The organism is Corallincola platygyrae (assembly GCF_039544265.1).
GTDB classification, from domain to species: Bacteria; Pseudomonadota; Gammaproteobacteria; order Enterobacterales; family Neiellaceae; genus Corallincola; species Corallincola platygyrae.
This window is the reverse complement of sequence record NZ_BAABLI010000008.1, coordinates 1-115,343: the sequence shown is the minus strand read 5'-3', so window position 1 is coordinate 115,343 and position 115,343 is coordinate 1. Positions and strand designations below refer to the sequence as shown.

106 protein-coding genes and 1 pseudogene (1 of these 107 running past the window's edge) are annotated in these 115,343 nt (G+C 50.4%); 47 read left to right on the top strand and 60 right to left on the bottom strand.

Annotated elements, in window-relative coordinates; translation table 11 throughout:
* A protein-coding gene (purH, locus tag ABEA14_RS06035; RefSeq protein ID WP_345338988.1) for a bifunctional phosphoribosylaminoimidazolecarboxamide formyltransferase/IMP cyclohydrolase crosses the window boundary here: on the top strand, window positions 1-1,358 show its 3' portion. The gene continues 235 nt to the left of window position 1, outside the view; only the last 1,358 of its 1,593 coding nucleotides appear in the window; its start codon lies beyond the left edge, outside the window; it ends in the stop codon at window positions 1,356-1,358.
* A 145-nt stretch (window positions 1,359-1,503) separates the two neighbouring features.
* Complete coding sequence (purD, locus tag ABEA14_RS06030) at window positions 1,504-2,793, top strand: phosphoribosylamine--glycine ligase (protein ID WP_345338987.1); 1,290 nt, start codon at window positions 1,504-1,506, stop codon at window positions 2,791-2,793.
* Between the two features lie 67 nt (window positions 2,794-2,860).
* On the opposite strand, the gene ABEA14_RS06025 is transcribed toward purD, so the two are convergent.
* Together ABEA14_RS06025 and ABEA14_RS06020 are read right to left on the bottom strand one after the other, a co-directional pair.
* Window positions 2,861-5,548: an EAL domain-containing protein gene (locus ABEA14_RS06025; protein WP_345338986.1), complete on the bottom strand. Its 2,688-nt coding sequence runs from the start codon at window positions 5,546-5,548 to the stop codon at window positions 2,861-2,863.
* Window positions 5,549-5,655: 107 nt separating this feature from the next.
* The gene (locus tag ABEA14_RS06020) at window positions 5,656-7,818 is read right to left on the bottom strand and encodes a cation:dicarboxylate symporter family transporter (protein WP_345338985.1); all 2,163 of its coding nucleotides are present in this window, start codon (window positions 7,816-7,818) and stop codon (window positions 5,656-5,658) included.
* Between the two features lie 318 nt (window positions 7,819-8,136).
* Here ABEA14_RS06020 and tpiA point away from each other — a divergent pair, with 318 nt between their 5' ends.
* The 4 genes from tpiA to ABEA14_RS06000 all read left to right on the top strand — a co-directional run bounded on the left by tpiA (window position 8,137) and on the right by ABEA14_RS06000 (window position 11,113).
* A complete protein-coding gene (gene tpiA, locus ABEA14_RS06015) occupies window positions 8,137-8,889 on the top strand; it encodes a triose-phosphate isomerase (RefSeq protein WP_345338983.1) in 753 nt (250 codons plus the stop codon).
* A 22-nt stretch (window positions 8,890-8,911) separates the two neighbouring features.
* Complete coding sequence (pfkA, locus tag ABEA14_RS06010) at window positions 8,912-9,877, top strand: 6-phosphofructokinase (protein WP_345338982.1); 966 nt, start codon at window positions 8,912-8,914, stop codon at window positions 9,875-9,877.
* A 146-nt stretch (window positions 9,878-10,023) separates the two neighbouring features.
* Window positions 10,024-10,611 (top strand): uracil-DNA glycosylase family protein, encoded by a 588-nt coding sequence (locus tag ABEA14_RS06005; RefSeq protein ID WP_345338981.1) that lies wholly within the window; start codon window positions 10,024-10,026, stop codon window positions 10,609-10,611.
* 7 nt (window positions 10,612-10,618) lie between these two features.
* Complete coding sequence (locus ABEA14_RS06000) at window positions 10,619-11,113, top strand: nuclear transport factor 2 family protein (RefSeq protein WP_345338980.1); 495 nt, start codon at window positions 10,619-10,621, stop codon at window positions 11,111-11,113.
* Window positions 11,114-11,172: 59 nt separating this feature from the next.
* Here ABEA14_RS06000 and hemE read toward each other — a convergent pair whose 3' ends face one another.
* Both hemE and nudC read right to left on the bottom strand, forming a co-directional pair.
* Window positions 11,173-12,240: a uroporphyrinogen decarboxylase gene (gene hemE / locus ABEA14_RS05995; RefSeq protein WP_345338979.1), complete on the bottom strand. Its 1,068-nt coding sequence runs from the start codon at window positions 12,238-12,240 to the stop codon at window positions 11,173-11,175.
* Between the two features lie 236 nt (window positions 12,241-12,476).
* On the bottom strand, window positions 12,477-13,289 hold the full coding sequence (gene nudC, locus ABEA14_RS05990) for an NAD(+) diphosphatase (protein WP_345338978.1): 813 nt from the start codon (window positions 13,287-13,289) through the stop codon (window positions 12,477-12,479).
* Between the two features lie 152 nt (window positions 13,290-13,441).
* On the opposite strand from nudC, the gene rsd reads away from it, so the two are divergent.
* On the top strand, window positions 13,442-13,927 hold the full coding sequence (rsd, locus tag ABEA14_RS05985) for a sigma D regulator (protein ID WP_345338977.1): 486 nt from the start codon (window positions 13,442-13,444) through the stop codon (window positions 13,925-13,927).
* A gap of 140 nt (window positions 13,928-14,067) precedes the next feature.
* Here the strand turns inward: rsd and fkpA are convergent, their stop codons facing one another.
* Window positions 14,068-14,850, bottom strand: a complete 783-nt coding sequence (gene fkpA / locus ABEA14_RS05980; RefSeq protein WP_345338976.1) for an FKBP-type peptidyl-prolyl cis-trans isomerase — start codon at window positions 14,848-14,850, stop codon at window positions 14,068-14,070.
* 186 nt (window positions 14,851-15,036) lie between these two features.
* Between fkpA and ABEA14_RS05975 the strand changes: the two genes are divergently transcribed.
* Both ABEA14_RS05975 and ABEA14_RS05970 read left to right on the top strand, forming a co-directional pair.
* Entirely contained in the window at window positions 15,037-16,020 is a 984-nt protein-coding gene (locus tag ABEA14_RS05975) for a WD40 repeat domain-containing protein (protein ID WP_345338975.1), read from the top strand.
* A 7-nt stretch (window positions 16,021-16,027) separates the two neighbouring features.
* A complete protein-coding gene (locus ABEA14_RS05970) occupies window positions 16,028-16,246 on the top strand; it encodes a SlyX family protein (RefSeq protein ID WP_345338974.1) in 219 nt (72 codons plus the stop codon).
* A gap of 20 nt (window positions 16,247-16,266) precedes the next feature.
* Here ABEA14_RS05970 and ABEA14_RS05965 read toward each other — a convergent pair whose 3' ends face one another.
* Window positions 16,267-16,461 (bottom strand): YheV family putative zinc ribbon protein, encoded by a 195-nt coding sequence (locus tag ABEA14_RS05965; RefSeq protein WP_345338973.1) that lies wholly within the window; start codon window positions 16,459-16,461, stop codon window positions 16,267-16,269.
* 126 nt (window positions 16,462-16,587) lie between these two features.
* Here ABEA14_RS05965 and ABEA14_RS05960 point away from each other — a divergent pair, with 126 nt between their 5' ends.
* Window positions 16,588-18,519, top strand: coding sequence for an ATP-binding cassette domain-containing protein (locus ABEA14_RS05960; protein ID WP_345338972.1), 1,932 nt, complete (start codon window positions 16,588-16,590; stop codon window positions 18,517-18,519).
* A complete protein-coding gene (locus ABEA14_RS05955) occupies window positions 18,503-18,988 on the top strand; it encodes a TIGR02444 family protein (protein ID WP_345338971.1) in 486 nt (161 codons plus the stop codon). The genes ABEA14_RS05960 and ABEA14_RS05955 overlap by 17 nt, the downstream gene beginning before the upstream one ends.
* On the opposite strand, the gene ABEA14_RS05950 is transcribed toward ABEA14_RS05955, so the two are convergent.
* Both ABEA14_RS05950 and ABEA14_RS05945 read right to left on the bottom strand, forming a co-directional pair.
* Window positions 18,961-20,565, bottom strand: a complete 1,605-nt coding sequence (locus ABEA14_RS05950) for a GMC family oxidoreductase (protein ID WP_345338970.1) — start codon at window positions 20,563-20,565, stop codon at window positions 18,961-18,963. The two genes, ABEA14_RS05955 and ABEA14_RS05950, sit on opposite strands and share 28 nt — an antisense overlap.
* Window positions 20,562-21,101, bottom strand: coding sequence for a hypothetical protein (locus ABEA14_RS05945; RefSeq protein WP_345338969.1), 540 nt, complete (start codon window positions 21,099-21,101; stop codon window positions 20,562-20,564). The genes ABEA14_RS05950 and ABEA14_RS05945 overlap by 4 nt, the downstream gene beginning before the upstream one ends.
* Window positions 21,102-21,193: 92 nt before the next feature.
* On the opposite strand from ABEA14_RS05945, the gene ABEA14_RS05940 reads away from it, so the two are divergent.
* The 4 genes from ABEA14_RS05940 (at window position 21,194) to ABEA14_RS05925 (ending at window position 24,295) form a co-directional block, all read left to right on the top strand.
* On the top strand, window positions 21,194-22,174 hold the full coding sequence (locus tag ABEA14_RS05940; protein WP_345338968.1) for a hydrolase: 981 nt from the start codon (window positions 21,194-21,196) through the stop codon (window positions 22,172-22,174).
* The gene (locus ABEA14_RS05935) at window positions 22,171-22,425 is read left to right on the top strand and encodes a YheU family protein (RefSeq protein ID WP_345338967.1); all 255 of its coding nucleotides are present in this window, start codon (window positions 22,171-22,173) and stop codon (window positions 22,423-22,425) included. The genes ABEA14_RS05940 and ABEA14_RS05935 overlap by 4 nt, the downstream gene beginning before the upstream one ends.
* A 69-nt stretch (window positions 22,426-22,494) precedes the next feature.
* Window positions 22,495-23,373 carry a phosphoribulokinase gene (locus tag ABEA14_RS05930; protein ID WP_345338966.1) on the top strand — a complete coding sequence of 293 codons (879 nt, stop codon included), beginning with the start codon at window positions 22,495-22,497 and terminating at the stop codon, window positions 23,371-23,373.
* A 175-nt stretch (window positions 23,374-23,548) separates the two neighbouring features.
* Entirely contained in the window at window positions 23,549-24,295 is a 747-nt protein-coding gene (locus ABEA14_RS05925; RefSeq protein WP_345338965.1) for a hypothetical protein, read from the top strand.
* A gap of 55 nt (window positions 24,296-24,350) precedes the next feature.
* On the opposite strand, the gene ABEA14_RS05920 is transcribed toward ABEA14_RS05925, so the two are convergent.
* The gene (locus tag ABEA14_RS05920; RefSeq protein ID WP_345338964.1) at window positions 24,351-24,713 is read right to left on the bottom strand and encodes a PilZ domain-containing protein; all 363 of its coding nucleotides are present in this window, start codon (window positions 24,711-24,713) and stop codon (window positions 24,351-24,353) included.
* 291 nt (window positions 24,714-25,004) lie between these two features.
* Here ABEA14_RS05920 and crp point away from each other — a divergent pair, with 291 nt between their 5' ends.
* Window positions 25,005-25,640: a cAMP-activated global transcriptional regulator CRP gene (gene crp, locus ABEA14_RS05915; protein ID WP_345338963.1), complete on the top strand. Its 636-nt coding sequence runs from the start codon at window positions 25,005-25,007 to the stop codon at window positions 25,638-25,640.
* Between the two features lie 89 nt (window positions 25,641-25,729).
* Here the strand turns inward: crp and ABEA14_RS05910 are convergent, their stop codons facing one another.
* From ABEA14_RS05910 to rpe, 9 genes are all read right to left on the bottom strand, one after another.
* Complete coding sequence (locus ABEA14_RS05910; protein ID WP_345338962.1) at window positions 25,730-26,527, bottom strand: DUF1338 domain-containing protein; 798 nt, start codon at window positions 26,525-26,527, stop codon at window positions 25,730-25,732.
* 89 nt (window positions 26,528-26,616) lie between these two features.
* Window positions 26,617-28,089, bottom strand: a complete 1,473-nt coding sequence (astD, locus tag ABEA14_RS05905) for a succinylglutamate-semialdehyde dehydrogenase (RefSeq protein ID WP_345338961.1) — start codon at window positions 28,087-28,089, stop codon at window positions 26,617-26,619.
* A gap of 17 nt (window positions 28,090-28,106) precedes the next feature.
* Entirely contained in the window at window positions 28,107-29,135 is a 1,029-nt protein-coding gene (gene astA / locus ABEA14_RS05900) for an arginine N-succinyltransferase (RefSeq protein ID WP_345338959.1), read from the bottom strand.
* Window positions 29,136-29,163: 28 nt separating this feature from the next.
* Window positions 29,164-30,381: an aspartate aminotransferase family protein gene (locus tag ABEA14_RS05895; RefSeq protein ID WP_345338958.1), complete on the bottom strand. Its 1,218-nt coding sequence runs from the start codon at window positions 30,379-30,381 to the stop codon at window positions 29,164-29,166.
* 211 nt (window positions 30,382-30,592) lie between these two features.
* Window positions 30,593-31,678, bottom strand: coding sequence for an HDOD domain-containing protein (locus ABEA14_RS05890; protein WP_345338957.1), 1,086 nt, complete (start codon window positions 31,676-31,678; stop codon window positions 30,593-30,595).
* 184 nt (window positions 31,679-31,862) lie between these two features.
* Entirely contained in the window at window positions 31,863-32,456 is a 594-nt protein-coding gene (locus ABEA14_RS05885; RefSeq protein WP_345338956.1) for an anthranilate synthase component II, read from the bottom strand.
* Between the two features lie 92 nt (window positions 32,457-32,548).
* Window positions 32,549-33,553, bottom strand: a complete 1,005-nt coding sequence (trpS, locus tag ABEA14_RS05880; protein WP_345338955.1) for a tryptophan--tRNA ligase — start codon at window positions 33,551-33,553, stop codon at window positions 32,549-32,551.
* 39 nt (window positions 33,554-33,592) lie between these two features.
* Window positions 33,593-34,351 carry a phosphoglycolate phosphatase gene (locus ABEA14_RS05875; RefSeq protein ID WP_345338954.1) on the bottom strand — a complete coding sequence of 253 codons (759 nt, stop codon included), beginning with the start codon at window positions 34,349-34,351 and terminating at the stop codon, window positions 33,593-33,595.
* Window positions 34,302-34,973 carry a ribulose-phosphate 3-epimerase gene (gene rpe / locus ABEA14_RS05870; RefSeq protein ID WP_345338953.1) on the bottom strand — a complete coding sequence of 224 codons (672 nt, stop codon included), beginning with the start codon at window positions 34,971-34,973 and terminating at the stop codon, window positions 34,302-34,304. Before rpe ends, ABEA14_RS05875 begins: the two co-directional genes overlap by 50 nt.
* A gap of 289 nt (window positions 34,974-35,262) precedes the next feature.
* Between rpe and ABEA14_RS05865 the strand changes: the two genes are divergently transcribed.
* The 3 genes from ABEA14_RS05865 to ABEA14_RS05855 all read left to right on the top strand — a co-directional run bounded on the left by ABEA14_RS05865 (window position 35,263) and on the right by ABEA14_RS05855 (window position 36,666).
* On the top strand, window positions 35,263-35,949 hold the full coding sequence (locus ABEA14_RS05865; RefSeq protein WP_345338952.1) for a TorF family putative porin: 687 nt from the start codon (window positions 35,263-35,265) through the stop codon (window positions 35,947-35,949).
* A gap of 172 nt (window positions 35,950-36,121) precedes the next feature.
* Window positions 36,122-36,436 (top strand): hypothetical protein, encoded by a 315-nt coding sequence (locus ABEA14_RS05860; RefSeq protein WP_345338951.1) that lies wholly within the window; start codon window positions 36,122-36,124, stop codon window positions 36,434-36,436.
* A 35-nt stretch (window positions 36,437-36,471) separates the two neighbouring features.
* Complete coding sequence (locus ABEA14_RS05855) at window positions 36,472-36,666, top strand: DUF2970 domain-containing protein (RefSeq protein ID WP_345338950.1); 195 nt, start codon at window positions 36,472-36,474, stop codon at window positions 36,664-36,666.
* Between the two features lie 264 nt (window positions 36,667-36,930).
* Here ABEA14_RS05855 and ABEA14_RS05850 read toward each other — a convergent pair whose 3' ends face one another.
* From ABEA14_RS05850 to ABEA14_RS05810, 9 genes are all read right to left on the bottom strand, one after another.
* Window positions 36,931-37,773, bottom strand: a complete 843-nt coding sequence (locus ABEA14_RS05850; protein WP_345338949.1) for a Dam family site-specific DNA-(adenine-N6)-methyltransferase — start codon at window positions 37,771-37,773, stop codon at window positions 36,931-36,933.
* Window positions 37,766-39,271, bottom strand: a complete 1,506-nt coding sequence (locus tag ABEA14_RS05845; protein ID WP_345338947.1) for an SPOR domain-containing protein — start codon at window positions 39,269-39,271, stop codon at window positions 37,766-37,768. The genes ABEA14_RS05850 and ABEA14_RS05845 overlap by 8 nt, the downstream gene beginning before the upstream one ends.
* A 26-nt stretch (window positions 39,272-39,297) precedes the next feature.
* Window positions 39,298-40,371, bottom strand: coding sequence for a 3-dehydroquinate synthase (gene aroB, locus ABEA14_RS05840; protein WP_345338946.1), 1,074 nt, complete (start codon window positions 40,369-40,371; stop codon window positions 39,298-39,300).
* A 25-nt stretch (window positions 40,372-40,396) separates the two neighbouring features.
* On the bottom strand, window positions 40,397-40,912 hold the full coding sequence (gene aroK / locus ABEA14_RS05835) for a shikimate kinase AroK (RefSeq protein WP_345338945.1): 516 nt from the start codon (window positions 40,910-40,912) through the stop codon (window positions 40,397-40,399).
* A 164-nt stretch (window positions 40,913-41,076) separates the two neighbouring features.
* A complete protein-coding gene (locus ABEA14_RS05830; protein ID WP_345339412.1) occupies window positions 41,077-43,149 on the bottom strand; it encodes a type IV pilus secretin PilQ in 2,073 nt (690 codons plus the stop codon).
* 22 nt (window positions 43,150-43,171) lie between these two features.
* Window positions 43,172-43,687 (bottom strand): pilus assembly protein PilP, encoded by a 516-nt coding sequence (locus tag ABEA14_RS05825; RefSeq protein ID WP_345338944.1) that lies wholly within the window; start codon window positions 43,685-43,687, stop codon window positions 43,172-43,174.
* On the bottom strand, window positions 43,687-44,286 hold the full coding sequence (locus ABEA14_RS05820) for a type IV pilus inner membrane component PilO (protein WP_345338943.1): 600 nt from the start codon (window positions 44,284-44,286) through the stop codon (window positions 43,687-43,689). Before ABEA14_RS05820 ends, ABEA14_RS05825 begins: the two co-directional genes overlap by 1 nt.
* Window positions 44,286-44,861 carry a PilN domain-containing protein gene (locus tag ABEA14_RS05815; RefSeq protein WP_345338941.1) on the bottom strand — a complete coding sequence of 192 codons (576 nt, stop codon included), beginning with the start codon at window positions 44,859-44,861 and terminating at the stop codon, window positions 44,286-44,288. The genes ABEA14_RS05820 and ABEA14_RS05815 overlap by 1 nt, the downstream gene beginning before the upstream one ends.
* Window positions 44,849-45,928, bottom strand: coding sequence for a pilus assembly protein PilM (locus tag ABEA14_RS05810; protein ID WP_345339411.1), 1,080 nt, complete (start codon window positions 45,926-45,928; stop codon window positions 44,849-44,851). The genes ABEA14_RS05815 and ABEA14_RS05810 overlap by 13 nt, the downstream gene beginning before the upstream one ends.
* A 200-nt stretch (window positions 45,929-46,128) precedes the next feature.
* Between ABEA14_RS05810 and ABEA14_RS05805 the strand changes: the two genes are divergently transcribed.
* From ABEA14_RS05805 to ABEA14_RS05795, 3 genes are all read left to right on the top strand, one after another.
* Entirely contained in the window at window positions 46,129-48,696 is a 2,568-nt protein-coding gene (locus ABEA14_RS05805) for a penicillin-binding protein 1A (protein WP_345338940.1), read from the top strand.
* Window positions 48,697-48,827: 131 nt separating this feature from the next.
* Complete coding sequence (locus ABEA14_RS05800) at window positions 48,828-50,018, top strand: HD-GYP domain-containing protein (protein ID WP_345338939.1); 1,191 nt, start codon at window positions 48,828-48,830, stop codon at window positions 50,016-50,018.
* Window positions 50,019-50,260: 242 nt separating this feature from the next.
* Window positions 50,261-51,478 carry an ammonium transporter gene (locus tag ABEA14_RS05795; RefSeq protein ID WP_345338938.1) on the top strand — a complete coding sequence of 406 codons (1,218 nt, stop codon included), beginning with the start codon at window positions 50,261-50,263 and terminating at the stop codon, window positions 51,476-51,478.
* Window positions 51,479-51,551: 73 nt separating this feature from the next.
* Here the strand turns inward: ABEA14_RS05795 and ABEA14_RS05790 are convergent, their stop codons facing one another.
* The 3 genes from ABEA14_RS05790 to oxyR all read right to left on the bottom strand — a co-directional run bounded on the left by ABEA14_RS05790 (window position 51,552) and on the right by oxyR (window position 54,109).
* Window positions 51,552-52,796 carry a diguanylate cyclase gene (locus ABEA14_RS05790; RefSeq protein WP_345338937.1) on the bottom strand — a complete coding sequence of 415 codons (1,245 nt, stop codon included), beginning with the start codon at window positions 52,794-52,796 and terminating at the stop codon, window positions 51,552-51,554.
* 66 nt (window positions 52,797-52,862) lie between these two features.
* A complete protein-coding gene (locus tag ABEA14_RS05785; RefSeq protein WP_345338936.1) occupies window positions 52,863-53,156 on the bottom strand; it encodes a PilZ domain-containing protein in 294 nt (97 codons plus the stop codon).
* A 35-nt stretch (window positions 53,157-53,191) separates the two neighbouring features.
* A complete protein-coding gene (gene oxyR, locus ABEA14_RS05780) occupies window positions 53,192-54,109 on the bottom strand; it encodes a DNA-binding transcriptional regulator OxyR (RefSeq protein ID WP_345338934.1) in 918 nt (305 codons plus the stop codon).
* 128 nt (window positions 54,110-54,237) lie between these two features.
* Here oxyR and ABEA14_RS05775 point away from each other — a divergent pair, with 128 nt between their 5' ends.
* On the top strand, window positions 54,238-54,972 hold the full coding sequence (locus ABEA14_RS05775; RefSeq protein ID WP_345338933.1) for a glutathione peroxidase: 735 nt from the start codon (window positions 54,238-54,240) through the stop codon (window positions 54,970-54,972).
* A 65-nt stretch (window positions 54,973-55,037) separates the two neighbouring features.
* Window positions 55,038-56,501 carry a dihydrolipoyl dehydrogenase gene (locus ABEA14_RS05770; RefSeq protein ID WP_345338932.1) on the top strand — a complete coding sequence of 488 codons (1,464 nt, stop codon included), beginning with the start codon at window positions 55,038-55,040 and terminating at the stop codon, window positions 56,499-56,501.
* A gap of 80 nt (window positions 56,502-56,581) precedes the next feature.
* Here ABEA14_RS05770 and malZ read toward each other — a convergent pair whose 3' ends face one another.
* The 7 genes from malZ to argC all read right to left on the bottom strand — a co-directional run bounded on the left by malZ (window position 56,582) and on the right by argC (window position 65,174).
* Window positions 56,582-58,444, bottom strand: coding sequence for a maltodextrin glucosidase (gene malZ / locus ABEA14_RS05765; protein WP_345338930.1), 1,863 nt, complete (start codon window positions 58,442-58,444; stop codon window positions 56,582-56,584).
* A 175-nt stretch (window positions 58,445-58,619) separates the two neighbouring features.
* Window positions 58,620-59,090 carry a hypothetical protein gene (locus ABEA14_RS05760; RefSeq protein WP_345338929.1) on the bottom strand — a complete coding sequence of 157 codons (471 nt, stop codon included), beginning with the start codon at window positions 59,088-59,090 and terminating at the stop codon, window positions 58,620-58,622.
* A gap of 152 nt (window positions 59,091-59,242) precedes the next feature.
* Window positions 59,243-61,174 carry an argininosuccinate lyase gene (gene argH / locus ABEA14_RS05755; RefSeq protein WP_345338928.1) on the bottom strand — a complete coding sequence of 644 codons (1,932 nt, stop codon included), beginning with the start codon at window positions 61,172-61,174 and terminating at the stop codon, window positions 59,243-59,245.
* Between the two features lie 2 nt (window positions 61,175-61,176).
* Window positions 61,177-62,391, bottom strand: coding sequence for an argininosuccinate synthase (locus tag ABEA14_RS05750; RefSeq protein WP_345338926.1), 1,215 nt, complete (start codon window positions 62,389-62,391; stop codon window positions 61,177-61,179).
* Between the two features lie 8 nt (window positions 62,392-62,399).
* Entirely contained in the window at window positions 62,400-63,311 is a 912-nt protein-coding gene (locus tag ABEA14_RS05745; RefSeq protein ID WP_345339410.1) for an ornithine carbamoyltransferase, read from the bottom strand.
* 43 nt (window positions 63,312-63,354) lie between these two features.
* On the bottom strand, window positions 63,355-64,137 hold the full coding sequence (gene argB / locus ABEA14_RS05740; RefSeq protein ID WP_345338925.1) for an acetylglutamate kinase: 783 nt from the start codon (window positions 64,135-64,137) through the stop codon (window positions 63,355-63,357).
* Window positions 64,134-65,174: an N-acetyl-gamma-glutamyl-phosphate reductase gene (argC, locus tag ABEA14_RS05735; protein ID WP_345338924.1), complete on the bottom strand. Its 1,041-nt coding sequence runs from the start codon at window positions 65,172-65,174 to the stop codon at window positions 64,134-64,136. Before argC ends, argB begins: the two co-directional genes overlap by 4 nt.
* 426 nt (window positions 65,175-65,600) lie before the next feature.
* Here argC and ppc point away from each other — a divergent pair, with 426 nt between their 5' ends.
* The gene (ppc, locus tag ABEA14_RS05730; protein WP_345338923.1) at window positions 65,601-68,234 is read left to right on the top strand and encodes a phosphoenolpyruvate carboxylase; all 2,634 of its coding nucleotides are present in this window, start codon (window positions 65,601-65,603) and stop codon (window positions 68,232-68,234) included.
* A gap of 83 nt (window positions 68,235-68,317) precedes the next feature.
* Here ppc and ABEA14_RS05725 read toward each other — a convergent pair whose 3' ends face one another.
* The 3 genes from ABEA14_RS05725 to metJ all read right to left on the bottom strand — a co-directional run bounded on the left by ABEA14_RS05725 (window position 68,318) and on the right by metJ (window position 70,832).
* Window positions 68,318-68,962 (bottom strand): PilZ domain-containing protein, encoded by a 645-nt coding sequence (locus tag ABEA14_RS05725; protein ID WP_345338922.1) that lies wholly within the window; start codon window positions 68,960-68,962, stop codon window positions 68,318-68,320.
* A 408-nt stretch (window positions 68,963-69,370) separates the two neighbouring features.
* A complete protein-coding gene (gene metF / locus ABEA14_RS05720) occupies window positions 69,371-70,276 on the bottom strand; it encodes a methylenetetrahydrofolate reductase (RefSeq protein ID WP_345338921.1) in 906 nt (301 codons plus the stop codon).
* Window positions 70,277-70,508: 232 nt separating this feature from the next.
* Entirely contained in the window at window positions 70,509-70,832 is a 324-nt protein-coding gene (gene metJ, locus ABEA14_RS05715) for a met regulon transcriptional regulator MetJ (RefSeq protein ID WP_345338920.1), read from the bottom strand.
* A 214-nt stretch (window positions 70,833-71,046) separates the two neighbouring features.
* Between metJ and metB the strand changes: the two genes are divergently transcribed.
* On the top strand, window positions 71,047-72,204 hold the full coding sequence (gene metB / locus ABEA14_RS05710) for a cystathionine gamma-synthase (RefSeq protein WP_345338919.1): 1,158 nt from the start codon (window positions 71,047-71,049) through the stop codon (window positions 72,202-72,204).
* 37 nt (window positions 72,205-72,241) lie between these two features.
* Window positions 72,242-74,701: a bifunctional aspartate kinase/homoserine dehydrogenase II gene (gene metL, locus ABEA14_RS05705; protein ID WP_345338918.1), complete on the top strand. Its 2,460-nt coding sequence runs from the start codon at window positions 72,242-72,244 to the stop codon at window positions 74,699-74,701.
* Window positions 74,702-75,009: 308 nt separating this feature from the next.
* Here metL and ABEA14_RS05700 read toward each other — a convergent pair whose 3' ends face one another.
* The 4 genes from ABEA14_RS05700 to ABEA14_RS05685 are packed head-to-tail and all read right to left on the bottom strand — an operon-like array spanning window position 75,010 to window position 79,326.
* Complete coding sequence (locus tag ABEA14_RS05700; protein ID WP_345338917.1) at window positions 75,010-75,567, bottom strand: hypothetical protein; 558 nt, start codon at window positions 75,565-75,567, stop codon at window positions 75,010-75,012.
* A gap of 1 nt (window position 75,568) precedes the next feature.
* Entirely contained in the window at window positions 75,569-77,287 is a 1,719-nt protein-coding gene (locus tag ABEA14_RS05695; protein ID WP_345338916.1) for an OPT family oligopeptide transporter, read from the bottom strand.
* A gap of 53 nt (window positions 77,288-77,340) precedes the next feature.
* On the bottom strand, window positions 77,341-77,922 hold the full coding sequence (locus ABEA14_RS05690) for a TetR/AcrR family transcriptional regulator (protein WP_345338914.1): 582 nt from the start codon (window positions 77,920-77,922) through the stop codon (window positions 77,341-77,343).
* A 9-nt stretch (window positions 77,923-77,931) separates the two neighbouring features.
* Window positions 77,932-79,326 (bottom strand): coniferyl aldehyde dehydrogenase, encoded by a 1,395-nt coding sequence (locus tag ABEA14_RS05685; RefSeq protein ID WP_345339409.1) that lies wholly within the window; start codon window positions 79,324-79,326, stop codon window positions 77,932-77,934.
* A 346-nt stretch (window positions 79,327-79,672) separates the two neighbouring features.
* Here ABEA14_RS05685 and ABEA14_RS05680 point away from each other — a divergent pair, with 346 nt between their 5' ends.
* The gene (locus ABEA14_RS05680) at window positions 79,673-80,353 is read left to right on the top strand and encodes a sulfotransferase family 2 domain-containing protein (protein WP_345338913.1); all 681 of its coding nucleotides are present in this window, start codon (window positions 79,673-79,675) and stop codon (window positions 80,351-80,353) included.
* Here ABEA14_RS05680 and ABEA14_RS05675 read toward each other — a convergent pair.
* Both ABEA14_RS05675 and rpmE read right to left on the bottom strand, forming a co-directional pair.
* Window positions 80,337-81,131, bottom strand: coding sequence for a thermonuclease family protein (locus ABEA14_RS05675; protein ID WP_345338912.1), 795 nt, complete (start codon window positions 81,129-81,131; stop codon window positions 80,337-80,339). The genes ABEA14_RS05680 and ABEA14_RS05675 overlap by 17 nt on opposite strands.
* A 272-nt stretch (window positions 81,132-81,403) precedes the next feature.
* Complete coding sequence (gene rpmE, locus ABEA14_RS05670; RefSeq protein WP_345338911.1) at window positions 81,404-81,619, bottom strand: 50S ribosomal protein L31; 216 nt, start codon at window positions 81,617-81,619, stop codon at window positions 81,404-81,406.
* 248 nt (window positions 81,620-81,867) lie between these two features.
* On the opposite strand from rpmE, the gene priA reads away from it, so the two are divergent.
* Complete coding sequence (priA, locus tag ABEA14_RS05665; protein WP_345338910.1) at window positions 81,868-84,108, top strand: primosomal protein N'; 2,241 nt, start codon at window positions 81,868-81,870, stop codon at window positions 84,106-84,108.
* Window positions 84,109-84,168: 60 nt separating this feature from the next.
* On the opposite strand, the gene ABEA14_RS05660 is transcribed toward priA, so the two are convergent.
* The 5 genes from ABEA14_RS05660 to ABEA14_RS05640 form a co-directional block, all read right to left on the bottom strand.
* Complete coding sequence (locus ABEA14_RS05660; RefSeq protein WP_345338909.1) at window positions 84,169-85,389, bottom strand: ankyrin repeat domain-containing protein; 1,221 nt, start codon at window positions 85,387-85,389, stop codon at window positions 84,169-84,171.
* A 158-nt stretch (window positions 85,390-85,547) separates the two neighbouring features.
* Window positions 85,548-86,234 carry a ChrR family anti-sigma-E factor gene (locus tag ABEA14_RS05655; RefSeq protein WP_345338908.1) on the bottom strand — a complete coding sequence of 229 codons (687 nt, stop codon included), beginning with the start codon at window positions 86,232-86,234 and terminating at the stop codon, window positions 85,548-85,550.
* Window positions 86,221-86,874 carry a sigma-70 family RNA polymerase sigma factor gene (locus tag ABEA14_RS05650; protein WP_345338907.1) on the bottom strand — a complete coding sequence of 218 codons (654 nt, stop codon included), beginning with the start codon at window positions 86,872-86,874 and terminating at the stop codon, window positions 86,221-86,223. Before ABEA14_RS05650 ends, ABEA14_RS05655 begins: the two co-directional genes overlap by 14 nt.
* A gap of 55 nt (window positions 86,875-86,929) precedes the next feature.
* The gene (locus tag ABEA14_RS05645) at window positions 86,930-89,698 is read right to left on the bottom strand and encodes a DUF4397 domain-containing protein (RefSeq protein WP_345338906.1); all 2,769 of its coding nucleotides are present in this window, start codon (window positions 89,696-89,698) and stop codon (window positions 86,930-86,932) included.
* Window positions 89,699-89,844: 146 nt separating this feature from the next.
* Complete coding sequence (locus tag ABEA14_RS05640) at window positions 89,845-90,420, bottom strand: LON peptidase substrate-binding domain-containing protein (RefSeq protein WP_345338905.1); 576 nt, start codon at window positions 90,418-90,420, stop codon at window positions 89,845-89,847.
* Between the two features lie 553 nt (window positions 90,421-90,973).
* Here ABEA14_RS05640 and ABEA14_RS05635 point away from each other — a divergent pair.
* Window positions 90,974-91,744, top strand: coding sequence for a hypothetical protein (locus ABEA14_RS05635; RefSeq protein WP_345338904.1), 771 nt, complete (start codon window positions 90,974-90,976; stop codon window positions 91,742-91,744).
* Between the two features lie 144 nt (window positions 91,745-91,888).
* On the opposite strand, the gene ABEA14_RS05630 is transcribed toward ABEA14_RS05635, so the two are convergent.
* On the bottom strand, window positions 91,889-92,050 hold the full coding sequence (locus tag ABEA14_RS05630) for a hypothetical protein (protein ID WP_345338903.1): 162 nt from the start codon (window positions 92,048-92,050) through the stop codon (window positions 91,889-91,891).
* 149 nt (window positions 92,051-92,199) lie between these two features.
* Complete coding sequence (locus ABEA14_RS05625) at window positions 92,200-93,636, bottom strand: exonuclease domain-containing protein (protein ID WP_345338902.1); 1,437 nt, start codon at window positions 93,634-93,636, stop codon at window positions 92,200-92,202.
* A 143-nt stretch (window positions 93,637-93,779) separates the two neighbouring features.
* Between ABEA14_RS05625 and argS the strand changes: the two genes are divergently transcribed.
* The 5 genes from argS to ABEA14_RS05600 all read left to right on the top strand — a co-directional run bounded on the left by argS (window position 93,780) and on the right by ABEA14_RS05600 (window position 98,511).
* Window positions 93,780-95,534 carry an arginine--tRNA ligase gene (gene argS / locus ABEA14_RS05620; RefSeq protein ID WP_345338901.1) on the top strand — a complete coding sequence of 585 codons (1,755 nt, stop codon included), beginning with the start codon at window positions 93,780-93,782 and terminating at the stop codon, window positions 95,532-95,534.
* Between the two features lie 3 nt (window positions 95,535-95,537).
* Window positions 95,538-96,134, top strand: coding sequence for an SPOR domain-containing protein (locus ABEA14_RS05615; RefSeq protein WP_345338900.1), 597 nt, complete (start codon window positions 95,538-95,540; stop codon window positions 96,132-96,134).
* A gap of 77 nt (window positions 96,135-96,211) precedes the next feature.
* Window positions 96,212-96,745, top strand: coding sequence for an ATP-dependent protease subunit HslV (hslV, locus tag ABEA14_RS05610; RefSeq protein ID WP_345338899.1), 534 nt, complete (start codon window positions 96,212-96,214; stop codon window positions 96,743-96,745).
* A 29-nt stretch (window positions 96,746-96,774) separates the two neighbouring features.
* On the top strand, window positions 96,775-98,106 hold the full coding sequence (hslU, locus tag ABEA14_RS05605; protein WP_345338898.1) for an ATP-dependent protease ATPase subunit HslU: 1,332 nt from the start codon (window positions 96,775-96,777) through the stop codon (window positions 98,104-98,106).
* A gap of 21 nt (window positions 98,107-98,127) precedes the next feature.
* Window positions 98,128-98,511, top strand: a complete 384-nt coding sequence (locus ABEA14_RS05600) for a gamma-butyrobetaine hydroxylase family protein (RefSeq protein ID WP_345338897.1) — start codon at window positions 98,128-98,130, stop codon at window positions 98,509-98,511.
* 48 nt (window positions 98,512-98,559) lie between these two features.
* Here ABEA14_RS05600 and ABEA14_RS05595 read toward each other — a convergent pair whose 3' ends face one another.
* The 4 genes from ABEA14_RS05595 to ABEA14_RS05580 form a co-directional block, all read right to left on the bottom strand.
* Window positions 98,560-99,369, bottom strand: coding sequence for an ion transporter (locus ABEA14_RS05595; RefSeq protein WP_345339408.1), 810 nt, complete (start codon window positions 99,367-99,369; stop codon window positions 98,560-98,562).
* Window positions 99,370-99,515: 146 nt separating this feature from the next.
* Window positions 99,516-100,085, bottom strand: a complete 570-nt coding sequence (locus tag ABEA14_RS05590; RefSeq protein WP_345338896.1) for a hypothetical protein — start codon at window positions 100,083-100,085, stop codon at window positions 99,516-99,518.
* 374 nt (window positions 100,086-100,459) lie between these two features.
* A complete protein-coding gene (locus ABEA14_RS05585; protein ID WP_345338895.1) occupies window positions 100,460-100,735 on the bottom strand; it encodes an HU family DNA-binding protein in 276 nt (91 codons plus the stop codon).
* 164 nt (window positions 100,736-100,899) lie between these two features.
* Complete coding sequence (locus tag ABEA14_RS05580; RefSeq protein WP_345338894.1) at window positions 100,900-102,759, bottom strand: methyl-accepting chemotaxis protein; 1,860 nt, start codon at window positions 102,757-102,759, stop codon at window positions 100,900-100,902.
* 208 nt (window positions 102,760-102,967) lie between these two features.
* Here ABEA14_RS05580 and ABEA14_RS05575 point away from each other — a divergent pair, with 208 nt between their 5' ends.
* Window positions 102,968-103,735: a PEP-CTERM/exosortase system-associated acyltransferase gene (locus ABEA14_RS05575; protein WP_345338893.1), complete on the top strand. Its 768-nt coding sequence runs from the start codon at window positions 102,968-102,970 to the stop codon at window positions 103,733-103,735.
* A complete protein-coding gene (locus tag ABEA14_RS05570) occupies window positions 103,732-104,604 on the top strand; it encodes a ThiF family adenylyltransferase (RefSeq protein WP_345338892.1) in 873 nt (290 codons plus the stop codon). Before ABEA14_RS05575 ends, ABEA14_RS05570 begins: the two co-directional genes overlap by 4 nt.
* Window positions 104,605-104,614: 10 nt before the next feature.
* On the opposite strand, the gene ABEA14_RS05565 is transcribed toward ABEA14_RS05570, so the two are convergent.
* The 3 genes from ABEA14_RS05565 to ABEA14_RS05555 all read right to left on the bottom strand — a co-directional run bounded on the left by ABEA14_RS05565 (window position 104,615) and on the right by ABEA14_RS05555 (window position 107,300).
* A complete protein-coding gene (locus ABEA14_RS05565) occupies window positions 104,615-105,559 on the bottom strand; it encodes a KpsF/GutQ family sugar-phosphate isomerase (protein WP_345338891.1) in 945 nt (314 codons plus the stop codon).
* A gap of 131 nt (window positions 105,560-105,690) precedes the next feature.
* Window positions 105,691-106,719, bottom strand: coding sequence for an MJ1255/VC2487 family glycosyltransferase (locus tag ABEA14_RS05560; protein WP_345338890.1), 1,029 nt, complete (start codon window positions 106,717-106,719; stop codon window positions 105,691-105,693).
* A 62-nt stretch (window positions 106,720-106,781) separates the two neighbouring features.
* Window positions 106,782-107,300, bottom strand: a complete 519-nt coding sequence (locus tag ABEA14_RS05555) for a phosphatase PAP2 family protein (protein WP_345338889.1) — start codon at window positions 107,298-107,300, stop codon at window positions 106,782-106,784.
* 238 nt (window positions 107,301-107,538) lie between these two features.
* Here ABEA14_RS05555 and ABEA14_RS05550 point away from each other — a divergent pair, with 238 nt between their 5' ends.
* From ABEA14_RS05550 to ABEA14_RS05510, 10 genes and pseudogenes are all read left to right on the top strand, one after another.
* Window positions 107,539-109,158, top strand: a complete 1,620-nt coding sequence (locus ABEA14_RS05550) for an alpha-amylase family glycosyl hydrolase (RefSeq protein WP_345338888.1) — start codon at window positions 107,539-107,541, stop codon at window positions 109,156-109,158.
* A 278-nt stretch (window positions 109,159-109,436) separates the two neighbouring features.
* Complete coding sequence (gene rraA, locus ABEA14_RS05545) at window positions 109,437-109,922, top strand: ribonuclease E activity regulator RraA (RefSeq protein WP_345338887.1); 486 nt, start codon at window positions 109,437-109,439, stop codon at window positions 109,920-109,922.
* A complete protein-coding gene (locus tag ABEA14_RS05540) occupies window positions 109,915-110,148 on the top strand; it encodes a DUF1653 domain-containing protein (protein WP_345338886.1) in 234 nt (77 codons plus the stop codon). Before rraA ends, ABEA14_RS05540 begins: the two co-directional genes overlap by 8 nt.
* An 89-nt stretch (window positions 110,149-110,237) precedes the next feature.
* Complete coding sequence (locus tag ABEA14_RS05535; protein WP_345338885.1) at window positions 110,238-110,564, top strand: hypothetical protein; 327 nt, start codon at window positions 110,238-110,240, stop codon at window positions 110,562-110,564.
* 152 nt (window positions 110,565-110,716) lie between these two features.
* Window positions 110,717-111,682: a kinase gene (locus tag ABEA14_RS05530; protein ID WP_345338884.1), complete on the top strand. Its 966-nt coding sequence runs from the start codon at window positions 110,717-110,719 to the stop codon at window positions 111,680-111,682.
* 22 nt (window positions 111,683-111,704) lie between these two features.
* A complete protein-coding gene (locus tag ABEA14_RS05525) occupies window positions 111,705-112,583 on the top strand; it encodes an HAD-IIB family hydrolase (RefSeq protein ID WP_345339407.1) in 879 nt (292 codons plus the stop codon).
* Window positions 112,576-113,787 carry a glycosyltransferase family protein gene (locus ABEA14_RS05520; protein ID WP_345338883.1) on the top strand — a complete coding sequence of 404 codons (1,212 nt, stop codon included), beginning with the start codon at window positions 112,576-112,578 and terminating at the stop codon, window positions 113,785-113,787. The genes ABEA14_RS05525 and ABEA14_RS05520 overlap by 8 nt, the downstream gene beginning before the upstream one ends.
* A gap of 323 nt (window positions 113,788-114,110) precedes the next feature.
* On the top strand, window positions 114,111-114,428 hold the full coding sequence (locus ABEA14_RS05515) for a hypothetical protein (protein WP_345338882.1): 318 nt from the start codon (window positions 114,111-114,113) through the stop codon (window positions 114,426-114,428).
* A 41-nt stretch (window positions 114,429-114,469) separates the two neighbouring features.
* Window positions 114,470-114,703 (top strand): annotated as a pseudogene (locus ABEA14_RS19335) (transposase); the annotation flags it as partial.
* Window positions 114,655-115,343, top strand: a 689-nt coding sequence (locus ABEA14_RS05510; RefSeq protein ID WP_425557244.1) for an IS3 family transposase, incomplete at its 3' end; no start/stop codon positions are given. The pseudogene ABEA14_RS19335 and the gene ABEA14_RS05510, both read left to right, overlap by 49 nt.

Sequence of the window (115,343 nt, the reverse complement as noted above, 5' to 3'; positions counted from 1 at the left end):
TCCTGGGTCGTCGCGAGCAAGATGACGCAGTGATGAACACCCACGGCATCAACCCAATCGATATGGTTGTCGTTAACCTCTACCCATTTGCCGCTACGGTGGCAAACCCAGATTGCACACTGGAAGATGCGGTTGAAAACATCGATATCGGTGGCCCTACCATGGTTCGTTCAGCAGCGAAAAACCACAAAGATGTCACTATCGTGGTTAACGCCAGCGACTACGGCCGAGTGCTGGCTGAAATGGAAGAAAACCAAGGCTCACTTGCCCTGGCAACGCGTTTCGATCTGGCCATAGCCGCCTTCGAGCACACAGCAGCCTACGACGGCATGATCGCCAACTACTTCGGTACCAAGGTACCAAGCTATGGCGACACCGACGAAAATAGCGAGAACAGCCAGTTCCCTCGCACATTCAACAGCCAGTTCCTCAAGAAGCAAGACATGCGTTATGGTGAAAACAGCCACCAGAACGCGGCTTTCTATGTTGAAGCTAACCTGCAGGAAGCGTCTGTGGCATCAGCCAAACAGCTGCAAGGTAAGGCACTGAGCTACAACAACATCGCCGATACTGACGCTGCACTCGAATGTGTGAAAGAGTTCGACGAGCCAGCCTGTGTCATCGTCAAGCATGCCAACCCTTGTGGTGTGTCTCTGGGCAAAACTCAACTGGAAGCCTACGATCGCGCATTCAAAACTGACCCAACCTCTGCCTTTGGCGGCATCATTGCTTTTAACCAGGAGTTGGATGCTGACACTGCCGAAGCAATCGTAAGCCGTCAGTTTGTTGAAGTGATCATCGCACCCGCTGTTAGCGCAGCCGCAGCTCAGATCGTGGCAGCGAAAAAGAACGTTCGCCTGCTGGAGTGTGGCTACTGGGACAAGAAGACCAGCGAATACGACTACAAGCGTGTTAATGGTGGTCTGCTGGTTCAAGATCGTGACCAAGGTATGGTGACGCTGGAAGATCTGACGGTCGTATCCAAGCGCAAACCAACCGAGCAAGAACTGAAAGATCTGCTGTTCTGCTGGAAAGTGGCCAAGTTCGTTAAGTCGAACGCGATTGTTTATGCCAAAGACGGCATGACTATCGGTGTTGGCGCTGGCCAGATGAGCCGCGTTTACAGTGCAAAAATTGCAGGCATCAAAGCCGCTGACGAAGGCTTGGAAGTGGCTGGTTCAGTCATGGCCTCTGACGCCTTCTTCCCGTTCCGTGACGGTATCGACGCGGCGGCAAAAGCAGGCATCAGCTGTGTTATCCAGCCAGGCGGTTCAATTCGTGATGACGAAGTGATTGCAGCAGCTGACGAACATGGCATGGCGATGGTATTTACCAACATGCGCCATTTCCGTCACTAAGCTACGGCCTGAAGCAATGCTTAACGCACTGCAAAACGTAATGCTTAGCAGCGTGAAAAAGTAAAAATGCAGAAACCGTGACGTTTAGTTGCGGTTTTTGCGCATTAATCAGCTTGGATCCATCCCCAACCAGAGGGAGAAGAAAATGAATGTTTTGGTAATCGGCAGCGGCGGCCGTGAGCACGCCCTGGCATGGAAAGCGGCACAATCTGCCGGTGTTGAGAAAGTGTTTGTTGCACCAGGTAACGCGGGCACCGCGATTGAGCCTAAGCTGGAAAACGTCGCCATTGGCGTCAGTGACCAGCCTGCGCTTATTGCGTTTGCAAAGAGCAATGACGTTACCCTGACCATCGTTGGTCCTGAAGTACCTTTGGTAGAGGGTGTGGTAGATGCCTTTGAAGCGGAAGGGTTGAAAATCTTCGGTCCAAGCAAAGGCGCAGCGCAACTTGAAGGCTCTAAAGCCTTTACTAAAGACTTCCTGGCTCGCCACAAGATCCCAACAGCCGAGTATGAGAACTTCACTGAAATTGAGCCAGCACTGGCCTACGTTCGTGAGAAAGGCGCACCTATCGTAGTGAAGGCCGACGGTCTTGCTGCCGGTAAAGGTGTGATTGTCGCCATGACGCTTCAGGAAGCTGAAGATGCGATCCGCGACATGCTGGCTGGCAACGCTTTCGGTGATGCAGGTCACCGTGTGGTTATCGAAGAGTTTTTGGAAGGTGAAGAAGCGTCTTTCATCGTGATGGTTGATGGCAAAAACGTTTTGCCAATGGCGACCAGCCAAGACCACAAGCGTGTGGGTGATGGTGATACCGGTCTAAACACTGGTGGTATGGGTGCCTATTCTCCTGCGCCTGTTGTCACGCCAGAGATCAATGACCGCATTATGAGTGAAGTGATCATGCCTACCGTTGAAGGCATGGCTGCGGAAGGTAATACCTATGTCGGTTTCCTCTACGCGGGTCTGATGATCGCTGCAGATGGCACACCAAAGGTCATTGAATACAACTGTCGCTTCGGTGATCCAGAAACGCAGCCAATCATGTTGCGCATGCAGTCTGACCTGGTAGACCTCTGCCTGGCAGCCATTGCCGGAGAGCTGGCTCAGAAAGAAGCCAAGTATGATCCTCGCGCCTCTGTCGGTGTCGTGCTGGCAGCGGGTGGATATCCGGGTGATTATGCTAAAGGCACTGTGATCAATGGCCTGCCTGAAGGCGAAGTAGAAGGCGAGAAAGTGTTCCACGCAGGCACCGCCGAGAAAGATGGCAACATCGTCACTGCGGGCGGCCGCGTGTTGTGCGCAACTGCTTTGGGCAATACGGTTACCGAAGCGCAGCAGCGAGCTTATAAGCTCGCGAAGCAAATCAGCTGGGATGGCATGTTCCACCGCAGTGATATCGCCTATCGCGCGATTGAGCGTGAGCAAAACAGCTAGCCGGGCGATTTCTAATGAAAAAAGCCGGCAATCGCCGGCTTTTTTGTTACCCGATAGAGCGAACAACTTACACCACTTTTAACTTACAGCCGGTCGTGGTGAACTCTGAGAGAGGTTTTGGCCTGCCAATACTGAACCCCTGAGCATAATCGATACCAATCTGACTTACGCGTTCGTAGACTTCGTCACTTTCCACATACTCGGCAACCGTCTGCATACCATGAACGGCGCACACTTCGTGGATGGATTGCACCAATGCCAAATCTTTCGGATCTTCATTCAGAGTTCGAATGAAACCGCCATCAATCTTGACCATATCAACAGGCAGATGTTTTAAATACCCGTAGGACGAGAATCCGCTACCAAAATCATCCAGTGCAAAACGATACCCCTGTAACCTCAGGCGGGTAAGCAAGTCAATCACCTTTTGAGGATTTCGGATGGCCGCTCGCTCCGTAATTTCAAAGCAAAGACTCTCTGCTGGCACTTTATATCGACTACTCAAGGTTCTCAGCACGGATTCAAACTTATCACTCGCCAGGGTCTCGGTGGATACATTGACGCACAATCGGCTGGTATTCCAACACTCAGGATGGCGAGCCAACCAGGCATAAACTTGCTCCAACACCCAATGATCCAGTTTTTCACAGAGGTGATAACGCTCTGCCGCAGGCAAAAAACTGTCAGGCAACAGCAGCTCTCCACCTTGTTCGATCATTCTTACCAAAACTTCAATACGCCTGCGGCCGTCTCCTCGATTATGCAGCGGCATGATCTCTTGGTAATAGAGCTCCAGCTTATTCTGCTCTATCGCATCATTGATACGCACCGCCCATCGTGGCGCCTGCCGCTGAACGGATTGCTCCGGGTTTTCAGGATCATAGAAACAGATATTGTTACTACCAGGCAATTTAGCACTCCTACATGCGGCATCGGCCTCTTGCAGCGCATTACGCAAATTGCTGCTACCAGGCTGAAGGAAACTCACACCGATACTAGCTCCGACAGAGTAAGCCGTTGATCCCCAATAGACTTGCACGGTCTCTATTTCGGCAGCGATCTTTTCAACCACTCGGGTAACCGCATCAGCCTCGATACTCTTTAGTACCAGGACAAATTCATCGCCACCGATCCTGGCCAATAGATCAGAATCTCGGATACAGTGGCGGATAGCATCGGAGATCTCACGCAACAATCGATCTCCAACGCCATGACCGCAGTTATCGTTGACCAGCTTAAAATTGTCCAGATCGAGATAGCAGATAGCATGCTCACCCGTTGCCAACTCTGTATCCAACAGGCCAAGGAGTTGTTCAAATCTACCCCGCGTATACAAACCTGTGACCGGATCATGCTCCGACTGATGTGCTAGTTTCTGTTTTAAGAGCTCGGTCGCACTGACATCTCTAAGAACCAATACGGCTCCATTTATCTCATTCTGATGGTTGCGAAGAGGCGAAATACTCTGTTCTAAACTCAAACATCTGTCACCGACAGAGATTCGGCGGAGTATCCGCTCATCCTGGCACTCTCCAGCTTCCAACAAAGGCGATAACTCTTCCTTCACTGAGCGACCATCCAACGAAATCAGAAGCTGATCGATAGACCGACCTTCCAACTCAGACGCTGTTGTATTAAAAAGACTTTCCGCTACCGGGCTGACGTAAGTGATGAGCGCGTGCTCATTGACACTGATAACTGCATCACCAATTGAGGCCAGTGTCGTTTGTGCTTTTTGTTTCTCTTGAAATAAGCGCGCCATCAAGCCATTAAACTTGGCTACCAGGATCTTTAACTCCCTGCTGTTGCCTTTATCAACCGGTGAAAATGCGAACCCATCTGCATCAACCTTTTCAACTTGTTTGGTTAATTCAGATACAGGTGCAGAAACGTATTGTCGTATAAAGAGATAAAGCACAGCGATCATTGCCAGCACGGTCGCGAAGGTGAGGATCAGATAACGCTCCACCCCCTCAGCACCAGACAAGAATGCTGAGCGGTCCATATGAACAGACAAGGCATATTGTTCGTTATGCTCAATTCCAAATAGAGCCCGAGATACATCAATCTGACGCTCACTTCTTCCCATAAACAAAGACGGTTCCGTCGTTGGCACATTCACAACACTGGCCTGTTCAAAGCTGACCAGGTAACCCATTGCACCGGAAATTCGCGAAAGCAGTTCAGTGTCAAAATACTCTGCAAATACCAAATACCCTGCCAAATGCCCCTGATTCTCAATGTCAAAAACCGCTCTCATTGTTAACATTGCCGGAGTCTGCGCAAGGGTAAAGATCCCGGTGAGGTGGTCTCGTTCAACAGTCGATTGATGATGTCTAAGCTTTTCCTGCATTTGCTCGAGTATTGGCTGCGGAAGCTCACTAACGCGGTTGCTGTTGGGGAGCATAAATCGACCAAACAACAGCTTCTGTTTCGCATCCAGGAAAACAACCAGATGAGAGCGGTTATAAATCAACAGGTCTTCAGGAAAGGAATCTTGCTCAAATTTTTGATTGGGTTTTCGCAGGTATTCAATGAGGCTTTTGTCATATGCCCAGTCTTGCCCCCACTGCTCCATGCGCTTTATGTAGAAATCGAGCTGACTGTAGGTCTGCCTCAACTGATCTTCAGCAACGATGTTTTCGATACGATTCAAGGTATCAAATAACAACCCTCTGGATGAAATCCAGAGGAATAGCAGGGCTGGCACACAAATCATCGCCAGCAAACTAAGGACTCGTTGAGTCAATGACATTTCAGGCACATCCTGTGCTGGTCAAAGCGAATTGAGAGACAGTCTACCCGAATAATTTACAAATGTTTAACAACGCGCCATTTTTTTTACGCTGCGTCATTTTATCGTCACTCGACCCAGTGCAATACATCTCTGATAACTGACCAGCGAGGAGACTTGTCCTGTGCCCCCCCGCCAAGTATCCAGAAATCATATTGCCTCTGAATACTGCCATTATTTCGTTTCACTGTGACCCAGCTGTTAAGGAACTCAAGCAGATCTCGGTTACGTTTTGCGACCACATATCCGGTCGCGAACTGATTCCCCTGTTGGGTGGGCAACACCACGCCATAGCGAGGATAAAGAATACTCCATGCATAACCTGACTCGGCACTGATTAGCAGTGCATCATAATCATCCGGATTTTGGAAAAACTCGTCATAAGAAGAGAGTGCCACCGTGTCTATCTGTGGCAACTGGTTCTGCAGAATGTCCAACTCACGAATATGCTCCACCGTGGCCAGAGTAAACCCTTCATGTTCTCTCAACTTCTCCATTGATTCGAACTCTCTGAGGCGGTAGTCCGACGCCATGATAGAAAGATTCAGCTCCAGAACCGGCGTGGTGAAGCTCATGTGTTGAATGTCATACACGTCCAGTTTAATACCGGACATGGCAACATCGAAGTACCCTCGGTTCAGTGGCAGGCGCAGGTTGTCGCGAACAAAAGGAATGAACTCCACCTTTACACCAAGATCTTTTGCCAACTGGTGAGCTAAAGAGATATCGAATCCGACCAATCGACCATCGCGGTTAAAGAATGAAAACGGTACGTTGGTAGGGCTATAACCCACTCGCAATACGCCACGCTTTTTAATGACTTCAATGTTAGTGAGGGCAAACTCACCGCCTGTGTAGGACTTAGGGATTTGCGCATAAACATGCTCAGGTACCCGGTCAGGTACCCGCATTGCCGATAACTGCTCACCTAACCGGTTGTCATCACCAAGGAAGATGCCATTCACAAAGCGGCTACCAAACAGCACGATAAAACTCACGCCCAATCCGAGCACAGCAAACCGTGCAATACTGGCCAGGTTTAGTTTGGCTTGATTCTGTATCACGGCGACCGCCAGCAATACGAAGATCAGCAGTTGCATCGCCGCTACCAGCGAATTGAACTTACCTGTGAGCACGTTTGAAACAATAAACAGTTCAAACATATCAGCGGGTAGCTTAAAGCTGTCCAACATGAACGGGATCGCAACATTGACGCTGCCAAACAAGCTGAAGATTCCGCTTAGACTGAACAGCGGCATATCAGTCGCCTCAATCGGCTTACCGTTAAACCAACCAGCAAACAGCACAAACATCAGCACCGTCAATTTGCCTACATTCGGGAACGAATAGGCAATGGGCATCAGGACTTCCAACATATAGTCGGTATCTTCCTGCCGCATCCGATTTTTACGAAACAGCCGTTTAGCACCCTCAACCAGGACTGGCAGCAAGACAAACACATTGCCAGTGGTAAATGCCGTCACCATGGCGTCACGGCTGACTGCCAGCACTTCCCCGGTCTTAAACGGGCTGATACTGGCCAGCATATGGGGGAACACCCAGAAGGTTAACACCAGAGAAAGCACTAGGTAGGTCACCAGATAGACCTGCAAGGAGCCGAATTGCTCTAGCGTCAATGTGCCAGAAGCACTGGCGGTTAATGCAAAGACACTGATCGGTAAGGTTTTAACCAAGAAGCCGTTGAGCTTTGAGAGCGCTTCCGCCAGGGTACCCAACGAATCCAACAGTGAAGTTTTATGTTTCAGGCTGATTAGCGTGACCCCGAGCGAGATGGAAAACAGTACCACCGCAGGGATCGCGCCATTCGCCATCGACTGAAACGGGTTTGACGGGATATAGATAGATAGAAAGTCGACTTCAGCCTGAGGCGTGATTAATGACCGACTGAAGAATGATGCAGACTCGAGATGTGGAAAAGCCAGCGGTGTCAGCAATATCACTATCATGCCAACCAACCAAATCGCCAACAAAACCACAGATGCACGTGAAAACATCTGCTTTGCATGTTCCTTGGTCAGCCTGCCGATACCACCAATCAAAGACACCACAATATAGGGCAGAATGGTCATCTGCATCAGCATGATGACGGCATTACCGATCCAACTCATCCAGCCAACCATTTCACCAAAGAATATTCCGGTCAAAAAACCGAAAAATAACGCCCATAAAATCACGGTTGAAAGAGATAAACGAAAACGAGAAAGAGTCATGCAGACGGGTTCGCGAGTTAGTGGTAATACCTATGCACAGGGTATTGTGCTTTTCACGCTTTGCAAGCCTGAACACAAACGGGCATGATATGGCACACTTTATTGTGCTATCCAGCCAAGCCAATAGGTAAATATGGCGAACAGGTACACGCCATCTATACTCTAAAGCTTGAAGATGCGGGCTGGCAAAGAGCTGAACGACAAGAGTTCTAAAAGTAGGGTTGACTTGCGTCAACCCTACTTTTGTTGCATCAAGCCATACTATTCGCTAGTAAATTTACAACAATTTCCGCACAAAAGTCGGACAGGAGAAAACGAATGAGACGCCCCCTGGTACTAGGTAATTGGAAAATGAACGGCACCAAAGCCAGCAACGCAGAACTGATTGAAGGCCTGAAGGCCGCTGCTGTTGGTGTTGATTCAGTCACCATCGGCGTTTGCCCCCCTGCAGTTTTCATTGCTCAGATCCAGGAACTGGCAGGTGACAGCAACATCTGCATCGGTGCTCAGGACGTAAGTGTTCAATCCAGCGGTGCATACACGGGTGAATGGTCTGCAGATATGCTGACTGAGTTCGGTGTTAGCTACGTTCTGGTTGGTCACAGCGAGCGTCGTACATACCACAACGAATCTGACGAACTGATCGCGAAGAAATTCAAAGCAACACAGGATGCGGGTCTGGTACCTGTACTGTGTATCGGTGAAACTCTGGAAGAGCGTGAAGCTGGCAAACTGGAATCAGTAATCACTACTCAGGTGAATGCCGTTATCGACGCTTACGGTATTGAAGCATATAAAAATGCCGTTATCGCTTATGAGCCAGTTTGGGCCATCGGTACAGGCGTAACAGCGACTTCTGAGCAAGCTCAAGAAGCACACGCGCTGATCCGTAAGCTGCTGGCAGAGAAAGACGCAGAAGTGGCTGCAGGTATCCAGATCCTTTATGGCGGTAGCATGAAGCCAGGCAACGCAGCAGAACTGATGGCGATGGAAGACATCGACGGCGGTCTGGTTGGTGGTGCCTCTCTGGTAGCTGCTGATTTTGCTGGCATTTTCAACGCCGCTAAATAAACCTGTTTAAGGGTATTGAAGCATGATTAAACGTATTGGTGTATTGACCAGTGGTGGCGACGCCCCGGGCATGAACGCTGCGGTACGTGCTGTTGTCCGCAGTGGTCTGCAGGCTGGTCTGGAAGTTTACGGTGTTAACAATGGTTACGCAGGCCTTCATGCCGGCGATATCCACAAGCTTGACCGCTACTCAGTATCAGACACGATCAACAAAGGCGGTACTTTTCTTGGTTCAGCTCGCTTCCCGGATTTCAAAAAAGTAGAAGTTCGCGAACAAGCGATTGAACAGATGAAAAAGCGTGGTATCGAAGCACTGATCGTGGTGGGCGGTGACGGTTCCTATATGGGTGCCAAGAAGCTGACCGAGATGGGTTACCCCTGTATCGGTGTTCCCGGCACTATCGACAATGATATTGCCGGTACCAACTTCACTATCGGCTTCGACACTGCATTAAACGTGGTAATGGAAGCGATTGACCGCTTGCGTGACACTTGTAGCTCTCACAACCGCATCTCAATTGTTGAGGTGATGGGTCGTCACTGTGGTGACTTGGCGCTTTGGGCCTCAATTGCTGGTGGTGCAGAGTTCCTGGTTATCCCAGAAGCTGACGCGTGGGACGAAGCCAAGTTGCTGAAGCAGATCCAAGACGGGATCGCGAAAGGTAAGAAGCACGCTATCGTGGTGATTACCGAGCATGTTACCGATGTGAATGCACTGGCTAAGAACATTGAAGGTCAAACGGGTCTGGAAACACGTGCCACTGTGCTGGGCCATATCCAGCGTGGCGGTTCACCCACCTGTCGTGACCGTGTTCTTGCCAGCCGCATGGGTGACTACGCGGTGCAGTTGCTTCTGGAAGGCCAAGGTGGTCGCTGTGTTGGTATTCTGGCAAACAAGCTGGTTCACCACGATATTATCGAAGCGCTTGAAGAGATGGTTCGTCCATTCGATAAAGAGCTCTACGACTTGTCACAGCGTCTGTTCTAAAAGCGTTTAGATCGAGCCTGTAAGATTTAAAAGCCGACATTTTGTCGGCTTTTTTATGTACAGGACGTACGACCAAATACTTCACCTGCGACTTCCACTCTCATCCTTTAAACTGCCCATAGCTAAACAAGGTCTAATGGCTCAAGATGTCGAATTCGCTCAATATTCTGCTCCAACAGGTCAGCCAGTGTCGCTTATGTGAAACAAATCTGCCGCTCGGCCCCAGACCTGTCGTCCGAGCAAGTGACAGTGCCAGGCTTCTTATCATCGGCCAGGCACCAGGAACCAAGGTTCATGCATCGGGTATCCCTTGGGATGATGCATCAGGGAAGCGGCTAAGAGAGTGGCTGGGGTTGTCACCGGAACAATTCTATGACGAGAAACAGATAGCCATTATGCCGATGGGTTTCTGCTATCCGGGCAAAGGTAAACAGGGTGATCTGCCTCCCCGGCCCGAATGCGCCCCCCATTGGCACCAGCGGCTATTGTCGCATATGACAAATATTGAGCTGACCTTGTTGATAGGCCAATATGCCCAGCGTTACTACCTTAAATCCCCCTTCAAAACACTCACCGACAACGTCAGGCATTGGCAGCAGTTCACCGATGACGGGCAACTTCCATTGCCTCATCCATCACCAAGGAATCAACTTTGGCTGAAGAAAAACCCATGGTTTGAACAAACTTTATTGCCCCCACTAAAAAGTCGCATTCAAGCGATCATCAAAAAATAGGCACTCTATGATTTTTATTAGATCACTCGTATTCATCACCTTGTTTAGCCCTCTTTTCACATGGGCTGGCGACAAACAACCAGAGCTCCCTGATCACGCTGTTGGCGAGATTTTGGATAAGTTTCACCATGCAGCAGCGGAGGCGGATGGCAAGACTTACTTTTCTTTGTTTCACCCCGAAGGGGTATTTATTGGAACGGATGCAGGTGAGCGTTGGACTGTAACAGAATTTCAGGGCTACGCTCAGCCATACTTTGACCAGGGAAAGGGCTGGACCTACCAACCAACATCGCGGCACATCAGTATAAGTAGTGACAAGCAATTTGCCTGGTTTGACGAGCTGCTATGGAATGACAAATATGGTCAGTGCCGAGGCTCCGGCACTCTAGTCAAAACCGAATCGGGATGGCGCCTGATGCAATATCACCTGACCTTCCCCATTCCCAATGAGCTGGCAAAAGAGATAACCGAGAAGATAAAAGCGCACACTGAAAATAAATAGCCCGAACGGCTTTGTTACCTGCAAAAACAAAAGGCGCCTTTTATATTCGAGAGATCACCCTACTTCTGGTGGTAAGGCTTGCTCAGTTCATGCACGGCCGTCACAAACGCGCCAGCATGATCCGGCGGTACATCAAGGTGAATGCCATGTCCCAGATTAAAGACGTGGCCTGAGCCTTCGCCAAACTCACTCAGGATAGTGGCTACCTCTTCGCGGATACGCTCTGGCGGCGCATACAACATGGAAGGGTCCATATTGCCCTGCAATGCAACGCGATCACCGACACGACGCCTTGCATCGGCCATATCCGTGGTCCAATCCAGTCCGAGGGCATCACAGCCAGTATCAGCGAGCTTCTCTAACCACTGACCTCCGCCCTTGGTAAATAGTGTCACCGGGACCTTTCGGCCATCAGCAAAACGGGTCAGGCCATCAACAATTTTGGCCATGTAGCGCAGCGAAAACTCTTCGTATGCACGGTGCCCCAAAGCACCACCCCAAGAATCGAAGATCATCACCGACTGTGCGCCTGCAGCGATCTGGGCATTCAGGTAAAGGATGACCGAGTCTGCCAGCTTATCCAGCAGCAAGTGCAGCGCCTTGGGATCAGCAAACGCCATCTTTTTGATCACAGAGAAGGTCTTAGATGAGCCGCCTTCAACCATATAGGTTGCCAGTGTCCACGGGCTGCCAGAGAAGCCAATCAGCGGCACTTCACCTTTGAGCTCACGACGAATTGTACGCACCGCATTCATTACGTACTGCAGTCCCTCTTCGGGATCCGGAATAGGTAGCTTCTCGACCTCCGCCAGGGAACGCACAGGATGCATAAACTTCGGCCCCTCACCCTGTTCAAAGTAAAGGCCCAGCCCCATAGCGTCAGGCACTGTCAAAATATCGGAGAACAGAATCGCAGCGTCTAACTCAAAGCGACGAAGAGGCTGGAGAGTAACTTCACAGGCTAACTCTGCGTTTTTGCACAAGCTCATAAAGTCGCCCGCTTCGGCACGGGTTGCACGGTATTCAGGAAGATAACGTCCGGCCTGACGCATCATCCACACTGGCGTCATGTCTACAGGCTCTCTCAGCAAAGCTTTTAAATAGCGATCGTTCTTCAATACTGTCATTTTGATTCCGTCGTTAGCTGCATTCAGCCATCATAACATTGCGTTGTATCTCACGCATTTAATCAACAGGTCGGGCCAATTTTTGCGCATCATCACACTCTACAGGTCTGGCGATTGCGGCAGTCAGTGAGCTACTGATATAAAGTGCCTGTGCTAGCGAAAATAAACAAGAAGCTCGTTAGAACGAGACTCTGTACCTTAGCCGCTTAACAGCCTCACGCTCCGGTGAGGCTTTTTTATTTCTGCCGTTTTTTGTCTGCCTTTATCTCATCCAACAACTGATCGATCAGCAACCTAGCCACAGTGTGCTTTCCAGGTAAGGGTGGCAGCTCGTCGTCATGTCGGTACCAACCTGCATCAGACAACTCCTGCGGATCGGGCTTAAGCTGCCCAGACTCATACTCAGCGGTAAATGCCAACATAAACGCATGGGGAAACGGCCAGGCCTGGCTGCTTTGATAAACAAGGTTTTGCACCCGGATCCCAACCTCTTCCATCAGTTCCCGATGAGCGGCCTGCTCTGCAGTTTCTCCCGCTTCAATAAACCCGGCAATAATGCTGTATACCCCGGCTTTATGTCGCTTATTCTGCGCCAGTAAAATTCTATCTTCGTCGCGAACGGCAACAATGATACAGGGGGATAATCTGGGGTAGCTGCGGTGCTGACAGGCATCACAATGCATTGCCATCTCCCACTGCACATGCCGCATCCGACTGCCACATCGGCCACAGAATCTATGTTGATTCAGGAAGGTCTCCCACTGACAGGCTTTGCCCGCTAAGGCAAACAGCTCTGCTGAAAAAGTTTCGGCAATGGTTCTCAACTCAACCCAGTTAAGTGCGTTATCAGCTTGTTCAGCAATGCACATGATCGCCTCTCGACCTTCAAGATCCCCCAGCGAATACCTATCCTCAGATAAACACTCTCTCACCGCCACAGGTGGCTCGATAGGTAACAGATTCTGTTCAGTCAAGAGCAAACGCTGGCCATGTACGATAAACCAATAGTTGGATTTCAAAACTGCGGGTTGTGTTTGATCCTGAGACAATGAATCTTGCTCCCTGCTAATCAATGGTGTGGTATGGACAACCCGAACAATTTCGGGGAAAGTAACGGTATAAGACGAAGCATGAGTGATTTATATCATCCCACTGGATGGTCACTGATGACAACTCCAACGACGAAGCAAGGAGACGGGTAATGCTAACGCGATTGGAGCAAGCCCAGAAAGCCTGGGGCGGCAGCCACGACGCTATCGACACCTGGCTCAATGAACGCCAGGAACTGCTGGTTAATTACTGCAAACTTGCTGGCCTTCCCCCATACACGGGAGATGGTCGCACTCTGCCTTCAGCGGATGAAATTAAACAATTTTGTCAGCTACTGGTCGACTATTTGTCAGCAGGACACTTTGAGGTTTATGACCAGATTGTCTCGCAATGCGAGATAAATGGCGCTAAACACAAACTATTGGCAGGTACACAGCAAGAGCGCCTTAACGAGACGACTCAAGCTGGCCTGGAGTTCAATGACCTTTATGCTGAAAGCACAGAGTCAGACGAACTCGACGACTTCGACCAAGATATGGCTGCGTTAGGCAAAGCTCTCGAAGTGCGTTTCGAGCTGGAAGATCAGCTGATCGCAACATTGCATGAGAGTGCAGCGGCGAAGGTAGAAACCGTTTAAAGCAACGAGCAGGACAATCAGACACCACTTCGCTTACTACGGAGTAGCCCTTCTCGTCCTGCACATTCACTATTGGTTGCTAAAGCATTAAAAAAGGCGCTGAACAGCGCCTTTTTTGTGTCTACCGATATGGCTCGGTATTAGTGAGCGTGACCATCACCCGCATCAGCTTGTGGCGCCTCACCTGGTGCAGCAGCAGCTTCAACTTCCAGCAACTCAACTTCGAAGATCAGAGTCGAGTTTGGTGGAATAGTACCAGCCCCCATTTCGCCGTATGCCAGCTCTGAAGGAATAACGAACTTGTACTTAGAGCCAACGTTCATCAGCTGAACACCTTCGGTCCAACCTGGGATAACTCGATTCAGAGGGAATACAGCAGGCTGGCCACGATCCAGTGAGCTATCGAACTTAGTGCCATCGATCAGCGTACCGGTGTAATGCACAGTTACTGTGTCTTCCGCTTTTGGCTTAACGCCTTCACCTGCAACAAGCACTTCGTAAAGCAGACCAGATTCAGTGGCAGTCACACCTTCCATCTTGGCGTAATCAGCCAGGTAAGCGGCACCTTTCTCTTGGTTTTCCACTTTCAGCTGCTCTGCCTTCGCTGTGCGTGCTTCATTCAACTGACCGTCAAGACCCTGAAGCAGAGTTTGGATCTCTTGGTCGCTCAGCTGACCACTGCTTGCCAGACCTTCAACGAAACCGCTCTTGACCATTTCGCGGTCCAGAGTGATCCCCAACGCTTCATGCTCACTCAGGTTGCGAGCAATAAAGCTACCAACAGATGAGCCCAGCGCATAGGCTTGCTTCTGTGCTTCAGTCTCCAGTTTAGCTGGTGCAGCTTCTTCAGCCGCTTCCTGCTGACAGGCAACCAGGGTAGTCATACCCAGCGCGATCAGCGACACTTTAAAAAGTGATTTCATTTTTTATGTGTTCTCCGTTCCAATCATGATTCGACCATGCGCCACCAGTGCATGCTAAGCTGGCTAAAGCGTGGACATTTTGTTTTACTTTCATATACAAAAAGGCGCTAATCGACTTCCTAGCCGAACGCATGAGCGCCTTATACTACCGTGTACACCACTGATCACAAGTGATAGCGAGCACCAATGTCCCGGTTTAACTTGATCATCACATTTATCGCGCTTACAGGCCTTCTCACTGCTTGTCAGCCAGGCGAAAAGGCAAAAGAGAGCTTTGTCCATGCCGAAGGCGGTGCCTATACCGCGGCCCTTTCGGAAGACGGTCAATTCTCGCTTGTATCTTCAAATCTCCACGGCATTTCTGTCTGGGATCTAAAACGCAATGCCCTCAAATATGTTTGGCGCCACGAAGGCGAAGACAATCTGGTGCTTGCGGCAGATATTGCCGATGACAATAGTGTCGCCGTGACCGCGGATGTCAGCCGTTTCGCCCTATGGGATATGACAACTGGTGAGTCCCTCGGCTATTGGCAAATCAGAGATTCCAGTGTGCGCGATGTTGCTATCTCAAAAAACGGGCGTTACGTTTTGATAGGCAAAAGCAGCGGTGTTGTGGTGCACGTGGATATAGACACAGGTCGTCGCATCGAGTTCCTTGGTCATCAAACCAAAATTAACAGTGTCGACTTATCTCCCAATGGCCGCTATGCATTGTCAGGTAGCAATGATTATGTCGCCTACCTGTGGGACACCCAGACCGGCCAGGCGATTTACCGTTTTGTCCATAGCTCCCGAGTGAGCAAAGTAGCGCTGGATAGGTTTGGTAGGTATGCGTTTACCGCGGATAGTAAACGGGGCTCCAAAATCTGGGACCTGAAAACAGGTGAAGAGGTCAGTAACCTGAAATTTAAACACCGACAAAACATCTTCAGTGCGGTGCGCTTCTCTGAAGATGGTCGCTATCTGGCAACGGGCTCGCCCTCTAGGGTGTTATCGCTGTGGGATGTGTCCAGCGGGAAGCGACTACAAAAATGGTATGTCACACCTAGAAAAGATACTCGACCCAAAAGCGCCGTAGTGTATGCTGTCGCCTTCAAAGATCCCCAGACCCTAATCAGCGAAAGCTCCAGCGGACTCGCTGAATATTGGCCAATTACTGCCCAGGAATAAGAAGTAGATGAGTACACCTGATGTCGATTCACGTATTGATGAACTGGAGAGCAAGCTCGCTTTTCAGGAAGACACCATCAACCAACTCAATACAGTGATCGCCGAGCAAGACGCAAGTATCAGACTGCTACAACGCCAAATGGCATTGTTAGCCGAAAAGTTTAAAAGCGTTCAGGGCAGTCAGATCGCCAGCGAATCGGAAGAAACACCTCCACCCCACTATTAGAGGTTTTCAGGCGAGGCTCTCTACTCCGGCTTAAATATACCAATCACCTGTTCCTCTTCAGGACGAGATGAATGCGTCTCAGGCTCTGGTTTTGCCTGCTCGTAATCACAGTTGGCACAGGCCACTTTCTCGTTATCGCCATCAATCAGCACCATAATGGTGTCCTGGCTGTTGCACTGCGGACATACCGCACCGGCAATGAAACGTTTCTTCAATTTTGTCGAATCCAATTGGTTTATCTTTTCGCGTCAGTTTAACCAAACAGTCTCGCTGCGAGTAGCTGTTTCACGTGAGCATCTTGCGCTAAACTGCCGAGCCTCGAAGTCATATATAAGCCTCTCATGATCCAGCTTCAACAAGTCGAACTCCGTCGCGGCGCCAAAATGCTGTTGCAAGATGCCAGCTTTACTCTTTTTCCCGGCCACAAAGTTGGCCTGGTGGGTGCCAACGGGTGCGGGAAATCTTCGCTGTTGCAGCTACTGAGGCACGAAATCAGCCATGATGCCGGTGAAGTGCAAATACCATCACAGTGGCAAATCGCCAGTGTGAAGCAGGAAACCCCGGCACTGAACCGTCCAGCACTAGATTACGTTCTGGATGGACACACAGATTACCGCCGCATCAGTGATGACCTGAAGGCAGCGGAGAAAAATGGAGCAGATGGGGCAAGACTGGCTGAACTACACGGTGAGTTTGAAACGATAAAGGGCTATGAGATCCCAGCCCAGGCGGCTCAACTTTTGGCCGGGCTCGGCTTCTCAGAGCAAGAGATGCAGAAACCCGTCGCGGACTTCTCTGGTGGATGGCGCATGCGCCTGAACTTGGCCCAGGCGTTGCTGATGCCCTCAGATGCCCTGCTCCTCGATGAGCCGACCAACCACTTAGATCTGGACGCAGTGATATGGTTTGAGCGCTGGCTGCAACGTTATCCTGGCTGTGTGGTCCTTATCTCTCACGACCGCGACTTTCTTGATGCGACGATAGACGGCATTATCAGCATCGCCCAGGGGCAGCTCACACAATACACGGGAAACTATTCGTCATTCGAACGCCAACGGGCAGAACAACAACTTCAACAACAAGCAGCATTTGAACGTCAGCAGCAGAAACGAGCCGAGCTGAACGCCTTTATCACCCGGTTTAAAGCGAAAGCCAGCAAGGCGAAACAGGCACAGAGCCGGATCAAGGTACTGGAAAAAATGGAGGACCTGCTGCCAGCCCATCAGGCATCACCATTCAGCTTTCAGTTTGCCGATGCAGGCCGCATGCCCAACCCAATGCTATCAATGGATAGAGCGAGTTTGGGCTACGATGGAAATGCGCTGCTTAAGCAGATCAACTTACAACTTCTGCCTAGCAGTCGCATTGGATTGCTGGGACACAATGGTGCTGGCAAGTCCACACTGATGAAGTCGCTTGCAGGTCAACTTCCAACCATCGCTGGTGAACGGGTTGAGAATCAAGGCGTCAAGCTGGGCTACTTTACCCAGCACCAGCTGGAAGCACTGGACAAAAACGCCTCTCCACTGCTTCATCTTCAGCGTTTGGCCCCGAAGGAAAGAGAACAGGTATTCAGGGATTTTCTGGGACGATTTGGCTTTATCGGCGACCAGGCTTTGGCCCCAGTGGCACCCTTTTCTGGTGGCGAAAAGGCCAGACTGGCACTGGCGTTGATCGTTTGGCAAAAACCAAATCTATTACTGCTCGACGAACCCACCAACCACCTCGACCTCGAGATGCGCCACGCCCTGACCATGGCATTGCAGGCATTTGAGGGGGCAGTGGTCATCGTGTCTCACGACCGCCACCTGCTGAAAGCCTGCTGCGACCAGTTCCTGCTGGTGGACAACCAACAAGTCACCGACTTTACTGGTGATTTAGATGAGTATCAGAAATGGTTGTTGAGTTCGCCAGCTAATGATCCAGAAAGCTCTGCCGAAGAAGTGAATAAACCAGTCAAACTGGATCGGAAGCAACAAAAGCGCTTAGAAGCTGAGTTCAGGCAACGGACACAACCGATACGCAAACAGATTGCCAAGCTGGAACAGGCAATGGAAAAAGCCACATCAGCCTTAGAGCAGATTGAGCAGCGCCTGTCAGATCCCTCTCTTTATGACATGGATGACAAATCAGAGCTGAACCAACTGCTTAAAGGACAGGGCAATAACAAATCTTTACTGGAAGAGGCTGAGCTGGAGTGGCTGTCCCTGCAGGAGCAGCTGGAAATGGAAACAGATGCATTTAAGGAACAACAGAATGGAACTGGAAGCTGACAAGTTTTGGCACGACTCCATTGCACATTATGAGCAGCCACAAGTTAAAGAGGCTTGCCTTTGGTTGCAGAATGAAAAACAGCTGAATGTGAACCTGCTGCTGTTGATCTGCTGGTTGGCTGAACGAAACATCGAACTGACGCCAGATCAGATCAAAGTGCTGCTGGATGCGTCTCAAGAGTGGCATGACCAGAACATCGCCATGGTGCGTCAACTTCGCAATGCAACCAAAGCGGCTAGTTGGATGGATGCTGAACGCCGGGAGCAACTGCAACAAAAGCTGCTGGAATCAGAACTCACTATGGAGCGGATCGAACAACAGATCATGCTCGAGCAGGTAAAAGGGCTGTCTCCGACACCTAAATCACCAGCAAACCCTGAACAGAGCTTCTGGAACTACCTGCTGCTGAAAAACATTCCGCTGGATGAAGAGATTCAGGCTCAGTTTGGCCAATTACTAACGGCGTGACCGGTTAGCTTTTCGGCCAGCAAACTCGCGTTACGGGCCACAAAGCCATAGATAGACAGCTGTGGATTGGCGCCAATACTGGTCGGGAACATTGAACCATCCATCACCCATAGGTTTTCCAGATGGTGAAAGCGTCCGTCAGGGTCGATCACTGAAGTGACCGGGTCTCCGCCCATTGGGCAGCCACCCATGACATGAGCGGAAGTCAGGGTGGTCTGTCGCGGTGCCATATTCAATCCATTGATGCCTTTCTTCGCTTGCTGCCAACTATTGTAGATCTCTCCTGCTTCGTGCATTGGCAATACCTGCTGCGCACCTGCTGCAAACTGTAACTCAGCCATTGTCAGCAGCGCCTGCCTTGCACTCTTCCACAAATAATCACTGATCTCATAGTCCAGTTTCGGCAATCCCTCGCTGGACAACACTACTCGTCCGCCCTGGCTCTGTCTCGAAAAACCATCACGAAGCAATGCCAGTGTCACCTGCAGATTATTGAATTTCTCCATGATGTCGGCGTGCCACTGGCCGAAACCCACCAGCTTAGTTGCCAACAGTATCGGATGCAGCGGCGGCACTTCCAGTTTAAAGCCCATTTCATCCCGTTCGGGCCATAGGAACTGATCAGAATAGATGCTCTGTGGGGCACCGCTATGCCCGTTCACTGCCTGTTTGAAGATCGAGCCGCTTATCAGCACAGGATGCAGGAAGGTACGATGACCCACCATGCCATAAGGATCCGGTAACTCCGAACGCATAATGACTGCAGGGGTACCAATGGCGCCTGCGGCCATTACCACATGTTTGGCTTTGATGGTGACCTTTGCACTCCCAGATGGCGCACCAAACCGATCCAAGGGCGAACACTGGACCTCAGCGATCCGATCCCGCTGCCTGACCAATCGTTGCACGCGCATATGACTTAGCAGTTTTGCACCCTGCATCATGGCTGAAGGTAGCGTTGTTATCAGCATCGACTGTTTAGCGTTAATTGGGCAGCCCATGCCGCAATAACCTAAATTGGCACAACCTAAGACATTTCGGGGGATAATATTGTATTGCCAACCAAGACGTTTACAGCCATCTGCCAACAAACCATTGTTCTGGTTAGGTGGCACCTGCCAAAGACGGATGTGTAAGCGTTTTTCAACTTTCTCAAACCAAGGCGCCATGGCATCAACCGTCAACCCCGGCAGCTTATGAACCTCTCGCCAATGGTCGAGCGTATTGGCTGGCGTACGAAGCGATGTTGTCCAATTAACTGTCGTACCACCACCGACACAACGCCCCTGCAGAACGGAAATAGCACCATCCACCGTGCGCCGGCCTGCCGCCTCCTGATAAAGATGCGGATAAGCAGTGCTCTCCTCCATATTGAAGCCTTGGCTGGTATGTAAACCGCCCTCTTCAATAATGACGACGCTCAGACCCGCCGTAGTAAGTATCTCCGCGGCAATACCACCACCAGCGCCACTACCGACAATAGCCACATCAGCTTCCAGCACCAAATCATTGCTGAGTAGAGCACCATCAATATGCTGTGCGCCCTGATCCAGAGCTAGCTTCATCGGATCTTTCATCGACCAGGTACCACCCAGGCAGGTTTATTGTATTTAAGTGGCGCCCAGTGCTCCGACGAGCCATACCATGATGCCAACACCAGCTCCCTCAGCCCTTGGTAAGCCTGTTGCAGCAGGCTGATAAAACTATGCCGCCAGGACTGCAGGATCTCAATCCGCTGTGCGACGCTAAGTTCTGATAGTTGTGTCCACTGCCCAGCCAAAGCCCAGCGGGTCAAGCGGCGAGACAGATGAGACAAGAGATCGAGAAACTGGTCGCGACTGAAGGAAGGCAGATATTGCAGGGCAAGCTCCATTTGCAGAACGATGCGGTCTACCTGCGCCTGGCGGGTCTCTGCTTTTTTACTGATCACCCCATCCAGAATAATCGGGATAAAGGCTCGAAGCGCGGTTTCCTGGTGAGGATCAAACAATTTACTCTGGTGACGAGTCACCAAATCACGGTCGGTGTAAAGCACTGAGCCAAAAGAGATCGCTACTCCAGCACCAAGCATGGAGAGAATAAAGGTCCGGCGAGAAATACTGTTTTTAGCCACGGCAACTACAAAATTCAAACAAACGTTTAGATTATTTACTCAGATTAAAACATAGGCCGTATAATGCAAATTAGCTCACAACGGAGTTCACTTTGTTTGATCCATTTCAAGCACCATGGTGGTTAGCTAACCCACACCTGCAAACCATTTGGCCAACACTGCATCGGCGCCGTCTCTCAATCTTTACCTACAGAGAGCGATGGGAACTAGATGACGGAGATTTCATCGACCTCGATTGGTTGAATCAAAAAACGACACCGGGCCAACCTATTGTATTGCTGCTGCACGGCCTGGAAGGCTCAGTAGCCAGCCCCTATGCTCAGGGCATGCTTGCGGCAATAAAAAAACTGCCCTGGCAAGCTGTGGTTATGCATTTCCGTGGCTGTAGCGGTGAACCCAATAGATTATCCAGGGCTTACCACAGTGGCGAAATCAACGACCTGACCATGCTGCTTAAGAGACTTCAGCAGCAACATCCCAAATCGCCAATTCTGGCGGTAGGCTACTCGCTAGGCGCAAATGTCTTGGTTCGTTACCTGGGTGAAACAGACCAATCGCTCATTCATGCGGCTTGTGCCATCTCCCCTCCACTTAACCTCGCGGCCTGTGCAGACCGAATCGGACAGGGTTTTTCACGTGTGTACCAACGTCACTTGCTGACTCGGATGAAAAACAACCTTTTGAAGAAGATGGCAACACCTGCACTTGCGGATGAAGTTACGCTGTGTCCTCAACAAGTTTCACTGCTAAACACTTTCTGGCAGTTTGACGACATGGTTACGGCGCCACTTCATGGTTTCCGGGATGTACATGATTACTACAAGCGAATGAGTGGACTGCAATATTTGAAAAGCATTCATACACCATTGCTGCTTATTCACGCTGCTGACGATCCGTTTATGAACGAGGCTGTGATCCCGGACTCTAATCAATTATCTCCCCATGTCACTTATGAACTAACCCGCCGAGGGGGCCATGTGGGTTTTATTGAGGGCGGCTGGCCATGGAGGCCCAGATATTGGCTGGAAAGGCGCGTGCCCCTGTACTTTCAACAGCAACTGGAGCGGAAATGATCATTCCATATCAAGAGTTAGCAGAGGAAACCCTCTATAACCTGCTTGAAAGTTATGCTCTCAGGGAAGGCACTGATTATGGAGAATCAGAGATATCACTGACAAGCAAAGTTGAACAGTTGCTACTACAGCTGAAAAGTGGCGAATTATTACTGGTATGGTCTGAGCTCCATGAGTCAGTCAACCTGATGACCAAACAAGAAATCAAGCAGTTAGAGACAGTTCAAGCACCAGCGCCACCAGATTTTTAAGCCCGTTAGGGTTGACCCAGTGCTATTAGGTTGCGATAACTAGCTCTCATACTTAAAAAGGTATCCCGCATGTCGGCAAAGCACCCGATCATTGCCATCACAGGTTCATCAGGCGCAGGCACAACGACAACCAGCACAGCGTTTGAACATATCTTCCGTCATAAAAAGGTGACGGCGGCGCTGGTTCAGGGCGATGCATTTCACCGTTATTCACGACCAGAAATGGACGTGGCGATTCGAAAAGCGCAAGAGCAGGGCAAACACATCAGCTACTTCGGCCCCAAGGCCAATGACTTTGGTTTGCTGGAGAGCTTTTTTAAAGCCTACGGCGAAAGTGGTACTGGCCGCTACCGCCGTTACCTGCATACATTCGACGAAGCAGTCCCTTTTAACCAGATGCCGGGCACCTTTACCCCCTGGCAAGAACTTCCTGACAACACCGACCTACTTTTCTACGAAGGTTTACATGGCGGTATCGCCACCGAAGAGCACAATGTCGCCGAGCATGTGGATTTGCTGATTGGTATGGTGCCGATTGTAAACCTGGAATGGATCCAAAAAATCATCCGGGATACCGGAGAACGGGGCCACTCTAGAGAAGCTGTAACACAGTCTATACTGCGGTCCATGGAAGACTACGTGAATTACATTACACCTCAGTTTTCACGTACCCATGTTAACTTCCAGCGCGTACCTACCGTCGATACCTCCAATCCTTTCTCAGCTAAGGATATTCCCAGCCTCGACGAGAGCTTTGTCGTCATTCGGTTTGATGATGCCAGTAAAGTTGACTTCCCCTATTGCCTGCAAATGATCGATGGCGCCTTTATGTCGCGCCTCAACACCCTGGTCGTACCAGGAGGAAAAATGAGCTTTGCAATGGAGCTGATTCTGGCTCCCATGATAGAAGAGTTGATAGAACGTAGACGCAAATTACTCGAATTCTAAACGGATTACCGTCACATAATTTAACACAATCTTATCTACCCATTTTGAGGTAACCTGTAACTATTTGAAATAAAAAATGATTGCTCCTTGGCACAAGTTATGCGTCATTGTCGCTGGTAGCGGCAGTTCTGCAGTAGGGATGCTACCAATGTGAACGGATATACAAGGAGCTTGTATGAAGTACTTCATCAGCATTTTCCTATCTCTTGTCTTTTTTTTCATTACCCCAGTCAAAGCGGCAGTTTTTGAGCTGGATACATCATCTGCAGACGCTTACACATTGTTATCTGATTGGTCTGTAGGCACGTTTAACCCTAATCTTGGCGTAAATGGTGGCACGGTTACCGGGATCCTCGGCGGTAATTTAAATTATACAAACATGAACAACACTCAATTTGGCATCAACGCCAGCGGCGTAGGCCTTTGGAGTGGTGCCAATGTAAAATATTCTGGCACCCCCTCACAGAGTGTAATTGCCACTTTCATTGGCTCAGAAGCTGGTTTTGACAACCAACTTTACGACTTTAACGTTGGAGGAAGTCAGATATTCAGCAACAAGATAGATAAGTCCGGCGATCAACAGGAGATATCTCCTCCGGATCAATTTCCACTACCTTTTGGTGACGGTTTCTTAGACTTCGGGTTTTATGTTGCCAGTACAGGAGAGTGGGTTATCAATGGCAGCAACCAGAAAGATGAAGTGGATTCACCCAATTTTCTGGTTTCGAACGTTTTTTATTACCAAGGTTGGGAACATGTGGTTGTGTTTCTCAACGATTCAGGGAAATCTGCAGATAGAGATGCTGACGATATGATAGTGTTACTCTCTGTTGATGTTCCGACCCCTTCTGCCATAGCTCTATTGCTGGTGGCGATTTTCAGCTTGTTTAGGCTAAGAGTACGCAAGACAACACTGCGCTAAAAATAGCAAAAAAGGCGCTTTAAGCGCCTTTTTTGCTAACACTACAGTTCTAATACTAGCGAATATCAAACTCAGCTTCGCAGCTTTTAAAGTAGGAGATTAAGCTTTCGTGCTTGGGCACATCTAATTCCAGACCAAAGATATAACCACTCTGAATAACGTTCAGGTGCTTAATGCGACCAGAAATCGTTCTATTGCTGCCCAACGCAAGAATAGTCAATTTTACTTTTGCATCCTTACCTGCCGGCGGGGCTTCTTTGGTATGCAACCCAACCCCTTTGGGGCTGACGTTAATGATCATTACATTGGTGGCTTTACTAAACATACCACCCAACCCCGCTGGCTTGAGTTGCCCCGTTATAATGTTTCTTAATTTATAACGGGTCTCGCGGCGTCGTTCCTGCTGGTCGTCACTCATACCTAAACCTCTTGATATCTAGGCTAAATGTACCATCAAACGCGTAACAGGCAAGGCAGCATGCCAATTAGTGTCCGCTTTTCTGCGCTATAGCAATCAATTTCCCCTGCAAAAGGTGCAAATCAACGGTAAACACGACTCAGGTCAGTTATAAATACTTGGCTTTGGCGCAAACTATGATAGTGTAGCTCGTTAACGCCAAGTGTTAACAAGGTGTTACAAGGCTAATAATTTTAACGGCATCTCAGGTGCCACAAATAAAGTTTAATAGAAAAAAAGGAAGGAGTGCTCATGGCCCTTATTGGCAAACCACAAGCCGACCCGGTATTGGAGTGGTTCCTTTCCCACTGCCATATCCACAAGTATCCAGCAAAAAGCACGCTGATCCACGCGGGTGAAAAAGCCGATACTCTGTACTACATCGTCAAAGGATCTGTCGCGGTACTGATCAAAGATGAAGAAGGTAAAGAGATGATCCTCTCCTACCTGAATCAGGGCGATTTCATTGGCGAACTTGGCTTATTCGAAGAAGAGCCAGAGCGCACGGCGTGGGTAAGAGCTAAGGCCCAGTGTGAAGTAGCTGAAATTTCCTATAAGAAATTCCGTCAACTCATTCAGGTCAATCCAGAAATTCTGATGCGTCTATCCGGTCAGATGGCAAATCGTCTGCAAACCACCAGCCAAAAAGTGGGTGACTTGGCATTCCTTGATGTTGCAGGTCGCATTGCGCAAACCTTGCTGAATCTTGCCAAACAACCTGACGCAATGACCCACCCTGACGGTATGCAGATTAAGATCACCCGCCAGGAAATTGGTCAGATCGTTGGCTGTTCTCGCGAAACCGTAGGCCGTATTCTGAAAATGCTCGAAGAGCAGAATCTTATTCATGCTCACGGTAAGACAATAGTGGTGTTTGGTACTCGATAAGCTTGTCGAACCTACCCATCAAAAAAGGCAGCGATAAAGCTGCCTTTTTTATTTTCAACAAGATCGAGTCTAGCTAGCTAAACCCCTAATCAGCGCATATCCGTGCTTTCAAATATCTTATCTGCCGATGCAGCGACAAATCCGGTATAAAGGTTACCGTCAGGCATTGCATAGCGTCGCGCAAACTCATAGAAGCAACTTGGAACCACCTGCACACCATCAGTAAACTCAACTTCCGCTCTATCCGCCATAGTCGAAGACTGCTCCAGTAACACTTCCGGTGAGCCCTTGATTTCACCACCACTGGTATTGAGAGCGAAACCCGCAGTTTTCAGGGCCTCATTGACCGACTCCAAGGTCTCAAACTCAGCCAAATGATTTACCGATACAGTAAAATGGTTGGCACGATAACCCCAGGCAGCCATCCAAGCGGCATATTCGCTTTCGGCAGCTAATGCCTGGTAATCCTGGTTTGAACAACGCCACTGCGCGCCTGAGTGTAAAAACTCTTTCTGCTCAGCTGCGTTGTCAGGTAACTGCGATACCAGTCCTTTGACTATCTTCTGCAGTTCGGTTGAACACTGTTCAAGTAGCAGTTCACTGATAAAGACTTTAGGCAACTCGCTATTAGGATGTTCAAAATGGCGTGCATACAGCTTCTTCTGTTCAAAGTTGTACTCGCCTTTTGCCTCATAACCCACAGCAAGAAAATGACTGGCTAGCGCGTCCAGTCCAATCCCAGGCAGGTTAAAGGTACGAAGAGCAATATGATCATTGATGATCTCTGCACCTTTGCCCAAGAGAGTATGGATCTTTTCTGCAGATGGAGTGACAGCAAGGTACTGTTGCCAGAGTGCGGCAAACAGGGATTCAGGTGTTTGATGCATAGGGTACTCAACTTATTATGTTTGTGGTTGTTGATAGATAATGCATACGGTGGATGGGCACCCGCCCATCCACTTTTTGTTTGGGGCTGTTAGTCGATCACCAAGCCCGGGCTTAGCTTCTCTGGCAGTATGCTTTGCTCAACCTCGACGGAAGCAACAGGATAAGCACAGTAATCAGCTGCGTAATACGCGCTAGGTCTGTGGTTACCACTATCGCCGACGCCGCCAAAGGGCGCTGCACTGCTGGCACCAGTAATAGGACGGTTCCAGTTGACGATGCCAGCTCGGATACGGTTATAGAACAGCTCATAAAGGTCACGGCGATCGCTTAGTAAACCAGCAGACAAACCGTAGCGAGTGTCGTTTGCCACATCGAGCGCTTGTTCAAAGTCACGGTAACGGATCACCTGTAACAGCGGCCCGAAATACTCTTGATCTGGTAGTTCATCAATCTGAGTTACCTCGATCAGGCCAGGAGTAACATAGCCACTGCTGGCGTCACCACGGGTCATTTCAACCAGCACTTCACCACCCAACGAAACCAAGTTCGCTTGCGCTGCCATCATCGAGTCTGCCGAAGTTGCAGAGATAACGGGCCCCATAAAGGGCTGAGGCTCATCTTCAGGTCCACCAACACGGATCTGCTTAACTGCCTCGACCAATCGTGAAAGTATCGCATCCCCCTCTTCACCATAAGGGAGGAACAGGCGACGGGCACAGGTACAACGCTGGCCACTGGAGATGTAGGCTGAATGGACGATGTCATGCACCGCGGCACGATGGTCAGCGACATCTTTGACTAGAAGCGGGTTATTTCCGCCCATCTCCAGTGCAAGTATCTTCTCAGGTTGACCGCCAAACTGTTGATGAAGGATCTTACCTGTGGCTGAACTCCCAGTGAAAAACAATCCATCAATGCCGCGATGGCCAGCCAAGTGTTTACCTGTATCCGCTCCGCCCTGAACCATGTTGATAACACCGGCGGGTAATCCAGCAGCATTCCATAGTCGAACCATCTCCTGACCGACCATAGGTGTTTGTTCACTGGGTTTAAACACAATGGCATTGCCGGCCAGCAAGGCAGGCACGATATGGCCATTAGGTAAGTGCCCTGGGAAGTTATACGGCCCAAATACTGCCACCACACCGTGAGGTTTGTGGCGGATAACGGCGCGACCAACCGGCATTGGCTTTTCCGTCGTTCCACTTCGCTCTTCGTACGCTTTTACCGAAATATCGATTTTTGCCAACATGGCTGCGACTTCAGTGCGGGTTTCCCACAAAGGCTTACCAGTCTCTCGAGCAATCGCCAGCGCAAGGCTCTCTTTAGATGTGGCTAACTGCTCACCAAACTGCCTGATGATGCTTAGGCGGTCCTCAAAACTGCGTTGTGCCCACTCGAAAGAAACCGCCCGGGCACTGCTGATCGCCAGATCTATCTGTGCCGAGTCAGCCGCGTTGCCTTGCCACACGACGGCACCGTTTGCCGGATTAACTGAACTGAACAGTTCGCCACTGCCAGCCAGCCACTTGCCATCGATACATTGAACCTTTTCTGTCATTCTTTTTTCCTCGTGGCTTACTTCACGGCCAGGACGCGCAGGGGATCCCCCTGTTTCACACACAATACATCTGCAGCTTCTGCTGTCAGCAGTACCGCACCGGTTTCATCATCAAGCTTGGCTTTCGCTAACGCACAGCGATAGTTGGCGAGTTGGGTATTGGCAATCATGAAATCTTCAGCTTCAGCCACCTCTACCTCGTCAACAATCAGCAGGTGACGGCGTTGCGAGTTACGGACACTCCGGATCTGGCTCAACTCAGCTTCTACTGTGGGACCAGCATCAAAGATATCCACATAGCCCTTACACCTGAATCCTTCTGTTTTCAGCAGCTGAAGTGCCGGCTGGGTTTTTTCATGCACCTTGCCAATCACATCCTGAGCGGCTTCGCTAAGCAGGTTCACGTAGATGGGGTACTTGGGCATGAGTTCAGCAATAAACACTTTTTGGCCAATGCCCGTCAGATAGTCAGCCGTTGGGAAATCCATCGAGAAGAAGTGCTGCTCCAACCATTGCCAGAATGGTGAACGCCCATGCTCATCAGATACACCTCGCATTTCTGCGATCACAGGTGAACCAAACAGCTCAGGGTGCTCAGCCATCAGTAGCATTCGACTGCGAGACAGCAGCCTGCCAGCGAGACCACGTCTATGCGACTCACGCAAGAACAGCGTACACAACTCTGCCGAACCAGTGTAATCGTTACATAGAGTTAGAGTTTCAACCGTATTATGAACTTTCAACTCACGGGAAGAGTGCACCACCTTACCTACGTGATAGTGGTAGAACGCATCGGTTAAACCAACGCAGGCCTCGATACCGCAGGTTCCCACCACTTCGCCGGTACTGGTGTCTTCCATTACCATCAGATAGCTTTCTGGGCCGGGCTTGTGAGCCCGGCGAGAAAAGGAACGCACTGCACGAGTAATTTTAGAGCGGAGAAGCTCTTCATTTACCGGCAGAGAGGTAAAGCCAATACCCGATTCACAGGCGATCTTATAAAGAGACGCGTAATCGTCTTCTCGGATCGGTCGGATCACTAGCATAGTCATAACTCCTTTGGGGAATACTGACTTATTCGCCAGCGACAACCTTAGCCACTGCGCGCTCGAAACGTGCCAAACCTTCTTCAATATCCGCTTCAGGGATAATCAGGGAAGGGGTGAATCGCAATACATTTGGACCTGCCACCAGCATCATTGTGCCTTCAGCTACGGTCGCATTTAGAAAATCGCGGGCGCGTCCTGCATATTTTTCATTCAGAGCTGCACCTACCAGCAAGCCTTTACCTCGAACTTCACTAAACACATCATACTTAGCATTGATACGCTCAAGTGCATCGCGGAACAGCTGATGTCGGTGGACCACACCTTCAAGTACTTCCGGCGTGTTTACAAAACTAAAAACAGCTTCTGCCACAGCACACGCTAATGGATTACCGCCATAGGTACTGCCGTGAGTCCCCACTTTCAATGAAGGGGCCAGTTTGTCAGTGGTCAGCATCGCTGCAACGGGGAAGCCGCCACCCAGCGCTTTTGCCGTGGTCAGGACATCAGGAGTCACTCCCAGTCCCATGTAGGCATAAAGTTCACCTGTACGCCCAACACCTGTCTGCACCTCATCAAACACCAACAACGCATTGTATTTGTCACACAGAGCGCGCACGCCGTTAGCAAACGTTTTGTCTGCAGGGATGATACCGCCTTCGCCTTGCATAGGCTCCATCATCACCGCGCAAGTGCGGTCAGACATCAAGGCTTCCAGCGCTTCCAGGTCGTTATAATCTGAGTGTTCAACTGAGCCTGGCTTTGGTCCAAAGCCATCGGAATAGGTGCTTTGACCACCCACAGTGACAGTGAAGAAAGTACGGCCATGAAAGCCTTGCTTGAACGAGATGATCTGGTCTTTCTCTGGACCAAAGTTATCAACCGCGTAGCGGCGGACCAGTTTCAGAGCTGCTTCATTGGCTTCTGCACCTGAGTTGGCAAAAAATACCTTCTCAGCAAAGGTTGTCTCGGTCAGCAGTTTTGCCAGACGAAGGGCCGGCTCGTTGGTATATACGTTACTCAGATGCCACAGTTGATCTGCCTGCTGCTTCAGCGCATCCACCATTACCGGATGACAATGTCCTAGACAGTTCACCGCGATACCGCCTGCAAAGTCGATGTACTCACGACCTTCCTGGTCCCAAACACGAGAGCCTTCCCCTTTCACTGGGATCATTTTTGCAGGTGCGTAAGTGGGTACCATGACGGAATCAAACAGTTCGCGGGAAACTTGCGACGTAGACATAAAGGGCTCCTGTAGCCAATGAGTTCGGTGTCACTCGCCGGCTAATAATTGTTCGATATCAAGGCGAGTCAGACATTACTGGTGTAGTCGCATTATCCACTGATGTGAAGACGTTGTGAAATTTTGATTAAAGACCGCTTAATTATGCACTTTAGATTGGATAAACCCACTTAAAATGCATAATCATTGCATAGACGTATTGAAGAAATTCTTATTTTCGTTGTTTTTTCAGATTCTGGCGGTCTAACTCCTGTAAATCCTCTCCAGAAAAACCCAGCTGTTGCATCAACTTTACAGCCTCTTGAGGCAAGATCCTGCGCTGCTCATTCAGGCTGAAATACTGCGCATATGCGTTTGCACGCAACAATATACGACAATAGGGGGAGGTCAGGCGCAAGGGAAGTGACGACCAACGCTCATTCATCACTGTATGGGAATATTTACACGCAGGCGCTATATCTCCAAGTAGTCGCTTAGAAAGTGTCTCCTGCTGGGCTAACAGCAGTCGTTTGGTCAATGTTGGCGGAGGGGTAATGTCACTGAGAAGCTGATGTATCGAGGTTTTACCACCCACTCTTGCTTGATGTAAGTGATGATTGCGTAACGGAGAAAGAACAGACTCAATCAGGTAGATAAGCGCCAGCAAACCGTAGCTATCATTCCAAGCCAGCCTGCGGGCCACTTCGACATCCAGTCCTTCTGCCTGCGCTATCAAGGCAACTGTATTCGCTTTAACAACAGCATACTGCCAACAACGTCGCCCCGTTTGAGCGTATGCAGCATCCTCAGTTAACTTCAACTGTTCGCAGAGAAACTGTGCCAGGGTGCCATGGAGGCGTTCTCGGCCCAAACTGGCAAGCGCATGGCTGAGATCTGTCACCGCCTCACGGTGGCCACTGGTAGCTCTAAATGCTGGTGAATTAACCGTGCTGAGTAGTTCTTTTGCCAACCAGGAGCTCTGCCTGAGCTGCATAGCAAGGTGATTTTCCGGCGCACCTCCTTCCAGTAACTGTAGGGCCTCACTGAGCCTGGGGTTTATCGGAAATTTGCGGTGGGTTGCACGCCAATCTTCATTAATCGATTCCAGAAGCTTTTGTTCTGTCTGCGCTGTCAGTCGCTGCTGCAATGTAGCCTTAAGCATCTCTTTTTGCGCTGATTGTTTAGCTGCCTTCCTACGCCGTTCGATTTCAACTGCTAGCCCTTTCATTTGTTGCTGATGCTGAACCTCCAGATCCATCAGTTCTGCAGGTGTGTGGAAACGAATACCACTTAAAAAGTCGATATGGCGTTCAGCCATTAAATGCGCTGGATTCGAAGAAGGTGAATCAGGCTTGTCTTCCGTACAGGAAAAGCGGCGTCTGGGACTGGAAAGAGGGTTCGGCATAGATTTATCAATTAGACTCAGCTTCACTAAGTCTAGGCAGACGAGCATTGCCTTGGCTATCGTCTACCGCAAGATATGGGATCCACTGCAACCCATGTCATACCCTTGGCTGGTAACGGCGAAGAAATCCTTGCAGCAACGCATGCCCCTGCTCGCTCAATATCGACTCTGGGTGGAACTGGACGCCTTCAATCGGTAAATCTCGATGTTTTATCCCCATCACTTCATCAATTTTGCCAGACTCATCAGAAGTCCAGGCCGTAACCTCAAGGCAGCCTGGCAGCGTATCCAGAGAAAGAACCAAAGAGTGGTACCGAGTAACATTAAACTCGGAAGGTAATGCCGAAAACATCCCCTGTCCATTGTGATAAAGCCTGGATGTCTTGCCATGCATAACTGACTTAGCCAGAACAACATCTGCACCAAAAACCTGGCCTATGGCCTGATGGCCCAAACAGACACCCAGAATGGGAATTTTTCCAGCAAAGGCTTCGATGGCAGCTAAAGAAATGCCTGCCTCGTTGGGGGTGCTAGGGCCGGGGCTGATGACCAGATAGTCTGGCGACTTCTGTTCAATTTGCACCAGGTCTATCTCATCATTTCTGACCACCTCAACCTCCTGCCCTAACATTGAAAAATAGTGGGCGAGGTTGTAGGTAAAAGAGTCGTAATTATCGATCATTAGCAGCATGGGGCAGATCCTAGGCGAATCAGAGCAAAATCTGAATCCCCATAACGACAAAAGGCTGCCGAAGCAGCCTATCGTAACAGGGATAACGGCTCTTAAGGCTTTGCAATCAGTCCGATACGGTCATAAACCGTTTTCAGCGTTTCCGCAGCTCTAACAGAAGCTTTTTCGGCACCTATCGCCATGATTTGACGCAGGGCGGCCTCATCCTTACGCAGCTCGTGATAACGAGTCTGAATAGGCTCCAGCAGGTTAACAACAGCCTCAGCCACATCTTTTTTCAGATGCCCGTACATCTTGTCTTCATACTGAGGGACCAAGCTTTCTACAGACTCACCCGTCGCACAGCTAAGCAGTGTCAGCAGATTGGAAACACCCGCTTTTTCCTCTGGATCGAAGTAGATACGTGCCTGTTCGTCTGAATCCGTCATTGCGCGTTTGATCTTCTTCTCGATCTTCTTCGGCTCTTCCAGCATCAGTACGTAATTATTCGGATTGTCGTCCGACTTCGACATCTTCTTGGTCGGTTCCTGAAGACTCATAATGCGAGCGCCCACTTCAGGAATAAACGGGTCAGGAACAACAAAGGTATCGCCATAAAGGTTGTTAAAGCGGTCAGCAATGTCACGGGTCAGTTCGAGATGCTGCTTCTGGTCATTACCAACCGGCACCTTATTGGCCTGGTAAAGCAGCACGTCAGCGGCCATCAGAACCGGATAGTCAAACAAGCCCACATTAATGTTATTAACGTTTTTAGCCGATTTGTCTTTGTACTGAGTCATACGGCTCAGTTCACCCATCTGGGTGTAACAGTTAAGCGCCCAAGCCAACTGAGCATGCTCAGGGACATGAGACTGAACAAATACTGCGCTTTTCTCGGGGTCCAGCCCACATGCCAGATACAATGCTAGGCCATCATAGATGCGCTCGCGCAGCAACTCTGGTTCCTGGCGGACGGTGATCGCATGAAGATCCACCAGCATAAACAGGCATTCGTTCTCTTGCTGCAACTTAGTCCAGTTACGGATCGCACCGAAGTAGTTACCAATAGTCAGGCCACCAGAAGGTTGGCAACCACTGAGGACGATGGGTTTAGACATGAGGGATCTTCCTAAATATATAAAACAATAACTCTGCGATTAAGCCACTAGGCTTCGCATACCTAACAGATCGGGCAGCATACCCAGATCATCAATGACCGCGTCAGGCGATGAAAGGGCGATATCTTCCCCGTAGTTGTAGCCATAGGTCAAGCCAATTACAGGGATTGAGGCTGCTTTTGCGGCTTGAATATCATTACGCGAGTCGCCCACCATCACCATTTGCGCGTTCAACAAACCAAATTGCTGCAGACAATGAGTCAGTGGCAGAGGTGAAGGCTTCTTTTCCGGCAAGCAATCACCGCATACAAGCAAGTCTACGAAAGCCGACATACCAAACTGTTCAACCAGCGGCTGCGCAAACTGCCTTGCCTTATTGGTGACAACAGCGACCTTAATATCTGCCTCTTTCAATTGACTCAGAACATCCAACACATTTGGGTATAACTTGCTGTAGCCGTGCAAGGCATCAGCGTAATGCTCTTTAAAAAGCGCAATCGCCGTTTGGCATTCCTGCTGTGACAAACGGGAACAGATGTCGAAACTATCGGATAGAGCACGCTTAACCAAAACTTCAATGCCATTACCAATCCAACCAGCTACCTGGGGCAAGCTAACCGTTGGCTTGCCCAGAGCGAGGAGAGTTTGATTAACCGCAAAAGCAAGATCCGGGGCGCTGTCTAACAACGTCCCATCGAGGTCAAACGCAACGGCATGGATGTCAGCAAACTTTGGCGCCTTCATAGAACTAGTTAGCAGCGCTGAGTTCTTGCCTGAATTGACTGACGACTTCGGCATAGTCATCTTTGCCAAAGATCGCAGAGCCGGCAATAAACATATCTGCACCGGCTTTCGCCACCGCACCGATGTTATCCACTTTCACACCACCATCGACGGCCAAACGAATATCCAGTCCTTTTTCATCAATTAATGCCCGCAGCGCCGCGATCTTGTCATAGGCAGAAGGGATAAAAGCCTGACCACCGAAACCAGGGTTCACGGACATCACCAGGATAAAGTCGAGACGATCCCAGACATAGTCCAGCACAGACAGTGGCGTAGCGGGATTCAGAACCAGGCCCGCCTGACACCCTTTATCCTTGATTAGCTGCAATGACCGATCGACATGTGCACTTGCTTCGGGGTGAAAGCTGATCATGTTTGCACCAGCATCTGCAAACTGTTCAATCAGCGCGTCTACTGGAGATACCATCAGGTGCACGTCGATTGGCGCTTCGATGCCAAAATCACGCAATGCCTTACATACCATCGGGCCGAAGGTAAGGTTAGGCACATAGTGGTTGTCCATCACATCGAAGTGAACTACGTCAGAACCGGCATCTAGTACACGCTGAACATCTTCACCCAAGCGAGCGAGATCAGCAGACAAGATGGAAGGTGCAATTAGGTAGGGTTTCATAGCGCGCTGCTCTGCAAGTTTTTAAAGGCGTCATTTTACGCGTAATCTGCACTTTTTTCAGCCGAAGTCTTTATTAAAGGTTGCACCCATTTAAGGCGATGCACCATTTGTGAACATTTTGTAACTATGCGTTATCAGGTTGCACCAAGATGTTCCAACCGGCCTTTTGTTCAATTCAAAGAAAAACTCCAAAAAACCTCTTTTATTATTAAATACCAATGACTTAAAAAGTTTGGCACAAAGCTAGCTATAAGCAAATCTGATAATTCCAAACCCAGGAAACATTAAAATGAAAAAAGCACTTTCACTTGCTATTAGCTCAGTTTTGGGTGTTGCAGCACTCGCTTCTTCAAACGCACACGCGGTAGAAGGCTTGTCAGCTAACGTTGGTCTGACCAGCAACTACCTCTGGCGTGGTGTTACTCAAACCGATGATGCTGCGGCAGTATCCGGTGGCATCGACTACGAACATGCGTCAGGCATCTACGTTGGTACGTGGGCTTCTAACGTTGACTTCAACGATGACCAGGCTTCTTACGAGCTGGATTTCTACGGTGGCTATGCCGGCGAAATCGGTGACTTCGGTTACGATGTTGGTTACATCTATTACGCTTACCCTGATGCAGACGAAGACAATCTGGGCGAGTATGACTTTGGCGAAGTGTATGGTGGCGTGAGCTGGCAATGGTTCGGCGTATCTGCTGCTTACACCACGAACCACGATGTCGATGAATTAGAAGACGCTCTCTATCTTGAGGCAACTGCTGAATTCGAAATCGCAGATGGTCTGACACTTGGTTTTGCTGTTGGTAACTTCGACTTTGATGATGACTCTCTGGAAGACTATGTAAACTACAACGCTAGCCTGACCAAGAGCACAGACGCTGGTGACTTCACCTTTATGCTGAGCGACACCGATATCGATAACGACGATATGGTTGCGGTTGTTTCTTACTCGATCGGTATCGACCTGTAAAACCGGTCAATCGTTCAATAAAACGCCACCACATAGGGTGGCGTTTTTTAATTGCGCTGGTTACAAAAACACCACCAAAGGTTAATATTTAACCTTTATTTAACACTCAAGGGATAGTCGCTGCCAATTCCTAGTGGTATATTTAGGGAATCTCTGTCAGGGAGGCAGTGAAATGACACGCATAAAATATCTTCTTTCCGCTGTACTTGTGGTCGCAGCAAGTTCGGGAGTTGCAGTGAACTACCACTCTGCACCGTCGCTGGGTGAGGCTTGCGCGTGCGATATGGATAGCGTGGCATTTGATCCCAGTCTACCAACAAGCCACCCGGCTAACCGCTGCTCCCTGCAAAACAAAGCTTCGAATGAAAGCTGGTGGGCATGGCTGGCTGGCGACAGCCGATCGGCCGAATACCATTTCATCGACCTGTTGGAGTTGATATCCAGCAGCAGCGAACCCAAAAAGCCTATCGCACCAGAGAAGTCGTAAGCTAACTGCTTCTCAGAATCACAACTAATTTTCAAATGAAAAACGCACTCAGATTTGTCTCCTCGACACTCAGTGCGTTTTTTGGTGTTCAGAGCGAAGCCAATAGGCGGCGGGATTTTAACGACAAGAGCCCATTACCCTATATTGTTACCGGCGTGGTAATGGCTGCACTTCTGGTATTAAGTCTCGTATTCTTAGTTAACCTGGTATTAGGGTCTGCTGACCTTTAGTGTATGGATTTTGTTCGAATGAAACACGTTTTGAGCAAGAAGTGAGCTGCGTAACTTAGCGACCTAAGTAAGGAGCGAATGACGCGGCTCGGAACGTGTTTCAACGACCCCCAATTTCCTTCAAAAGAAGGGGCAGCATTTGTTGGCGATTTATGCTTCGTTATCGGCTATTTATTGAGGGCCACTCAACTTCACAGCCTCTGCCTCGCCTAAATCACCAACATATTACTGCAAAAACAAACAGAAAAGGTCAACAGACCCTAGCTAGTCTTTACAACCAGCTAGTGATTTTGGCCGATAAAGCGCAAGCAATTCATTAACCTTTACCCGGCCTGCACCATTCCGGCTGATGGTACGCTTCACTTGAACACGATCCAATGACGCCTGTCCATAGAGCCGGCGAGTATCCTCTACTTCGTGATTACTAATCAGCACAGGAACGCCATTTTTGGCTGCTACCTCATACGATACCTGGGCCAGCAATTCCTGCTCACTGCGATTGAAACCAGAGCCATGGTAGGAGGTGAAGCTGGCCGTGGGGCTCAGTGGCCAATAGGGTGGATCACAGTAGATAACCTCTCCCGGTTTGGCGCTACGCATCACTTCAGAAAATGGTAAACAGGTAAACGTTGCTCGTTTGGCTTTTTCCGCAAAAAACGCCATCTCTTTGTCTGGAAAGTAGGGACGTTTATATCGACCAAAGGGAACATTAAACCCCCCCTTACGGTTATACCGGCACAGACCGTTGTAACCATGTCGATTTAGATAGAGGAATAAGCAAGCTCGCAATTCTGGATCTTCGGTGAGATTAAACTGCTCGCGGTGATGATAATAGGCCTCAGCCTTATTGTTATCTTCCGAAAAAAGCGGCTTAGCTTTAGCTATAAACCGGTCGCCTTGATCCGCTAAGAGTTGATAAAGATTGATTAAGTCTTGATTGATGTCGTTTAAGCGATAGTGCTTGAAATCAGAATTAATAAACACAGAGCCAGCACCAACAAAGGGCTCTACTAACGTGTCCCCTGCGGGTAATCTCTGGTTTATCTCATCAACTAAACTGTATTTGCCACCTGCCCATTTAAGGAAAGCACGCACTTTACTACTCACCGCGCGTCGGCTCCTTCAGATCTATGTCCTTGTGCACAGCAGCAATCTGTTTAGTCCAAGGTTTAAGTTTCTTGATTGTTTCTGGAAGTTGTTCCAAATAAGCCGTAGCCTCTGCTCTTGTGGCAAAGGAACCCAGCAGTATTACATGGCGCATGTTGCCATTTTTCGCTATGGCGTAACGAACCAGGTCAGGCTCCAGCGCTTTGATATCTTCCCTTTGGTTAAATCGCCTCATCACCTCTTCATCAGAGAATACCCCGAGCTGAAGGGTGTAACCGCTAGCTGGCCAGGTTGCAATGAGTTGCTCCCCAGCTAGTGAGACTTCAGGTTTTGATTCTTGCACGGTTTCAAGCGGCGTCTCCAGCGCAGGCTGCTCGGCTTGTACGGGATCTTCACTTAGAAGCGGCTCCGGCTCAATTTGTTCGGCTTCTGGTTCTGTACTGTTAGGCTCGACTGCGGGAGAAGTATCAATGAGGTTATCACGTTCGGCTTCTTGCAATAACTCATCGGGCAACTCTACAACAACTTGCTGCTCAGGCGCCGGAGCAGCTTCAAGCTCTAGAGGATCATTGTCGATTTGTGGCGGTAGGATCTCGTCTGCATTTGCAATAACGTCTGGTGCCGCCTCATCAGGTGGAGAAGCAATGGGCTCTTCTATTGCAATGACAGCAGTGTCAGTCAGCGGTTCAACCGTATCTAAAGCTTGGATTGATTCAGGCTGCTCTGGCCGCTGGTCAGTATTGTCATCAAATTCCCATAACACCAGAGAAATTAAGGCGATGGCGATAACAGCAGCCAATGCCGCGTGTTTCCACGGAAACGAAGCTTCAGCCACTTTACCTCCTCGAATCTTATTCGCTAAAGCAAGCACTGACTCAGGTGTTCTTGCTTGTTGTAAGAGACGCTCAATTGCTTCCGAATTTAGCATCATCTTGCGCTCATCAGAACCCAAAGTCTCAGACAAATACTCACGACGTTCGCTGGGAGTCAAAGGTGGCATGCTTACGTTGAGCAAAACGTCTTCAGGAATCGTTTGCGAAATGCTGCTTGCCTCAATGGCTGCAATAACTGACATCTGAATTGAATCACTGGCGCGGCAATAATTAACCAGAGCAACTAATTCCAGCCAGAGCGTTTCTGAAATCAGATCAGCGTCATCAAGGACCAGTAAAAACCGAGCGTGGGAGCCTTCTAGCATCCTGGTGAAGCTATCCAGCAGAGAATCACTCTCATCAAACAAGGGGTTGGGGACGAGCTGGGTCAGAATTTGCTGACGATAATGACCATCAGAATGGTTTGGGCCGCAACTGATCAACGCATGGCTGATATCGCCATCTTGTGAAGAAAGATAACTGACCAGAGTATGGGTTTTACCCGCCCCTCTTGGCCCTTGAAGCAGAACAATATTGGAATCGAATTCAACCAAAAAGCCAAGCCGCTCTTGAAGCTGGAGCTGCGAGTTGAATACATTTCTTCCTTCATAGCTATTTGCTGCCACTTATCGCTCCAGCAAAACAAAGGGATTCAAGCGAGAACCTGTCTCAGCAGAGACTCATCTAGGTTATCAAAGATTTCACTGGCACCAATCGAAGTCGGAAGAATTAGGCGCAGCTTGCCATCAAGCACTTTTTTATCGCGCATCATATGCGTCATAAACTGCTCGAAAGTCATGCCCTCAGGTGCTTCAACAGGTAAGTCGAAGGCTCTGATTAAATTGGAAATGCGCGCTACACAATTGCTGTCGACGAGCCCCAATGAATGTGACGTCTTTGCTGCCAACATCATACCTGCCGCAACTGCTTCACCATGCAACCAAACGCCATAACCCTGCTCAGCTTCGATAGCATGCCCAAAGGTATGGCCGAGGTTTAGTAGTGCACGAACACCTTTCTCTGTTTCATCAGCTGCAACAATCTCGGCTTTAATCTGACAACACCTTTCGATCGCGTATGTCAACGCATCGGGCTCGAGTTGCTTTAGCTTTTCAATATTCCCTTCTAACCAGGAAAAGAACTCAGCGTCATAGATTATGCCGTATTTGATCACTTCAGCCATGCCTGCCGCAAATTCGCGTGCTGGAAGCGTAGTTAAAGTATCAATGTCGATAAAAACCGCTTTAGGCTGGTAAAAAGCGCCAATCATATTCTTACCCAGCGGGTGGTTGACGGCCGTTTTTCCACCAACCGAAGAATCAACTTGAGAGAGCAGAGTCGTTGGAACCTGAATAAAATCGACACCGCGTTGATAACTGGCAGCAGCATACCCAGCCATGTCGCCTATAACACCACCGCCTAAAGCGATAATTGTTGTATCTCTGCCATGGTTGCCTTCCAGCAACCCGGTAAAAATGAGATTGAGGGTATCCAGCGTTTTAAAGCGTTCACCATCAGGCAAAACAACGGTGTCGACGTCCTTACCGGCCGTCGTCAAAACAGACTGCAATCCGTCCAAATACAAAGGCGCCACAGTTTCATTTGTGACAATCATTACGCGTTTGCGAGCGACATGATCCGCAACGCTGTCAGCGTTTTTATATGCTGCTTGGGAAATGTAGATAGGGTAGCTACGTGTACCCAACTCAACCTTGAGAAGCGCCATGGCCTACCCCTATCCTATAAAACTTCTAGAAGCCCAATTCTTTGATAATCTGATTTGCAACAACACGAGCGCTTTGCTCATCGGTTTTGACCGTCAGATCTGCAATTTCGCTATAGAGTGGGTTTCTCATTTCAGTAAGATCTTCAAGCGTCTTACGTGGGTCATCTGTTTGCAGTAGTGGGCGACGCTTATCACGCTGAGTACGCGCATACTGCTTGTCGATAGACGTTTCGAGATAAACGACGATGCCACGAGCAGAAAGTCGGTTTCGATTTTCTTTACTCATGATAGATCCGCCACCGGTAGCCAGCACGATGCCGTGTTTCTCGGTCAAATCGTTGATAACAGACTCTTCACGCTTGCGGAAGCCTTCTTCGCCTTCAATATCGAAAACCCATGCGATATCCGCACCCGTGCGACTTTCGATTTCGCTATCAGAATCAAAAAACTCTAAATGAAGCTCTTGCGCCAAATGGCGACCGATTGTGCTTTTACCAGCCCCCATGGGGCCAACAAGGAAAATATTTCTTTTTTCTGCCATTGCCGTCTACAGCCGATTAAACAGATGAATACCGCGGTCTCTCCTTAAAAAGTCAAGGACCCTCGAACAATCGGGCATTATCTCAATAAATGATGCCTTTTGGCAATCAAAGAACAAAAAGGGGAGCCTAGCTCCCCTTTCTTCGGTAACTCAAAAGCTATCCTTTAGAAGGTTTCAGTCACAATGCGTGGCGTAACAAAGATAAGGATCTCACGCTTCTCATTGAAGTCACTGGTGTTTCTGAACATCCAGCCAACACCAGGCAGATCACCCAGAATTGGAACCTTACTGACTGCACGGCGAACTTCCTGTTGGTAGATACCACCAAGTACGATTGTCTCGCCATTATTAACCAACACCTGCGTGCCGACTTCCTGCGTATCAATGGCAGTTGCAACACCGGTTCCTGTTGGCACGGTATCACCTTGAGTATCCTGAGTGATGGTCAGGTCAAGGATAATGCGATCGTCAGGTGTGATATGAGGTGTCACACGCAGTGCCAATACCGCTTTCTTGAAGGTAACAGAAGTCGCACCAGAAGACGCGGCTTCGACAAATGGGATTTCGGTACCCTGCTCGATATAAGCCGCTTTCTGGTTCGCCGTCGTGATGCGTGGACTTGCGATAATTTCACCCTTGTTCTCGCGCTCCAAAGCTGAAAGTTCGAGGTCAAGAATGGTACCGTCGGCCAACTTAGCGACCTGGAAGGCGATGCTACCTGCAGGGTCTGCTACCGGCAGATTAACGTTTAAGCGGTCATCAAGTGCGGGAACAATGCCTGACGCAGCATCATCAGCTCCCTCAAGAGTACCCGAAGTGGCACCATCATCGAAGGTATCAGTGATACCCCAACGAATACCCAAGTCTTCCTGGACATTATCGTTAATGGTCACCATACGCGCTTCGATCATGACCTGTTTCACAGGAATATCGAGTATGTCTATCATGCGGCGCACATCTTCTAGACGCTCTGCAGTGTCACGCACTAACAGGGTATTTGTACGCTCGTCTACAGATACACTTCCGCGATCAGAGAGCAGCGCTGCTTCACTGGAAGTCATAATGGCGACCAGCTCAACAGCCTTAGCGTAATTCACCTGAATATACTCAGAGTAAAGCGGGGCAAGATCTTTCACCTCTTGCTCAGCCTTGAGCTCATTCGCTTCGCGTACAGCAAGTTCTTCAGAAGGCGCAATCATCAGAATACGGCCTTCCACACGCTTACCCAAACCTTTAACTTTCAGGATAATGTCCAATGCTTGGTCCCACGGAACACCATCCAAGCGAAGGGTAATGTTGCCCGATACAGAATCGGTAGTTACCAGGTTAAAGCCGTTGTAATCAGCAATAATCTGTAAAACGGTACGAACTGGGATGTCCTGGAAGTTCAGAGAGATAGGCTGACCGGCATATTGATCAGAGACATCATCTGCATCTTCATCGATTGGCGAAACAGTCAGTGTAAACAGGTTATCAAGCTGATAATAGTTGTAGGTATAGTCAGTCAAAGGTTCAACCATAAACTGCGTATAGTTTTCACCTTTAAATGTTTCGATGGTTTTTACCGGTGTGTTGAAGTCGATAACGTCCATCATGTAGATAAGTTCTTTCATGATGTCTGTGTTATGGAACTCAACGATCAGCTTGTCGCCTTTTTGAGTCACATCTACAGCAGCAGATTGACCTTCGAGGTAAACCAGGAACTGGCCTTCACCCTCTGCGCCACGACGGAAGTCCAACGCGTTAATTCGATTCAGGAACACATCGTCAGGCGTAGGGCCTGCAACCACTTCATTACCAATACTGATAATGAATGAGTTGCCTTTACGCTGAGTACGATAAGGTCGCAGAGACTTAAGCCCTACTACCATCTTCATCCCACGGAAACCTTCCTGCAGGCTAAGCCCGCGCACGTCAGCCTTATCAATTGGAATACTGCGTAAGTCCAAGTCTGATGTTACGTCTGGAAAACGGAACTCAATCTCAGTGGGTCGGTGATTTACGCGACTCTCTGGATCCTCTACTGGTGCATCAAAAATCAGCTCAATCTCCAGCAGATCTTCAACCACCGCGTTATAACGAATGTCCTTCAGCTGTGCTGCATTAGCTGCGCCAGGCAACAGCAGTAAGCATAAGAACAATGTTACCAGCCTATTCGAAATCACGGCTTTCAACTCTCCCGAAGTTATTGACCCAACCACACGGCCAAAGTGCCTCACCGTCCGTTTAGTAAACATATCCATACCCGAATTCTACTTTTTATTCCGCCAGCGCTACGTCTGTATAACGCTCAACCCAACAGCCTGAGCCGTCAGGGATCAATTCAATCAAGTCAAGCCCATCTCGGCGTACTTGCGTTACCAAGCCAAAATAGAGCCCCATATGGTAACCCGCACGAACACGGAAAAGGCCACCGTCATCAGTCTGAATCAAGGCCCACAGACCTTCAGCATCTCCCACCGTACCTTTCATGGTGAGGTTATCCAGTGCATAGGCCTCCAGAGGCTCCTTGATACGATTAACATCTGGCGTCAAACAATCTTTTACAACTTCTACCGCCTCAACAATCAATTCAGGCTGAGGCGCAACAAATGGGCTACGCAGCTCATTTGCCACGTAATCCTCGTGTTGGAAAGGCGCAACTTCAGGCATTGGTTCGACATAACCTGACTGGGTCGCCTTAACTGAGGACACAAACTCCTGCAAGTCTGCAATGTCGTCACCGCATCCCACCATGCCCGCACTAAGCAAGGCGATTAGAGCAAGCTTCTTCATTACTCAGCCTCCTTATAGCGGTAGGTTTTGGCCAAGATACTCATCTGCAACTTGGTCTCGTCAAGTCGTTTAATAGCGAAGTCATGCAAACTCACAATACGCGGCAGAGCAGACACATCTGATACGAAATCACCAAACTGGTGGTAATCACCTTCAACCACAATGGCGATGGGAAGCTCGATATAAAACTCCTGTGGACGCTCAGGCTCCCAATTGATCTTGACAAACTCAAGGCCGTGGGTGGTACCAACGTAAGTGATATCGTCAAGTAGACCCGGGGTCTCGTGACTTGCAGGAAGAATACGCAGAAGATTTTCAAAGGTTTCTTCCATCGTTTTCATCTGCTCTCGGTATGTTTTCACTCTCGAAGCAAGGTGATACTTAGAGCGGAACTGCTCACGAAGCTCTACTTCACGCGCCTGCTCTCTGGACAGATCATCGAGTTGGTCACTGATCAAAAAGTAGTAGAACAAAAAGCAGGTCAATACTGAAACGATACCGACGAAGATGGCCTTAACTACAGGCGGCCATTCGCCGATGTTATTCAGATCCAGCTCATTCAGATCGACTTCATTGAGCTGCTTAAGATCAAAATTCATTACTTGGCCCCCTTAGCTTGATTATCAGCTGCGGGTGCGGCTTCCTTAACTCTCAGACGCATAGAGAAGCTTTTCAATTTAGGCTCTTTTGGATCAGCAGAAATCGATTGCAATGTAGGGTCTGTCAACCAAGACGAGTTAACGACACGACGCATCAGATTAGACAAGTGGTTATTAGATTCAGATCGCCCGGTAATTTGTATATCACCAGATTTTCGATCTAACTCTGTCATGTAAACACCACCGGGCACCGACGCGGCCAACTCATTAAAAATACGAGTCACCATATTTCGGTTTTTCTGTAGATCAGAAATCAATTTCATCCGCTGAGCCAGTTCAGCTTTTCTCTTTCGAAGCTCTTTGATCTCTGCGATCTGCCTGTCTAAAACTTGAATCTCTTGCTGTAGGTAAGCATTACGATGCCGTTGGCCGTCGATAACCCCACCAATGATTGAGTAGACGCCATACATAAGCAGGACACTGGCGAGTACAGCAGCACCCAGTATGGCGGTAAACGCATTCTGCCGTCGTTTTCGAGCTTCTTCACGCCATGGGAGGAGGTTTATATGTGCCATTGACTAAAACTCCTCAACGCTAAACCACAGGCAACAGCGTATTTTGACGCGTCAGTGGTAATGGCCTCTGGTGCAATCTCATCCGCTAACGTCATACCTGCAAATGGATTGGCTATTACGGTCTCCACTCCGAGCTCATCTGAAAGCAGCTGAACAATACCTTCCAACTGCGCGGTACCACCAGCCAAAATCAAATTGTCGACTTTGTCGTAACCGCTGGAGGTAGAAAAGATCTGAATAGTTCTACGAAGCTGTTGAATGAGTGAAGTTTGGAAAGGAGCGAGGACTTCGAAAGTATAATTACGAGGCAATTCGCCGGTCAGCTTGGCCGATTCGGCCTCTGCATGTTCCATCCCGTAATAGGACATCAGCGATTGAGTGAACTGTTCACCACCGAAAGCTTGCTCTCTGGTGTAAACCACTTCACCACCGACGACAAAACTAAACGTCGTCATATTAGCGCCAATGTCTACGATAGCTGTGACACTCTTATCACTGGCGCCATCAAGTTGAGCAATCATCAGCTCAACGCTACGCCCCAGAGCATACGCCTCGACATCGATAACCTTAGCACCAAAGCTGCCCTCTTCTAATGCTGAAACTCGGGCTCCGACATTTTCAGCTCGGGAAGCTGTCAAGAGCACATCAGCTTTAGTGGGGTCGGCTCTATTTGGTCCGATGGTTTCGAAATCCAGGCTCACTTCATCGAGCGCATAAGGAATAAGGTTATCCGCTTCAATGCGGATCTGCTCTTCCATTTCACTGTCTGACAAAGCAGCATCCATGAAGATCACTTTTGTCATCACTGAAGATCCACTAACAGCTGCAGCTGCAAGGCGGACTTTACGATCAAAGCGTTTCCTTAACGTTTTGATAACACCGCCTACAGCTTCAATGTCTTGAATCTCGTGATCTACAACCGCCCCTTTCGGTACAGGCATTTGAGCAACGCCATCTAGCCTGTAACCATCCGCTGTTTTTGACAACAAAACAGCCTTAATTGAATTAGAACCAATGTCTATTCCAACCATTTGGGGGGTTTGCTGTTCTAAAAAACCCTTCAGCATGACCCTTTGCCAAGCTCCCTGAATAAATAGAAAGATTGATATTATGTTAATTTTTCTGATGCTGGCTGTTAGCATAGAACAGTTCGAGGCGCCATCCAACTGTCGACTTCTCAAAACTATTCGTTATTTATGAGGAAGATCCCTATACTACGCCTCTCTGATCACAGAATTGAAAATTAGTCTTCCTGGAGTTTCCCGCCGTGAAGTGGATTAAGTGGCTGTCGATCTTTTTAATCACCTCGTTTTTAACAGGCATGACTGCCGTTGTTGGTCTCTATTTTTATATATCTCCAGAGTTACCAAATGTAGAAACGCTAAAAACTATGCGCCTTCAAACACCGATGAAGGTATATAGCGAAGATGGTGAATTATTATCCCAGTTTGGTGAAAAAAGACGTATTCCGCTGGAGATGGATCAAATACCCACCTCTATGGTGGATGCATTTCTGGCAACTGAGGATTGGCGATTTTACGACCACCCAGGTATCGATGTTATAGGCATTGCACGTGCTTTTACCACTCTAGTAATGACAGGTGAAAAAAGGCAGGGCGCAAGTACTATTACAATGCAGGTTGCCCGAAACTTTTTCCTGTCTCGCGAAAAAACCTACATGAGGAAAATAAAAGAAATATTCCTCGCTTGGCATATTGAACAACTTTTAACCAAAGATGAGATCCTCGAACTTTATTTAAATAAGATCCCATTAGGTTATCGCGCGCACGGAGTTGGAGCAGCGGCAGAAGTTTATTATGGAAAATCAGTAGACGAATTAACTTTGGCGCAAATGGCTGTAATAGCCGGATTGCCAAAAGCCCCCTCGTTGCTAAATCCTATTCGTTCTCCAGAGAGAGCAAAAGACCGCCGCCATCATGTATTGAGGCGAATGTTGGAGGTTGGTGCGATTGACCAAGCTACTTTTGCTGAAGCTGACGCGGCACCAATCACAGGCAAATATCATGGGCCTCAGGTTGGCATTTACGCCCCTTACCTTTCTGAAATGATTCGCCAGCAGATAGTAGATTTACTTGGTGAGGAGGAAGCCTATACCGGTGGTTACAACGTCTACACTACGGTAAATAGCGAATTCCAACGCGCCGCAGAAAAAGCAGTGGTCACCAATTTGTTTAATTACGACACTCGTCACGGCTACCGCGGCGCAGTGAAGCAACTTTGGAATGACGGCTCAAATGCGAAACTGCAACCTTCGACAGATGAGCAGGGCCTTGCCGAAGAATCCGGAGAAGGATGGGCAACCGATAGAATTTTCGAATATCTGGATGACGTTTCCGCCGTAGGCGATCTGCTACCTGCTGTCGTATTATCAACCACAGAGCAAACTGCAACTATCGCCGTAAAAGGTGGACTTCAAGGCGAAATGCAATGGGAAGGTATGCACTGGGCCCGCCCTTACATCAGTGACGAACGCCAAGGCCCAGCCCCCAAAACCACTGCAGAGATCCTATCACCTGGTGATCAAGTGTGGGTACGGACATCTGAGGGCGGAGAGCTCTCTCTAGCACAGGTGCCCGAAGCTAATGCAGCTCTGGTCGCGCTGGATCCTGAAGACGGTGGCATCCGGGCATTGGTAGGGGGATTCAACTATCAATTTAGCCAGTACAACCGAGTGACACAGGCGAAACGCCAAGTTGGCTCCAACATCAAACCTTTCATCTATTCAGCGGCATTAGATCAGGATTTTACCCTTGGCAGTATCATTAATGATGCCCCGATTAATCAGTGGGATTCTCGTCAGGGTACTGCATGGCGTCCGAAAAATTCACCACCAGTGTATGAAGGCCCAACCCGACTCCGTATGGCGCTGGCTAAGTCCAAGAACGTTATTTCAGTACGTCTGCTCCGCGCAGTGGGCTTGAACGATATACGCCGTTATCTGACACGTTTTGGCTTTGATATCAGCGAGCTGCCAAGAAACGAATCGCTGGCACTTGGTTCCGCTTCATTAACTCCTATGGAAGTGGCAACTGCCTTCGCTACATTTGCAAATGGTGGTTTTTTGGTTGAACCGTTTTTGCTCGAGCGGATTGAAGATCCACAGGGAAACATCATCTATGAAGCAAGCCCCAAAATAGCCTGCAACCGCTGTGAACAACACTCTGGTGTAGAAGCGGATAGTGATCAGTTCCCTTTGACACCCGCAACGCCGGTTGAGCAGGCCTCATTGGCGCCCAGAGTAATCACTGAACAAAATGCTTTCTTGGTAACCCAAGCCCTAAATAGTGCCATCTGGGGTGGCGGCAGTTGGCGTGACGGGACTGGCTGGAACGGCACCGGCTGGCGCGCTGCTAGGCAACTGAAGCGACGTGATATCGCAGGTAAAACCGGAACCACCAATGAAGCGAAAGATGCTTGGTTTTCTGGATATAACAGCCAATTAGTGGCCACTTCATGGATAGGGTTCGACGATCACCAACGTAACCTGGGGGCAGCATCTAGAAACGCTAACCTGGGCGCAGATCAGATCACAGGCAAAGAGTTTGGCGCCAAAACAGCCCTGCCAGCCTGGAATAAATTTATGAAGGTCGCACTTGATGGTGTGCCTTCAAGCCCTCTCCCTGTGCCTCAGAATATTGTCAGTGTCAGAATCGACAGAGACTCAGGCAAGCTGGCAAGAAGGGCAGACCACACCAGTCGTTTCGAATACTTCATCAAGGGCACTGAACCAACAAACTACGTTGAACTTACACCGGACTCACCTTTTGACATTGAGCGACCAGAAGGTGAGCAGGCGGAAGAGGAACTGTTCTAACAGTAATTCTCTATTTACAATCTTAGGCCCAGCCTTGCATGCGGAGTGTGATCACCTAGGTATATCGCTCCGCATGCTTACGTTAAAATCCAGTTAAGTTCCCAGTCACAGTTGGCTTGCCCTGTAGTTAGATGCTGAAAAACATCCCAATAGACTCCCTCTGCCCAGGCATGTATGTCGACAGTATTGCTAAGCAAGCTGGCGGAAAACATCACAACATCAAAAAAGCAGGCAGGGTCCCCAGCGAACGGGTTATAGAGTTGATGCGCGCAAAAGGCGTGTTGGAAGTTGTCATTGATACCGATAAAGGGGACGACATAGTTTCAGAACCCGCTTCACAGGAACAGTCTCAACAAACCGCCACAAAAAAGCCTGATCAGCACGCGAGCACAACCTTCTCAGAGGAGATGGTCAAGGCTCAGAAACTCTACAGCGAAGCCCGCTCTTTACAGCAAAAAGCACTCGATGACATAGCATCAGGCAAGCCCATTGAAATTAAGCCAATGGCAGAGCTTACTGATTCATTTATCGACTCGGTGTTTAGAAACCAAGATGCACTGCTTTGCCTCACTCGCATCCGCGAAAAAGATTCATACCTGCTCGAGCACTCGATCAATGTATCTATTTTGATGGCAGTGTTCGCCAAGCACCTCAGACTGGACCGAAAGGTTACCGATGAGATCTGCTTGGGAGCCTTGCTGCACGACCTTGGCAAGATCCGGATCCCAGAAGAAGTACTTCACAAACCTGGCAAACTGACGCCGGAAGAATTCGATTTGATGAAGAGCCATGTTGTGTTCAGTCGTGATGTGGTGCTGGAGAGCGGAGTAGCAATCCCCAAACTAACCATGGAAGTGATCATCCAACACCACGAGAAGTTGAATGGGCAGGGGTATCCATACAAATTGAGTTCAGCAAAGATAAGCAAATATGGTCGTATGGTATCGATCGTCGATATCTACGACGCGCTAACTGCTGACCGTTGCTACAAACGAGGCATGGTTCCGAACGCCGCCTTGGGCATTTTAAAAGGCCTGTGCCCTGACCAGCTTGATTCAGACCTGGTGCTTGAATTCATTCGATGCATGAGTATTTATCCTGTCGGAACACTGGTGAAACTCGAAAGCGAAAAACTCGGCATCGTTATTGAATCCAATGAAAAAGAGTTAACCAAACCGAAAGTTAAAGTGTTTTATCATACTAAATACCAGCGCCATATCGACGTCGAGTTTATTGACCTGGCCGATCCCAAATGCAACGATAAAATCGCTTCTTGTGAAAAGCCAGAAGCCCACAAACTAGATATTCAGAAGTATTTCTAACCCCTCAGTTTTCCTTTCAAGCGCAATGGCACATTTCATGCACCTCCATTGAGGTGCATGTTGCGAGTCCTCTGATACGCAATATCCACCCAAATAATTAACAGATAACAACCTGAATAATAACAATAAAAAGTAAACCAAGAAGCTAATGCCCATACCTTGTGCATGCATGGTGTGCAGTTTTTGCACCCAAATGACGCATTTTGCACATTTTAGGTGCATGAATTATCACTGGAGGAGTTGTGGAAGATATCAACAGCGCAGTAGAGACCCTGCTACAAAGCGCAGACACCCTTTTCATTCTCGGCGGTGCCATTATGGTACTGGCGATGCACGCAGGCTTTGCCTTTCTGGAAGTCGGCACAGTTCGAGAAAAAAACCAGGTCAACGCTTTAGTTAAAATCATTACCGATTTTGGCGTCTCAACACTGGGATACTTTTTTATTGGTTACTGGCTGGCTTATGGAGAACACTTTTTCAGTGGTGCCAGCACACTGGCAGCCGACAATGGCTACCAGCTGGTCAAATTCTTTTTCTTACTGACCTTTGCAGCCGCGATCCCGGCCATTGTTAGTGGCGGTGTTGCCGAGCGCGCACGCTTCTATCCCATGCTCCTTGCTTCGCTACTCTGCGTTGCTCTGCTATATCCAAGTTTCGAAGGTATGATCTGGAACGGTAATTTTGGCTTCCAAAGCTGGTTGGCGGAAAGCTTTGGGGCTGAGTTCCATGACTTTGCTGGCTCTGTTGTTGTGCATGGTGTAGGTGGTTGGATCGCACTGGCCGCAATCATACTGCTCGGCACCCGTAAAGGCCGCGTCAAAGGGGGTACGGTTGTTGGTTTCGCGCCTTCAAACATTCCTATGCTGGCCCTTGGCGCATGGGTCCTGACCGTCGGTTGGTTCGGATTTAATGTAATGTCAGCGCAACAACTGACTGGCATTTCTGGCCTGGTCGCACTCAACTCTCTAATGGCGATGGTGGGTGGAATCGTTGTTGCGATGCTGTTTGGTAAAAACGATCCAGGGTTTATTCACAATGGCCCGTTAGCAGGCCTTGTTGCCGTCTGTGCGGGTTCAGATCTGATGCATCCAATTGGCGCACTTGTGGTGGGTGTCGTCGCGGGTGCACTGTTTATCATCGTATTTACCTACCTGCAGAATAAACGCCCAGAAATTGATGATGTACTGGGTGTATGGCCACTTCACGGTCTTTGTGGTGTATGGGGCGGTATTGCTGCCGGCATCTTTGGCTTGGAAGCCCTTGGTGGCCTCGGCGGTGTGACCTTTATGAGTCAGTTGATTGGCTCTTTGGTGGGTGCCACCATCGCGCTGGTTGGTGGTTTTGCCATCTATGGCTTGGTTAAGGCCCTGATCGGTATTCGCCTAAGCGAAGAAGACGAGTACAAGGGTGCTGACCTTGCGATCCACAAGATTAAAGCGATCAATAACGAATTGCCCTAACACGCTGGTGTAGATCAAAAAAGGGCGTCCTGGTGATTCACTAGGGCGCCCTTTTTTACAACTACAAAAACCGTCAGTCGTCAGCAATAACGAAATTACGCCCCGCTTCCTTGGCACGATAGAGGTACTCGTCCACACCTTGATACATAGAATCAAGGTCCTCACCGATGTGATTAGTAACACCAGCACTGAATGTCACAGGCAATTCTGTCTCGCCATACATAAAGGGTTGCTGGGAGACCATCAGCCTGAACCCCTCCACAAGCTGGTTAGCCTGATCGTTGGTGAGACCAGGCATCAAGATACAGAACTCTTCGCCTCCCATCCGGGCACACAAGAAGCGAGGGAAAGATTGCAACATCTTGCCAGCGAGCTGCCTCAATACTTCGTCACCTGCTTCATGGCCGTAGGTATCATTGAGCTGCTTAAAGTGATCAATATCCAGCATCACCAGTGCAAGCTGCTGCCCTTTCGAAACAGCCTGCTCATGCAACTGACAACCTTCATTAAACAAGTAGCGACGATTATATAGCTGCGTTAGATAATCGCGATTTGCCGCATCCTGGATCGCCTGGATCAACTCCATTTCTTCCAGGTTGTGCATCAAACGACAGTGAAACTCTTCATGGAAGAACGGCTTCTTGAGGAAATCATTGGCACCGTTCTTAATAAATTTAGCAGATAGCGCGCCGCTCTCAGTAGAGGACAAACCGATGATCACCAGCTCATGTTTGTCTTTTTCATTACGCACATGCTTAACCAACTCAAAACCATCCATCTCCGGCATGGCGTAATCGGTGATCAAAATGCTGGTATCTGGGTGCTTGGCCAGCTGAGCGATTGCTTCTTTACCATGTCCGGCTTCAATCACCTGATAAAGGTGCTGTTCCAGCAAACCACGGATAAAGCGCCGCGTGGTTCCGGAATCATCAGCAATCAGGACTTTGATATGGCGGTTTTTTTGCAGTCTTTTCAGTAGCTTGACGACATACTCATAGCTATGTCGGCTTTCTTTAACCACATAGTCCACCACACCCATATTAAGAAGGCGTTCTCGGCGTTCGTCATCATAACTGCCGGTCAATACTATGGTAGGAATGCCGTGATCGAGCACAAACTCAACCACTTCACCATTGGTGGCGTCGGGCAGGTTAAGATCGACCACAGCAGCAAAGAACTCGCCACTTTCAGCCAACTCTTCTCCGCAACCTGCCAGATCCGTGCGTGTAACAACTTCTACATCTAGCCCCTGAGAGATCAAATGACGAATGATCTTCAACACCATGGGGCTATCTTCTACTACTAGGATCCGCTCCATACCCGTTTATTTCTCCAGGTTGTTATCCACGTTAGTTGTTAACGCAGAATTTGGAGCCCGTCTCGGTTAGGTAACGTCGAGGATCTCCAGTCCAAGTAAGTAGCTGCCATCACCCTGTGGTGTGCAGCGAATTACTTTTGTATTTGCATTGAGCGCCGGCACCATTTGATCTGCCGCTTCCAAACGTACTTCAAGCTCGATATCTGCTTCGATTTCCTCTTCCACCGATACCGCCATCCCAGTAGCACTGAGGTTGATACAAGTACCCTCGTAACGTGCATCAGTTGCTACTTGAATTAGCGTGACTTCCGCATTCACCATCATTCGGTAGAAATTTCTTCGGTCATCATGCGAGATCATCGCATCCTCCCTGTCCTGTTGCCTGACTAATTGGCCTATCCAGCGTTCTGAATATAACTGTGCATTACCTCTTTCACCACTTCAGAACACAATTCTGAGAGCGGTGTACAGGTTCTTTCAATTCCTGAACCTGAACGCCATAACATAACAATGTCTCTTGTCGGCTCTGGCGCACAGAACTTAGCGTAGCAAAGCCCTTGGAATTTATCCCTTTGAGAACAAGCTAATAATGGCAAAAGCGTCACGCCGCGGCCAAGAGCAACCATATGTCGTAGGGTTTCCAGGCTGGTTGCTCGAAAACTCGGATCTTCGTTAGCGCCCGCAGAAAAACAAACACCCAACGCCTGGTCTCTCAGGCAGTGGCCATCTTCCAGCATTAATACCTGTTGCCCCTGCAGATCAGAAAAACTCACCTCTTCCTTTTCTGCAAACTCGTGTTGTTTCGAAGCAGCAAACACCATAGGTTCCTGATATAACATCCGCGACTCAAACTTCCCCATACCGGGCAGCATCGCCAATATCAAAGCATCCAGTGAGCCCTGTTGAAGCTGCTTCAGCAAGACTTCGGTTTGCAGTTCATGCAGCTCCAGATTTAAGTCAGGGTATTTCTCTTGAACGGCCGGCAGCAGATGCGGCAGAAGATAGGGCGCCACGGTGGGGATCAGTCCTAAGCGCAAGGTGGTTGCCATCGGATCGCGCCATCGCTGCGCTTCTTGCTTTACCTCATCTACACTCAGCAGGACTTTTTGTGCTCTGGTCACAATAGCTTCACCCGCTGGGGTAAACATGACCGAACGCCGAGTTCGTTCCACCAGCGTTACACCCAGCTCCTGTTCTAACTTAACCAGCTGTCCACTCAGAGTTGGCTGGCTGACAAAACAACGCTCAGCGGCCCTTCCAAAATGTTTGGTTTGGTTCAGTGCTACTAAGTAACGGAAGTCATTCAAATTCATATTGATAGCCTTTACCTATAACTAAAATCAATATAAACGATTTCAGCTATTGAACTATAGCAACCATACTGTACTCAGATTTCAGAGTTAACAAGACAGTAAATCTTATAAATTCAATGGAGAAGGTTATGAGCTTTGTAAATAAAGAAGGTCAATCAGTCCCTCAGGTTACTTTCCACACCCGTCAGGGCGATGAGTGGGTCGATATCACCACCGACGAACTGTTCAAAGGTAAAACTGTTGTGCTGTTTGCTCTGCCCGGCGCATTCACACCCACCTGCTCATCAACACACCTGCCTCGCTACAACGAACTGGCACCTGTGTTTGCAGAAAATGGCGTCGACGAAATCATTTGTTTGAGTGTGAATGACACCTTCGTCATGAACGCCTGGTTAGCCGACCAAGAGGCGGAAAACATTACCGTCATCCCTGATGGCAACGGCGAGTTTTCTGACGGCATGGGTCTGCTGGTAGATAAAGATGACCTGGGTTTCGGTAAGCGTTCATGGCGCTACAGCATGTTGGTGAAAGATGGCGTCATTGAAAAGATGTTCATTGAGCCACAGAAGCCTGGCGACCCGTTTGAAGTGTCGGATGCAGATACCATGCTTGAGTACCTGAATCCGCAGGCTAAAGCGCCATCTTCTATCAGCATCATTACCAAGCCTGGCTGCCCATTCTGCGCACGCGCCAAACAGATGTTGCTGGATAAAGGACTGCGTTATGAAGAGGTCATTCTTGGTACCGACGCCACCAGTGTTAGCTTGAAAGCCATCTCCGGCCGCAGCACCGTGCCACAAGTCTTTATTGATGGCCAACACATCGGCGGCAGCGAAGAGCTGGAAGCCCACCTAAACAAGTAACAGAGCTCAGGGGAGCAAGCTTTGCTCCCCTCGTCATCAACCACTGCGGGTAAGGAGCTAAACACATGCAACAGATTCAAATTGACGTCGCCGTCGTCGGTGCAGGTACAGCAGGATTAGGCGCTTACCGCGCTGCAAAAGCACAAGGTGCCAGTGCAATACTGATCGAAGGCGGCCCCTACGGTACTACTTGTGCTCGCGTTGGCTGTATGCCATCAAAACTGCTTATCGCAGCAGCAGAAGCGGCGCATCAGTTCGAAAAAGCACCCGCATTTGGTATCGAAGTTACCCAAGCCCCCAAGATCAATGGTCGACAGGTGATGGATAGGGTGAAGCGCGAGCGCGACCGTTTCGCCGGATTTGTCGTAGAAGCGGTGGATGGCATACCCGCCGAAGATAAACTTCGTGGCTACGCCAAGTTTATTGATGCCAATACCTTGCAGGTCGACGAGCATACGGAGATTCAGGCCAAGCGAATCGTTATCGCCACCGGCTCTCGACCCACTTATCCTGCACCATGGGCATCTCTGGGTGACCGCCTTTTGGTCAATGATGATGTATTTGAGTGGGATGACCTGCCTGAATCAGTCGCAGTGTTTGGTCCAGGTGTGATTGGTTTGGAGTTAGGCCAGGCGCTTCACCGTCTGGGCGTCCGAGTATTGATGTTCGGTGTTGGCAATCAAGTTGGCCCACTCACCGACCCAAGCCTACTGAGCTACGCAAGAAAGGTGTATGCAGACGAGTTCTATCTGGACCCGGATGCGAAAGTAGAAGTGATGGAGCTGGAAGGTGAAGGCGACAACCAGCGAGTGAAACTGGGTTATCAGGACAAACAGGGCGACTACGTCGAGACCCATGTCGACTATGTGATCGCAGCGACAGGAAGGCGCCCCAATGTCGACAAGCTCGGCCTGGAAAACATAGATATCGAACTGGACGAGCGCGGCGTGCCCGAAGCTGACCATTTCACGCTGCAGACATCTGTGCCCCATATCTTTATCGCGGGCGATGCCAGCAACCAGATCCCCTTGCTGCACGAAGCAGCAGATCAGGGGCGCATTGCCGGTGACAACGCGGGACGATTCCCTGATATTCGTGCGGGGCTCAGGCGCTCACCACTGGCGGCCGTGTTCTCTGACCCACAGATCGCCATGGTCGGTAAGACCTTCAAGGAAGTTGATGGCATGTACAGTAAATGTAACTGCTATGCCGTCGGGGAAGTGTCGTTTGAGGATCAGGGCCGCAGCCGGGTGATGCTCAAAAACAAAGGGCTGCTGCACGTCTATGGCGAACAAGGTACAGGCTTGTTCTTAGGTGCCGAAATGATAGGGCCTGAGGCAGAGCATATCGGCCACCTGCTAGCTTGGGCGCACCAACAGAAAATGACTGTCGCGCAAATGCTGGATATGCCCTTCTATCATCCTGTGATAGAAGAGGGCCTGCGCACCGCCCTGCGGGATCTCAATGCCAAGCTACACCTAGGCCCAGCCATGATCGAGCAGTGTATGGAATGTGGCCCGGGTGCATAACAAACCTCGGTATTGGTCATAAAAAAGAGCCCCAATTGGGGCTCTTCTGTTATCTAAAGACTGGCGTTCGAGCACGAGAACTATCGTTGCATCACAACAAAACCTGACGGAGGAACACTAAGCTGAGTTGCAGCTTGACTGGCCGCCCCCACACTTACCTGCCAAGCTGCCGCACCTGATGGTAGCAATGCAAGCCACTCAGGAAGATCTATCACCAGCGGTTCAGTTGCGTTGCGATTAATCGCTATCAACACGGTATTGGATTGATCAAAGCGGACAAAGGCAAACCCATCCTGTTTGGCATAGACCGTCTGATAGCCGCCTGTTTGCAGGGCAGAAGTCTGTTGGCGGAGCTGGATCATCTGCTGGTAGTGTTGCCACAGTGGTGTGTTCCACTCAGTTTCATCCCAAATAAAACAGGCACGGTTGTAAGGGTCGTTTTCACCCGTCAGGCCGATCTCATCGCCGTAATAGAGACAGGGAACGCCTGGGTAGGTCATCAGCAACACGACCGCCAAGCGCATCAAGGCTTCATCTTCCTTCAACATGGTGAAGAAGCGCGCAGTGTCATGGGTATCCAGCAGGTTTAACTGGCACAACTGGTTGGCGTAGGGCGTTCTAGAGCGGGTTTGCGTCAACCATTGTGAAAGTTGTTCGGCACTGAGCTGATGGGGGTGGTAATTGACATCCTGGTTAGCCAGAAAGGCCCTTACAGGCAATGCAAAACCGTAATAGTTCATCGCACCATCTTCGATTTCGCCCTGCGTCCAACGGGTGTTTTCAAAGAAGTGCTCGCCCAGGAAATAACCCTCAGGATTGGTTTCTTTGATCGCCTCACGCATCTGGCCAAGTACCTTGGCATTATTGTCGGCATGGGGGCCTTCGCCCATCATGTGGATCACATCGACACGCCAACCATCAATGTTGTAGGGCGGTTGCATCCAACGCCGGGTGATTGAGTCCGGCGCATCAAAGAAGTAGGCCTTGAGCTCGGGATGGCCCAAATTAAGCACAGGGATCACCTTACTGCCTTGCCAGCAAAAATCGCTGTCCGGATTCTCCGGGTCCATAAAGGTGTAGTAATCGAAGTAGGGAGATTCTTTACCCTGATAGGCACCAACCGAATCTTGGGTGCCCCAGCGGTTAAACCAGGGATGTGTATCGGAAGCATGGTTAAATACGGCATCCAGTAGCACCTTCATGCCTCGCTGGTGTAGCGATTCGGTTAAATCGGCCAGTGCCTGGTTGCCACCAAAACAGGGGTCAACGTTTTCGTAATCTTCAATATCGTATTTATGCACGCTGGGCGAGGTAAACACAGGATTGAGATACAAAGCGGTCACGCCCAGCGACTGCAGGTAATCCAACTTGCTAGTGACGCCTGCTAGATCACCGCCATAAAACTCACGGTTCTTACTTTCCGGGCTTATCGGCTCGCCCCACTCCTTGGCTATCGCGACGCCGGAATCACGCTGCTGATAGGCGCCCTTCGCCATATCTGTTGAAGGATCGCCATTACAGAATCGCTCGACAAAGATCTGATAGAACACCTGCTGCGGCACCCAGCTGGGTGGCTGGACATCGAGCAACAACTTAAATTGCTGTTCACGCATTGGCATATAAGGTGACTCACCGGCAGCATCCAGCCAAAGTTGACCGGAACTCGTTAGCACTTTAAAGCAATACACAGTGGTCGCTTCTGCTGGGTTGACCGGTAGCTCGGCCTGGTACAACTTCCAGCCTGGCTGCTGCGAGACGACCGTCATGGGCACCAGAAACTCTTCATTATCTGGCTCGGCACGCACAAAGACCTGCGTCGCATCCACCCCATCAGCTACCCAGAGCTGCACAATAGGGGCGTCGTTTTCAACGGATAAATAGGGGGCCACAGGCCAATGAAAAAGCTGTTGCTGAACCTCTCCTGAAACTGGGGAATTAGACATAGTAAGCTCCACCTAAACGCTGCTTATCAGTCTAGTGGTTTTAGAAAACTTCAGTCAGGAAGGGAAGATAGGCGACTGGATTGAGTTCGTACTTTGGTTCTTTTCGTCAGCAAATACGATCCCTGTCAAATTTGAGGGATCACAACGCTTGAAGAGAGCGATATGGCTACACGATTCAGTGTTCCTGTTTATCTTCCAATGCATTTAGTTTTTCTATATACCTCTGTGCTCGCTCATATATGGGCATCTCTTCTTCCGGTATTGCGCCAAAGCAATCCCCGATGTCGTGGCTATATGGGATACCACGCTGGTCGAACTTTGGATCTACGAGCGGCACTTTCCACTTCGGTTCGTCAAAGTTATCAAACCACCATTCCAACTGAAAAAAATCAGGTTTTGGTGTTATTCTCCTGAGCTCAAGAGCATCTATGCCACAGTGCCATTTATAAGTCTCATATGTGATTACAACCCCATAAAACGACTGATCTTTACCCTCACTAAGTGAAAGTACGCCATCAGAGGTTTGAAAACGAACCTGAGTTTTATGAGGCTGAAACAGATAAATGTATAAAACTGATGTGGCTAGCAAGATAAGGCTAAGCAGAAAAACTAATCCGATTCCTATTCGCTTTACAAGGTTTGGCATTGCGGATAAATGACCTCGCGGCCCCTTTCAATCTGACCAGACAGCTAAAAATTCACCATAAAAAAAGACCCCCAGACCATACGGTTTGGGGGCAAAAAAAAGGGTGGTTGTAACGAGAGGATTACTCTCTCACCCTATCTCCAGAGAGCTGGTTACAGTACGTATTCCATTGCGACCTCGTCGCATGCGTGTTTTTTCGGGCAGATATCGCAATCTTTCATCACTTTCTCCGGCAACTGGTCTTTGCTGGTGTAGGTGAACCCTAGTTTCTCGAAGAACATAGGGACCCGGGTCAACACGATTAATCGCTTGAGTTCCAATTCCTTTGCACGCTGAAGCATGTACTGCACCAAAGCTTTACCCTGGCCTTTACCATGCTGCGTACGATCCACACCTAAAGAGCGGATCTCGGCAAGCCCCGTGCCGTAGATATAGAGCGAAGCACAACCAATCACTTGGTTTTCCTGCTCTGCTACGGCGAAATCAAGAATGCTTCTGACCAGATCATCTCGACTACGCGGCAGTGTCTCTCCTACATTGGCCCAGTGAGCAACGATGTCGTCTATCGCATCCAAGTCGCTCAGCTTCGCGCCACGCACCTTCAGCACTTCGGCTTTTTGTGCGTTCAGACGCTGCTGCGCCTGCGCCAATGCATGTTTTACCTGCTGGTAGGTTGTTCCACCCAGCGCCTGTCCTTGTTGCACATCCACCGGCCCCTTGGCCTGCTGTGCCTTACCTAATGCCTCGGAGACGCTGACCCGTGCAGTACCGCCCAGTACTTCACGTTTGGCCAAGCAGGCATCGATAGTGAGGTGTTGATAAACATCCTCTTCAATCTTGTCAGAGAAACCTTGCAACTCTGACAGGGCAAAATCTTCCAGTGGCTGTTTCTTGGCGATGGCTGCCACTACCACCTCACCGACAATATGGTGAGCTTCACGGAACGGTACACCACGTGCCACAAGGTAGTCCGCCAACTCAGTAGCATTAGCGTACCCTTGTTGAGCGGCTTCCATGGTCCGATCTCGGTTAACTTTTAGCCCTTCGAGACAAAGCGCGGCCATATCCAGACACATCATCCATGTGTCGATGGCATCAAACAGCCCCTCTTTGTCTTCCTGCATGTCCTTGTTGTAGGCCAGCGGCAGAGCTTTTACCGTCATCATCATGCCCGCAAGCGAGCCATAGACACGACCGGTTTTACCACGGATTAATTCCAGCGCATCCGGGTTCTTTTTCTGAGGCATCAGCGATGAACCAGAGGTCACCTGATCGCTCAGCTCGATGAAATTGGCTTCACCTGAGTTATAGAAGATCAGGTCTTCTGCCATCCGCGACAGGTGCAACATGCTGATACTTGCTGCTGACATCAGCTCCATCACATGGTCACGATCAGACACCGCATCCAGGCTGTTGAAGGTCGGACGACTAAAGCCCAGGCTCTGTGCCAGTGCATCACGGTCAATCGGATAGGCCGTACCCGCCAATGCGCCCGAACCCAGAGGGCAAGTATCCAGGCGCTTCGTTGCACCTTTAAGACGGTCAATGTCACGGTGGAACATTTCTACATAAGCCAGACACCAATGGCCGAAGGTAATGGGCTGCGCACGCTGCAAGTGGGTATAGCCGGGTAAAACGGTTTCAGATTCACGGTTAGCCAGATCTACCAACGCCTGCTGCAATCGCACCAAGGCTTCGTAAACCATATCACCGTAATCTTTACACCAAAGCTTAAGGTCGGTGGCAACCTGGTCATTTCGGCTGCGCCCAGTGTGCAGCTTCTTACCCAGATCCCCGACCTTGTCGATCAGTTTGCCTTCAACCCAGCTATGAATGTCTTCCGCATCACTTTCCAGGATCTGCTCAGGGTTGGCCTGAACTTCACTACGAAGTTCAAGCAGCGCTGTCTCCAGCGCTTTTACCTCTTCATCACTCAGCACGCCAACGCTATTCAGTGCGCCAGCCCAAGCGATAGAGCCCATGATGTCCTGTTCAGCCAGCTGGTAATCAAACTTCAACGAATCGTTGAACAGTTTGAACCGGCTGTCAGCTGCCTGCGAAAAACGTCCGCCCCACAATGCCATACTTATTTCTCCTGCTTCAGTGCTTTAATCCGACTAGACAGAGAGAAGAGTCGGATAAAGCCTTCTGCATGGCTCTGGTCATACACGTCGTCTTCACCAAAAGTGGCGAATTCTTCTGAGTAGAGTGAGTTAGGTGACTTTTTCTTCACCGCTGTGGCCGTACCCTTGTACAGCTTCACTACTACTTCACCGTTGGCATCTTCTGCAAAGCTTTCTGCAGCGGCCAGCAGTGATTTGTTAAGCGGCGTGAACCAACGGCCGTCGTACATCACGTGGGAGAACTCGACCGCTAGCTGGTCACGGAATTTCCGTGAGTTCTTATCGAGAATCAGCTCGTCGATGCCGCGTAATGCAGCCATGATCACAGTGCCACCCGGCGTTTCATAACAACCGCGAGACTTCATGCCTACCAAGCGGTTTTCGAGAATATCAACACGTCCTACACCGTGCGGTGCCGCGATCGCATTCAGTTTCACCAGCGCCTGGTAAGGGCTCAGTTTTTCGCCGTCAACGGCAACAACGCGGCCTTTTTCAACGGTCAGGGAAACGTAAGCCGGTGCATCAGGTGCCTGCTCTGGTGCAGTTGTCCACACCCAGCAGTTTTCAGACGGCTCGTTCCATGGATCTTCCAACTCGCCACCTTCGGTGGAGATATGCCAAGCGTTAGCATCACGGCTGTAGATCTTGGTCAAGCTGGCAGTACAGGGGATATCACGCTCAGCCAGATAGTTAAGCAGCTCTTCACGGCTCGACATGTCCCATTCACGCCATGGCGCGATAACTTTCAGTTGCGGGGCTAAAGCAGCGTAAGTGCTTTCGAAACGCACCTGGTCATTACCTTTACCGGTACAACCGTGGCACAAAGCATCGGCACCCACTTTCAACGCCACTTCCACCTGCGCTTTGGCAATAATAGGACGTGCCATAGATGTACCCAGCAGATAGCTGCCTTCGTACACCGCACCTGTGGTCAGGCTGGGGAATACATAGTCAGAAACAAACGCTTCTTTCAGGTCAACGATGTGACACTCGCTGGCGCCAGAAGCCAGGGCTTTCTCTTCCAGGCCCTCCAGCTCTTCATCGCCCTGACCGACGTCAGCGGCAAACGCGACCACTTCACAGCCGTCATAGTTTTCTTTCAGCCAAGGAATGATGGCGGATGTATCCAAACCACCGGAATAGGCCAATACCACTTTTTTAACTTGTTGCTTGCTCATATCTGCTATCAACCCCATTTCAATAACTCAAGCATGACTGCGTTCTGCGCCCACATGCGGTTTTCCGCCTGAGGCAAAATTAATGACTGTTCACTGTCCATCACTTCTGATGTGACTTCATATTCACGATGTGCCGGCTGACAATGCATAAAGAACTGTGCACCTGTGTCCTGCATCAATTGGCTGTTGATTTGATAAGGAGAGAACACAGCCTTGATTTGGTCCAGTGGTGTTTCGTCACCCATCGACACCCAGGTGTCTGCGTAGATGGCGTCTACGCCTTTCAGGGCACTCAACTCACTGGAGATGGTCAGCTTGCCGCCTGTACGCGTATTAATCTCCTGACAATCTACAACCACCTTACCGTCAACGTTATAGCCTGGTGGACATACCACCACCATTTCAGCACCAATTTGCGCGGCTAATAACATCAGCGAGTGAGTGACATTGTTGCCGTCACCCACGTAAGCCAGTTTCACTTTGGATGGATCGCCCAGTTTCTCCTGCAGCGCCTGAAAATCCGCCAGCGCCTGGCATGGATGGTAAAGATCACTCAAGGCATTGATCACTGGCACATTACCGCCAACGGCTAACTGCTCCAGAGTCGACTGCTTGAAAACACGTGCAACGATACCATCAGCCCAACAAGAGATGTTGGCACCGAAGTCCTTCACGGTTTCACGCTCACCCAGCGCGCCATTTTGCTGATCCAGATAGACCGCATGACCACCGAGCTTGTTTAAGCCAATATCAAAGCTGACGCGTGTGCGCAGTGATGGCTTCTCAAACAGCATCACGACGCTTTTGCCTTTCAGCGCGTCCGCGTAATCCTGTGGCGTGGCTTTAATTTTTGCTGCCAGGTCCAACAGATAGAGGATCTGTTCTTTATCCAGATCCTTAAGTGTTAATAAGTGATTCAGAGGTTTCATTTACAACTCCACTTCGCTAGGGGCAAGGCCCGACTTAGCCTAATACGCGGGTGCCCACTGCACCCCCAGCCAATAAATCTTCTAACTTTTCAGGATGACGCCAGCTGGCAACAGCAATGCTGCGCCCTAAGGTTCTGGCTGCACTCAATGCCGCCTGAACTTTGACTGCCATGCCATCAGTGATCACGCCGTCTGCAACCAACTGATCGGCTTTGGCCTGGTCAATCTCCGCAATCAACTGGCCCTGACCATCAAGAATGCCGTCTACGTCTGACAGCAATACCAATTCCGCGTTCAGCAGCTGGCATAGAGCCAGTGCAGCTTGATCGGCATTAACATTGAGTAACTGGCCTTCCTTCGAGACGGCGATAGAGCTGATGATCGGGGTGTAACCCGCGCCAACCAGCAGTTTCAACAGGTCGGCATCGCCCTCACTGCCATCTTCTTTACAGTAGCCGACACAACCCAGTTCAGGGTCCATGATTTGCGCATCGACGGTAAACGCATCGCCAATGCAAAGGCCGACTGCTTTTAAGCCCGACTTTAAACCGCAGGCCAGCAGTTGCTTGTTACTGGTACCCGCCAGAGCGCCTGTAATCACTGCCATCTGGTCTGGTGGTGTAATTCTCAGGCCATTTTTCTTTTCGCTCTTCATGCCCATGGCTGCCAGCTGTTTTTCAACAACAACACCACCACCATGAATCACCATTACCGGGCGTGACTGCTGAATACTGGCCAGCTGGCCAAATAGCGCATCTAATGCCGCTGCATTCTCTAGCAGCGCACCGCCAACTTTGATTAAGACAGGGGCCGTCATACCGCCACCTTCTTACTCAATGGATAGTTGATCAAACCGAAACGGATATTGGCACACTGAATCGCTTGGGAAGCGGCACCCTTCAGCAGGTTATCAATCGCTGAGACCACCACCAGATGACCAGTTTCACTATCCAGCTTCCAGCCAATATCACAGTAAGGTGTATTCGCGACACCATTAATGCTTGGCCAGTGATTCTCTGCCAGCTTGTTGTAAAGTCTGACTGCAGGCTTACCTGCATAGGCAGACTGATAAGCATCATCTATCTGTGCCTGAGTGACCCCTTCGGCCAGTTGCACTGTGATAGTTGCAACGATGCCACGCTGGAAATTGCCAAGATGCGGAGTAAATATGACGGGATTCCCGAGGTGCAGCGCGATTTCCGGCTGATGTCTGTGATTCAACACGCCATAGGGGTTGTAGCTCACTTCACAGAAACTATTAACCATAGAGGCTTTTCTGCCCGCGCCGGAAACACCACTCACCGCATTAATCACAGGGGTGGTATCAAGCTTAATCAGCCCTTTTTCCTGCAACGGTTTCAACGCCAGCAGGCTGGCAGTGGGATAACAGCCAGGCACAGCCACTAACTGCGCGTGACAAACCGCTGCCGCATTCCATTCCGCCAGGCCATATACCGCCTGTTCCAGCCACTCAGGGTTATCATGGGTAAAACCATAAAACTTGTCATAAGGCGCGGGGGAATCGAAACGGAAACCACCTGACAGATCCATCACTGTCACACCGGTTTCCAGCAGGGCGGGTGCCAGTGCCACAGAAACCTTGTGGTCGGTTGCCAAAAACACCAGATCAACACCTTCAGCGGCTTTCGCCACGTCAGCAGTCGCCAACGGTGTTAACTCAAGCTCAAGCTGTCCCAGGTATCGTCGGTGCAGTGTTCCCAATTCAGCCTCTGCATCCGCACTCTTTTCAGACACATAGATACCTTTCAGCTGCATCTGGGGATGCTGCTGAACTAAATTGGCTAATTCGGCACCGGTATATCCGCTTGCGCCGATAATGGAACACTTGATCATCTTTGAGATACCCCTCCTGCGGGATTCCTTACTATAGTTGGCTAATCGTTCCTGCGTTCAATCAGACAATTGCAAAGACAGATTGGAACAGGAATAACCCTATGGTTTGCAAAGCTAAAGCATAATGACTTGTTATGCAACTTTAATGCATTTTTATTTGCCAGCTATTCACCAGTGTGTAAACTCCCCTATCGGAACGTTTTGTTTACATAAACAGCCCATAACGAGGTGATAAGTCAGGCCCGAATTAACGACATTAAATGTTGCATAACTATTTCACTCTCATGATGGTTTATTAACCGATTCCACTTTAAGTTAAGTTTCCTCTATTATTTGGGGTTCTCAGATTTGTTCTGTGGCAAGGGTTTTAGTGTCGGAGCACGCTAGACTTGCCTGTTTTTCGCTTGCACAAAGGTATTACCGTTTATGGATAAATACACGGCGCTACGAAGCAACGTTAGCTTCCTAGGCACCCTATTGGGGCGCGCTATCCAGCACGACAAAGGGGACGCCTTTCTGGATAAGATTGAGTCGATACGTCAGCTGTCTAAATCAGCTCAGGCGGGCTCAGATAAAGACAGAGAAGCATTGATTGACACGCTGCACTCATTGGATGACGAAGAACTGCTGCCTGTGGCTAAGGCATTCCAGCAGTTTCTAGCGCAAACCAATATGGCTGAGCAGTTCCACTCAATCTCTAAAGAGGGTAGAGAGCAGGTAGACAAGCCCAACCCTTTCTCAGAGTTGTTTGACCGTCTGCAGGCTCAAGATATCTCTGCCGATGAGATCATTGATGCACTAAGCAACCTGAATATTGAGATGGTGCTGACTGCACACCCCACCGAAGTGACCCGTCGGACCCAGATCAACAAGTATGTGCAAGCGGCGCACTGCTTAGCTGATTTGGAAAACCCGCTGATCACAGCACAAGAAAAAGGTCTGGTTGAAAACCGCCTTGAACAGTTGGTGACACAGGTCTGGCACACCAACGAGATCCGCGACCAGCGTCCCACACCCGTAGACGAAGCTAAATGGGGCTTCGCGGTGATCGAACATTCGCTTTGGGAGGCGATCCCAAGCTTCATACGCCAACTAAACGGCGAACTCGATGCCCGCTTTGGCAAGAAACTGCCAATCAACGGCATCGCGCCTATCCGTTTTGCCAGCTGGATGGGCGGAGACCGTGACGGAAACCCGTTTGTAACCGCCAAAGTGACCCGTGAAGTTCTGCTGTTGGCACGTTGGAAGGTAGCAGACCTTTATATTCGCGACCTCGGCCCGCTAATCGGTGAGCTCTCGATGAGCCGCTGCAGTGATGAGCTGGCTGATTTCACCAATGGTGCTAAAGAGCCCTACCGTCATGCGCTGAAGCGCCTTCGCGATCACCTGCTGGCGACCCGAGACGGCATCGAAGCTATTCTCGATGGTCGCTCTATTGCCGTTTGCCCACTGATCCGCAGCGTTGACGATATTCGTGAACCACTGCAACTCTGTTATGACTCACTGCATGCTTGTGGCATGGGCGTGGTAGCGGATGGGGCACTGCTGGATACGCTGCGTCGCGTGGACTGTTTTGGTATCAACCTGCTGAAGCTGGATGTGCGTCAGGATGCTGGTCGTCATGCCGAAACTATTGGCGAAATCACCCGCTATTTAGGTCTGGGCGATTACACCAGCTGGCGTGAAGAAGATAAGCAAGCATTCTTGCTGCAGGAGCTGGCAAGTAAGCGCCCACTGTTACCCAAACAGTGGCAACCCAGCCCTGATACGCAGGAAGTACTCGATACTTGCGCCGTGGTTGCAGAACAGCACCCTGATGCGCTGGGTACTTATGTCATCTCGATGGCTGCAGACCCATCAGACGTATTGGCCGTACAACTGCTGCTGAAAGAGTGTGGTGTCAGCTTCCCAATTCGGGTAGCGCCACTGTTCGAAACGCTTGATGACCTAAACAACGGTGCCGACTGTATCAAACGCCTGCTTCAGGTTGATTGGTACCGTGGCTATATCAAGGGTCATCAGGAAGTGATGATCGGTTACTCCGACTCGGCAAAAGATGCCGGTATGATGTCAGCGGCTTGGGCACAGTATCGTGCTCAGGAAGAGCTGGTAGAAGTATGTCGTGAAGCCGATGTGGAACTGATCCTGTTCCACGGCCGTGGTGGCACCATTGGTCGCGGGGGCGGTCCTGCGCACAACGCGATCCTGTCTCAACCTCCAGGCTCACTGGATGGTGGCATGCGGGTAACCGAGCAGGGCGAAATGATCCGCTTCAAGTTTGGTCTGCCAGAAGTTGCGGTTCACTCACTGGCGCTATATGGCAGTGCAGTGCTTGAAGCCAAACTACTACCGCCGCCTGCTCCAGAGCAAAGCTGGCGCGACGTGATGGACCAGATCTCCGAAACCTCGTGTGAAGCTTACCGTGCAGTTGTTCGCGGTGAACCTCAGTTCGTTGAATACTTCCGTGCTGCCACCCCAGAAGTTGAACTGGGCAAACTGCCGCTGGGCTCGCGTCCGCCGAAGCGTAAACCCACCGGAGGTATCGAAAGTCTGCGTGCGATCCCTTGGATCTTTGCTTGGGCTCAAAACCGCTTAGTGCTGCCAGCATGGCTCGGCTCAGGCAACGGCCTACAAGCCGCGGTTGATGCCGGCTATGGTGAGACCATTGAGCAGATGTTTGAAAAATGGCCTTTCTTCCGCACCCGCCTGAATATGCTTGAAATGGTATTTATGAAGGCGCAACCAGAGATCTCTCGTTACTACGAGGAAACGTTGGTACCGAAGGAGCTGCACGGGCTGGGTGACAAACTGCGCACCCAACTGCAGGAAGGGATCGATCTGGTGTTATCACTGACCCACGACCAAACCCTGATGGCACGTGAAACCTGGCAGCAGGAATCCATTAACCTGCGTAATCCATACATGACGCCTCTGCATATGCTGCAGGCCGAGTTGTTAATGCGCTCTCGTCAGGAAACCGAGTCAGTGAACACCAATGTCGACCAGGCATTGATGGTGACTATGACGGGTATTGCCGCGGGTATGCGTAACACAGGTTAGATTGCGAACAAGGTTTGATCTAAAAGCCACCCATCAGGGTGGCTTTTTTATTGAGGCCGGAAAAGTAGGAATAATGGCTCAGGCTATGCAATTTCGGCCTGAGGTTCTCCAAACGGTGCTCCCTCCCACTCGGGATGCATCCGTTTATGTTGGTCGTAAAGAAAGCGTCCCAGCGCCTGCTCCAAGTCTGGCTCATCAAAAACCAAGTGATACGCAACGGTTTTTGGATCAATTCGGCGCACTTTTGAACCAGAAAGAGGCAAGCGAGAACCACACTCCGGTAGCTCTAACTGCAACTCCAACCTTTCCGGTGCCGGGCCGTCAGACTCAGGCAAAGTCACAGAAAAGCCACTTAACGAAATATCATGCACCTGCAGTTCCGCTTCTCTACCGCAGGGGTTTAAGAGACGAAGGGGCAACTGTGGCTGCATCCGCCATTGGCGCATGGTTGGGCCAGTTTCATAGATATGCGGCGCCTTCAATTCCATGGTTAACCGCTTGAATTCATCCTGAAAAAGCTGCAATGGAAACACCAGACGATGATTTTTGAACTGAGCAACCATCTGCAAGCTTGCGGCCGATCCCAGCTTGCCCAGCATATCACTGTGCTCCGGGTCGCCACTCAGCGTAAAACTGGGTTGAACCTGAATACCTTCAGGCAAACGACTGAACATCACTTCATTTAAGAAGCGAAGCTCCTCCGCTTCGAGTATCGATTCATCGCTCATCTACTGCATCCTTCAATAGCTCAAGCATTACTTTCTGGTTACTTTTCAACCATTAATCGTGCCAATTATGCATAGTTCACATTTTTTTAACAATAGTTGCTTAGGAATTGCTCAAACTTAACGGTTTGTCTGAGCGTTTTGGATCAGCCCAGTTTCAAAGAGGTCGACAACCAATGGCCTCCGAAGAACGACCGCCAGCGATGGCGGGAATGTCGAAAATGCAGGAGCAGTTTTTGACCGTTCATCCTTTACACAGCGTGCCCTATGGGTATCGACGCTCCTGCGCGTTAGCATGCCCCACGAAGTGTATTCGGCACCATGCGCCCGCGACATACCGTACATCCTGTACATAAAAAAAGGGCAGCCGATAGGCTGCCCAAACTTGGAAGGAAATATTGGTCTAATTCTTTATTCGGCTGCAACCGTCAAATCGGGGCGTACGCCTAGTGAGTGACAGATGGCATACGTTAAATCCGCACGGTTCAGCGTGTAGAAGTGGAAGTCTTTCACACCTTCTTTGGACAGAACCTTCACCATATCCATCGCAATTGAAGCACCCAGCAGGTTACGTGTGGTCTGGTCGTCGTCCAGACCTTCATACATGCGGTGCAGCCACTGCGGAAGATGTACATTAGTCATGCCGGCAAAACGCTTCAGCTGCTTGAAGTTAGACACGGGCAGGATCCCCGGTACAATCTCCACATCAATGCCTGCAGTCACGCAGCGGTCACGGAAACGCAGATAACTTTCGACGTCGTAGAAAAACTGAGTGATCGCACGGTTGGCACCCGCATCAACTTTACGCTTCAGGTTAATCAGGTCAGCCTGTGCACTCTTGGCCTCAGGGTGAACTTCGGGATAGGCCGCGACTGAGATATCAAAATCCGCTTCAGACTTAAGCAGTGCCACCAGATCTGCGGCATACATATCTGGGCGTTCTGTGCTGCCTTCTGGCAAATCACCTCGCAGGGCAACGATCTCACGAATACCGCTGTTCCAGTAATCACGGGCGATCTGGCGCAATTCGTCGCGACTGGCATCAATACATGTCAGGTGAGGGGCCGCTGTTAGCCCTGTATCAGACTTAATGCGCTTAACAATATCGTGGGTACGATCGCGTTCACCGCTGCAGGCACCGTAGGTCACAGAAACGAATTTGGGCTTCAGGGGGGCCAGTCGCTCAATGGAGTTCCAAAGTGTTTGCTCCATCTTCTCGCTACTCGGCGGAAAGAACTCAAACGATACGTTGATATCACCAACTTCTGCCAGGCTCTGATTTAGCAAACCTATCTGCTGTGCGTGACTTAATGCCATTTCACTTCACTCCCTGGCCTTGCCAGTACATGAGGGAGCGTGCTCCCAAAATCTTTTTAGATGTTTAGACGTCTATACGGCCTAAATTTGAGGTGAATCAGAAAAGATGTCAAGCAGTTTTTACGATCTCTATGCCTCGGCATCTGGCCCAAGGCCGCTATCTTATTGACATAATGACGAACATTAAAAAAGGGGCCAGTCAGCCCCTTTCTCATTCGTTACCGAGTAAACGTTAGTCTTCGCTGTGAAGATCCGGTACCGGTAATCCTAATTCTTCCATCTGCTTGCGCACTTCTGCAGGTAGATCATCCGGCGTATCTTTACGCAAGTCATCATCTTCAGGCAGTGGCTGTCCCGTATACGCATGCAGAAACGCCTCACACAACAATTCACTGTTGGTTGCGTGACGAAGATTATTTACCTGGCGACGGGTACGTTCGTCAGTCAGTATCTTCAAAACCTTGAGCGGAATAGAGACGGTGATCTTTTTCACCTGCTCATTCTTTTTACCATGCTCTGCATAGGGGCTAATGTATTCGCCGTTCCAATCAGCCATCTCAGCGTTGCCTGCCTTCAAAATCTGCTAATAACCCTGACGATTGTACTGAGTCAGTCGAACCAGTCAAATTTAGCAATCCAAATGTAAGGATGTTTAGACGTCCAGATGCCTTGACGTCTGAAACATCATCCCTTATCGTTGGCCAATATCTGCCACTGTCCGCACATAATTTGTGGGATAGGCGTCCCAGACCAATAGTGAGAGAAACACCATGAGCAAGAGTAAAGTCGCAACCGTATCTGTGCGCGCCGGTATTGAAACCGACCACCAGCACGGCGCAGTGGTCCCTCCCCTGTATCTTTCCAGCAACTATACCTTTGCCGGCTTTGACCAGCCTCGCCAATATGACTACACCCGTTCTGGTAACCCAACCCGTGATGCCTTAGCCGAAGCCCTGGCAGAACTGGAGCAGGGAGCCCAAGGTGTTGTCACCAGTACTGGTATGTCAGCGGTTCACCTGGCCACCATGTTGCTGCAGGCCGATGATCTCCTGGTCGTTCCTCATGATTGTTATGGCGGTAGCTATCGCCTGTTCACCAATCTAGAGAAGAAAGGCCACTTCAAACTGCTCGTGGTTGACCAAAACGACCCGGCAGCCTTTGCCGATGCCCTGGCGCAGAAGCCTAAAATGGTGTGGGTTGAAACCCCAAGCAACCCATTGCTGCGCGTGGTTGATGTGGCAGCTATCTGCGAACAGGCACATGCCATCGGTGCACTGGTCACTGTCGACAACACATTCCTATCTCCGGTACTTCAACAGCCACTAACGCTGGGTGCGGATATCGTTGTTCACTCAACAACCAAGTACATCAATGGTCACTCAGACGTGGTGGGTGGTGCGGTGGTTGCTAAAGAGAAAGCCTTGGGCGAAGAGCTGGCTTGGTGGGCAAACTGCATCGGTATTACCGGTTCACCATTCGATAGCTTCATGACCATGCGTGGCCTGCGTACACTGAAACCTCGCGTACTACAGCACCAGGCAAATGCAGCAACCATTATTGAATACCTGCAGGGCCAAGATAAAGTTGAGGCTATTTATCACCCTAGCCTGCCAAACCACCCAGGCCATGAGATTGCCAAGCAACAGCAACACGGCTTTGGTGCCATGCTCAGCTTCGAGCTTAAAGGTGGTGTGGAAGAGGTGAAGCAGTTCCTGTCTGGCCTTGAGTTATTCTCGCTGGCAGAATCGCTGGGCGGCGTCGAAAGTCTGGTCGCGCATCCTGCCACCATGACCCATGCGGCGATGGATGAAGCAGCCCGCATTGAGGCCGGCATCGGCAACAACCTTATCCGCCTGTCAGTGGGTATCGAGGATGTCGAAGATTTGATCGCTGACCTGCAAGCAGGTTTCGACGCAGTTAGTTTATAATTCGCCGTCTGGGCATGTTTTAGGATAGATAGCCGTTATGTGGCAGCACACGCAGCGCAGTGAATCCGTTTCATCACGGATCAGAGTCAACAAGTTTGGTGGCAGCAGTCTGGCCGATGCCGACTGTTACCTCCGAGTCGTCGAACTGCTCAAAGAACACACATCACCCGGTGATTTGGTGGTGGTTTCGGCAGCAGGCAAAACTACCAATGCGTTGGTGCTGTGCAGTAAAAGTACTGCGAATGACGAAATTGTCGGCCATACCCTCGAAGACTTGGCGCGCTTTCAAAGTCAGCTGATCACCCAACTGTTGGATGAAACAGCAGCCAATGCCGCCCTAAAACAACTGGATACAGATCTTGCCCAGATCCGAACCTTGCTAAAAGAGCCGGACGAAGAGAAGCGCTACAACGAAACCGTTGGCTTTGGCGAGCTCTGGTCTGCACGCCTGCTGGCAGCGGTACTGAATCGCGCAGGCGTACCTGCTGATTGGCTTGATGCCCGCGAAATCTTTGTCGCGCAACCCGGCCCGCAACCCGAAATTGATGTTGAGCAGTCGCAGCCACGACTGCAGGCGCAGCTTCAGGCGCGCACTGAGCAGCTGACCATTGTCACAGGCTTTATCAGCCAGGGCCCAGAGGGTGAAACCGTCACTTTGGGTCGTAACGGCAGTGATTACAGTGCCACCATGCTGGCAACACTTGCCGATGCGCAAACAGCCAATATCTGGACCGATGTCGCAGGTATTTTCAGTGCCGATCCGAACAAGGTTAAAGGCGCTCGTACGCAACCTATTCTGTCGCTGTCCGAAGCGGCTGAATTAGCGCGTTTGGGCTCGCCGGTACTGCACACTCGTACGTTGCAGCCGCTTTCTGGTCGCAAAATGCGTCTGGCGATCCGCTCAACCTTCGCATCAACCGGTAGCCATACTCAAATCGCACCAACGCAAGTGGGTGAGAAAGGCGCCAAGATCGTCACGTCTCTGGATAAAGTTTGCCTTATCAGCATGAACACCTCATCGCGCCAAGCGTTTGAGGAGGCAACGGCAACCATTCGTGAGTACTTGGATCGTTATCAGTTGGTGCCTCTGGCAAAACAATACCAGCCAGACCAACGTTTGATCCGCCTCTGCTTTACACCTGAGGTCGCTGAAACGGCATTTGCACGTCTTAAAGACTTTCAGTTGCAGGGCGCGTTCTGCAACCTGACTCTGAACGATAACTTTGCCCTCGTGGCCATGGTCGGTGATGGCGTGACCGAAAACGCCCGCCACTACCACTGTTTCTACCGTAACCTGCAGGATGCTCCGGTTGAGTTTATCCAGCCAGGGGAACACGGTCTGAGCCTAGTGGCTGTGTTGCGTGAAACAGATCTGAATACGCTGCTTTCCCATATGCACCACGGCATATCTAGCCCTGACAAGCGCTTGGGCGTCGCGTTATTCGGTACCGGCAATATTGGTTCTGGCTGGCTTAGCTTGTATCAAGAGCAGCAGCACTACCTGTCCAACTATCATCGTTTGGAAGTTCAGCTGTGTGCGCTCTATAACACCGACGGTGCACTAATCGACTTTAAGGGCATTGATGTCGATGACTGGCAGACGCGCTTCAGTGAACAGCATGAAGAGATGGCGTATGAACAGCTTTTAGAGCTGTTAGCCGGCCATCCTTACGATGAACTTGTGGTAATTGACGCGACTGACAGTCGTGAACTGGCTTACCAATACCCGGCACTGATGGAACATGGCATTCACCTGATCAGTGCCAACAAACACCCAGCATCAGCGCCGCTCTCGCTCTATCGCGAAATCACTCAGCAGCGCAAAGAAAAGGCTGTGGTATGGCTGAACAACGCTACCGTTGGTGCAGGTCTGCCTGTGCATTATGTCACCGGCGACTTACAGCACTCGGGTGACCAAGTCACCAGCATCAGTGGGGTATGGTCAGGCACCATGTCATGGTTACTAGACCGTTATGACGGCAAGCGCCCATTCTCAGAGTTGATTCGTGAAGCGATGGAACAAGGCCTGACAGAGCCTGACCCACGGGAAGACCTTACCGGTGAAGATGTCTGCTGCAAACTTCTGATCCTTGCCCGCCAATTGGGCATGGAAGAGTTTGAGATGGAAGATATCGAGGTCGTTTCATTGGTAGATGAAGAAGCTCTCGCTGGCTCAATTGAAGAGTTCTTTGCCAACGCGGAAACCTTTGACCGCCAGATCGCCTCTGCCTACGGTCGCGCCGAGGCCAGTGGCCGGGTGCTGCGCTATATCGCGCGTTTAGAACGTGGCGGCCAGGCTCACGTCGGCTTGGAGTTCCTCGACCCCACCGATCCCATGGCCAACTGCCATGCTGGTGAAAACATCTATGCCATTCAAAGCGAGTGGTTCCACCAGGAACCTCTGGTGATCCGAGGTCCGGCGGTAGGTCCTGAGTTGACAGCAGGCTCAGTGCAGTCAGACCTGTTTAAGCTGTGCCAGCACATTAAGAGCAGTTAACGCACATCTTGCTCAACGAGTACGGCTTAAAAAAGCCCCGGTTATCAATGGATAAGCGGGGCTTTTTTATACCTGAGACTGCGGAATTTAGCGCTGCATGACTATCTGAGCACATCTACGCACATCTCCAGCCAGGCAGCTATCAATAATGCCGGAATCAACAGCATCATAAATTCATACTCAACCATAAAGGCCTCCCACAACGATAACTCAACAGTGAATCATCATGGCTATGATCTCGCTTTGGGATGACAGAAATATGTCGATGACCATAAAGCCACCGACACTGGGGCAGAAGAGGGATTAACTCAGTTGATGGCTTCGGAGGAAGAGGCCGTTGAAAGCGCTGCAGAAAGCACCGCTCTTGCTTCACGAAACTGCTCAAGGGCTCGCATCAGATAGCTATTTGCTTCTTCCAGATAACCATCAGCTGACGCAGACCAGATCCGGTTGATATAACGCTCACCCGCCGCAAACGGCGACATCACATCGGCAAACACCTGCACACCACAACTATGACGTATGCTGTAGCGCGCCTCGGCGAACTGGTTAAGGTCTTCACGGAACAGGCGGTCAATTTCAAATCGGTACTCATGCACCGGCAACTCGTGGCGACGCTCAACCAAGGCTTCGGCCTGAGTAACAATACGCCCCAGCGCCTCGTTCAACTGCCCCAGATTTTCCTGTAGCTGGGTATGATCGTTAGCTTCCAGATGCTGGTGCCGCTTTACCAACACCAAGCCAACGATGCCCACCAGCATCGCCAATGCATAATAGCCCCAAGGCAATGTGGAAGGATCGAGCGAGGTAGTAAAGGCGGCAGTCAGCGCGCCTACCATCAGTAATACGTAGCCTAGTACTAACATATTAGAAGCCCTCCACAACGTAGCTGATCGCGAAGCCTACACCCACCAGCGCTTCACCGACAATCAAGCCGGCCGCCAACGGTATTCCTACAGATTCACTGAAACTATGCCTCATCACGCGATCAGACACTTCACGCAACACAGTACCGATGGCGTAGGTCAGCACAATATTAAAGGGCAGGTAGAAGCCCAAGCCTACGGTAATACCCAAACCGCCAGACAACGCAGAGAGCAGCGCGCCAATGCCGGCACCAGCCAGATATTTTTCGGTAGGAATATCCCCACCCAGAATACCGCTTATCATGCTCGCTAACGCCTGACCCTGAGGAGCAGGCAGCTTGTCTGAGCCAAGGCCATAGGCTTCATGAAGCACCATGATCAAGCCAATCACCAGAATAGGACCTAACCAAGCGCCCAGAAACTGCCCCATCTGCTGCATCTTTGGTGTTGCACCCACCAGATAGCCAGTTTTAAGGTCAAGCATCAGGTCTGTGGCCTGACTCATCGCCACGCATACAGCAGCGCCTAAAGTCACAGCCGCAATTACTGCCTCGGTATCTCCCAGGCCTTTGGCGATGATAATCAGAATAGTTACGGCGATCAGGGTCATCCCGGAGAGTGGCGACCAGTTAGTGCGGCCAATCGCTTCAGAGAGGATCACACCAGCGATCCAGATCCACAGGGTACCCATAACAGCCATCAACAGGCCACGGCCCAGCCCCATATGCTCAGTCGACAGAATCGACATCACTGCCAGCAAAATCGCCGCACCAACAATGGCAATGTAAAGCAGCTTAATCGGCATCTCGTCTTTGCTAATCACTGACTTACTGCGCGCAGCGTTCTGCATCGAACGGATCGCCGAAATAATCAAAGGTAGCGCCAAAGCGATACCCATCAGTGCGCCACCAATCAGCATGCCAATGCCCACAGGTCGGTACAGGTCTACCCGCAATACATTGGGTGATGTAACTGGGTTGCCGTCAGCATCAACGGGCAGCAGGTCGAAACCGCTGAGTAGTGGCGCCAACAACCAGTAACATACAAAACCGCCAATGATAAATGCGATGCCGCCGCGACCCGCAATAAAACCTACCCCCACGGTCAACAACGACAGGTACCAGACCCCATTCATATATTCGGGCAGGCCAATTAACTCACCCAGATTCCAGTTATCAAACCCAGCACTCTGGGACCAAAAATGGATAAGAGCCGATACGATGGCCGCCCCAGCAAGCAGCTTGGCTTTTTGCACACCTGCGCCAGGAGATTTGAGAATGGTAGCCACGGCAACGCCACCCGGATAGGTCAGACGCTCGTAATCAATCATCTGTTTGCGCAGGGGGATAATAAAGGCGATCCCCAGAAACGCTCCGGCAATACAGCCAAAGGTCAGCAGCAAGGGGTCAAAATCGGTATAGCCAAGAATAAACAGCGCGGGTACTGAAAACATCATGCCCGACGATGCACCATTAACGGCACTGGCGACGGTTTGGGTGACATTGTTTTCAACAATACTGTGGCGTCGCAACATGCCACGTAGAACGGCAAAACCCAGGATGGCAGCCAGTTCTGAGCCTTCAATAGAAAAACCAAGGATCAGTGCCGCATAGCCGATACTGACTGCAATAATGGCACCAAGGAAATAACCTACCAGAACGGCAGGCAACGTTAATTCCGGATACGCGCCGTGGCGTATCACGGGAGCCGGTTGAGTCACTGTGTCACCCTCTTTATATGCGCTGCTTTCCGTAAGCAAAAATGACTCATTAACTATGCATGCAGGGCATCCCAAAGCAAGCCAAACGTCTGTTCTATGTCCGTTTCTGAGGGACGGCTCTCGGCCTCAATGTAGAAAAACGCGGTTTGCAACATCAAACCATGACAAACCTCATAAAGCAGTGGCGCGGGCAGAGGTTTAAATATCGCTATCGCCTGTCCCTGCTCAATCAGCTCTGTGACAAAACCCAGCACTTGCGTCTGTGCCTGCGCGACGGTTTGTTTGTCGATGTAAGGTGAATGGTTGTACTGGGCAAAAAAGCGCGCCTCTTTATGATGGGTAATACACCATTCGAGAGCCTGGCGCCAAAGCACTGCTGCGGCTACCTTGAGTTGTTCGACGCTGCTCAAAGACGACATCGATTTCTCGGGTACCATGGCTGTCGCCATGGCCAGTTTAATGTCCAGATACAGCTGGTTTATCAATGCCTCTTTCGACTCAAAATGGTGAAACAGGGTGCCCGTGGCAACGCCAGCAGTCTTGGCTATTAAGGCCGTCGATGTGGCCTGGAAGCCGCGCTCGGTAAACAGCTCGAGCGCAGCAGCGAGTATCATTTCTCTCTTAGATAACGACATCGACACGCCCTACCGCATAAACCATTTAACCAACATGCGCTGCAACCATTTACCATATGGCGGATGAACCAGGATTGACGACGCAAAACGTCCCTGAGTCAGAATGGTTTTTGCCTTGGAGAAAGTCAGAAAACCCTCTTTGCCGTGATAATGCCCCATGCCTGATGGTCCAATACCACCGAATGGCGCATCATCGGCAGCCACATGAAATACCGTGTCATTGATACAAACCCCACCGGAATGGGTTTCTGTCGCTATGCGCTGCTGCAATTGACGGTCAAATGACATCAGATACAGCGCCAGCGGCCTCGGCCGTGCCTGCACGTACGCCAAGGCTTCATCAATTGTGCGATAAGCGATAACCGGCAGCAATGGACCAAAGATCTCCTGCTGCATCACTGTCATATCATCGTTGACGTTCAGCAACAGTTGCGGGGCCATATGACGGGCATCAGCACTGCCAATGTCACCACAAGGGAGTACTTCAGCGCCTTTCTCTTTTGCATCCTCAAGCCATCCATTAAGGCGTTCATATTGCCGTTCATTCACCACACAGCTGTAATCACGCTGAGTCGGCGCTGGATACATCTGCTTGAAACGTGCCACAAAGGCATCACAAAACGCACGCACCTTGTCTTCTGGGCAGAGAACGTAATCCGGAGAAACACATATCTGACCGGCATTCAGCGTCTTACCGTAGATCATACGCTCAACCGCTTTTTCTATTGGCATATCTGGCGCAATAATCGCGGGAGACTTGCCCCCTAGTTCCAGAGTCACCGGGGTCAGGTTGTCAGCCGCTGCTCGCATTACATGGCGGCCAACCGTGGTAGAGCCGGTAAACAGTAAGTGATCAAATGGCAGTTTCGAGAACACCTGGGCAACATCCGCTTCCCCCTCAATCACCGCGACTTCCTCTTCCACAAATACCTTGGCCAGCAGTGATTTGAGCACGGCATTGGTGTTGGGAGTGAATTCTGACATCTTCAGCATGGCACGATTACCTGCGGCAATGGCCGTTGCCAAAGGCGGCAACGACAAGGTCAGAGGGAAGTTCCACGGCACGATAACTCCGATCACGCCCAGTGGCTGATGTATCACTTTGACGCTGGCGGGTGCCAGCAGTAACCCTGCATGCCGACGCGAAGGTTTCATCCACTTCTTCAGGTGACGGATCTGATAACCAATGCTTTGCACTGAGGGCAACAGATCGCCAAACATGGAATCTTCTTGCGAACGATAACCGTAATCTTGGCTCATCGCCTCTGCGAGCTGCTGTTGATGTTGCAATAACTCATGTTTAAGTGCTTTCAGCTTGGCGATTCGAGTGGCAGCGTTGGGGTAGGGACTGGCGTCAAAAGCGTTACGCTGGCGCCCAAGCAGCTGTTTTAATGATTCTTCCATCGCTGGCCTGTCATTGCTTTCCTGAACTGACGTAATTGAGGTCACTTTGTTTTCGGTCGACGAGACAGCTGACTCACTCTGATAACCCATAACTATCTCCCGGGAGATGAATGTCTGTAGTTTTCAGTCAGTATCTGGCATTAAATCAAGAAAAAAACCGACTGATTAGTCGGTCTAATGTTAGTCAAAACTTTCCTACACCTCAACGTTGAACAGACATGTTGTTACAACCAAAAAGGTATATGCCCCAAATCAATTGATCTAAATCAATTTGATGTAAAAGATGGGGGGGGTCATCAGATTGTTCTAATTTTAATCAGATAGCTGTTGTTACAGGGACTGTCTGATGATCATTTCTCACAAACATAAGTTCATTTTCCTGAAAACAAACAAGACTGCAGGAACCAGTATTGAACTTGCTCTACGCCAGCATTGTGGTGGTGAAGACATCATTACCCGAGTTACACCTACCGATGAATCCAAGAGCCGTGAGCTAGGTGGCAGAAGTGCTCAGCATTGCCTCGTGCCTCTGAGTCATTACAGCCAGGGAGATTGGATCAATTTGCTGAAAGGCAAACCCAGGCGATTTTACAACCACATTCGGGCAGCAGAGGTTCGAGAGCTCATTGGTGAAGATATTTGGCAGAGTTACTACAAGTTCTGTTTTGAACGTAACCCCTGGGACAAAGTCATCTCTCTTTATTTTTGGCGTTGCCGCCAGGAGCCACGCCCGAGCCTGGACGAATTTATAGAAAATGAGGCCGCAGCTGCGATTAACCTGCGCAGTTGGCAGGTGTACACCATCAATGATGAGATTGCTGTCGATAAGGTCTATCAGTTCGAGCAGATGGACGAGGCAATGGCAGACCTGTCAGAGCGCTTTGGCTTGCCCGAGCTCAGTTTACCCAATGCCAAGGGCTCGTTCCGCAAAACAAAAAACTACCGCGAGATGTTTTCCGAGCCGTTAAAAAAGAGAGTTGGAGAATTGTTTTCAAAACAGGTTTCCCTGTTTAACTATCAGTTCTGACAGGAATTGTTTTTTCAATGAATGCCAACTGCCAGGGATGTTCCAGGGTCATGCGTAGTTTGTCATAAGCCTGGTACACCTTGCCTGTTATTCGCACTGTTTCCATCAGCTGTGCCCGTAACGCCAAATCTTCGAATAACGGTAGATGTTCTTTCGCGATACCGACATAGATGCGGTTATCTAATACTAGCCAGAGCGTTTTCGCCGACTCTTCCACTTTGGTGATCTTGCCAACCACATCGACTTGACGGCGCTGCTCTGGTAATACGCTGACTGCACTCCGCGGCTGATTTACGGGCAGCCCCCATAAACCGACCCGCTGCGCACGTGCTTCACGCTCGTGCAACTGATAACAGCGCCAACCAAAATAGTTGGGAGGGATCCAGTAGGGACGTGCTAAGCCAGCTTTAATCAACACCTCAGAGACATTGATATTGCTTTGATTGACCACCACCGCCAAGGTCCGACCATATTTATCTTTCTCCCGCAGATCCAAACGCATCTTTACTGGCGTACCCGCAGGTAACAATTGGGTCAGAAGCTCCTTCGCAGGCACCGCCAACGGCTGTGACTTCTCAGGTTGAAGATGATCCACTTCAGGGGCATCAATACCTACCAGGCGGATTCGTCGACCATCCTGCAGGGTAAAGGTGTCACCGTCATTGATGGTTTTGACAAAACCACTGTCGTTGTACTCCACCGGAATACAGGGCACGGCCAATACAAGAGGGGAAAATAACAGCAGAGAGGCAACGCAGGTGAACAAAAACTTCAACACTATCAATCTCTCTATCTGATGGAATGGGGATTAGGGGCTGTTGACCTTTCGTGTATGGATTTTGTTCGAATGAAACACGTTTTGAGCAAGGAATGAGCTACGTAACTTAGCGATCTAAGTAAGTAGTGAATAACGCAGCGCAGAACGTGTTTCAACGAACCCTTCGGGCAGCAAAAACAGACAGTAAAGGTCAACAGCCCCTAGTATGCACCGGATAAAACAAAGGCGCCATAAAGGCGCCTTTGCGAAATTCTGTCGTTCGACAGCAACAATTACTTCTTGGTGCTGAGAGAACCAAAACGCTTCTTGAAGCGGTCAACACGGCCACCAGAAGCAGCTTCTTTCTGCTTACCAGTGTAGAACGGGTGACACTCAGAGCATACGTCCAAGTGCAGGTCTTTACCTACAGTAGAACGGATCTTCATTACGTTGCCGCAAGAACAAGTCGCAGTTACTTCTGCGTAATCAGGATGGATACCATCTTTCATGGGATTACCTCAATAGGCCGCGTCGCTATCTGGTCACCTTGTTGTGCCAGACACCACACGTATTTCACGTTAAATTAGGGTCGCGAATGATACAGGAGCCCCCTCAGATCGATCAAGCGCTATTGGTAAAATAATGAACAATTTTAACTAAACATGTCTGATCAGCGTGCAGGATGTCGATAGGTCGCTTGTTATTCTTAATTGCTCTGGGTATTTTCGCCTAATTAAATCCATTGCAAGCAGGTCTGATGTCGACCACTCCCACCAGCCAGTTTATCCGTGTCGCCCTGCCTGTGCCGATGCGGCGCCTGTTTGATTATCGGTTGCCAGAAGGCGCCGACATCGCTCAGTGGCCAGTGGGTAGCAGGATCAAAGTCCCTTTTGGTAAATCAACGCGCATTGGGATCCTGGTTGAACACAGCACAGAATCAGAGTGGGACGCCAATCAGGTAAAAACGGTTATCGACAAACTGGATCCGGAGCCATTGCTCAGCCCTGAGGTATGGCAGCTATCCAAGTGGAGTGCCGGCTACTACCAACACCCGGTGGGAGATGCTCTGTTCAGTACCCTGCCAGCCAAGATCAGAGATGGCTCGCCTGCCGCAGTGCCAGGTCAACGCTTTTGGAAGTTGACTGCTGATGGTGAGCGTATAACAGCCGAAGACCTAAAACGCGCCAAATCTCAACAACAGATCTTCGGCCTGCTAAAAGTGAGCCAGCCACTGACTGATGAGCAACTTAATGACCATGAGATCAGTCGCAGCGCATTAACTGCCATGGTCAGAAAAGGGCTGGCGGTTTCGTTTGAGCAGGCCAGCGGCGATAAAAACTGGGCTAAAACCCTTGAAATCAGTTCAGATGCACCTTGCTTAAACGCCGAGCAAGCCACTGCTGTGGCGGCGATACGACAAACCAGCGACCAGTTTCAGCCTTTCCTACTGGAAGGGATCACCGGCAGCGGCAAGACTGAAGTGTACCTGCAGGCGATGGCGCCGATACTTGAAGCAGGCAAGCAGGTATTGGTATTGGTGCCTGAAATTGGCCTGACGCCACAAACCCTGCAACGCTTCAGCCAGCGATTCAACTGCCCAGTGGCCGTGATGCATTCCGGCTTAAATGATACCGAACGTCTTGATGCCTGGTTGCAGGCCAAAGAGGGACGTGCAGGAATTATCATTGGTACCCGCTCAGCCATCTTCTGCCCCTGCCACAACCTGGGTATGATCATTGTCGATGAAGAACATGATCTTAGCCTCAAGCAGCAGGAAGGATATCGTTACCATGCTCGCGATCTGGCCGTTGCTCGGGCACAACGAGAAAAACTACCACTGATTTTAGGCTCTGCCACCCCCGCGTTGGAAACCCTGCAGAACGCCTTGAGCGGTCGTTATCACCACCTCCAATTAAAGGTGCGGGCCGGTGGCGCAGAAACGGTAAAACACCAGCTAATTGACATTAAAGGCCGGCCACTGGATCAAGGCTTTAGCCCAGAGCTGCTAGGGTCTATAAGGCAACACCTGGACGCCGACGGCCAGGTTCTGATCTTCCTCAATCGCCGCGGCTATGCAGCCGCTCTGATCTGCCATGAATGTGGTCATTTAGAAGATTGCCAACGTTGTGATGCCTACTACACGTTGCATCAAAAGCAGGGCTACCTGCAATGCCACCACTGCGGCAGCCAGCGACCCATACCCCATCAATGTTCGGAGTGCGGTTCTACCCGCCTCGTTGGCAAGGGGCTGGGTACCGAACAACTAGAGCAAGCGCTGCAACGCCACTTCCCAGACCATCCCTGCGTTCGCATCGACCGCGACAGCACCCGACGTAAGGGATCGCTGGATAATTACTTGAGGCAGATCCGTCGCGGTGAAGCCAAGCTATTGCTCGGTACCCAAATGTTAGCCAAAGGCCACCATTTCCCCGAAGTCACTTTAGTCGTGATTATGGACGTGGACGGCGCCCTGTTCAGTGCAGATTTCCGCGCACCGGAACGGCTGGGGCAATTAATTACTCAGGTGGCAGGAAGGGCCGGACGAGCAGGTAAACCGGGCACTCTGGTATTGCAGACTCACCACCCGGAACACCTTTTATTGCAGGATCTGCTCAATAATGGCTACGGCCATTTCGCGCGCACAGCATTATCTGAGCGAAAAGAAGCGCTGCTTCCACCCTTTTCTCACCTGGCCCTGTTTCGTGCCGAAGCACATCAATCTAATGAAGCAGAACAATTGCTGGCGACCATAGTTCAAGCCCTTCAGCAAACCATTCCGGCACCTGCAACTAGCAGCGATATGGTTAATATTTTGGGGCCGATGCCGGCACCAATGGAGCGAAAAGCGGGTCGATACCGGTGGCAGTTATTACTGGAAGCCAGTACCCGAAAGCAGCTACATCAATGGATTTACCCGTTGCTCAGTCAAATAGAAAGCTGGCCGCAAAGCCGCAAGGTGCGCTGGTCGCTGGATATAGATCCGCAGGATCTCAGTTAAAAAGAAGCAGGATCTCAGCTGATAGGACGCTGGGCCTCAGTTAATAGCGAGAAATTCAGGCTAAAAAGCTGTGGCACTAGCACTGGTTTGAACGGCGGTTTTGGTCTCGCCAATCCAGGATTGATACTCCGCGCTCATTCGCTCATGAGCTGTTAATCGAGCACCACTTCTAATCAGCAGCTCGGTCACATCAGACCTGACACCATGATGAAATGCCTGTGCCAGTACACTGTCACCAGCCCGATTAGTACTATTCAGGCTGGCACCATTTTCAATCAATACTGCAAGCGCCTGCGCCGTGGGGTCGTACTCCAGCATATGCATGAGTGGCGTCGCGCCATAGGCATCACGATGATTAACATTGCTCTGCCGCGCGAGAGTCCCCAATAGTGCCAGGTTACGACTGCCGATAGCATGGAACAACGCAGTTTGCCCCTGATTGTCGGTTTGAGAGGGTGAAGCACCATGTCGCAATAGGTTGCCGACCAGATAGACGTCATCAGCCTCTGCCGCATACATCAGCACGGTAAAACCAAACTCATCTTTGATATCAACCGATACGCCCTGCAAACGCAATCGATTCAGTTCCCGGTCAGATAGCCTTCCCTCATGGTAAGCATGGAGAATGGCATGTTCACCGAAGTAATAATCGGCCTGCATCACAAACACCGCTAGCCCACCTAACCAGCACAACAATGAAACCAATACAAAAGAGGTCGTTTTCATTCCGCGAATAATGGGGTTTTGAACCTGCCAGATGCGCAGCCCCAAAGATTGTGACAAATTGAGCCGGAGAGTAATCAGCGCCATAACAACGACAAGCGCGACCACCATCAGGGTGGGCCAGAACAGGGGGACGATAACCTGATAGCCAGCCACTACCGCAAAACATATCGCCAACACAGGGTTAATAGCAGCATGCCACCAAGCTCTTGGCGCTTTGATATCCACCAGTACACCATATAGGTAAGACTTAAGCAGAGTTAACAGCTGTGATTTTTGCTGCTCTGAAAACGATTCTAATCGACACTGACGCAGTTGATGACCTGTTGAGTGGGTCAACTCCAAGCCATGATCACCGTCGCGCTCTTTGATCGATTCAATCTGGCGATAGCGTACCATGACAGCATGCTCACCCAGCCAGCGAAGCGCCGCTGAAGAGCTATCAATTTCAGATGGATTAGGTTCAGATGGGGTTGGGCCAAACACCATTTCGGTGTCAAAAAAGAAATAGGTAAGACAGCCGCTTTTATCTGAAAATTGGAGTTGTTTACACGCCATCCCTACGCCTCGACCTCGGTGTTTCCTTACCCAGCTTGATGAAGAGCGGCGATGATAGCATAAAAAATAGCCAGCGCTAAAAATCGCTGGCTATTCTGACGTTTAATCACCAATATCGGGTCTTCACAGACCGCCAGGCCCGGTTCCGATAAACCTTTCTACTGCATAAAACGTGCGATTGGATTCAGTAGTCGGCTCAAACCTGATGTGAAATGCAGCGGTGCTTCTACCACAGCGAAACACAGACAATCCTCACCCATTTCAGTTCGAGGTGAGTGCTTGTGAGAGCCATCACAACGGATAAAGTCACCCGCATTGTATTTACCTTCCTCATCACTGAACGAACCGTCCAAGACCAACGTCCACTCAACGCCGCCGTGAGTGTGCTCAGGTATCTGGCCATCACCTTCAATATAGATAAAGCTTGCCTTTGCTTCGTCATCGAGCGGCAGAGAGGCCCTCGCCAACTTACCTAAGTGCAGCCATTTTCCTTTGACATCGGTGAAGCGCTGCAGTGCTCGCGGCAGTATGAACTGTCTGTCACCGAGTGCGATGGAGGTCGACACCGGTTTAGTTTCAACCATACGTTCAGCAGGCTCGGCGACAATCGCATCGAACATTTGCGAGAACTCGTCCGGCAACGCGCTTTCCTGCGTCTGCAATGCTGGCTCTTCTTTGAGCGACCATGCCTGTGCTAATTCTGCTTCAATTACGTCCAGAGCTCGCTGACAATGAGGACACATATCAACATGTGCTGAAACTGCCAGTGAGAGTGCCGGGCTTGTGGTGCCGTTTGCAAACTGCTGGAGCAGTTCGGTCGTCGGATGATGTTTAATTAAGCTCATTTTGCATGCACTCCCGTAACTTCTGTACTGCTAACCGAAGCCTGGATTTAACCGTACCGAGTGGTATTTCCAACTCTTCAGCTACTTGTTGCTGAGGTTTATCTTCTAAATACACTTTACGAACCACTTCCATTTGGGTTTCGCTAAGCACGTCGTAAAACTTGTCCAACTGTCGCTGCATCAATAGATGTTCCGGCAACAGGCGATCATCATCAGGTTCCCTATCAGAGAGTACTGGCCACAGGTCTTCGGCACACACCTCTTCGCCTCGACTCCCCTTTTTACGCATCATGTCGTAACTGAGATTACGTGCGATGGTAAAAATCCAAGTGCTTGGAGCACCTTTTTCGGGGCTGTAGAGATGTGCTTTCTGCCAAACGTTTAGCAATGTCTCCTGTACCATCTCCATCGCCTGCGCTTCCTGACCAAACTGCTTCATACCAAACGCTTTCAGACGGGGTGCGAAGTATGCGAACAGTTGAGCGTAACTTCGCTTGCACCGATCGGTAGAGACTTTGACGAGCACACTGCGCCAGTCGACCTGATTTACTGCCTTCTCTTTCACAGCTTGTTTATCCGACTTAACAACAACTTGCTTGTCAGTATAACGGCTGCTGGTGGTTGAACTAAGGGAACCCATGGTTACTCCTTCAAATGGGTGAGGAGGATCACCTCCTCACCCCTTCAGGTACGGCCTACATTGGTGCAGCTGCGATGCCATCGACATCAATTACGCTGAATCCACCCATACCATCATCAATAGCTACCACGGTATATACGCCACCTAAGTCAGCTTGGATCATTATTGGGCCAATCGCTGCTGTCAGGGTGTCAGCCACTGCTACGAAGACATAACCACTGGTTGCTGCCGTTACACTCAGGCTCGCGGTTTCGTTGTAGTCAAGGTCTTCAACCAACATGGCGTCACCACTGTCTAGCGTTGCATCGGCACTCAGGTAGATATCTACCAAAGGAGCACCGGTTGCTGCATGTGCGAATCGGATCATCGCTTCGGTAGCAATACTGCGTGGCATATCAACCAGTGGCCACAGTGCCAGTGGCTTGGTGTCTGAGCCATCACCGATAGCTAACACGCTGTAGCTGTAACTTGCCATCAGGTCGACATCTGCAGTGATCACAGGTGAACTGTTGTCCACCGCGTCACTGGCAGTCACATCAAGCGTTGTCATACCCGCGTCGAGGCCGACATAACCACCCGTGGTGGCCATAAAGGCGAAGTCATCGATAGCCAATCCATCGTTTACATACACGTCAACCAATGGCGCGGCAGCAACGGTGTGAATGACCTGCACGTCTGAACCTGTCGCCGTGTCGTAAACGATAGCTGCATCATTACCGTTTTCATCAGCAACACCGTCCATCACCGCCAGTGCCACCAGCTTGTCACCTGCACCTGTGTTTTCGACAGCAGAGATAAACAGGTCACTACCACCTGCCAGGCTCAAGGTGCCTGAGTTATAAACCACCGTGCTGTCGCCAGCTGGCGTGATACGCACCTGGTAATCGCCCGCAGGCACAACTACTGGAGACATGGTGTATTCGTTGAAAGCCAAAGTGGTAAGAGGATCTGCAGCAGACAGGTCAGCATCTGGGGCTGTCACATAGATGTCTACCTGAGGCGCATTTGGCGCGCCGTGTTGAATCATTACTCGCACTTTATCACCAGCCAGTGCACGGGTTTCAGTAGCGACGATGTTAGGACCGAACGCTGTAGTAGAATCCATCCCTAGTTCAGCGGCATAACCAGTAGCCGAAATGTTGTAGGTGTAACCCGCCATCAGGTTCAGCTCTGTTTCTGGTAGCACTGTCGCCAGCACTTCACCGTCAGGGTCTAGCGCATCGATCTGTACAGTATGTGTACCAGCAGGTAACTCAATCAGACCAGAAGCAACCTTATAATCAACGCCAGGTAGAGCAACTTCACCATCCACCAGTACATTTACGTCAGGCGCGTCAGGGGAAGCGTGTAATACGCGAACCAGCGGGTCACCAGGTGCGATCATCAGAGCGTCGAGACCAATCAGACCGACATCGATGCCTTCGATAGCCACACCGGTTTCATTCATTGGATCAGTCACTGCCGCTGCGGTGTAAACCATGCCACCTTCCAGGTTCAACATCAGTGGACCTAGTGCGATTGTGTCCATATCACCAGCAGGTGTAACCATCAGGTAATACATGCCGGGTGCAACCGACAACGTGCCAGAGTCGCCTAGATAAGGTACGCCAGCAAGCACTGTGTCTTCGGCGTCTATCATATCGTCTGCACTGAGATAGATATCCACGTCACCAGCTTCGGGGCTAATGTGCAGCACGCGCAGCTTAGATTCAGTCGCGACAGCGCGATCGTCTATCACGACGGGCCAAAGCGATGGGCCTACGTCACCTGCGCCTTGTGGGATAGCAAATACGTTGTAGCGCATGCCGCCTTCGAGCATCACGTCTGCAGCAGAGATTGCGACATCCATGGTTCCGGTCAGCGCGACATCAAAGTCATAACTGCCAGCGGCCAATGACAGGTACCCTTCCATTGGGGTGGTATAAGGGAACATAAGGTTATAAAGCGGACTGCCCATCTCTGGCGCGGTGCCGTTCACCCAAACGTCTACGCCGCCAACGCTGTTGATGGCATGGGTGATACGTACTTCGGCTTCGAGGTTGGCATCGCCAATAACACCGGCGTCATTGCCATCTTCGCCAGTCGCGCCGTCCATCACCAGCAGATTCACAGGCGCGGTACCTGCACCCGTGTTACTGGTTGCAGTGATAAACAGGTCGCCACCCGCAGAGAGGTCCAGCGTGCCTGAATCAAATGCGACAACACTGGCATCGTCTGGATCAGTCAGGCGAACGCGGTAGCTGCCAGCTGCAACAAGTACTGGATCCATGGTGAAATCACCGTAATCCAGCTCTGTCAGTTCAGTACTGTCAGACAGCTCATCATCAGGGCCGGTCACGTGAACACCGACAAGACCTACGTCCGGTGCACCATGGAGCACCTGCAGGCGCAACATAGATTCATCGTACTCAGCATCACGGGGCACGATGACAGGGGTAAAGGTGGTGCTATCCAGTGCGGTTGGCTGCAACAATCCGGCGGCGTAGCCTACAGCTACGACGTTGTACTGCATATCAGAGTCAACGGCCACATCGCCTTCGAATACATCTATATTGCCGCCAGGAACTATGGCTTCTACACGGATATTGTATGTGCCTTCAGGTAAGTTGAGGAAGCCAGACGCCTCCTGATAGGCAACATCGCTCAATACCTCATTGCCATCAACGTACACATTAACATTTGGTGCATCCGGAGATGCGTGGACTACACGGACGAAGGCTTCGCCCATTGGTTCGACGACGTCTTCATCGTCATCATCATCGCTACAGCCTGCCATCAGTGCTGAAGCGACGAGTAGGGATAGTACAGATTTGGTAAGTTTCATCTTATTTTCTCCATCCTCACGCCGAGGTGAAGATGATTACGGGGAGCGTTCAAAATAAGATCAAAAAAAGTTCAATTTGCGAGCAATGTAAGTTATTGAAAGGGAGGTGCATTTTGCTATAACCCCAGTAACAGCGGGGCTTAGCACTATTTTAGTTGCACGGTATCGGTGAGAAACTTGAGTGCTGAGAGACAGTCGTTTTGTTCGACTAAAAGGTGCTTGTCTTCTGGTGCCAATGGGATCAATTCCAGCCATCGCTGACATATCCAGCTGGCATCATCAGACAGAGGCTCAGGATGAAGCTCTGCCAGATGGTGGTGGCGTCGATATATCTCGCATAAGCCATCAAGCAGGTGTCTTGATTCACCGGGCAGCGGCTCCGGTTCCCAGTTGGGCAGGTAACTGACATTGCCGACTTTAAGCCCATCCTGCTCAGCCCAAACATCCTGGATACGGAATCGGTCAACACCTTGCACAGTTATGCCCAGTAGACCTTCTGGCGTTTGTTCGAAATCGACCACTTTGACCCGTGTGCCAATGGGCAGCATGTTGTGGAGGGTGTTACCGCTCCGATTTTTGAGCATGCAAACGCCGAAGCCAGCATCGTCCCTGCAGGCTTCTTTCACCATGCGTATATATCTGGCTTCAAAAATGCGAAGTTGTAACTTACCTCCAGGCAGCACATGGGCGCTGAGTGGAAATAATGGGAGCGTGTCCAACATAGGGGATCTCTGACCTCAAAATATTTGCCTGACTAGTGTTTCCATCAGTTAATACGCATTAACACTGAGATCTGATCGCCCACTGGCTGCTTTTTTAGGCTATTTGCAATCTGAGGCTGGGATTCACGGACCATTTCCGATTCTCAAATCTACATAGTTGGTTGGATTTGGCTATTGTGAAAGGCTTCAGAGTGGCAATTACCGCCTGTTAGCTTGGCCTCCATTCGTATCTAGAATCATCAACCTTTCCAACTTCTTAAAAGCTCTCCTCCTGCGACTTCCTGTTTTTTAAGGAGAACACCAATTCGGAATGCCCCAAATTTAAGGGATACTTACAACTGACCCCCTATAAATACATGACTTAGAATATCCCCTCGAGTTAAACCGGGTGCAGTTTCTGATCGGTCAAGGCTGGCGGATCAGTCATCGCTATCCCAGCCTTTACGTTCTCCATTATTTGACTCTCCTCATCGTTAGACAGAATGAAAACATATATAATTCGATAACTTACAAATTCCTCTACAGTTTATTGCAGAAACAAGGATGCTTTCTTATGCGTTGGTTACTTTATCCGCTGATCACAGTTTTTATGATGACAGGCTGCTCCGGTTCCAAGGACTCAAAAGAAGTAGAACTGGACGAAGAGTTGGTCATTGATGTCAGAGTGAAATCCAACGAATATCACTGGCACCTTTCGTCTCAACCTGTACACGGAGATGGTCTGGATTTTCAGATCAGGCTCGCCAATGCAGACGGCCTTGAGATAAGAGTTCAGGATGGCGAGTTCATCCTGACGGTCGAAGATCAGGTATTTGATCTCGCTCACCACAGGGATCCGCAACTGTTTGGTCAGACTCTGACCTATTCGGTGTACATCCCCGTGAACACTCAATCGGCCAGACAGGCCAACATTGAACTGACGCTCAATGGTGAAACCAGGACGATCGATTTTGTTGTCCCTGAACTTTTGGACGTGACGCTAGACGGACACATCATCGAAGCATATAACCCGGCGGTGGATACCTTGAATATCGCGTGGTCATCTGGTCTGCCTTTGACGGCTATTGAGGTGATCCAGCCTGGATTTGTGACCGAAACCGACGAAGTGTGCCAAGAATTCTATTATGTTTTTTCACCAGACCAACAGGCCAGTGCCCACACCATTACCCCTGGCGCCTTGGAATATAGCTGTGACCCCGAAGATCGTAGCGAGCTTATTCTTCGGCAAGATGAAGTCCCACTCACGCATGTATCTTACGGTTTTTCGCATACTTCATTGACGTTCTTTCAGCATTACAGACACAACATCATCACGGCAATGTAGTTGCTGTCTGGCAGATAGGGTTTTCCGATAAGGATCCAGCGTCGGGGCCGTGATTTGGCCCCGAGCGCAAACAACCCTCAGCGGACCACCCGGTTCACCTTATTCAAGAATCAGGTTAAACGTGAAGATATCGCCGTGGAAGAACTAATCTCCCGAATCGCCGCTGTCTTCTGGCATATATAGAAAAGCATAACAGATGACGTACTGGTCATTAGCCGGGGCAACCGGCACAAAGTCTTCGAAGAACGCCAAGTAGGCCAGGCTACCGCTGACTCTGCCATCTTCGATACCCCATGCCTCAGGCAAGGGTTGGACTTTGATGGTCTGATCGTGGCAAGTGTGCAACGAGCTGCCATTCTCTGAGCTAGCTGAGTTAGAAGCGGCTACTATCTACAAGCAGATAGTTAGTAGTTCAGGAAGAGCCAATCCCAAGGTCAGTGCTAGGGCTAGCAATTTTAATTGGTAGTCGCTGACTGAAAGCCGGTTGTGATGAACTGAGAAAGAGGCACCATGCGAAATTTTTTGCCGCCACCCATTACGTGGCTGGTTAACAATCGATAGGTATCCAGCTCAAAACCGGGGTGACCCGCGTCCATTGCATCAACCAGGGTTTGCGCCTCTATGTCTGCTGCATTGAATGCACTTTGTAGCAAAACCCAGTGATCGATGAGATGAAAGCCCATCAGATCAGAAAAGGTGTCATGCTCACAGATCACCATGGGCTCATCCCACGGCCAATCCATCAACTTCATACTGTTGAGTGCCAGATTCAGCCGCAGATTCCACATCTCTGCCGGCTCTTCTCCGCAGCACGCGCCTTTGCAGTCACCAAGCTGGTGGGCAAAACACGCACCTTCACCCTCCTCCAATCCCAACACCCGTAAACAAAGCTGATGAGACTCGGCTAATCCGGCCAGTGCTTTTTGCGCCTGACGTTGCGAGCGAAACAAACCAAAGTGATGCGGCATTGTCAGCGGATCGACCCCATGCTGATTCACCATACGCAGATACCCCTGCTCATCGGCTTGCTGCACATAACTGATCACCTTTTTCACCGGCTTTAACTGGCGATTAAAAAACGGTTGGTGAGTCTTAACTTCACTAAGCTCGGTCAGTAACGCAGTCAACTCACCGGCGGTTTGGGTCCATTCAATGTGACGTACCCGTTCTGTCATACGGTGGCCTTTCTGTGATTGATGATGGCCGGAGAAATGACTCAACACACGTTGACTTAAATTCACGCTTTTGCCGACATAAATCAGCAAACCATCTTCATCAAAGAAGCGATACACCCCGGGGGCCGTAGGCAGCTGCTCGAAAATATCCGGGTCCAGGCCCGGCGGCAAACTGGGACGGCGGGTCAGGTCAGCCACCGCCTGATCCATCACTTCCTCACCATGGTGCTGGCGGGCGTGACGGAAGAACGACAGCATCGCATCCACATCTCCCATGGCGCGGTGGCGCTCGACTTTAGGCAGATCATGTCTGGCGATAATGGCGTCGAGGTTATGTTTGTTGAATTCCGGGTAGAGCTTGCGTGACAGCTTAACCGTGCATAGTGCCGTCGCCTGCCAGGGCCGCTTTAAGCGGCGAAACTCATTTTTCAAAAAGCCGTAGTCAAATCGGGCGTTATGGGCAACAAACAGCGCCCCTTCTGTTAACTCGGCCACCCTATCGGCGACGTCCGCAAACAGCGGCGCAGTTTTCAGCATCTCATCGGTGATATGGGTGTAGTCCACAATAAAAGGTGACAGGCTCTGCTCAGGGTCCACCAGGCTGGACCAGCGCGCCACCTCTTTGTCATCCTCAGTCACGACAATGGCCACCTCGATGATGCGGTCACGCACTGCAACACCGCCGGTTGTTTCCAGATCCACAAACGCCATCCGCATCTAGCTGCTCTCTCCTGACAAAAACTTCATCATTTATTGACCCATTATACGGCCATTCAGGCACGTGGCGTTTGTCTGTCACCCATACAAACGATTACAATGCCTGCTTTGCTTGTCACACCAGCTCAGTCCACAGGTCCAGAATGAAAGCGCATATTGAAGCATTGCTTGCACAAACCGTTGAAACGCTTAAGTCAGAACAGGTGATCCCTGCCGATGCCACACCGCGCATCCAGGTGGATCGTACCCGCGACAAGAGCCACGGTGACCTGGCTACCAACCTGGCAATGATGCTGGCAAAACCAGCCAAGATGAATCCTCGCCAACTGGCAGAGACCATTATTGCCAAGCTGCCTTCGTCTGACCGCGTATCCAAAGTGGAGATCGCCGGACCGGGTTTTATCAACTTTTTCCTTGATAGCGGCTTCCTGGCCAAGCAGATCAGTGAGATCGTCGCAGATCCTCGTGCCAACGTGCCAGCGGCTGACAACGCCCAGACCATCGTGGTCGATTACTCTGCGCCTAACGTAGCCAAAGAGATGCACGTCGGCCACATCCGCTCAACCATCATCGGCGATGCGCTGGTGCGCACCCTGGAGTTTCTGGGCCACAAAGTTATCCGTGCTAACCATATTGGTGACTGGGGCACCCAGTTCGGTATGCTGATCGCCCACCTGGAAGAGCTGCAGGCGGAACAGCCAGAAGCAGTGAACTCAGAGCTATCTGACCTGGAAAAATTCTACCGCGAATCCAAATTGCGCTACGACAGTGACGAAGCCTTTGGCGAAAAAGCTCGCGGCTATGTCGTTAAGCTGCAAAGCGGTGACGAATGGTGCCGTGAAATGTGGCAGAAGCTGGTTCAGGTCACCTTGGAACAGAATCAGAAAAACTACGACCGCCTCAATGTGTCTCTTAACAGCAGCCACACCATGGGCGAGAGCCTGTACAACCCGATGCTCGCTGAGATTGTTGCCGATCTGAAAGCCAAAGGGTTGGCAGTCGAAGACGATGGCGCTGTGGTGGTATTCCTCGAAGAGTACAAAAACAAAGATGGCGACCCCATGGGTGTGATCATCCAGAAGCGCGACGGCGGTTACCTCTACACCACCACAGATATCGCCTGTGCTAAATACCGCCACGAGCAGCTGCACGCCGATCGTGTGCTCTACTTTATCGATTCTCGTCAGGCACAGCATCTGCAACAAGCCTGGACCATTGTCCGCAAAGCTGGCTATATCCCAGAGCAGATGAGCCTGGAGCACCACGCTTTTGGCATGATGCTGGGTAAAGATGGTAAGCCATTTAAAACCCGCTCAGGTGGCACGGTAAAACTGGCCGACCTGCTGGACGAAGCACAGCAACGCGCTCGCGACCTGGTTCGCAGCAAGAACCCGGATCTGACCGATGAAGAGTTGGTTGAGATCGCCGATGCTGTAGGCATTGGTGCCGTCAAATACGCTGACCTGTCGAAGAATCGCACCACCGACTACATCTTTGATTGGGACAACATGCTGGCGTTCGAAGGCAACACCGCCCCATACCTGCAGTATGCCTATACCCGTATTCAGTCAATCTTCCGCAAAGCCGGTGTGTCAGCTGACGCGCTGACTGGCGAGGTCAACCTGACCGAAGCGGCAGAAGAAACGCTGGCCAACAAGCTGGTTCAATTTAACGACATCATCCAAAGTGTTGCCAATAAGGGTACGCCGCACCTGTTGTGTGCTTACCTGTTTGAGCTGGCAGGCAACTTTATGTCGTTCTACGAAGCCTGCCCGGTAAACAAAGATGATGTTGCCGCCGAGGTTAAACAAAGCCGCTTACAATTGTGTGCGGCCACTGCAAAGACCTTGAAACTTGGCTTAGATACACTGGGTATTAAAACCTTGGAGAAGATGTAATCCGTGCCGAAGGACTACGCCCACCGCAGTAAGCCCAAGCCCCGTCGTTCACCCGCAACGAAGGGGCGGGCCAGCAAAAAGCCAACGCCACCAGCGAAGAAGCCGCCTTATCTGGCGATGCTGATCGCGGCTGCGCTGATTTCAGCATTCGGTTACCTGCTGATGCAACTCGATGGTAGCGCTGAGCGTCAACCAGCCGAAGTCGTTGCTGAACCTAAGCCTAAACCGCAGCCCAAGCCGGTCACACGACCGAAGCAAAATGACGATCCTTTGCCACCTAAACCGCAGGAAGATTGGCAATACATAGACGAGCTTGAGAACAAAGAGGTCGTTGTGGACTTGCCTCCTCCTGAAGAGAGCCAAGGCCCTTATCAAATGCAGTGCGCCTCGTTCCGGAGCCAAAGCCAGGCCGATGCAATGAAGGCAAAAATCGCCTTTCAGGGTAAAGAGGCCATGGTCCGACGCTCAGAAGGAAAATCCGGTACTTGGTATAAAGTGGTGATGGGCCCCTACGAGCGCAAACGCCAAGCAGAAAAAGATCGCCACGTGTTAGCTCGCATCGGTATTCGCACCTGTAAGATCTGGAAATGGCAGGGTTGATTTAACCCTGCGCCATCCCCAAATAGGGTTCTATAACGAAAAGGCGGCATCAGGCCGCCTCACCAGAGGACCCTTCTGTGACCACTATTGTTTCTGTCCGCCGGAATGGCAAAGTCGTGATTGCAGGCGACGGCCAGGTTTCCCTCGGCAACACCGTAATGAAAGGCAATGCTCGCAAAGTTCGCCGCCTCTATAACAACCGCGTGATCGGCGGTTTTGCTGGCGGTACCGCAGATGCCTTTACCCTATTTGAACGTTTTGAAGCCAAGCTGGAGATGCACCAAGGCCATCTTCAAAAAGCGGCCGTTGAGCTGGCCAAAGACTGGCGCTCTGACCGCGCTCTGCGCCGACTCGAAGCCCTGCTCGCTGTCGCTGACAGCGAAAGCTCTCTAATTATTACCGGTAATGGTGATGTGGTTCAGCCCGAACACGATCTGATCGCCATTGGCTCCGGTGGCCCCTTTGCCCAAGCAGCAGCCTTGGCGCTACTTGAGAACACCGAGTTGGAAGCCAAAGAGATCGCCGAAAAAGCACTCACCATTGCCGGCGACATTTGCGTATTCACCAACAGCTTCCACACTGTCGAAGAGATTGATGGTAACGACGCCTAATAGGCGTTGTTAATCTACAGGATTATCCCATGTCACAAATGACCCCAAGAGAAATCGTCCACGAACTGGACCGCCATATTATTGGTCAGGATGATGCCAAGCGTGCCGTTGCCATTGCGCTGCGTAACCGCTGGCGTCGTATGCAACTCGACCCAGAGTTACGCCAGGAAGTCACGCCAAAAAACATTCTGATGATCGGCCCCACGGGTGTCGGTAAAACCGAGATTGCCCGCCGTTTGGCCAAACTGGCAAACGCACCGTTTATCAAAGTCGAAGCCACTAAGTTCACCGAGGTCGGTTACGTCGGTAAAGAGGTTGAGAGCATCATTCGCGACCTGACCGATATGGCCGTAAAAATGGTGCGCGAGCAAGAAACAGAGAAGTTCAAACACCGCGCCGAAGAGCTGGCTGAAGAGCGTATTCTCGATGCGCTGCTGCCACCGCCACGCAACCAGTTTGGCGAACCAGAAGCACAGGACAGCAATACCCGCCAAGTCTTCCGCAAAAAGCTGCGTGAAGGCCAACTGGACGATAAAGAGATTGAAATCGAGATCGCCCAACCACAGGTAGGTGTTGAGATCATGGCGCCTCCAGGCATGGAGGATATGACCAATCAGCTGCAGAGCATGTTCCAGAACATCGCAGGCCGTGGTACCGAAGGTAAGAAGCGTAAACTGAAAGTCGCAGAAGCGATGAAGATGGCGATCGAAGAGGAAGCCGCCAAACTGGTCAACCCAGAAGAGCTGAAAGAGAAAGCACTGGAAGCGGTTGAGCAGAACGGTATCGTCTTTATCGATGAAATCGACAAGGTTTGTAAGCGTGGAGACAGCTCAGGTCCTGATGTAAGCCGCGAAGGTGTGCAGCGTGATCTGCTGCCATTGGTCGAGGGTAGTACGGTCAACACCAAACATGGCATGGTCAAAACCGACCATATCCTGTTTGTTGCCTCTGGCGCATTCCAGATGGCCAAGCCCTCTGATCTTATCCCAGAGCTACAAGGCCGTTTGCCAATCCGCGTAGAGCTTGGCGCGCTGAGCAGCGAAGATTTCGTCCGCATTCTGACCGAGCCAAAAGCCTCGTTAACCGAACAGTATCGCGCCCTGTTGGCGACGGAAGGTGTCACCGTAGAATTTACCGAAGCGGGCATCAAGAAAATTGCAGATGCCGCGTGGCAGGTGAATGAAACTACTGAGAACATCGGTGCGCGTCGTCTGCATACCGTGATGGAGCGTCTGATGGAGGAGATCTCCTACGACGCATCAGACAAGCAGGGCGATGCAATCGTTATCGATGACACTTACGTTAGCGACCATCTGGAAGCGCTGGTAGAAGATGAAGATCTGAGCCGGTTTATTCTCTAAATCGATAGTTTAAGACAGCATATGCCAGGACCTCAGCTCACAGGTATCAAGCTCCAACGTTCAGAACGGCTTCTGACAGTGCGTTTTGATGATGGCGCTGCGTTTGATATTCCCTGTGAGCTGCTGCGTGTAAGCAGCCCTTCAGCGGAAGTACAGGGGCATGGTAAACCCAAGCTGGTCACCAACAAGCGCGAGGTGAATATCTCCACCATCGAACGCGTCGGCAACTACGCCGTCAAGCTGGTGTTTGATGATGGCCATGATACCGGGATTTATCCCTGGCAGTTGCTCTACATCTTAGGCAGAGACTGCGACAAACTCTGGCAAGATTATCTGGACCGGCTCTCGGCAGCAAAAGCGAGCAGAGAGCCGTTAATTGCGGTGAATGTAAAATTTAGTGATTAATAGGCTTTTCTAATTCCGGTTCTTCTCGTCCGTCTGCTTTACCAAGCATTATTTCTTCTGCGCCAACTGCTTCATCGTTTGCTGCATCTGATTCAACTGCTGCTGAATATCTTTCAGATTAGGCTCACCGCTCTCCTGCTCGGCTTCCGCCTTGGCGTTAGCATGCTCTTGCTCCATCACATTCACCACAATGCCAATCACCATATTCAGGAACGCAAACGCCGACAGGAAGATAAAGGTCAGATAGAAGATCCAACTCAGCGGATAGACCTCCATGGTCTCGTACATGACGTCGGTCCAGTCTTCGAAGGTCATGATCCTAAACAGCGTCAACAGACTGATGGTAATGTCACCCCATAAATTCGGATTAATCGCTTCAAATAAGGTGCTGCCGATAGCGGCATAAATATAGAAGATGATAAACATCAGCAGCATCACGTAACCCAGCTGCGGCAGGGCTTTGACTAGCGATACCAGCAGCACCCGCAGTTCTGGGATAAATGACACCATCCGCAGTACCCGGAACACCCTCACCAATCGCGCTATCACTGCCAGTTCGGCGTTTTCCGCGGGGATCAGGCTGACCAAGACAATAAGCGTGTCAAAGACGTTCCAGAAGCTTTTTACGAAATCCCGCTTACGATGTTCCGCGAGAAAGCGAATAGTAATCTCAACCAGGAAGAACGCGCTGATAAACCAATCGAGAAAGCGCATCAAGACGACCATTCGGGTCGGCATATCATAGGTTTTCGCACCCACCAGCAGCGCCGAGATAATGATCACTGAAACCACAAAAAGCTCAAACAGCTTGTTGATACGAATGCGAATAAAAGTCGATTTAAGGGCTGAAGTCTGCATTGAGTCTGAAAAGGGCTCTTTTTGGTAATTGGCAATAGGGTTAGAGCGAAGCAGAAAGGCGGCTGACGCCGTCTTTTGCATTAGTAGTGTCTAATTACCAGATTACAGAAAGGCTGTCACCCAACAAGAGGACTAACCGCTCCCAGCTACCATTTGCAATTAATCAAATCTTGTCGCGTGGGTCTAAGGGTTTTAGATTTATCGCAATCAAGTCTGGCCACAATAACGGTTGAGCTTTCCATCAATGGACCCGTTTTAGCGAGCTCAACAGAACCAATGCCAGAGTCTACTCTGGCTAAGTTAACGGCCGTATACATATGCAAGGCATCGTTTAGCGCATTGTGTCCCAGCTCAGGTTCAACCCAAACATGATTGTAACTCAAGTAATATGTTTCCCCCTCCTTAACCTCTAGGGTGACGGATAACTCGTCAAATGCTTGAAGTACCGGCTCTCTCAATGAGAATCGATATCTACCTGGAGAGGCCTTAAAGCTGTAATATCCATCTCGGTTCAACAGTCCAATTTTTATCCCTTCAATGTAAAGCGCATGGGGAATTTTAAAAGACTCGTCACTATTACCCAGAAAGTGATACACAAACACGTTGGGCTCTTCGAGGGTTTTCTCAAACTCCTCGATATCTGAAATATGCCCCGATGATTTGCATCCAAAAAAAAGTGGTACAAACAGCAGATATATCAACTTTACTAATTTCATTTCAGCAACCTTAACGCTGGCAGTCACCAATGGGTCAATCACCTATGCATTCGCACCATAATACAGCCGAAGATGGCAAAAACTCCGAAAATGCGGGGAGCAGCTTTCGCCCCTACTTCCTTTACACAGCGTGCGCTTTGGGTATCGCCGCTCCTGCACATATGCATGCCCCACGAAGTGTATTGGGTACTATGTGCTCGCGGCATACCGTACGTCCTGTACATCGTCGCTCCTGCGCGTCCGTGCGCCCGCGACATACCGTACTTCCTGTACATCGTCGCTCCTGCGCGTCCGTGCGCCCGCGACATACCGTACTTCCTGTACATAACAAAAAAGGCAGCCCTGAGGCTGCCTTTTTTTCCGCAAAAACGAGATTAGTCGTTTACAGCGTCTTTCAGAGCTTTACCAGCAGTGAAAGCAGGCACGTTAGCCGCAGCAATCTGGATCTCTTGACCAGTTTGTGGGTTACGGCCAGTGCGAGCTGCACGGTGAGAGATCTTGAAAGTACCGAAGCCAACCAGTTGTACTGGGTCGCCCTCTTTCAGGCTTTGAGTAACAGAAGCCAGCAGCACGTCCAGTGCGTCTTTTGCTTTAGCTTTGCTCAGGTCTGCGCCTTCGGCAATCTTGTCGATCAGCTCAGTTTTGTTCATTGGAAAGTGTCCTCGTTGTTATTAGTAAACTGACGGTTGCGCCAACTCTCTGGGAATTAATGAAGCAAAAGCGACTTGGAAGCAAGCCGCATCTGCCTTATTTACTCGATAATGGGAAAAAAATCACGAAAATTCCGCGCCAGTACTGGCCTGGCGCACATTTTTTAAACCTTAAAGGCTGAAATTGACTCACTCAGGTGAGCCGCCTGTTTTGCCACGTCATTGGTGGCGCGCGCATTATCATTGCTGTCTTCGACCGACTGAGAAGCAATATCCCGGATATTAGTCACGTTACGATTAACCTCTGCGGCCACATGACTTTGCTCTTCAATGGCCGTCGCGATCTGCGTACTCATATCCATAATGTGAGTCACATCGGCAGTGATCTGCCCCAGTAATTCACCGGCAGTTTCCGCCTGCTCAGCACTGCCCATACCTTCTTCACGACAGCTGCCCATCAAACCCACGATATCGTGGGTACGGGCCTGCAGATTTTCGATGATGTTTGAGATCTCTTGTGTCGATTCCTGAGTACGCATGGCCAGGTTTCTCACTTCATCGGCCACCACAGCAAAGCCTCGACCTTGCTCGCCCGCACGAGCCGCCTCAATGGCGGCATTAAGCGCGAGCAAGTTGGTTTGTTCAGCAATGCCGCGGATCACATCCAGTACCGAACCGATGGTTTCGCTGTCATGTTCCAACTGAGATACCACATCAGAACTCTCTACCAGGCGCTCGGACAAGCTACGAATACGGTTTACGGTAGCATCTACTTCGGACCGCCCAGCCTCAGCATTTCGATTGGTTTCTTCTGCATTAGCAGCTGCCATCTCAGTGTTTTTAGCGATCTCATCAATGGTCGCACCCATCTCAGTTGCTGCGGTAGCAACCATGTCGGTCTCAGAGAGCTGATGCTGCATGCCGTCCAGCGTGCGATCGGAGTTCGCTGAGAGTTGCTCGGTGGCCTGATTTAACGATTGCACCGCACCATTCACATCCACAATCAAGGCGCGGAAGTTTTCCATCATATGGTTGAAGTTCTCACTAACCGCACCCAGCTCGTTCTTCTCATCAACGTCAACGCGAAGGGTCAGGTCATTGGTGTCTGCCACTTTGCGGGTGGCGTTCATCAGGGCTTGCACCGGCTTGTTGATAGCGCGACCGATCTGCAGGCTGAGGAACAGGATGATGGCGACAATAATAATGGCGAAGCCAATCAGCATGCCATTGACCGTCGAGATTCTATCCGCAATCTTGGGTTTCAGGTCTTCCTGCAATTGTTTGAGAATGGTTTCACTCTGGTGGATCACACTGCGCAATTCGCCACGAATGCCGCTGTTCTGGTCCAGGCCCATTTTCTGGGCGCCTGCAGCATAAGCCCCGAATTTCTGCTCATAAGCATCCAGTAGCTTCGACAGCTGTCCTTTCACACCCGAAGACAACGAGCTGCCTGCCAGATCTTTGCGCAGCTGTGCCATATTTTGGGCAAATTTATCCAGGTACTTGGCATCGCTTCGCAACATAAAGTCTTTTTCGTTGCGACGCAGTTGAAGCATATCGGCCGCCAGTTCATAGCTCTTTTGCGCGAAAAGCAGCTTTTCTGCACTGTGAACTGCCGCTCGAAGCTCACCGTTTAAACCACTCTTGTGGTCAAAGCCCATCACTCTTTGTTGAGCAACCAGAGCAATAAACAGTTTTTCATATTCGTCAATAATGCTGGCGAGCTGGGTTTCCTCTGCGTGCAGGGTGTCATCATCAATCAGCCCGTAAAGCTCTGTATTCAACGCCCTGAAGTCGTTGACCTCTGCAACGAATTTGCCCTCATACTTTTCCAGTTTTCGGGCAAGAAAATCTTTTTCATGTCGTCGTAACGTGAGCATAGAGCTATTCAGCTCTTCGACCGCAACCAGCGCCCGTTCAAGCTGCTGAACCTTACCGATGGCCCATACACCGCCCAGCGCCAGTAGCAGCGCACCCAGCACACTGATGGCCATATTTAACTTCAATTTCTGGCTAATGGTCATGATGTCAGCGACTCCAGTTCTTACATTATTTTCTATGTGGCTATCGGCCGAGATGGCCGAGAGATTAGCAATTCTGACAACGTTAACAGAAGTTTAGGCTTAAATTTTGGGCCATGCCCCATCTTTCCTTATATATCAGTCAGTTTTTAACCAAACCCTCACATTTTGGCTATACCTATCAGGTGGGCATGACAAGAAGGACCAGATCATGGGTGTGACAACTTTAGCTGATAACTTCGACCGATATTTTGGAATCAAGTACGCCAAAAGTTCTGCAATGCGTAACTTTGCTTATCGGATCAGGCACCAGGTATACGCCGAGGAACTCGGCTGGGAGCCCTGTAACAGCCAGGAGATGGAAACAGACACCTGCGACCCATACTCCCATGTCTGTCTGCTTGAGCACAGAACCAGCGGTCAATATGCGGGCACTATTCGTCTGGTGATCCCCCCCGTGCACGCCAGTCAATCCAAACTGCCCTTTGAACAACACTGCATGGAGAGCTGCTGGCCAGAAGTGATTAACCCGGCCGACCTGGAGCGCGGCACCTTTGGCGAAATCAGTCGTCTGGCCGTACCTGATACCTTCAGGCGCCGACGGGATGAAAAAGGTAAGCCGTTTGTTCTCAATGAAAACTCAACGCCCCGGGCCTTCACCGAGGAAGAACGCCGTAACTTTCCCAATATCGCCATAGGCCTTTATCTGGCCGCGATTGCGCTGGTAGACATCTGTCATCACCAGTGTGTGTTTGTGATGATGGAACCTCGCTTGCAACGCCACCTGATGCGATTCGGTCTGCCATTCGAACAGGCAGGTGAAGCGATGGAGTACCATGGCACTCGGGCGCTCTACGCTCTGCCTCAAGAAAAGCTGACCCGGTATCTGTCGAAAGAGGTGGCCGAGCTGTATGACCTGATCAAACAGCAGCTGAATCATCAAGTAACGCTGGTACCTTTCTGCCCGACACTGCAATGACCACATTTGATTACCACCAGGCGTTCTCCCGCAATATTGGTTGGGTAACGCCTGAGGAACAGGAAGTTCTGAACCAAAGCCGTGTTGCGATCGCGGGCATGGGTGGTGTGGGTGGAGTTCACTTGCTCACGCTCACACGCCTAGGGATTGGTAAGTTTCACATTGCCGATCTCGATCATTTCGAACAGGCCAACTTCAATCGCCAGATCGGCGCCAATATGGACACATTGACCCGGGAAAAGGTCACGGTGCTCGGCGAGATGGCAAAACAGATTAATCCCGGTCTGGATGTACAAACCTTTGAAAGCGGTGTCGATGCTGACTCGATTGACGCTTTTCTCGAAGGGGCGGATGTTTATGTCGACGGCCTCGACTTCTTTGTGTTGCCTGTACGTCGAAAAGTGTTTGCTCGCTGTCGTGAACTGGGTATTCCGGCAGTGACCGCAGCACCATTGGGTATGGGCACGGCACTGCTGAGTTTTCTGCCTGATTCAATGCCGTTTGATGAGTATTTCGGTCTGACAGATCAGCCTCTGCTGGAGCAATATCTGCGCTTTTACGTAGGACTGGCGCCCAATGCCTTGCATCGAGGCTATCTGGTGATGCCAGAGAAGATCGACTTAGCGGGAGGGAAGGGCCCCTCAACCATGATGGGTTGTAACCTGTGTGCCGGCGTTGCTGCGACCGAAACGCTAAAACTGATTTTGAAGCGGGGTTCAGTCAAACCCGCACCGCACAGTTTCCAGTTTGACGCCTACCACAACAAGTTGGCGCACTGCTGGCGACCTGGAGGCCACAGGCATCCCCTGCAACAGCTGATTTTATGGCTTGGACGACGCCAACTGCGCAAGCAGGGCGCCGACCTTTAGAGAAATAAAGTTAAAGCTCGCACTGATACAGCTGTAAAACGCCTTCCAGTTTGCCGTTGTCGACCACCAGCAACACAGTGATATTGTATTCATTCATCACATCGCTTGCCTCTTGCAGTGAGGCGGTAGTTGCGATGGTACGCGGGCCTTTGGTCATCAAATCTGCTGCTGTTTGTTTGAGGAAAGCATCACCAAATTTTTCGATGCCGCGGCGAATATCACCATCGGTAATAATGCCAAGCAGTTCGTCGCCATCCATCACGATCGCCACACCCAGGCAACCTTCGGTGGCGACCTGAATCACCTCTTTGGTTGAGGCACTGGCTGGCAGCGTAGGCAGCTCATCGGAACGCATCAGGTCCTTCACTCGGGTTAACAGGCGGCGTCCTAAGCTGCCACCGGGATGAAAACGAGCAAAATCTGCCGGCTGAAAATCGCGTGCCACCATCAGAGCGATGGCCACTGCATCGCCCATGGCGACGGTTGCGGTTGTCGAGGAGGTAGGGGCCAGACTAAGCGGGCAGGCCTCTTCTTCCACTGCAATCGAGAGATGAAAATTCGCATTGCGTGCCAGAGTAGATTCGACGTTACCCGTCATGGCAATCAGGATATTGCCGCGCGCCTGAACAAACGGAATCAGGCCAATCAGCTCTTCGCTCTCGCCGGAGTTTGAGATAGCCAGCAGAACATCATTCGGCTCAATCATGCCGAGGTCACCATGCCAAGCCTCTGCCGGATGCAGGAAAAAACTGGGGGTGCCGGTACTCGCGAGCGTCGCAGCAATCTTTTTGCCAATAAGGCCAGACTTACCCATGCCCGTAACCACCACTTTGCCGCGGCTGTTCAGAATGGAGTCGATTGCTTGATCGAAGGTTTCATCAAGCTGTTGCTTGAGATCGGCAATCGCTTTTGCTTCGAGATCAAATACCCGCAGGGCCTGCTCAGTATGCTTCATATGCCTGTCTTAATGTGAAAAATAAAAAGCTTGGCACAAGCTACTCCGAAGCACCAACTCTGGCAAGCAGCCGGATCAAAAAGGCCCGCCATTCGGCGGGCCCTGCATCTAACATCCACTGCGCAATGTTGTTAACTACCAACCTGCTGCCACAACTGTCCGGCAAGGGTTTTCAAGCTGGTTTCGCGGCCATCTGCGATCCAACCCGCAATCGCATCGGCCACATCGGGGTAAGGGATAGGCGCGGCAGCCGGTAGCAGCAAAAAGCGCTCCAACGCATTGCTATCCAAATGGTCCATCACAGTCGCCAGCGACAGTTGTGATAACGTCAAGGCGTTGGATTCCTGCTCAAATTGTCCCTGCAGCGGCTTCACCAGTAGTTTTTTACCCAGAAACAGCGACTCCGACGGTAGCTCAAAACCACTGTTACAGATCACGCCCTGCGCATTAAGCAGATCTGTAGCAAAGCCATCACGGCTGAGTGGACGCCAGTGAATGTTTTTCTGATCCAATGCATCAGATAACTCTGGGTGATAACAATAAAACTCGGCTTCTGGCTGAGTCTCCAGAAATGCCTGGATCTTCGGTAGCTCTTCAAATGGCAGATACACCACGATCTTACCGTCGATAGGAGGTTGAGATTGGTGGGAGGTATCAATCACCGGTGGCAAGATAGATTGATTAAAATGATGCCAATGTAGACCGACATGCTCCGATGCAGGCGCAAATCCTTTCATCAACAAACGTGAACCAAGGTCATATCCCTGTTTGGGTACATCGTAGCGAAAACAAGCTTGGTGACTGAGCGCCAGGCTGGGCACCTTCTGTAACCTGGCGGCCCAGGCAGTAACCGGTTCAAAGTCCGTGATCACCAAATCATAGTTGCTAAGGTCAACGGACTTAATATCTCGCCATAACTGCCGAACGCTGGCGTTTTTGATGGTACGCCAGATATCAATTTTTCCTTCGTGGAAACTGAATGTCAGACCTTCGACACAGCGAAAATCGCCGAACGGCTCCATGTCAAACAGTTGGTCTCGAGGGCGACCACTGACAAGATAATCAACGTCGACTTTTGCAGAACTCAGTGCGCCCGCCATGGCGCGAGCACGGGTCATGTGGCCATTCCCCGTGCCTTGGATCCCATACAACACTCTCATTCACTACTTCCTGATACTTCTTTCTCTGAGCGGGACCCGCTTTAGATACAAAGCTATGTCCCCTAAACCACCGCCAGCACTGATGTGGCCACCGCCAAACCCAATGCCGCGCCACACACAACGTCTGCCGGGAAATGCACACGCAGCATCACTCGCGAACCACCAACCAGACATGCCCAGCCATAGGCCCACCATGTGGTTTCCGGAAAGAAGTGGCTGAGCATGGTCGCCATAACAAAAGCCGCGGCAGTGTGCCCGGAAGGTAAACTGAACTGGTCTGAGGGTTTAACGACCGCAGCTATGCCAATCATCGCTTGGGCAGGGCGATTGCGTTTAAACCCATTCTTTAGCAACCAATAAAGCGGACGTTCAACCAGAAAGGCGGTAAGTGTCGCCACCAGAAATGCGGTGCCACGGTCAGGAAATAGCCACCACGCCATCAACCCAACTAAAGGATACCAATAGCCGTCGCCAGTTTTAGATAACCAACGGCTAAGAGTTAACATTCCAGGCCAGCGAGTCGCCGCTGACAACCTTACAAACAGTCTTTCATCGAATTGCTTCAGGCTCACGATATTCATGATGCACCTCCAGCTAGATTGCCGACCAAGCTATGGGGGTTGCATGACATTCAGATGACAAAAACAAGAAGTCTAGATTTCAATCATTCTGTTTATTTTTTGCTCGAATTGAGCGTGTAATTTTGGTTCTACTGACAGACAAAAATAATGTGCGCTGATTCATAGGGTTAAGCGATAAGGCTTGTGTGCCTTTGGGTTAGGCCACATGCTCAGCTCCGATCAGTGATGGAGAACGCACATGCACCGCATTTTTTCACCTCGCACTATTTTCGCAGCCCTGTTGTTACCTTTTTTAGCCGCCTGCCAACAGCCAGCACCGGTTGATAACAGCCCGGGTCTTAGCGACGCTCTGGATCTAAGCCATGTTGACGCCAAGCCCACCGATAATGGCTTGCCTGAGGACTGGCACAAACACGCCGTATTTATGGAGATCTATGTGCGTGGCTATCAGGACAGCGATGGTGATGGCATCGGTGACTTTAACGGCCTGACATCACGACTTGATTACATCCAATCTCTGGGAGTCAAAGGGATCTGGCTGATGCCGATGATGCAGAGCCAGGATCGTGACCATGGCTACGCCGTCACCGACTACCGCAAGGTTGAACCCGATTACGGCACCAAGGAGGATTTTCAGCGCTTCTTAAAAGAGGCCCATGCCCGTGGTATTGGCGTGATTATCGATTACCTGATCAACCACAGTGCGGCGCAGAATCCTTTGTTTTTAGACTCCGATGCCAATCGCGCAGGAAAGCGTGACTGGTACGTTTGGAGAAACGAGCACCAAAGCTGGAAGAACTGGGGTGGTAGCGATACCTGGCACCCTGGAAAAAATGGTTATTACTACGGGATCTTCTGGGACCAGATGCCGGACTTCAATCTGCGTAATCCGGACGTGGTCAATTTCCATCAAAACAACCTGCGCTACTGGCTCAACCTGGGTGTTGATGGCTTCCGGTTTGACGCAGTAGGCACGTTGTTCGAAAACGGCGCCAGCGGTATGCTCAACCAAAGTGATAACCACACCTTCCTCGCCAACTCGATCCGCCCCATAGTTCACGAATATCCTAATCGTTATATGGTGTGTGAAAACCCCGACGGCCCAAGCCAGACTGCAAAATCCTGCGGCAGTGCCTTCTACTTTGGCTTGCAAGGCAGCATTCTGGCCAGCGCCAAATTTGGCAAAACCAAACAGCGCTTGATAGATCGCGTTGACGGTGTTCCCATGGAAAACTACGCCACCCTTTTGGCGAATCACGATTCATTTGCTGGCGGACGCATCATCCAGCAGCTCAAGGGGGATGAAGACAGCTACCGGATGGCCGCAGCAACCCTGCTGACACTGCCCGGCACGCCTTTCATCTATTACGGGGAAGAGATTGGCATTGGCCATAGCCGCGATATCAAGGACCCGGATCCTGATCATCGCTTGCGTACGCCCATGAGCTGGACGGCTGATCCTGTCAATGCTGGCTTTAGCTCGGTTGAGCCGTTCCGGGCACTGGCCAACAATGTGGAAACCCATAACGTGGCAGACCAATTGGAGCGTGATGATTCGCTGCTGGCCAACTATCGCCACTGGATCACGCTACGCAACAATCAGGCGGCACTGCAAACCGGAAAGTTCGCCACTGTTGATACCGACACTGCCCACTTGTTTGCCTTTACGCGCAGCCTGCCTCAACAAGAACGCCTGGTAGTGCTGAACTACGCATCAACGGCCAAGGCCCTGGGTAGTGCCGCGGAAGGTTGCTGGCAGGTGATAGACCATTGGCCAGGCCAAACTGTCGCCGGCAAGTTAACAGCATCAACAGAGCTGCCAGGGCAGACAGTCGTGGTCGCCGAGCCTTGCGACTAATCCCAGACAATTGAGCGCTAACGAATAGGCGCTAGTAAATAGTCCGTAGCAAATAGGCACTGGCAAATAGGCCATGACCACGGTCAGTGCCTATTTGTTATGCGCGGATGGAAAAGGGAGCTGGCATACGCCCTGCAAGGCCAGAGAACTGAATCCGGTTTGTACCAAATCAAAATGTTCCAGTGATTTGTGAGGGAACATCGCATTGAAATACAAAGCCGCTTATACTCATCGGCGACCGTTTTTGTAAAAAGCCGTTGTCTATCAAGGAGACTGTTATGGAGTACAACACCTCGGAATTGTGCGATATCTACTTAGATTCCGTCGATGTCGTCGAACCCATGTTTGCGTCGTACGGGGGCCGAAGCTCTTTTGGTGGTCAAATCAGCACAATCAAGTGCTTTGAAGACAATGGCCTGCTGCGAGAAGCCGTACAGGAGGATGGCGCTGGCCGCGTCCTGTTAGTTGATGGTGGTGGCTCACTGCGCCGCGCCTTGCTCGACGCAGAAATTGCCGAAACGGCGACCGACAACGGCTGGGAAGGCATTGTGGTTTACGGTTGCGTGCGCGATGTTGACGCCCTTGGCGAATATGACATTGGCATTCAAGCGATGGCTTCTATCCCAGTAGGCGCCGACGGTGAAGGCATTGGCGACAGCGACGTCGCGGTCAACTTCGGCGGTGTAACTTTCCTGCCAGAAGATCATCTATACGCTGACACCACTGGTATCCTGCTGTCGGCTGAGCCGCTCGACATTGAGTAGCCCCTCGCAAATTCAGCCGGATCTGCCACCGGGTCGTTATCGCCACTTTAAGGGTGGTGAATATCAGGTGTTAGATCTGGCTAAACACAGTGAAACCGAAGAGTGGATGGTGTTATATCGACCACTATATGGCGACCAAAAATTATGGGTGCGCCCATTCGCCATGTTCACAGAAATGGTCACTTACCAAAATAAATTAGTGTCTCGCTTCACACTGGTCGAATGATCTTCTTGGCACCCTAAAACATTTCCTTAAAGTGAGCATGCTTACGCAAAGAGGCGTATGAGTTCGAAGCACGTTAAGGAGACGCTGTCATGGGTGTAGTATTGGAAGCGACCATCATAGGTTGCCTCTATTTTTTCCCAATTTTTTTAACAGCGAACCTGTTAAAGGCCGGCCGCCGTTCGGTATTCCCCTGTATTATCGCCGCAGCAGTGTGTTGCAGCATGACAGAAGTTGTGGGCTTGGTAGACCTGCCGGACTGGTCTTCACCTGCCGCTATCCTGTTTGGATCAGCCGTATTCTTCTCCCTGATCCTTGATACCAAACTCTATCTTGCCGCGGGTATCGTTGCTATCAGCTACATCATCCAAATGGGCATGACAGAAACAGGCGCTGCGATACTGAGTCGCTTCGTATAATTCCGGGGTATACAGAAAGTTTCACGCAAGCTGGCATTCAACCTGCAATAATCTTTGAATAGAGGTCAAAAAGAGGCGCTTTGCACCAAATTTGACCACGTCAATGGCAGGGTTGAGAGACGTGCGCTTTATTGGTGCATAAAAGGAAAAGCATGTCAGTTTCGCAAATTTGGCCCCAATCTCCGCTGACCAGCGAGCGTCATCAGGCGTTGCTGGAAAAGCTTTCCGGCCCATTCAATCAACTGGTTGAAGATCTTGCTTTGCCAGCCAGTTACAGCGATCTCCTTTCCGAAGTTTACCTGCCATTGGGTGAATGGATCTCCCGCCAGCGATTACTGCAGGGCAAACTCTGTTTTGTGCTGGGTGTTAACGGTGGCCAGGGCAGTGGTAAATCTACCCTCTGCACTTTCTTAAAGTTAGTGATGGAGAAAGGATTCGACCTGCGCACCGTGGGTTTCTCACTGGACGATATCTATCTCACCAGGGGCCATCGCCATCTGTTGGGCAAAAACCAACACCCACTGCTCGCCACCCGTGGCGTGCCAGGTACTCATGATGTGTCGATGGGTCTTGAACTACTTAACCGTCTGCGCACATTGCGCGCCAACGAAGCGACCTATCTGCCCAGTTTTAACAAAGGGGTGGATGATCGTGCACCGATGGAAGCCTGGCCCACCTGCGAAGGGCCGGTAGATCTGGTGATCTTTGAAGGCTGGTGTGTGGGAACGCCGCCACAGGGCGAAGCCTCCCTTGCGATCCCCATTAACAAGTTGGAGCGTGAAGAGGACAGTGATGGCAAGTGGCGCCGCTATGTTAACGACCAGCTGGCAGGCCCTTATCAAGAGCTGTTTAACCGTATCGATGCACTGCTGATGTTGAAAGTGCCCGGTCTGGAAGCAGTCAAAGAGTGGCGCGGAAAACAAGAACAGAAACTGGAAAAGAAAGTCGGACAGCAATCCGGTGTCATGGATGACCAAGCCCTGGCCCGATTCCTGATGCATTACCAAAGATTGACGCAACATTCCCTGAAAACCTTACCCGAAAGCGCAGATATCTGCTTTCATTTAGGAGCGGACCACAGCTTCGAAAAGGTTCAGGTCAATCGAATGCTTTGTTGAGGCCCTGACGTGGAGGTGATTTATCGATAAACCCCAGACGCAGCTTATCGTCTATACCGATTTAGACGGCACCCTGCTCGACCATCACAATTATAGTTTCGCCCCCGCCCAACCAGCCATCTCCGCGTTAGCCAGGGCGCATTGTCCATTGCTACTGAACACCAGCAAGACCTTTGCTGAAGTGGTTCAGCTACGTAAACAGTTGGACAACCACCACCCCTTTATTACTGAAAATGGCAGTACTTTGTGTATTCCTCAGGGTTACTTTCCCTGGCTGGATCAGGCACAAACCAAACGCGTAGCTGACGGCGACCAACAGTATGTGATCCAGCATCTGGGCCCCTCAGTCGACACCATCACCAAGGTACTGCATCAACTCAGAACAGAGCACGGCTACCAATTCACTGGTTTCAGTGATATGAGCCCCGAACAGGTGGCCGAGTGTACTGAGCTACCCTTGGCTGATGCCACACTGGCGAAACAACGTCAGGCCAGCGAGCCCATGTTATGGCATGACAGCGAAGAGGCGCTGGCTCAGCTCAAAGCACAGCTACAGCCCTTCGGCCTTCGCATCCTGGCCGGTGGCCGCTTCCTGCACGTGATGGGGTATGTCGACAAAGGCTCCGCCATCGAATGGCTGACGCCACATTTTCAACGCAAGTTCCCAGCATTGACCCAATACTCAGTGGCACTGGGCGACAGTCAGAACGACCTGAAGATGCTGGAAACTGCCGATATTGGCGTGGTGATCCCCGACGCCAAAGGTGGACAGTTAAACCCGCAGGGTAAACGAATTGAAATTGCGCCAGCCCAAGGCCCAAAGGGCTGGCAAGTTGTAATGCACCAACTGATAAACGAAATTCTAAATTCACACTCCGAGAAGGAATTCATGCATGGCTGATTTCTACCAAAATGGTCTGGTGACCACGCTACATAACCTGACCCAAAGGCCACTGGATGAGCTGGAACAGGAACTGGCAAGCTTCTCTCGCCAGCGTCCGATGTCACTTGTGTTGCCATCACTTTATTCCGAGCTACAGGCCCCGGCACTGGACAATATTGTCGAAGAACTGCGAGGCGCCACCTACCTCAATGAAGTGGTGATCGGTCTCGACCGCGCCAGTAAAGAGGAGTTTGAGCACGCCAAAAGCTACTTCTCCCGCTTGCCGCAGCACCACCGTATTCTTTGGAATGACGGTCCTCGCCTGCGCGCCCTCGACCAACTGTTGGTCGACAAAGGGCTGGCACCGGAACAACCGGGTAAAGGCCGTAACGTGTGGTATTGCTTTGGTTATGTCTTAGCATCTGGTCGCGGTAAAGCCGTGGCACTGCACGACTGCGATATCGTCACTTATCAGCGTGAAATGCTGGCGCGCCTGATCTACCCGGTGGCCAACCCCACCTTTAACTACGAGTTCTGTAAGGGGTACTACTCGCGCTGGGCCGATGGCAAGCTCAATGGCCGCGTCTGCCGCTTATTGGTGACGCCACTGATCAAAGCGCTGAAGAAGATCTGTGGTTATGACGACTATCTGGAGTACCTGGACAGCTTCCGTTATGCCCTGGCCGGTGAGTTCTCTATGCAAGCCGACGTACTGCGCGACCTGCGAATTCCAAGCGATTGGGGTTTGGAGATCGGCGTATTGTCCGAGGTATACCGCAACTACAACACCAACCGCCTGTGTCAGGTGGATATTGCTGACGTTTACGATCATAAACATCAGAAGCTGTCGGTTGATGACCACGATGCCGGACTGGCGAAAATGGCCACCGATATCTCCAAAGCCATGATGCGTAAGCTGGCGACTCAGGGTCATGTGTTTGACTCTGGTACCTTCCGCAGCCTGAAAGCAACCTACTTCCGTAAAGCGCTCGACTTTATCGAAAACTATTACAACGACGCCAAGATCAACGGCCTGAGCCTGGATCGCCACGCCGAAGAGGAAGCGGTTGAGCTATTTGCCCGCTGTATTACCCGCGCCGGTGAAGCATTCCTGGATAACCCGTCAGAAACACCGTTTATCCCAAGCTGGAACCGTATCACCAGTGCCGTGCCTGACTTCCTTGACCGTCTCTACGATGCTGTAGAAGCGGATAACAGCTAATAGCAGAGCACCAATCCAAATAGAGGCCCTTAAACGGGCCTTTATTTTTCATAGCCAAAAAAGGTTTGCGCAGATTTCTACTGGATCAAAATCCAATACTGTTTGAAAGTCCATGTGATTTGCATAGCAAAATGGTAGGTCCCTTATTTCAGAGCAGTTTGTGAGCTAGTAAATAAAAACTGTAGAAACAGTGGGATAAGATAGAAAGTTACGATTATTGAAAAGTAGGATAGGGGTACAAGGGGGATAGGTATACATGGCTCCCTTAATCAGATAGACACCCCGTGTATACCTACTCAGCGTTATGTGTTTTTGAGGTATGGATGCAAATAATACTTTGTATTTTAAACGTGGTATTTGCAATAGGGATATTTGCGTGGCCTCTAGGAGCCTTCTCTAGCATATTCTTTTTTGATGCTCCTGGTTCAATGAGTAATCCTTTAACTATCGGTTTAGCGATATCTGTCCTTGGATATCCAATCCCTGCAATATTTGGAAACTTAGCTTTCTGGGCTAATCGTAAAAAAGAAAACAACTTAGAACTCATAAAAATGACTTTAGTAAGTGGTATAGGTTATTTTTGTGTTTTATTATCTTGGGGTTTGCTAAGTTTAATCTGCAATGGAAAGTTTGCATGTTAAACACATAACAAGCAACTTAAGCGGGACNGAAGGGAGTTGCTGAGTCATTGGGTATTCATCCTTTCATGTTGTCCCGCTGGAGAAAGGAATATCGGGAAGGGAAAATCATGTCCGATCGTCGTAAAAAGCTTATCAAGAAGCCAACTTTCGTCAGTGAAAACGAACGTATCGCTGCGCTCGAAAAAGAGAATGCCAGGCTTAGGCTGGAGAACGACCTGCTAAAAAAGTGGCAACGATTCGAAGCGGAAGAAAACCGACGAGGTTCCGATTCATAGACACCTATCGGAGGCAGTATCCAATCGCCCTTATGTGTCGCTTTCTCAATGTATCGCGCGCGGGCTACTACGCATGGAAGCAACGGGATGTCAGTCATCGTTACCTAGTTGACCGCGTGCTGGAGCACCGGATTAAGCAGCTCTTCGAAACTAACCGAGGAGTTTACGGAAGCCCGAGAATACATGCGGCGCTTAAGCGAGAAGGAATTTATACCAGCCGCAAGCGAGTGGCCCGATTGATGCGTGAAAATGGACTTAGGGCGCGTTGTGCAAGGGTATACCGACGCTTTGCTGGATTGCACCGCTTCTTTCTTCGACATCCAAATATACGCAGAGAGCTGCCAAAGCCGATGAAGAGTAATGAGCATTGGGCGGCGGATCTGACTTATGTCAGGCAGGGGCAACGCTGGCTTTACCTGGCTGTTGTTATCGATCTTTACTCCAGGCGAGTGGTGGGTTGGTCACTTGGGGCTGAGAAATCCGCTGCACTGACGCTGTCATCGTTGCGCATGGCGATACGCAACCGAAGGCCTGAGGTAGGTTTAATCTTCCATACAGACCGAGGCTCTGAATACGGTGCAGCAGAGATCCAACAAGAACTGAAGAAGCACGGAATACGGCCTAGCATGAACAGGCCGGG

Coding starts and splice junctions, on each gene's coding strand:
- purD (WP_345338987.1), top strand. CDS start 1,504: ATGAATGTTTTGGTAATCGGCAGCGGCGGCCGTGAGCACGCCCTGGCA.
- ABEA14_RS06025 (WP_345338986.1), bottom strand. CDS start 5,548: ATGTCATTGACTCAACGAGTCCTTAGTTTGCTGGCGATGATTTGTGTG.
- ABEA14_RS06020 (WP_345338985.1), bottom strand. CDS start 7,818: ATGACTCTTTCTCGTTTTCGTTTATCTCTTTCAACCGTGATTTTATGG.
- tpiA (WP_345338983.1), top strand. CDS start 8,137: ATGAGACGCCCCCTGGTACTAGGTAATTGGAAAATGAACGGCACCAAA.
- pfkA (WP_345338982.1), top strand. CDS start 8,912: ATGATTAAACGTATTGGTGTATTGACCAGTGGTGGCGACGCCCCGGGC.
- ABEA14_RS06005 (WP_345338981.1), top strand. CDS start 10,024: ATGTCGAATTCGCTCAATATTCTGCTCCAACAGGTCAGCCAGTGTCGC.
- ABEA14_RS06000 (WP_345338980.1), top strand. CDS start 10,619: ATGATTTTTATTAGATCACTCGTATTCATCACCTTGTTTAGCCCTCTT.
- hemE (WP_345338979.1), bottom strand. CDS start 12,240: ATGACAGTATTGAAGAACGATCGCTATTTAAAAGCTTTGCTGAGAGAG.
- rsd (WP_345338977.1), top strand. CDS start 13,442: ATGCTAACGCGATTGGAGCAAGCCCAGAAAGCCTGGGGCGGCAGCCAC.
- fkpA (WP_345338976.1), bottom strand. CDS start 14,850: ATGAAATCACTTTTTAAAGTGTCGCTGATCGCGCTGGGTATGACTACC.
- ABEA14_RS05975 (WP_345338975.1), top strand. CDS start 15,037: ATGTCCCGGTTTAACTTGATCATCACATTTATCGCGCTTACAGGCCTT.
- ABEA14_RS05970 (WP_345338974.1), top strand. CDS start 16,028: ATGAGTACACCTGATGTCGATTCACGTATTGATGAACTGGAGAGCAAG.
- ABEA14_RS05960 (WP_345338972.1), top strand. CDS start 16,588: ATGATCCAGCTTCAACAAGTCGAACTCCGTCGCGGCGCCAAAATGCTG.
- ABEA14_RS05955 (WP_345338971.1), top strand. CDS start 18,503: ATGGAACTGGAAGCTGACAAGTTTTGGCACGACTCCATTGCACATTAT.
- ABEA14_RS05950 (WP_345338970.1), bottom strand. CDS start 20,565: ATGAAAGATCCGATGAAGCTAGCTCTGGATCAGGGCGCACAGCATATT.
- ABEA14_RS05935 (WP_345338967.1), top strand. CDS start 22,171: ATGATCATTCCATATCAAGAGTTAGCAGAGGAAACCCTCTATAACCTG.
- ABEA14_RS05930 (WP_345338966.1), top strand. CDS start 22,495: ATGTCGGCAAAGCACCCGATCATTGCCATCACAGGTTCATCAGGCGCA.
- ABEA14_RS05925 (WP_345338965.1), top strand. CDS start 23,549: ATGAAGTACTTCATCAGCATTTTCCTATCTCTTGTCTTTTTTTTCATT.
- ABEA14_RS05920 (WP_345338964.1), bottom strand. CDS start 24,713: ATGAGTGACGACCAGCAGGAACGACGCCGCGAGACCCGTTATAAATTA.
- crp (WP_345338963.1), top strand. CDS start 25,005: ATGGCCCTTATTGGCAAACCACAAGCCGACCCGGTATTGGAGTGGTTC.
- ABEA14_RS05910 (WP_345338962.1), bottom strand. CDS start 26,527: ATGCATCAAACACCTGAATCCCTGTTTGCCGCACTCTGGCAACAGTAC.
- astD (WP_345338961.1), bottom strand. CDS start 28,089: ATGACAGAAAAGGTTCAATGTATCGATGGCAAGTGGCTGGCTGGCAGT.
- astA (WP_345338959.1), bottom strand. CDS start 29,135: ATGCTAGTGATCCGACCGATCCGAGAAGACGATTACGCGTCTCTTTAT.
- ABEA14_RS05895 (WP_345338958.1), bottom strand. CDS start 30,381: ATGTCTACGTCGCAAGTTTCCCGCGAACTGTTTGATTCCGTCATGGTA.
- ABEA14_RS05890 (WP_345338957.1), bottom strand. CDS start 31,678: ATGGCTGAACGCCATATCGACTTTTTAAGTGGTATTCGTTTCCACACA.
- ABEA14_RS05885 (WP_345338956.1), bottom strand. CDS start 32,456: ATGCTGCTAATGATCGATAATTACGACTCTTTTACCTACAACCTCGCC.
- trpS (WP_345338955.1), bottom strand. CDS start 33,553: ATGTCTAAACCCATCGTCCTCAGTGGTTGCCAACCTTCTGGTGGCCTG.
- ABEA14_RS05875 (WP_345338954.1), bottom strand. CDS start 34,351: ATGCCGAAGTCGTCAGTCAATTCAGGCAAGAACTCAGCGCTGCTAACT.
- rpe (WP_345338953.1), bottom strand. CDS start 34,973: ATGAAACCCTACCTAATTGCACCTTCCATCTTGTCTGCTGATCTCGCT.
- ABEA14_RS05865 (WP_345338952.1), top strand. CDS start 35,263: ATGAAAAAAGCACTTTCACTTGCTATTAGCTCAGTTTTGGGTGTTGCA.
- ABEA14_RS05860 (WP_345338951.1), top strand. CDS start 36,122: ATGACACGCATAAAATATCTTCTTTCCGCTGTACTTGTGGTCGCAGCA.
- ABEA14_RS05855 (WP_345338950.1), top strand. CDS start 36,472: ATGAAAAACGCACTCAGATTTGTCTCCTCGACACTCAGTGCGTTTTTT.
- aroB (WP_345338946.1), bottom strand. CDS start 40,371: ATGGCGCTTCTCAAGGTTGAGTTGGGTACACGTAGCTACCCTATCTAC.
- aroK (WP_345338945.1), bottom strand. CDS start 40,912: ATGGCAGAAAAAAGAAATATTTTCCTTGTTGGCCCCATGGGGGCTGGT.
- ABEA14_RS05830 (WP_345339412.1), bottom strand. CDS start 43,149: ATGTTTACTAAACGGACGGTGAGGCACTTTGGCCGTGTGGTTGGGTCA.
- ABEA14_RS05825 (WP_345338944.1), bottom strand. CDS start 43,687: ATGAAGAAGCTTGCTCTAATCGCCTTGCTTAGTGCGGGCATGGTGGGA.
- ABEA14_RS05820 (WP_345338943.1), bottom strand. CDS start 44,286: ATGAATTTTGATCTTAAGCAGCTCAATGAAGTCGATCTGAATGAGCTG.
- ABEA14_RS05815 (WP_345338941.1), bottom strand. CDS start 44,861: ATGGCACATATAAACCTCCTCCCATGGCGTGAAGAAGCTCGAAAACGA.
- ABEA14_RS05810 (WP_345339411.1), bottom strand. CDS start 45,928: ATGCTGAAGGGTTTTTTAGAACAGCAAACCCCCCAAATGGTTGGAATA.
- ABEA14_RS05800 (WP_345338939.1), top strand. CDS start 48,828: ATGCTGAAAAACATCCCAATAGACTCCCTCTGCCCAGGCATGTATGTC.
- ABEA14_RS05790 (WP_345338937.1), bottom strand. CDS start 52,796: ATGGAGCGGATCCTAGTAGTAGAAGATAGCCCCATGGTGTTGAAGATC.
- ABEA14_RS05785 (WP_345338936.1), bottom strand. CDS start 53,156: ATGATCTCGCATGATGACCGAAGAAATTTCTACCGAATGATGGTGAAT.
- oxyR (WP_345338934.1), bottom strand. CDS start 54,109: ATGAATTTGAATGACTTCCGTTACTTAGTAGCACTGAACCAAACCAAA.
- ABEA14_RS05775 (WP_345338933.1), top strand. CDS start 54,238: ATGAGCTTTGTAAATAAAGAAGGTCAATCAGTCCCTCAGGTTACTTTC.
- ABEA14_RS05770 (WP_345338932.1), top strand. CDS start 55,038: ATGCAACAGATTCAAATTGACGTCGCCGTCGTCGGTGCAGGTACAGCA.
- malZ (WP_345338930.1), bottom strand. CDS start 58,444: ATGTCTAATTCCCCAGTTTCAGGAGAGGTTCAGCAACAGCTTTTTCAT.
- ABEA14_RS05760 (WP_345338929.1), bottom strand. CDS start 59,090: ATGCCAAACCTTGTAAAGCGAATAGGAATCGGATTAGTTTTTCTGCTT.
- argH (WP_345338928.1), bottom strand. CDS start 61,174: ATGGCATTGTGGGGCGGACGTTTTTCGCAGGCAGCTGACAGCCGGTTC.
- ABEA14_RS05750 (WP_345338926.1), bottom strand. CDS start 62,391: ATGAGCAAGCAACAAGTTAAAAAAGTGGTATTGGCCTATTCCGGTGGT.
- argB (WP_345338925.1), bottom strand. CDS start 64,137: ATGACGGCCCCTGTCTTAATCAAAGTTGGCGGTGCGCTGCTAGAGAAT.
- argC (WP_345338924.1), bottom strand. CDS start 65,174: ATGATCAAGTGTTCCATTATCGGCGCAAGCGGATATACCGGTGCCGAA.
- ppc (WP_345338923.1), top strand. CDS start 65,601: ATGGATAAATACACGGCGCTACGAAGCAACGTTAGCTTCCTAGGCACC.
- ABEA14_RS05725 (WP_345338922.1), bottom strand. CDS start 68,962: ATGAGCGATGAATCGATACTCGAAGCGGAGGAGCTTCGCTTCTTAAAT.
- metF (WP_345338921.1), bottom strand. CDS start 70,276: ATGGCATTAAGTCACGCACAGCAGATAGGTTTGCTAAATCAGAGCCTG.
- metJ (WP_345338920.1), bottom strand. CDS start 70,832: ATGGCTGATTGGAACGGCGAATACATTAGCCCCTATGCAGAGCATGGT.
- metB (WP_345338919.1), top strand. CDS start 71,047: ATGAGCAAGAGTAAAGTCGCAACCGTATCTGTGCGCGCCGGTATTGAA.
- metL (WP_345338918.1), top strand. CDS start 72,242: ATGTGGCAGCACACGCAGCGCAGTGAATCCGTTTCATCACGGATCAGA.
- ABEA14_RS05700 (WP_345338917.1), bottom strand. CDS start 75,567: ATGTTAGTACTAGGCTACGTATTACTGATGGTAGGCGCGCTGACTGCC.
- ABEA14_RS05690 (WP_345338914.1), bottom strand. CDS start 77,922: ATGTCGTTATCTAAGAGAGAAATGATACTCGCTGCTGCGCTCGAGCTG.
- ABEA14_RS05685 (WP_345339409.1), bottom strand. CDS start 79,326: ATGGAAGAATCATTAAAACAGCTGCTTGGGCGCCAGCGTAACGCTTTT.
- ABEA14_RS05680 (WP_345338913.1), top strand. CDS start 79,673: ATGATCATTTCTCACAAACATAAGTTCATTTTCCTGAAAACAAACAAG.
- rpmE (WP_345338911.1), bottom strand. CDS start 81,619: ATGAAAGATGGTATCCATCCTGATTACGCAGAAGTAACTGCGACTTGT.
- priA (WP_345338910.1), top strand. CDS start 81,868: ATGTCGACCACTCCCACCAGCCAGTTTATCCGTGTCGCCCTGCCTGTG.
- ABEA14_RS05660 (WP_345338909.1), bottom strand. CDS start 85,389: ATGGCGTGTAAACAACTCCAATTTTCAGATAAAAGCGGCTGTCTTACC.
- ABEA14_RS05655 (WP_345338908.1), bottom strand. CDS start 86,234: ATGAGCTTAATTAAACATCATCCGACGACCGAACTGCTCCAGCAGTTT.
- ABEA14_RS05650 (WP_345338907.1), bottom strand. CDS start 86,874: ATGGGTTCCCTTAGTTCAACCACCAGCAGCCGTTATACTGACAAGCAA.
- ABEA14_RS05645 (WP_345338906.1), bottom strand. CDS start 89,698: ATGAAACTTACCAAATCTGTACTATCCCTACTCGTCGCTTCAGCACTG.
- ABEA14_RS05640 (WP_345338905.1), bottom strand. CDS start 90,420: ATGTTGGACACGCTCCCATTATTTCCACTCAGCGCCCATGTGCTGCCT.
- ABEA14_RS05635 (WP_345338904.1), top strand. CDS start 90,974: ATGCGTTGGTTACTTTATCCGCTGATCACAGTTTTTATGATGACAGGC.
- ABEA14_RS05625 (WP_345338902.1), bottom strand. CDS start 93,636: ATGCGGATGGCGTTTGTGGATCTGGAAACAACCGGCGGTGTTGCAGTG.
- argS (WP_345338901.1), top strand. CDS start 93,780: ATGAAAGCGCATATTGAAGCATTGCTTGCACAAACCGTTGAAACGCTT.
- hslU (WP_345338898.1), top strand. CDS start 96,775: ATGTCACAAATGACCCCAAGAGAAATCGTCCACGAACTGGACCGCCAT.
- ABEA14_RS05600 (WP_345338897.1), top strand. CDS start 98,128: ATGCCAGGACCTCAGCTCACAGGTATCAAGCTCCAACGTTCAGAACGG.
- ABEA14_RS05595 (WP_345339408.1), bottom strand. CDS start 99,369: ATGCAGACTTCAGCCCTTAAATCGACTTTTATTCGCATTCGTATCAAC.
- ABEA14_RS05590 (WP_345338896.1), bottom strand. CDS start 100,085: ATGAAATTAGTAAAGTTGATATATCTGCTGTTTGTACCACTTTTTTTT.
- ABEA14_RS05585 (WP_345338895.1), bottom strand. CDS start 100,735: ATGAACAAAACTGAGCTGATCGACAAGATTGCCGAAGGCGCAGACCTG.
- ABEA14_RS05580 (WP_345338894.1), bottom strand. CDS start 102,759: ATGACCATTAGCCAGAAATTGAAGTTAAATATGGCCATCAGTGTGCTG.
- ABEA14_RS05575 (WP_345338893.1), top strand. CDS start 102,968: ATGGGTGTGACAACTTTAGCTGATAACTTCGACCGATATTTTGGAATC.
- ABEA14_RS05570 (WP_345338892.1), top strand. CDS start 103,732: ATGACCACATTTGATTACCACCAGGCGTTCTCCCGCAATATTGGTTGG.
- ABEA14_RS05565 (WP_345338891.1), bottom strand. CDS start 105,559: ATGAAGCATACTGAGCAGGCCCTGCGGGTATTTGATCTCGAAGCAAAA.
- ABEA14_RS05560 (WP_345338890.1), bottom strand. CDS start 106,719: ATGAGAGTGTTGTATGGGATCCAAGGCACGGGGAATGGCCACATGACC.
- ABEA14_RS05555 (WP_345338889.1), bottom strand. CDS start 107,300: ATGAATATCGTGAGCCTGAAGCAATTCGATGAAAGACTGTTTGTAAGG.
- ABEA14_RS05550 (WP_345338888.1), top strand. CDS start 107,539: ATGCACCGCATTTTTTCACCTCGCACTATTTTCGCAGCCCTGTTGTTA.
- rraA (WP_345338887.1), top strand. CDS start 109,437: ATGGAGTACAACACCTCGGAATTGTGCGATATCTACTTAGATTCCGTC.
- ABEA14_RS05535 (WP_345338885.1), top strand. CDS start 110,238: ATGGGTGTAGTATTGGAAGCGACCATCATAGGTTGCCTCTATTTTTTC.
- ABEA14_RS05530 (WP_345338884.1), top strand. CDS start 110,717: ATGTCAGTTTCGCAAATTTGGCCCCAATCTCCGCTGACCAGCGAGCGT.
- ABEA14_RS05520 (WP_345338883.1), top strand. CDS start 112,576: ATGGCTGATTTCTACCAAAATGGTCTGGTGACCACGCTACATAACCTG.
- ABEA14_RS05515 (WP_345338882.1), top strand. CDS start 114,111: ATGCAAATAATACTTTGTATTTTAAACGTGGTATTTGCAATAGGGATA.